This window comes from Streptosporangium sp. NPDC006930 (genome assembly GCF_040635605.1).
Lineage (GTDB): Bacteria > Actinomycetota > Actinomycetes > Streptosporangiales > Streptosporangiaceae > Streptosporangium.
In genome coordinates this window covers 106,106-221,448 of the sequence record NZ_JBEYID010000005.1, presented here as the reverse complement: position 1 = coordinate 221,448, position 115,343 = coordinate 106,106, and the positions used below count along the sequence as shown (strand labels likewise).

At 69.9% G+C, this 115,343-nt stretch carries 83 protein-coding genes and 1 tRNA gene (2 of these 84 running past the window's edge); 51 read left to right on the top strand and 33 right to left on the bottom strand.

The genetic code is table 11. The features are described 5' to 3' along the window. Positions 1–92, top strand: partial view of an OmpA family protein gene (locus ABZ664_RS11725; RefSeq protein ID WP_362506842.1) — the 3' end only. The gene continues 469 nt to the left of window position 1, outside the view; the window shows 92 of its 561 coding nt (coding positions 470–561); its start codon lies beyond the left edge, outside the window; the stop codon is at positions 90–92. Positions 93–667: 575 nt separating this feature from the next. On the opposite strand, the gene ABZ664_RS11720 is transcribed toward ABZ664_RS11725, so the two are convergent. The 6 genes from ABZ664_RS11720 to ABZ664_RS11695 form a co-directional block, all read right to left on the bottom strand. Beyond that, the gene (locus ABZ664_RS11720) at positions 668–1,282 is read right to left on the bottom strand and encodes a Uma2 family endonuclease (protein ID WP_362506839.1); all 615 of its coding nucleotides are present in this window, start codon (positions 1,280–1,282) and stop codon (positions 668–670) included. Positions 1,283–1,399: 117 nt separating this feature from the next. Beyond that, positions 1,400–1,564, bottom strand: a complete 165-nt coding sequence (locus ABZ664_RS11715; RefSeq protein ID WP_362506836.1) for a hypothetical protein — start codon at positions 1,562–1,564, stop codon at positions 1,400–1,402. Positions 1,565–1,903: 339 nt separating this feature from the next. Further along, the gene (locus tag ABZ664_RS11710) at positions 1,904–3,280 is read right to left on the bottom strand and encodes a glutamine synthetase family protein (protein ID WP_362506833.1); all 1,377 of its coding nucleotides are present in this window, start codon (positions 3,278–3,280) and stop codon (positions 1,904–1,906) included. 60 nt (positions 3,281–3,340) lie between these two features. Beyond that, positions 3,341–3,958, bottom strand: coding sequence for a putative Ig domain-containing protein (locus tag ABZ664_RS11705; RefSeq protein WP_362506830.1), 618 nt, complete (start codon positions 3,956–3,958; stop codon positions 3,341–3,343). Positions 3,959–4,316: 358 nt separating this feature from the next. Next, positions 4,317–4,478, bottom strand: coding sequence for a hypothetical protein (locus ABZ664_RS11700; RefSeq protein ID WP_344744406.1), 162 nt, complete (start codon positions 4,476–4,478; stop codon positions 4,317–4,319). A 295-nt stretch (positions 4,479–4,773) separates the two neighbouring features. Then, complete coding sequence (locus tag ABZ664_RS11695) at positions 4,774–5,403, bottom strand: TIGR03085 family metal-binding protein (RefSeq protein WP_362506826.1); 630 nt, start codon at positions 5,401–5,403, stop codon at positions 4,774–4,776. A gap of 153 nt (positions 5,404–5,556) precedes the next feature. Between ABZ664_RS11695 and ABZ664_RS11690 the strand changes: the two genes are divergently transcribed. From ABZ664_RS11690 to ABZ664_RS11615, 16 genes are all read left to right on the top strand, one after another. Then, positions 5,557–7,359: an ABC transporter ATP-binding protein gene (locus ABZ664_RS11690; protein WP_362507278.1), complete on the top strand. Its 1,803-nt coding sequence runs from the start codon at positions 5,557–5,559 to the stop codon at positions 7,357–7,359. 82 nt (positions 7,360–7,441) lie between these two features. After that, positions 7,442–9,214: an ABC transporter ATP-binding protein gene (locus tag ABZ664_RS11685; protein ID WP_362506823.1), complete on the top strand. Its 1,773-nt coding sequence runs from the start codon at positions 7,442–7,444 to the stop codon at positions 9,212–9,214. Between the two features lie 202 nt (positions 9,215–9,416). After that, complete coding sequence (gene ppk2 / locus ABZ664_RS11680; RefSeq protein ID WP_362506820.1) at positions 9,417–10,373, top strand: polyphosphate kinase 2; 957 nt, start codon at positions 9,417–9,419, stop codon at positions 10,371–10,373. Positions 10,374–10,529: 156 nt separating this feature from the next. Beyond that, positions 10,530–10,877, top strand: a complete 348-nt coding sequence (hisI, locus tag ABZ664_RS11675) for a phosphoribosyl-AMP cyclohydrolase (protein ID WP_362506817.1) — start codon at positions 10,530–10,532, stop codon at positions 10,875–10,877. Beyond that, positions 10,874–11,470 (top strand): Trp biosynthesis-associated membrane protein, encoded by a 597-nt coding sequence (locus tag ABZ664_RS11670; RefSeq protein ID WP_362506814.1) that lies wholly within the window; start codon positions 10,874–10,876, stop codon positions 11,468–11,470. Before hisI ends, ABZ664_RS11670 begins: the two co-directional genes overlap by 4 nt. A 256-nt stretch (positions 11,471–11,726) precedes the next feature. Further along, entirely contained in the window at positions 11,727–12,143 is a 417-nt protein-coding gene (locus ABZ664_RS11665) for a DUF4190 domain-containing protein (RefSeq protein ID WP_362506811.1), read from the top strand. A gap of 94 nt (positions 12,144–12,237) precedes the next feature. Beyond that, positions 12,238–12,681, top strand: coding sequence for a DUF2752 domain-containing protein (locus tag ABZ664_RS11660; protein WP_362506808.1), 444 nt, complete (start codon positions 12,238–12,240; stop codon positions 12,679–12,681). A gap of 169 nt (positions 12,682–12,850) precedes the next feature. Continuing rightward, a complete protein-coding gene (trpC, locus tag ABZ664_RS11655; RefSeq protein WP_362506805.1) occupies positions 12,851–13,660 on the top strand; it encodes an indole-3-glycerol phosphate synthase TrpC in 810 nt (269 codons plus the stop codon). A 28-nt stretch (positions 13,661–13,688) separates the two neighbouring features. Then, positions 13,689–14,909, top strand: coding sequence for a tryptophan synthase subunit beta (gene trpB, locus ABZ664_RS11650; RefSeq protein ID WP_362507275.1), 1,221 nt, complete (start codon positions 13,689–13,691; stop codon positions 14,907–14,909). Positions 14,910–14,978: 69 nt separating this feature from the next. Beyond that, complete coding sequence (gene trpA, locus ABZ664_RS11645; RefSeq protein WP_350948164.1) at positions 14,979–15,773, top strand: tryptophan synthase subunit alpha; 795 nt, start codon at positions 14,979–14,981, stop codon at positions 15,771–15,773. Positions 15,774–15,982: 209 nt separating this feature from the next. Continuing rightward, entirely contained in the window at positions 15,983–16,516 is a 534-nt protein-coding gene (locus ABZ664_RS11640; protein WP_362506801.1) for a MauE/DoxX family redox-associated membrane protein, read from the top strand. Further along, positions 16,516–17,280, top strand: coding sequence for a thioredoxin domain-containing protein (locus tag ABZ664_RS11635; protein ID WP_362506798.1), 765 nt, complete (start codon positions 16,516–16,518; stop codon positions 17,278–17,280). Before ABZ664_RS11640 ends, ABZ664_RS11635 begins: the two co-directional genes overlap by 1 nt. A 26-nt stretch (positions 17,281–17,306) precedes the next feature. Continuing rightward, positions 17,307–18,695, top strand: coding sequence for a prolipoprotein diacylglyceryl transferase (lgt, locus tag ABZ664_RS11630; RefSeq protein ID WP_362506795.1), 1,389 nt, complete (start codon positions 17,307–17,309; stop codon positions 18,693–18,695). Positions 18,696–18,843: 148 nt separating this feature from the next. Beyond that, entirely contained in the window at positions 18,844–19,563 is a 720-nt protein-coding gene (locus ABZ664_RS11625) for a VIT1/CCC1 transporter family protein (RefSeq protein WP_362506792.1), read from the top strand. After that, entirely contained in the window at positions 19,560–20,405 is an 846-nt protein-coding gene (locus tag ABZ664_RS11620; RefSeq protein WP_362506789.1) for a hypothetical protein, read from the top strand. Before ABZ664_RS11625 ends, ABZ664_RS11620 begins: the two co-directional genes overlap by 4 nt. Positions 20,406–20,480: 75 nt before the next feature. Further along, the gene (locus ABZ664_RS11615) at positions 20,481–21,149 is read left to right on the top strand and encodes a hypothetical protein (protein ID WP_362506786.1); all 669 of its coding nucleotides are present in this window, start codon (positions 20,481–20,483) and stop codon (positions 21,147–21,149) included. Here ABZ664_RS11615 and ABZ664_RS11610 read toward each other — a convergent pair. Then, entirely contained in the window at positions 21,124–23,145 is a 2,022-nt protein-coding gene (locus ABZ664_RS11610) for a bis-aminopropyl spermidine synthase family protein (protein ID WP_362506783.1), read from the bottom strand. The genes ABZ664_RS11615 and ABZ664_RS11610 overlap by 26 nt on opposite strands. A 199-nt stretch (positions 23,146–23,344) precedes the next feature. On the opposite strand from ABZ664_RS11610, the gene gltB reads away from it, so the two are divergent. After that, the gene (gltB, locus tag ABZ664_RS11605) at positions 23,345–27,850 is read left to right on the top strand and encodes a glutamate synthase large subunit (protein ID WP_362506780.1); all 4,506 of its coding nucleotides are present in this window, start codon (positions 23,345–23,347) and stop codon (positions 27,848–27,850) included. A gap of 79 nt (positions 27,851–27,929) precedes the next feature. Further along, complete coding sequence (locus tag ABZ664_RS11600; protein WP_362506777.1) at positions 27,930–29,408, top strand: glutamate synthase subunit beta; 1,479 nt, start codon at positions 27,930–27,932, stop codon at positions 29,406–29,408. Between the two features lie 279 nt (positions 29,409–29,687). Here ABZ664_RS11600 and ABZ664_RS11595 read toward each other — a convergent pair whose 3' ends face one another. Then, positions 29,688–30,899 (bottom strand): RNA-guided endonuclease TnpB family protein, encoded by a 1,212-nt coding sequence (locus ABZ664_RS11595; RefSeq protein ID WP_362506774.1) that lies wholly within the window; start codon positions 30,897–30,899, stop codon positions 29,688–29,690. 104 nt (positions 30,900–31,003) lie between these two features. On the opposite strand from ABZ664_RS11595, the gene ABZ664_RS11590 reads away from it, so the two are divergent. The 7 genes from ABZ664_RS11590 (at position 31,004) to ABZ664_RS11560 (ending at position 42,513) form a co-directional block, all read left to right on the top strand. After that, a complete protein-coding gene (locus tag ABZ664_RS11590) occupies positions 31,004–32,806 on the top strand; it encodes a S8 family serine peptidase (RefSeq protein ID WP_362506772.1) in 1,803 nt (600 codons plus the stop codon). A gap of 281 nt (positions 32,807–33,087) precedes the next feature. Next, entirely contained in the window at positions 33,088–33,507 is a 420-nt protein-coding gene (locus tag ABZ664_RS11585; RefSeq protein WP_362506769.1) for a hypothetical protein, read from the top strand. A gap of 337 nt (positions 33,508–33,844) precedes the next feature. Next, positions 33,845–35,275: a pyruvate kinase gene (gene pyk, locus ABZ664_RS11580; RefSeq protein ID WP_362506766.1), complete on the top strand. Its 1,431-nt coding sequence runs from the start codon at positions 33,845–33,847 to the stop codon at positions 35,273–35,275. A 213-nt stretch (positions 35,276–35,488) separates the two neighbouring features. Continuing rightward, positions 35,489–35,896, top strand: coding sequence for an acyl carrier protein (locus ABZ664_RS11575; protein ID WP_362506763.1), 408 nt, complete (start codon positions 35,489–35,491; stop codon positions 35,894–35,896). Then, complete coding sequence (locus ABZ664_RS11570; protein WP_362506760.1) at positions 35,893–40,524, top strand: amino acid adenylation domain-containing protein; 4,632 nt, start codon at positions 35,893–35,895, stop codon at positions 40,522–40,524. The genes ABZ664_RS11575 and ABZ664_RS11570 overlap by 4 nt, the downstream gene beginning before the upstream one ends. 91 nt (positions 40,525–40,615) lie before the next feature. Next, positions 40,616–41,497, top strand: coding sequence for a thioesterase domain-containing protein (locus ABZ664_RS11565; RefSeq protein WP_362506757.1), 882 nt, complete (start codon positions 40,616–40,618; stop codon positions 41,495–41,497). Beyond that, positions 41,476–42,513: an LLM class F420-dependent oxidoreductase gene (locus ABZ664_RS11560; protein WP_362506754.1), complete on the top strand. Its 1,038-nt coding sequence runs from the start codon at positions 41,476–41,478 to the stop codon at positions 42,511–42,513. Before ABZ664_RS11565 ends, ABZ664_RS11560 begins: the two co-directional genes overlap by 22 nt. A 116-nt stretch (positions 42,514–42,629) precedes the next feature. Here ABZ664_RS11560 and ABZ664_RS11555 read toward each other — a convergent pair whose 3' ends face one another. After that, positions 42,630–42,827 carry a DUF397 domain-containing protein gene (locus ABZ664_RS11555; protein WP_362506751.1) on the bottom strand — a complete coding sequence of 66 codons (198 nt, stop codon included), beginning with the start codon at positions 42,825–42,827 and terminating at the stop codon, positions 42,630–42,632. Between the two features lie 23 nt (positions 42,828–42,850). Then, on the bottom strand, positions 42,851–43,396 hold the full coding sequence (locus ABZ664_RS11550) for a Scr1 family TA system antitoxin-like transcriptional regulator (protein WP_362506748.1): 546 nt from the start codon (positions 43,394–43,396) through the stop codon (positions 42,851–42,853). Here ABZ664_RS11550 and ABZ664_RS11545 point away from each other — a divergent pair. Beyond that, on the top strand, positions 43,353–44,399 hold the full coding sequence (locus ABZ664_RS11545) for a hypothetical protein (protein WP_362506746.1): 1,047 nt from the start codon (positions 43,353–43,355) through the stop codon (positions 44,397–44,399). The genes ABZ664_RS11550 and ABZ664_RS11545 overlap by 44 nt on opposite strands. A 450-nt stretch (positions 44,400–44,849) precedes the next feature. Beyond that, the gene (locus ABZ664_RS11540) at positions 44,850–49,427 is read left to right on the top strand and encodes a molybdopterin-dependent oxidoreductase (protein WP_362506743.1); all 4,578 of its coding nucleotides are present in this window, start codon (positions 44,850–44,852) and stop codon (positions 49,425–49,427) included. 250 nt (positions 49,428–49,677) lie between these two features. On the opposite strand, the gene ABZ664_RS11535 is transcribed toward ABZ664_RS11540, so the two are convergent. From ABZ664_RS11535 to ABZ664_RS11505, 7 genes are all read right to left on the bottom strand, one after another. Next, positions 49,678–49,887, bottom strand: a complete 210-nt coding sequence (locus ABZ664_RS11535) for an MbtH family NRPS accessory protein (protein WP_362506740.1) — start codon at positions 49,885–49,887, stop codon at positions 49,678–49,680. Beyond that, on the bottom strand, positions 49,884–55,556 hold the full coding sequence (locus tag ABZ664_RS11530; protein WP_362506737.1) for an SDR family NAD(P)-dependent oxidoreductase: 5,673 nt from the start codon (positions 55,554–55,556) through the stop codon (positions 49,884–49,886). The genes ABZ664_RS11535 and ABZ664_RS11530 overlap by 4 nt, the downstream gene beginning before the upstream one ends. A 202-nt stretch (positions 55,557–55,758) precedes the next feature. Continuing rightward, entirely contained in the window at positions 55,759–60,996 is a 5,238-nt protein-coding gene (locus ABZ664_RS11525; RefSeq protein WP_362506734.1) for an amino acid adenylation domain-containing protein, read from the bottom strand. A gap of 309 nt (positions 60,997–61,305) precedes the next feature. Beyond that, on the bottom strand, positions 61,306–64,479 hold the full coding sequence (locus ABZ664_RS11520; protein ID WP_362506731.1) for an amino acid adenylation domain-containing protein: 3,174 nt from the start codon (positions 64,477–64,479) through the stop codon (positions 61,306–61,308). Next, complete coding sequence (locus ABZ664_RS11515; protein ID WP_362506728.1) at positions 64,476–71,372, bottom strand: amino acid adenylation domain-containing protein; 6,897 nt, start codon at positions 71,370–71,372, stop codon at positions 64,476–64,478. Before ABZ664_RS11515 ends, ABZ664_RS11520 begins: the two co-directional genes overlap by 4 nt. A 146-nt stretch (positions 71,373–71,518) precedes the next feature. Beyond that, on the bottom strand, positions 71,519–72,133 hold the full coding sequence (locus ABZ664_RS11510) for a GNAT family N-acetyltransferase (RefSeq protein WP_362506725.1): 615 nt from the start codon (positions 72,131–72,133) through the stop codon (positions 71,519–71,521). Between the two features lie 400 nt (positions 72,134–72,533). Further along, positions 72,534–72,610 (bottom strand) — tRNA-Leu (locus ABZ664_RS11505). Between the two features lie 112 nt (positions 72,611–72,722). Here ABZ664_RS11505 and ABZ664_RS11500 point away from each other — a divergent pair. From ABZ664_RS11500 to ABZ664_RS11475, 6 genes are all read left to right on the top strand, one after another. Beyond that, positions 72,723–73,325, top strand: a complete 603-nt coding sequence (locus tag ABZ664_RS11500; protein WP_362506722.1) for a response regulator — start codon at positions 72,723–72,725, stop codon at positions 73,323–73,325. 340 nt (positions 73,326–73,665) lie between these two features. Beyond that, positions 73,666–74,835: a branched-chain amino acid ABC transporter substrate-binding protein gene (locus tag ABZ664_RS11495; protein WP_362507272.1), complete on the top strand. Its 1,170-nt coding sequence runs from the start codon at positions 73,666–73,668 to the stop codon at positions 74,833–74,835. Between the two features lie 218 nt (positions 74,836–75,053). Next, positions 75,054–76,022, top strand: a complete 969-nt coding sequence (locus ABZ664_RS11490; protein ID WP_362506719.1) for a branched-chain amino acid ABC transporter permease — start codon at positions 75,054–75,056, stop codon at positions 76,020–76,022. Further along, positions 76,019–77,188, top strand: a complete 1,170-nt coding sequence (locus ABZ664_RS11485; RefSeq protein WP_362506716.1) for a branched-chain amino acid ABC transporter permease — start codon at positions 76,019–76,021, stop codon at positions 77,186–77,188. Before ABZ664_RS11490 ends, ABZ664_RS11485 begins: the two co-directional genes overlap by 4 nt. 80 nt (positions 77,189–77,268) lie before the next feature. Next, positions 77,269–78,033: an ABC transporter ATP-binding protein gene (locus ABZ664_RS11480; protein ID WP_362507269.1), complete on the top strand. Its 765-nt coding sequence runs from the start codon at positions 77,269–77,271 to the stop codon at positions 78,031–78,033. Further along, entirely contained in the window at positions 78,023–78,841 is an 819-nt protein-coding gene (locus ABZ664_RS11475) for an ABC transporter ATP-binding protein (protein WP_362506713.1), read from the top strand. Before ABZ664_RS11480 ends, ABZ664_RS11475 begins: the two co-directional genes overlap by 11 nt. Before the next feature lie 234 nt (positions 78,842–79,075). On the opposite strand, the gene ABZ664_RS11470 is transcribed toward ABZ664_RS11475, so the two are convergent. After that, complete coding sequence (locus ABZ664_RS11470) at positions 79,076–79,636, bottom strand: DUF4352 domain-containing protein (protein ID WP_362506710.1); 561 nt, start codon at positions 79,634–79,636, stop codon at positions 79,076–79,078. Positions 79,637–79,876: 240 nt separating this feature from the next. Between ABZ664_RS11470 and ABZ664_RS11465 the strand changes: the two genes are divergently transcribed. The 3 genes from ABZ664_RS11465 to ABZ664_RS11455 are packed head-to-tail and all read left to right on the top strand — an operon-like array spanning position 79,877 to position 82,383. After that, the gene (locus ABZ664_RS11465) at positions 79,877–80,740 is read left to right on the top strand and encodes an ABC transporter substrate-binding protein (RefSeq protein WP_362506707.1); all 864 of its coding nucleotides are present in this window, start codon (positions 79,877–79,879) and stop codon (positions 80,738–80,740) included. Positions 80,741–80,743: 3 nt separating this feature from the next. Continuing rightward, positions 80,744–81,592 (top strand): amino acid ABC transporter permease, encoded by an 849-nt coding sequence (locus ABZ664_RS11460; protein WP_362506704.1) that lies wholly within the window; start codon positions 80,744–80,746, stop codon positions 81,590–81,592. 2 nt (positions 81,593–81,594) lie between these two features. Further along, positions 81,595–82,383: an amino acid ABC transporter ATP-binding protein gene (locus ABZ664_RS11455; protein WP_362506701.1), complete on the top strand. Its 789-nt coding sequence runs from the start codon at positions 81,595–81,597 to the stop codon at positions 82,381–82,383. Positions 82,384–82,677: 294 nt separating this feature from the next. Here the strand turns inward: ABZ664_RS11455 and ABZ664_RS11450 are convergent, their stop codons facing one another. Beyond that, entirely contained in the window at positions 82,678–83,022 is a 345-nt protein-coding gene (locus ABZ664_RS11450) for a hotdog fold thioesterase (RefSeq protein WP_362507266.1), read from the bottom strand. Positions 83,023–83,168: 146 nt separating this feature from the next. Here ABZ664_RS11450 and polA point away from each other — a divergent pair, with 146 nt between their 5' ends. The 6 genes from polA to ABZ664_RS11420 all read left to right on the top strand — a co-directional run bounded on the left by polA (position 83,169) and on the right by ABZ664_RS11420 (position 91,913). After that, complete coding sequence (gene polA / locus ABZ664_RS11445) at positions 83,169–85,904, top strand: DNA polymerase I (protein WP_362506698.1); 2,736 nt, start codon at positions 83,169–83,171, stop codon at positions 85,902–85,904. A gap of 435 nt (positions 85,905–86,339) precedes the next feature. Then, entirely contained in the window at positions 86,340–87,455 is a 1,116-nt protein-coding gene (locus ABZ664_RS11440; RefSeq protein ID WP_362506695.1) for a polysaccharide deacetylase family protein, read from the top strand. 219 nt (positions 87,456–87,674) lie between these two features. Next, positions 87,675–89,183, top strand: a complete 1,509-nt coding sequence (gene rpsA / locus ABZ664_RS11435) for a 30S ribosomal protein S1 (RefSeq protein WP_362506692.1) — start codon at positions 87,675–87,677, stop codon at positions 89,181–89,183. Between the two features lie 128 nt (positions 89,184–89,311). Then, the gene (locus ABZ664_RS11430) at positions 89,312–89,767 is read left to right on the top strand and encodes a GNAT family N-acetyltransferase (RefSeq protein ID WP_362506689.1); all 456 of its coding nucleotides are present in this window, start codon (positions 89,312–89,314) and stop codon (positions 89,765–89,767) included. A 311-nt stretch (positions 89,768–90,078) separates the two neighbouring features. Next, positions 90,079–90,678, top strand: a complete 600-nt coding sequence (coaE, locus tag ABZ664_RS11425; RefSeq protein WP_362506686.1) for a dephospho-CoA kinase — start codon at positions 90,079–90,081, stop codon at positions 90,676–90,678. 56 nt (positions 90,679–90,734) lie between these two features. Beyond that, positions 90,735–91,913 carry an SLC13 family permease gene (locus tag ABZ664_RS11420; RefSeq protein ID WP_362506683.1) on the top strand — a complete coding sequence of 393 codons (1,179 nt, stop codon included), beginning with the start codon at positions 90,735–90,737 and terminating at the stop codon, positions 91,911–91,913. Positions 91,914–91,969: 56 nt separating this feature from the next. On the opposite strand, the gene ABZ664_RS11415 is transcribed toward ABZ664_RS11420, so the two are convergent. From ABZ664_RS11415 to ABZ664_RS11400, 4 genes are all read right to left on the bottom strand, one after another. Continuing rightward, positions 91,970–92,611, bottom strand: coding sequence for a transposase family protein (locus ABZ664_RS11415; RefSeq protein ID WP_362507263.1), 642 nt, complete (start codon positions 92,609–92,611; stop codon positions 91,970–91,972). 64 nt (positions 92,612–92,675) lie between these two features. After that, positions 92,676–93,116, bottom strand: coding sequence for a PIN domain-containing protein (locus ABZ664_RS11410; RefSeq protein WP_362506680.1), 441 nt, complete (start codon positions 93,114–93,116; stop codon positions 92,676–92,678). Next, positions 93,113–93,361, bottom strand: a complete 249-nt coding sequence (locus tag ABZ664_RS11405) for a type II toxin-antitoxin system prevent-host-death family antitoxin (protein WP_362506677.1) — start codon at positions 93,359–93,361, stop codon at positions 93,113–93,115. Before ABZ664_RS11405 ends, ABZ664_RS11410 begins: the two co-directional genes overlap by 4 nt. Before the next feature lie 185 nt (positions 93,362–93,546). After that, on the bottom strand, positions 93,547–93,801 hold the full coding sequence (locus ABZ664_RS11400) for a DUF397 domain-containing protein (protein ID WP_362506674.1): 255 nt from the start codon (positions 93,799–93,801) through the stop codon (positions 93,547–93,549). A gap of 648 nt (positions 93,802–94,449) precedes the next feature. On the opposite strand from ABZ664_RS11400, the gene ABZ664_RS11395 reads away from it, so the two are divergent. The 4 genes from ABZ664_RS11395 to ABZ664_RS11380 all read left to right on the top strand — a co-directional run bounded on the left by ABZ664_RS11395 (position 94,450) and on the right by ABZ664_RS11380 (position 100,102). After that, positions 94,450–95,766, top strand: coding sequence for a cellulose binding domain-containing protein (locus ABZ664_RS11395; RefSeq protein ID WP_362506671.1), 1,317 nt, complete (start codon positions 94,450–94,452; stop codon positions 95,764–95,766). A gap of 279 nt (positions 95,767–96,045) precedes the next feature. Next, a complete protein-coding gene (locus tag ABZ664_RS11390) occupies positions 96,046–97,371 on the top strand; it encodes a cellulose-binding domain-containing protein (RefSeq protein WP_362506668.1) in 1,326 nt (441 codons plus the stop codon). Positions 97,372–97,524: 153 nt separating this feature from the next. Continuing rightward, entirely contained in the window at positions 97,525–98,928 is a 1,404-nt protein-coding gene (locus tag ABZ664_RS11385; RefSeq protein WP_362506665.1) for an endo-1,4-beta-xylanase, read from the top strand. 316 nt (positions 98,929–99,244) lie between these two features. Beyond that, the gene (locus tag ABZ664_RS11380) at positions 99,245–100,102 is read left to right on the top strand and encodes an SAM-dependent methyltransferase (RefSeq protein ID WP_362506662.1); all 858 of its coding nucleotides are present in this window, start codon (positions 99,245–99,247) and stop codon (positions 100,100–100,102) included. Positions 100,103–100,232: 130 nt separating this feature from the next. Here the strand turns inward: ABZ664_RS11380 and ABZ664_RS11375 are convergent, their stop codons facing one another. The 6 genes from ABZ664_RS11375 to ABZ664_RS11350 form a co-directional block, all read right to left on the bottom strand. Beyond that, positions 100,233–101,030: a hypothetical protein gene (locus ABZ664_RS11375; RefSeq protein ID WP_362506659.1), complete on the bottom strand. Its 798-nt coding sequence runs from the start codon at positions 101,028–101,030 to the stop codon at positions 100,233–100,235. A 315-nt stretch (positions 101,031–101,345) separates the two neighbouring features. After that, positions 101,346–101,888 (bottom strand): dihydrofolate reductase family protein, encoded by a 543-nt coding sequence (locus ABZ664_RS11370; RefSeq protein ID WP_362506656.1) that lies wholly within the window; start codon positions 101,886–101,888, stop codon positions 101,346–101,348. 63 nt (positions 101,889–101,951) lie between these two features. After that, positions 101,952–103,133 carry a sigma-70 family RNA polymerase sigma factor gene (locus tag ABZ664_RS11365; RefSeq protein WP_362506653.1) on the bottom strand — a complete coding sequence of 394 codons (1,182 nt, stop codon included), beginning with the start codon at positions 103,131–103,133 and terminating at the stop codon, positions 101,952–101,954. Between the two features lie 55 nt (positions 103,134–103,188). Continuing rightward, entirely contained in the window at positions 103,189–103,962 is a 774-nt protein-coding gene (locus tag ABZ664_RS11360; RefSeq protein WP_362506650.1) for a sporulation protein, read from the bottom strand. A gap of 30 nt (positions 103,963–103,992) precedes the next feature. Next, the gene (locus ABZ664_RS11355) at positions 103,993–105,243 is read right to left on the bottom strand and encodes an SPFH domain-containing protein (protein ID WP_362506647.1); all 1,251 of its coding nucleotides are present in this window, start codon (positions 105,241–105,243) and stop codon (positions 103,993–103,995) included. Next, positions 105,243–106,889 carry an SPFH domain-containing protein gene (locus ABZ664_RS11350; RefSeq protein WP_362506644.1) on the bottom strand — a complete coding sequence of 549 codons (1,647 nt, stop codon included), beginning with the start codon at positions 106,887–106,889 and terminating at the stop codon, positions 105,243–105,245. The genes ABZ664_RS11355 and ABZ664_RS11350 overlap by 1 nt, the downstream gene beginning before the upstream one ends. Positions 106,890–107,067: 178 nt before the next feature. Here ABZ664_RS11350 and uvrB point away from each other — a divergent pair, with 178 nt between their 5' ends. Then, complete coding sequence (uvrB, locus tag ABZ664_RS11345) at positions 107,068–109,179, top strand: excinuclease ABC subunit UvrB (protein WP_362506641.1); 2,112 nt, start codon at positions 107,068–107,070, stop codon at positions 109,177–109,179. Between the two features lies 1 nt (position 109,180). Here the strand turns inward: uvrB and ABZ664_RS11340 are convergent, their stop codons facing one another. The 4 genes from ABZ664_RS11340 to ABZ664_RS11325 form a co-directional block, all read right to left on the bottom strand. Then, positions 109,181–109,771, bottom strand: a complete 591-nt coding sequence (locus ABZ664_RS11340; RefSeq protein ID WP_362506638.1) for a Uma2 family endonuclease — start codon at positions 109,769–109,771, stop codon at positions 109,181–109,183. Between the two features lie 173 nt (positions 109,772–109,944). Next, positions 109,945–110,559, bottom strand: coding sequence for a hypothetical protein (locus ABZ664_RS11335; protein ID WP_362506635.1), 615 nt, complete (start codon positions 110,557–110,559; stop codon positions 109,945–109,947). Positions 110,560–110,824: 265 nt separating this feature from the next. Then, positions 110,825–111,418: a DUF4126 domain-containing protein gene (locus ABZ664_RS11330; RefSeq protein WP_362506632.1), complete on the bottom strand. Its 594-nt coding sequence runs from the start codon at positions 111,416–111,418 to the stop codon at positions 110,825–110,827. A 28-nt stretch (positions 111,419–111,446) separates the two neighbouring features. Continuing rightward, the gene (locus tag ABZ664_RS11325) at positions 111,447–112,253 is read right to left on the bottom strand and encodes an acyltransferase (RefSeq protein WP_362506629.1); all 807 of its coding nucleotides are present in this window, start codon (positions 112,251–112,253) and stop codon (positions 111,447–111,449) included. A gap of 186 nt (positions 112,254–112,439) precedes the next feature. Between ABZ664_RS11325 and ABZ664_RS11320 the strand changes: the two genes are divergently transcribed. The 3 genes from ABZ664_RS11320 to ABZ664_RS11310 all read left to right on the top strand — a co-directional run. Next, positions 112,440–114,110 (top strand): CTP synthase, encoded by a 1,671-nt coding sequence (locus ABZ664_RS11320; protein ID WP_362506626.1) that lies wholly within the window; start codon positions 112,440–112,442, stop codon positions 114,108–114,110. Between the two features lie 110 nt (positions 114,111–114,220). Beyond that, positions 114,221–114,832: an NUDIX hydrolase gene (locus ABZ664_RS11315; RefSeq protein ID WP_362507260.1), complete on the top strand. Its 612-nt coding sequence runs from the start codon at positions 114,221–114,223 to the stop codon at positions 114,830–114,832. Between the two features lie 12 nt (positions 114,833–114,844). After that, positions 114,845–115,343, top strand: partial view of a tyrosine recombinase gene (locus tag ABZ664_RS11310; protein WP_362507257.1) — the 5' portion only. Its footprint extends 428 nt past the window's final position; only the first 499 of its 927 coding nucleotides appear in the window; the start codon lies at positions 114,845–114,847; its stop codon lies beyond the right edge, outside the window.

The window sequence follows — 115,343 nt, the reverse complement described above, 5'->3', positions numbered from 1 at the left end:
CCCGGGTGCCCAACGTCGTCCGGGGGCGGGCGTTGGAGGAGAACCGGGCGAAGAACCGGAGAGTGGAGATCGTCTTCACCGCGAAGGGGTGATCCTTGGGGGGCGGGTCCTGCGGTGCTTCGCGGTTGGGCGTGTGCTGCCTGTTGCGGGGTTGAGTGTGCTTCCTGGTTGAGCGTGTCCTACGGTGTGGTTTCCGCACGTCGGGGCTTCCTGTGTTCGCCGCTGTGCTGGAGTTCGACTCCGTGATCGCCAGCGCCGGTGCGGCTGGGGAAGGACCGTTTACGTCCGACCTGTGTCGGTGTTCCGGAGCGGGGTTCGCGCTGCGGCGGGCCGGTGCTCCGGGCGGCCGTCGTGGTGAGGGTCTGGTTCTTCAGGCCTCCGGCCTGCTCGGGCGCGCGGGGTTGCGCTTTTTTATAAGCCGCCCGGAACACCGGCCCGCCTCCGCGCACGGCGGCTCCGTCGTACGGGGTGCGGGCCGTAGTCGCTCCGTTTCCGGCCGCCCAGGGTGCTTTCCCGCGCTGAAGCCTTCGTACGAGGAGGTTTCCTGGGTGCTCGCCGTAGCTGAAGCGCCGCTGCGGAAAGGAGCGCAGGGCCGGGCTCCTTGGCGTACGGGAGGTCGGTGCGCACGGGTCTGGCGGTACGTGATCCCGGTGAGGGTGATCGGTGGCTATGTGCTCAAGTTTGAGCCGGGCCGGGGTGGCATGGGTGCGAGGGTTCCGGGGTCGATCGTCAGGGGGACGGGGCCGGGCAGGGTGGCGGCGGTACCGGGGGCGAGGGCGGCCACCTGCCTGTAGAGGTCGCCGTCGAGCTGGTAGACGTCGATGACCAGGGTGTTCTGGTCGATGATCCAGTACCACTCACACTTGGTCCGGGCGTACCGGTTCATCTTGGTGAGGCGGTCGCGGTTGGAGTTGGTGGACGTGACCTCCGCGAGGATCTCGATCTCGTGGGGTTCCACGTAGAGGTCGCTGTCGGTGCCGCGTTGGAAGACGGCGATGTCGGGGGCGAACACGGTGTCGGAGTTGAGGCGGTAGTTGACCGGTCCCTCCACGTCCAGGTCCAGATCAAGATCCAGAAGGCACGCCTCGATGGCGTTGATGAGGCGGCGGGCGATGCGCTGGTGCCGTATGGAGGGCGCGGGGGTCATCACGATGCAGCCGTCCTCAAGTTCGAAGCGGCGGCCGACGTCGCCGAAGTCATGGTTCATGAACTCGTCCGCGTTCCAGTAACGCGGAGTCCACGGCAGTGTTCCGTGGGGTTCGTGGCCATGCGGGACGGTCATACCTGCCACGGTATCGAGGTTCCTGTGCCTCCCATAGCGTGGCTGATGTGTGGTTCTGGTCGGGCTGCTCATATGGGTTCGGCGGTCTTTCTGCTGGGGATTCTTGTTCCCGGCCCGTCACGTGGGAGAGATTCCAGGTGCGTAGCGGTACGGGCGCAGGGGGTTGACGTCGTGATCGAGGGCCAGGATGTAGGCGATCTGGTCGAAGGTGAACGAGCAGGCGCGCAGCGCCCTGCTGCGGCGACGGCAGTCGAGCAGGCTGCGGTATCCCTCGTCTGGCATGGGCCCTCCTTGAATCGAACGTGAGCGAATGGTATTCGACTGATTACGTAGAGCGATAGTCGTGTGATGAAAGGGGATGCCGGAGGTGTGAGGTTGGCATTTCCGTAGTTCAGTGGGGTGGTGCGGTGTTTTGAGCGCGGGGGTTACCAGGTGGGGCGAAGTACGCCATCCAGCTGGAGGTGAATTTCCCGACGTCCGCAGGAGATGACATGGTCGTTAAGCCGTTCACGTTGCCGGAGCCGGTGTTGCTGACGATCGGCACGGAAGGTTGCCCGGCCGCCCCGTAGTGGGGATGGGGTTCAAGGGGTTGCCGGGCGGGATGTGCGGCGATCCTGGGGGTCAGAAGACGCGGAAGTGGTGGAACAGTTCGTAGGCGGCGTCGTGGGCGGCGAAGGTTCTGGCCTCTGAGCGCTTGACGGCCAGGTAGGCGGAGGCGCGCAGGGGGCCGAGGGCGTTCATGAGGACGTCGTCGGCCTCCAGGGCGTCCAGGGCCTCGTCCAGGGAGGCGGGGAGGCGGGGGACGCGTCCGGGGGGGAGGGTCGCGGGGTCGACGTTGACGGGGTCGCCGGGGTCGAGGCCGCGGCGGATGCCGTCCAGGCCGGCGTGGATGACGGCGCCCAGCGACAGGTAGGGATTGGCCGAGGAGTCGGAGGGCTTGAGCTCCAGGTTGGCGGACGCCGAGGTGTCGCGGCCCGTGGGGGAGCAGATCCGCACCGCCGCCTCGCGGTTGTCCATGCCGTAGCAGGCGTACGCGCTCGACCACGATCTCGGTGTCAGGCGCCGGAAGCTGTTCACCGAGCCGCAGGTGAGGGCGGTGAGCGCCGGGAGGTGGGTGATCAGGCCGCCGATGAAGTGATAGGCCGTGGCCGACATGCCGTAGCGGTCGGAGGGGTCGGCGAAGGTGTTGGCACGGAGCGCGGTGTCCCAGAGGGAGAGGTGGAGGTGGGCGCCGTTGCCCGGCTGGTCGGCGAGGGGTTTGGGGGCGAGGGAGGCCCACATCGACATGCGGGTGGCGACGCCCCTCACCGTCTCGCGGTAGATCACGTGGTTGTCGGCGGTATGGAGGGCGGGGGTGTGACGGATCGACAGTTCGTGCTGGCCGTGGCCGAGTTCGGGATGGTAGTGCTCGGGACGCAGCCCCTGCCTTTCCAGGGCGCGGACCAGGGCCATCGTGTAGTCGTGGAGCTGGTTGAAGCCGACGGTGGAGTAGCACAGGCTGTCGTCGGCGGGGATGAGGCGGTCCAGGCCGCCCTCGGGGTCGGGTTCGCGATGGCCGAGGGTGAACTCGGGTTCGTAGGCGGCGACGAGGGTGTGGCCCTCGGCGGCCAGGGCTACGACCGCCTCACGCAGGAAGGTGCGCGGGCAGACGGGCCAGGGGGAGCCGTCGACCTCGCGCAGGTCGGTCAGCATGGCCGCGGCGCCGGGAGCGTAGGGCAGGTGGACGAACGTGGCCGGGTCGGGGACGAGGCGGACCTCCCCGACGGGGCCGAGACCCGCGACGTCCTGGAGTTCGTCGAGCATGTTCATCGCCATCATCCCCACGGTGTGGCCGATGCCGGTGTGGAGCCGCTCGGCGAGCCGGAGGTGGGAGGTGGCCTTGCCCCTGATCACGCCGCCGTGGTCGGCGTACAGGAAGCGGATGAGTTCGACGCCCTCGGTGTCGGCGCGTTCGATGGCGCGAAGGGCTGCGGCGCCGAGCGTGTGAGGGCCGGTCATCGCCTGGTGATCTCCTATGCCTCCTGCGGGACACGCCCTTGGGGGAGGTGCGGGCTGCGGTTACGTGGTGAGTACGTCGGCCGTGCCGTTGTCGGAGCAGGGGGAGCTCGACGGGGAGAGGGGCGAGTCGGCGCATCGGCAGGTGATGGCGATCGTCACGGTGCCGGTGGTGCACCCGCCGGAGGGGACGCAGGCCTCGACCGGGACCGTCCAGGTGCCCGGTATCCGGGAGGTGCCGCCGAGCAGGCCGTCGGCGTCGAGCGTGATTCCGGCGGGAAGCAGGGTGGGGCTGGTCACCTTGAAGGAGAGCGTCTCGCCGGTCGGGTTGGCCAGCGTGATCCTTCCCGTCAGCGGCCGGTCGACGGCGGCGCCGAAGTGGCCGAGGAGGGGGTGGGCCGAGAGGGAGGAGGGACCTTTCGTGCCCCCTGAGCTCTCCGACGCCTCTATGCCTCCCGGGCTTTCCGGGGCTTTTGCGCCGATTGGAGCTTCCGCAGCGGGGTGGCCGGATCCGTCGATGGCAGGGGCCCGGACGGTGGTCTGGGGGGAGGGGGGCGCCGGTGTCGGCATGGGGTCCGGTGTCGGGGTCGCGAAGGCGACTCCCGGGGTCGCCAGCACGCCGCACGTGACGGCTCCCGCGATGATCGCCCCGAGCCCGGGGAACCTCTGCCTGCCGTGCATGAAACGATCCCCCGTACGAGAAACGGACTTCCCACCAGGGTGCAGGAAAGGTCATCAAGGAAGTGCCGTGATGTCTTCCGTGGTCACCCATGATCGGGTCAGGACGTTCGCCGTACGGGTACCACCCTGGTTCCGTACCACTCTGTACGGTGGGGCCGCGCGGCTTCGGGCGGCGGGGTGCGAGGGGGACCTCGTGGCCGTTCGTGGGGGCGGGCGGTTTCCGGCGACCGTCGCGATACGTTTCCGGGATCGGCGGGGCCGACGGCATGACTTGCGAGGCGGGGGGTGTGCGCTCCCCTGTGGATCAGACGGGAACGCGGGTGACGCGGTTAGGGGCGGGAGGGGACCCGCCGGGTGGTTAGGTGAGCACGCGGGTGAAGAACAGAGCCAATTGGTCTGCTCCCCTGATGATCCCGTCGAAGACTCCGTTGACCGCGCTCGCCGCCTCGGCGGGCTTGGTGAACAGATAGAAGACCACGAAAGCTACCGCGAGGTAGGTGAGGATCTTCTTTACCTGCATGGGGGCCTCCTGGCAGTTCCAATCCCAGCCGTATATACCCGAATTTTATCGATCATTGGCATCTGCGGCCCGGGTGGCTCCCGGATTTTCGATGATCATACCCGTCCCGCGGAAACAAACCGTGGTCTGGTCGGGAGTTTGGCATAGGTCACACTCGCCATCGTGGGGTCGCGAGGCGCTCCTGTCCAATCTTCACTGCCAGGTATACCGGTAGGGCTAGATCGGCGCCGCTCGTACGCCGATCCCGGCGGGCGTCTTTGCCGTCGCCGCCCCGGTGATCGGCTCCACGTTTCCCTCAGACGCCCAGGGAGGCGTCCATCAGCCTGGCCACGGCCTCGTCGTCACCGTTCACGGTCACCTTGGCGTGGGACTGGCGCCCGAAGCAGAACAGCAGCAGCTCCCCGGCCGTGCCCGTCACCTCTACCTGAGGACCCTCCTTGGCGCCGCCGACGGCCGTGCCGCCGCCGACGCGGTGCAGGACGACTTGGACGGGGGCGCGCCGCAGGAACAGCCGGGCTCCGCGGTGAATCTGCTTCCAGAACCGCTCCTCCAGCTCGGCGGGCAGCTCCCGAGGCTCCCAGACCCGCTGTGCCCGCCGTACGTCCTCGTGGTGGACGAAGAACTCCGCCGTGTTGGCCGCCTCGTCCAGACCGGGCAGACGGTAGGCCCCCGAGGGGCCGGAGCGTACGAGGTCGACGAGGCCCGCGTACCCCTTCCTGGTCTTCATGGACTCCTGCACCCTGGCGGTGTGCCCGGCCAGCGGTTTGAGGAGGATGCCTCCGGCGGCGTCGGGGCGGCGTTCTCGGACGACGAGGTGGGCGGCGAGGTCGAAGGTGGTCCAGCCCTCACAGAGGGTGGGAGCGTCCGGGCCGAGCCGGGTGAACAGGTCGCTGAGCGCGGCTCGTTCGGTGCGGGCGTAGTGCATATGTGGTCCTGACAACGTCGTTGGGCGGGCGATCGGAGGGGTGGGCGTGACATTGCCGAAGGTGGTTCGGGAATAACCGCTTGATCCACAGTGATAGGGACTTAGGTAGCAACGTTCCCCCGTCGAAAGGACATCCCCCGCGTGGCGAGCAAGATGACCACCGCAGTCATGCGTAAGGGACTCGGGGTCCTGGGGGTGGCCGTTCGGGCGGAGAAGCCGATATTCTCCGCCGCGGTGCTGTCCAGTGCCCTGTACGGCGTGATGACCGTCGCCTCGGCCTGGGCGCTGGGCTGGGCCACCGACCACGTCGTGCTCCCCGCCTTCAGGAACGGGCAGATCACGACGGGCACCCTCGCCATCGGCGCGCTCCTCATCATGGGGGCGTCCCTGATCAAGGCGCTGGGCGTGGCGGGACGGCGGTATTTCGCCGGGGTCATGCAGTATCGGATGCAGGCCCGCTCCCGCCGGGACGTCACCCGCCAGTATCTGAGGCTCCCTCTGGCCTGGCACCACAGGCACCCGACCGGGCAGCTGCTGTCCAACGCCGGGTCCGATGTGGAGGCCGCCTGGGCGCCGCTCGCCCCGCTGCCGATGGCGGTCGGCGTGGTCGTGATGCTGGTCACCGCCGCCGTCGCCATGGTGATCACCGATCCGATCCTCGCCCTCGTCGGTTTCCTGGTCTTTCCCGCGATCGCCGTACTCAACCTGATCTACCAGCGCAGACTGAACCCGCTCGCCACCCGCGCACAGCAGCTGCGCGCCGAGGTCAGCGAGATCGCCCACGAGAGCTTCGACGGCGCCCTGGTCGTCAAGACCCTCGGCCGCGAGGACGAGGAGACCGCGAGGTTCCTGGCCAAGGCCGAGGAGCTGCGCGACGCCAACATCGCCGTGGGCCGGGTTCGCGGCCTGTTCGACCCGCTGCTTGAGGCGCTGCCCACCCTCGGCGTGCTCGCCGTGCTGCTGATCGGCGCGATGAGGCTGGAGAGCGGCGCGATCGGCTCCGGGGTGCTCGTCCAGGTCGCCTACCTGTTCACCCTGCTGGCCTTCCCGATCCGCGCGCTGGGGTGGGTGCTCGCCGAGCTGCCCCGGGCCGTCGTCGGCTACGAGCGGATCCAGGCCGTGCTCGAGGCCACCGGTTCCATGGAGCACGGCGCCGTCGAGCTGCCCGGTACGGAACCCGCCAGGCTGGAGGTCCGCGGCCTCGGCTACGCCTACGGCGACGGGGAGTTCCCCGTCCTGCGCGACGTGAGCCTGGAGGTCGCCTCCGGCCGCACCGTCGCCCTGGTCGGCCCCACCGGCTCCGGCAAGTCGACGCTCGCCCAGACCCTCGTTCGCCTGGTCGACCCGGCGGAGGGCGTCGTGCTCGTGGACGGCACGGATCTGCGCGACGTCGCCAGGAACGGGGTGAGCGACGCGGTGGCGCTGGTGCCGCAGCAGACGTTCCTGTTCGACGACACCGTGCGCGGCAACGTCACCCTCGGCCTGGAGGTCGGCGACGAGGACGTCTGGGCGGCGCTGCGCCTGGCGCAGGCCGAGGGGTTCGTCAGCGCGCTGCCCTCGGGGCTGGACACCCGGGTCGGCGAGCGCGGCACCAGCCTGTCGGGCGGCCAGCGCCAGCGGATAGCCCTGGCCCGCGCGCTGGTGCGCCGCCCGCGGCTGCTCGTGCTCGACGACGCCACCTCCAGCGTCGACCCGCAGGTCGAGGCGAGGATCCTGTACGGGCTGCGGGACGCGTCCCAGGTCTCCACCGTGGTCGTCATCGCCTACCGGATGGCCACCATCGCCCTGGCCGACGAGGTCGTCTACCTCGACCACGGCAGGGTCGTCGACCGGGGCGGCCACGCGGAGCTGCTCGCCCGCTGCGAGGGCTACCGCAACCTGGTCACCGCCTACGAACGTCAGGGCGCCGAGCGGGAGGCGCTCGACGCCGAGCGAGAGGAAGAGGTCAGCGCGTGAGGAAGCACTACCGGCTCAGGGAGCGTCCCGCCGGGCCGACGCGGGGCGAGCGGGGCCGGGGCCCGCTGGGAGGACGGTGCCGGTGAGCTCGTTCCAGGGGGTCGAGCGCTCGGGGCTGGCCACCGTCAGGCATGGCCTGTCGCTCACGCCGGAGTTCCGCAAGGGGATGGCCGGGACGCTCGCGCTCGCCGTGGTCGCCACGGCCGGCAAGATCATCGTGCCGATCGCCGTCCAGCAGACCATCGACAGAGGGCTCGGGGGAGGGGGTCCGGATGTGGCCTACATCCGCACCGCCGTCCTGCTGTGCGCCGCCGCCGTGGCGTTCACCGCGCTGTGCGCGTACCTGATGAACGTCCGCCTCTACAAGGCCACCGAGTCCTCTCTCGCCACGCTCAGGGTGCGCGGCTTCCGGCACGTGCACGATCTGTCGGTGCTCACCCAGAACACCGAGCGCCGCGGCGCCCTCGTCTCGCGGGTCACCGGCGACGTCGACCAGATCAGCGTGTTCATGCAGTGGGGCGGCTTGATGATCATCATCGCCCTGGGGCAGCTCCTGGTCGCCACCGGGCTGATGTTCGTCTACTCCTGGCAGCTCGCCCTGGTGGTGTGGCTGTGCTTCCTGCCGCTCATGGTCGTCCTGCCGCGCTTCCAGCGCTGGCTCTCGGGCGCCTACACGCGGGTTCGCGAGCGCACCGGCGACATGCTCTCGGCCGTGAGCGAGTCGGTCGTGGGCGCGGCCGTGATCAGGGCCCACGGCTCGGAGGCCCGTACGGCGGAGCGGCTCGACATCGCGATCGACGCCAACAAGGCGGCGCAGGCCCGCACCCAGCGGATCGTCGCGACCGTGTTCCCGCTGACCGAGATCGTCGCCGCCATCGCGCTGGCCGCGGTGGTGCTGGTCGGCGTGCGGCTCGGGCTGGCGGGCGACATCACCGAGGGGCGCCTGGTCGCCTTCCTGTTCCTCATCACGCTGTTCGTCTCGCCGATGCAGGTCGCCACCGAGGTGCTCAACGAGGCGCAGAACGCCGTGGCCGGATGGCGGCGCATCCTCGGCGTGCTCGACACCCCCGCCGACGTCGCGGACCCGGGCCAGGACGGTGTCGAGCTGCCGCGCGGTCCCATCTCGGTCTCCTTCGAGGACGTGGGATTCTCCTATCCCGGAGGGGCGCCGGTGCTGCACGAGGTCTCGGCGCGGATCCCGCCGCGCTCGCGGATCGCGGTGGTGGGGGAGACCGGCTCCGGCAAGACGACCTTCGCCAAGCTGCTCACCCGCCTGATGGACCCGGTCTCCGGGCGGATCACGATCGACGGCCACGACCTGCGCGACGTCCGCTTCTCCTCGCTGCGCAGCCGCATCGTGATGGTGCCGCAGGACGGGTTCCTGTTCGACGGCACCCTGGGGGAGAACATCGGTTTCGGCCGCCCCTCGGCGACCGAGGAGGAGATCCGGCTCGCCATGACCGAGCTGGGGCTCGCCGACTGGCTGGAGGGGCTGCCCGCGGGCCTGTCGACCAGGGTCGGCCAGCGCGGCGAGTCGCTGTCGGCGGGCGAACGCCAGCTCGTCGCGCTCGCCCGCGCCTACCTGGCCGACCCCGACCTGCTGCTGCTCGACGAGGCCACCTCCGCGGTGGACCCGGCGACGGAGGTGCGGCTGGCCCGCGCCCTGGAGGGCGCCACGCGGGGCCGCACCGCCGTCTCCATCGCCCACCGGCTCTCCACCGCCGAGGCGGCGGACGAGGTGTTCGTCTTCGACAGGGGCCGGATCGTGCAGCGTGGCCCGCACGCCGAGCTGGTACGCGAGCCCGGTGTCTACGCCGACCTGCACGCCTCCTGGGTCTCCTCGGCCCGCTCCTAGCCCTGCTTCCGCACGCGACCCGATCGCGGCGGGTGATCACCGGCCGCGCCGGACCAGGGATGGTCCCGCCCCACCCCGCGCCGGCGCGGCACGTGCGGCAGGAAGAAGGGAAAAGGGGGTGGTTCGGGAAGGAGTATCCCGCCCGTGCCGAGGTAGGGACAGGGCGGAGGCGGGCCCCACGTCCGCCCGAGGGAAGGGACCGATGGCAGAGTTGGTTGGCGGGGAGCTGCCGGACGGCCAGTTTCCCGTGGTGAACATTCACGCGGCCCTGGAGCGCAGCGACCTGCTCGACGAGCTGGCGGACCTGCGGGTCGACGACGATGACGACGACGACCCCGTCCTGGTCCGCCAGGACGGCAGCCCGGTCGACACCTGGCGGGAGAAGTATCCCTACGACAGGCGGATGGAGCGGGCGGAGTACGACCGGATCAAGCGGCTGCTCCAGATCGAGCTGCTCAAGCTCCAGTACTGGATCAAGGACACCGGGGGGCGTCTGGTCGTCCTCTTCGAGGGGCGTGACGCCGCGGGCAAGGGCGGCACGATCAAGCGGTTCATGGAGCACCTCAACCCCCGGGGCGCGAACGTGGTGGCGCTGGAGAAGCCGAGCGAGCGCGAGAGCACCCAGTGGTACTTCCAGCGCTACATCTCCCACCTGCCCGCCGCCGGGGAGATGATCTTCTTCGACCGTTCCTGGTACAACCGCGCCGGGGTCGAGCGGGTGATGCGCTTCTGCACCCCCGAGGAGTACCTGGAGTTCCTGGAACAGGCTCCGGAGTTCGAGAGGATGCTCGTCCGCGACGGCATCCACCTGGTGAAGTTCTGGTTCTCGGTCTCGCGCTCCGAGCAGCGCACCCGGTTCGTGATCCGCCAGGTCGACCCGGTGCGGCAGTGGAAGCTGTCGCCGATGGACCTGGAGTCGCTCGACAAGTGGGAGGACTACACCGCCGCCAAGGAGGACATGTTCGTCAACACCGACACGGAGGAGGCTCCGTGGACGGTGATCAAGAGCAATGACAAGAAGCGGGCCAGGATCGAGGCGATGCGCCACCTGCTGAGCCTGTTCGAGTACGAGAACAAGGACCACGAGGTCGTCGGCGTCCCCGACCCCAAGATCGTCGTCCAGGCCGCCGACGTCCTCGACGACGACCGCGGCCACTGAGACGACGACCGCCTCCGCCTCCAGGTGGGTGCCGGCCGGGCCGCCCGCGGCTCGGCCCTCCTTCGCCCCCGGTGCCGGGAGTGCCGTGCTCGTCCTGCTCGCTCACGTGGCCATGCCGGAGGCCACCCCTCTCCCCTGTTGCGGCACAATTGCCGCATGTCCCTTGACCCCGCCATCGCGGCCCGGCTGAAGCGCACCGCCGACGGGCTGGTTCCCGCCGTCGTCCAGCAGTACGACACCGGCGAGGTGCTCATGCTCGCCTGGATGGACGACGAGGCGCTGCACCGCACGCTCACCACGGGCAGGGCCACCTACTGGTCGCGCAGCCGCGGAGCCTACTGGGTGAAGGGCGACACCTCGGGCCACGTCCAGCACGTCAGGTCCGCCGCGCTCGACTGCGACGGCGACACCGTCCTGCTCAAGGTCGACCAGGTGGGCGCCGCCTGCCACACCGGCGATCGGACCTGCTTCGACGCCGACGAGCTGGCGGTGACCCGGGCGTGACGGCGAGGCGGGAGCTGTGGACCTGGCTCGCGGTGTGCGTGGCCGGTGCCGCGCTCGTGCTCCTCGCCGCGGGACGCGACTGGTTCACCGTGACGTACGGCACCCGCGAGGTCGCGGTCTCCGCCTCCGAACTGGTCCCCGCCCTCGGCCCCGGCGCCTGGGCGGCGCTCGCCGCGGTGGTCGCCGTCCTCGCGACGAAAGGCGTGTGGCGCGGGCTCGTCGGAGCGGTGATGGCGCTCGGCGGGGCCGGGATGATCGCCGGTTCCTGGTGGGGAGGCGGCGCGAGCGCCGCGCTGCGGATCTCCGCCGAGCAGGCGCCGCTCTCCGTCGGTTCCACCCCGCAGGTCGCCTCGGCCGTCGTCTGGCCGATTCTCGCCTCCGTGGGAGGGCTTCTGCTGGTCGCCGGGGGAGTGGTGGCGATCCTGCGCGGCGGGCGCTGGCCGGGTATGTCCGGCCGGTACGACCGGCAGGGGGCCGGCCCCGCGGGCGGTACCCCTGCCGCACGAAGTGGCGCCCCCAGCGAGCGGGAGTTGTGGGACGCCCTCGACGAGGGCGTCGACCCGACGGCCGGTCCCGACCCCCGCGAGCGCTGACCTTCGTGAGCCCGTGGACGGACGGAGGGTCCCGCGCGCTCGCGCGGTTCCCGTCGCGCCCTCGTTCCTGGCTGTTTTCCCGGCGCGGGGGCCCTCTCACGTCGTTTCGGCGCCGTCTCGCCGTCCGGAGTGCCGAGGCCGTGTGCCATCGGCCACGACTTGCTCACAACGCGCTCGCAGGCGTGAACGGATCGTCTCCTCATGGGAGTGTTTTCGCTAGGATTTCGCCCGTAACTCGGATAATGGGGAGTCATTCATGAGCTATGGCGATCAGTCGGGTGGCTATGGCCCGCCCCCGAAGAGCGGCGGCTATGGCTCCTCAGGCGGTTACGGCTCCTCAGGCGGTTACGGTTCCGGAGGGTACGGTCCGCCCGGTGGCGGTTACGGGGGGTACGGCGGGCCGCCGCCGCGGGGTAACAACGGCATGGCCATCGCCGCGCTGATCATGGGAATCGCCGGGCTGTTCATCTGTGGGCTCCCCTCGATCGTGGGTGCGGTGCTGGGGCACATCTCGCTGGGGCAGATCAGGCGGACGGGCGAGGAGGGGCGGGGCATGGCCGTCGCGGGCCTGGTCCTGTCCTACTTCGGCATCCTGTCCTGGCTGGCGGCGCTGGTGTTCATCTGGACGATCGGAGCCGGCGCCCTGCTCCTCGGTGGCGCCACGGGCTACTGACGCCAATGCTCGCGCCGCCGGTAGGGGGCGCGTGAGTGGGTAAGTAGGGTGGCCGGTGAGGGGGACCACCGGTGGAGGGTGCTGAAGGACCGTGGTGACGGGGAGAATCGCGGGGTCGCGTGCCGCGGCCGTGCTGGCGCCGCTCGGCACCGCGCTGGCCGCGGGCGCGGCGGTCGCGTTCGTGGGCGCGGTGGACCCCAACGAGCCAGGCCACTATCCGCCCTGCCCGTTCCTGCTGCTCACCGGCCTCTACTGCCCCGGTTGCGGAGGCCTGCGAACGGTGTACGCGCTCGCCCACGGGGACCCCGTGACGGCCCTGGGGCTCAACCCGCTCGTCGTGCTCATGATCCCGGTGCTGGTCCTGACCTGGGGCCGGTGGGCGCTGCGTGCCTGGTCGATGGGCGGATCGGCCGGAAAGTCCGGTGGCGGGCCCGTACGGAAATCCATACGCCCGGTCTACGTGTGGTTATTGCTCGCTTTGATGGTCGTGTTTTGGATAGTGCGAAATCTTCCTTTTGGGGAATTCCTGGCCCCATAGTCACCGATAGGTCTCACCCCGTGGCGGGGCGACCCCGGCCGGGCCGATAGCATCGGCGGAACAAGGGCAGTCGACCGGGAGGGGCCTTACTCGTGAGCGAGCGGAGCGAACGAACCACGGATACGGCGGCGTTCGCGAACCCGGCCCCGGAGCTTCGCGAGGAGGGCAAGTGAGCGTGCTTGAGGAAATCCTCGAAGGAGTCCGCGCCGATCTGGCCGAGCGCCAGGAAAGGGTGACGCTGGCCGAGCTCAAGGAGCGGGCCGGGCGGGCACCCGCCCCCCGTGACGCGTACGCGGCACTGGGGGGCGACCAGGTGGCGGTGATCGCCGAGGTCAAGCGTTCCAGCCCGTCCAAGGGCGCGCTGGCCGCGATCGCCGACCCCGCCGCGCTGGCCGGTGACTACGAGTCGGGTGGCGCCCACGTCATCAGCGTGCTCACCGAGCGGCACCGCTTCGGCGGCAGCCTCGACGACCTGGCCGCCGTGCGCGCCGTCGTCGACATCCCGGTGCTGCGCAAGGACTTCATCGTCACCTCGTACCAGCTCTGGGAGGCCCGCGCCTACGGCGCCGACCTGGCGCTGCTGATCGTCGCGGCGCTCGACCAGAACGCGCTGGTCTCGCTCATCGAGCGGGCCGAGTCGATCGGGCTCGCCCCTCTGGTCGAGGTGCACACCGAGGAGGAGCTCGACCGGGCGCTCGTCGCCGGAGCCAAGATCATCGGTATCAACGCGCGGAACCTCAAGACCCTTGAGGTCGACCGAGATGTGTTCACCAAGCTGGCTCCCAAGATCCCCGAGGGCGTCATCAAGATCGCCGAGTCGGGTGTGCGCGGCCCCCACGACCTGCTCGCCTACGCCCGGGCGGGCGCCGACGCCGTCCTGGTCGGCGAGAGTCTGGTGACCGGCAAGGACCCGCGCGCCGCCGTGGTCGACCTGGTCACCGCCGGTGCCCATCCCGCATCCCGACCCGAGGGGCAGTAAGCCAGTGACAACGCACGAGGGAACCGTCATCACCACCGCCGACCTCGCCGGTAACGCCGCCCACGGGAACGACCCGGACGTCCACGGCAAGTTCGGGATCTTCGGCGGGCGCTACGTGCCCGAGGCGCTCATCCCCGCGCTGGACGAGGTCGCGGCGGAGTACGACAAGGCGAAGAACGACGTCGCGTTCCTGCGGGAGTTCGACCACCTGCTGCGCACCTACGCCGGGCGGCCGACCACGCTGACCGAGGTCCCCCGCTTCGCGGAGCAGGCGGGCGGCGCCCGGATCATCCTCAAGCGCGAGGACCTGACCCACACCGGCGCCCACAAGATCAACAACGTGCTCGGTCAGGCCCTGCTGACCAAGCGCCTGGGCAAGACGCGGGTGATCGCCGAGACCGGTGCCGGACAGCACGGCGTCGCCACCGCGACCGCCGCCGCCCTGATGGGCCTGGAGTGCGTGATCTACATGGGGGCCGTCGACTGCGAGCGCCAGGCGCTCAACGTCGCCCGCATGAAGCTGCTCGGCGCCACCGTCGTCCCGGTCACCAACGGCAGCCAGACCCTCAAGGACGCCATCAACGAGGCGTTCCGCGACTGGGTCGCCAACGTCGATCGCACCCACTACCTCTTCGGCACCATCGCGGGCCCGCACCCGTTCCCGGAGATCGTCCGCGACTTCGCGCGCATCATCGGCGTCGAGGCCCGCCGCCAGATGCTGGAGCTCACCGGCAGGCTGCCCGACGCGGTCGCCGCGGCCGTCGGCGGGGGATCGAACGCCATCGGCATCTTCCACGCCTTCCTCGACGACCAGGACGTCCAGCTGCACGGCTACGAGGCGGGCGGCCGGGGCCTGGAGAGCGGCGAGCACGCCCTCACCCTCACCGCGGGCTCCGTCGGCGTGCTGCACGGCTCGCGCACCTACGTGCTGCAGGACGACGAGGGCCAGACGGTCGAGTCGCACTCGATCTCGGCAGGGCTCGACTATCCGGGCGTCGGCCCCGAGCACGCCTGGCTCAAGGACAGCGGCCGCGCCACCTACCACGGCGTCACCGACGCCGAGGCGATGGACGCCTTCTCACTGCTCGCCCGCACCGAGGGCATCATCCCCGCCATCGAGTCCTCGCACGCGCTCGCCGGAGCGCTCAAGCTGGGGCGCGAGATGGGACCCGGGGCGACGATCCTGGTCAACCTCTCCGGCAGGGGCGACAAGGACATGAGCACCGCGATGAAGTACTTCAACCTCTGACACCCCTCTCACGGCCGACTTGCCTCCCCTCTGGCGGGCCGAAGGGGACGAACCGCAACGGAAGCAACGATGACGACTCTTCAGACGGTGTTCGCCAAGGCTAAGGCGGACGACCGCGCCGCCCTCATCGGATACCTGCCCGCCGGGTTCCCCAGCAAGGACGGTGCGATCGCCGTCGCCACCGCCATGGTGGAGGCGGGTTGCGACGTGATCGAGATCGGCCTGCCCTACTCGGATCCCCTGATGGACGGTCCGACGATCCAGGACGCCGTCCACCGGGCGCTGACCAACGGCACCCGTATCGCCGACGTGCTCCGCACGGTCGAGGGCGTGGCCGCCACCGGTGCCGCCACCCTGGTCATGACGTACTGGAACCCGATCGACCGCTACGGTGCCGACCGCTTCGCCAGGGACCTGGCGAACGCGGGCGGGGTGGGCACCATCACGCCCGACCTCACCCCCGAGGAGGCCGGCCCCTGGCGCGAGGCGAGCGCAGGGGCCGGGATCGACACGGTCTTCCTGGTCGCGCCCAGCTCCACCGAGGCCCGCATCAAGGCCGTCGTCGACAGCTGCACCGGTTTCGTCTACGCGGCGTCGCTGATGGGCGTCACCGGCGCCCGCGACTCGGTCGGTGAGGCCGCGCAGGGCCTGGTCGAGCGCACCCGCCCGCACACCTCCCTGCCGGTCTGCGTCGGCCTGGGCGTCGGCACCGGACGGCAGGCCGCGGAGGTCGCGGGCTACGCCGACGGTGTCATCGTGGGTTCGGCGTTCATCCGCCGCGTCCTGGACGCCCCCGACGAGAACTCGGCTCTCGCGTCCGTCCGCGAGCTGGGCGCCGAGCTGGCGGCGGGCGTCCGAGGCTGAGGTCTCTCCCCGCAGGGTGCGGTCCCCCTTCCGCCGGGACCGCGCCCTGATCCATGTCTTTCGAACACGCTTATTCGATGCTTATCCAGCTCGTGGTGAGGTTTCCTTCGGATACCTTGCGTTCGCCGGAGACATCCGTGCCCGGGGCCTGGGATAGGAGAATGATGCTCGTGGTCTCTGAGAACCCCGCGCCCAATAGGTCGCGTATCGTGATTTCGGCGCTACCCTGGGTAACGACCGTCTCGCGGCTGGTGCTCGCGGGTGTGCTGATCGTCGCGGGTTGGGGCAAGATCGGCACCCCGGTGCTCTCGGTTCAGGCGGTCGAGGCATACGAACTGCTCCCAAAATCGCTCGCCACGGTGGTCGGCTACGGCCTGCCGATCCTGGAGATCGTCGTGGGGGTGTTGCTGGTCGTCGGGCTGCTCACCCGGGCGGCGGGTGTCATCTCGGCACTGCTCATGCTGGCGTTTGTCATCGGGATCGCCTCGGCGTGGGCGCGCGGGCTGCGCATCGACTGCGGCTGCTTCGGCGGCGGCGGTCAGCTGGCGGCCGGGGTGGAGCCCGACTACCTCATCGACATCCTGCGTGACTTCGGTCTCTTCGGACTCGGTGTGCTCGTCGCCTGGTTCCCTCCGGGCCGCTTCGCGCTGGACTCCGCCCTGGGGCTCACCCCCGGGCGGGAGCCGTACGACGACCTTGAGGGCGACGACGAGGAGGAGCACCAGGAAAAGGAGACTGACTGATGGGCAAGGCCGCGCGGGACCAGTCGGCGCGTGATCGGATCAAGGCGCAGCGCCAGGAGCAGATGCTGAAGGAGAGGCGCAAGCGCATAGCGACCATCACGACGGCCGCCGTGCTCGCGGTCGCCGCCGTCGGGGCGGGCTGGTGGTTCGCCGCGCAGAGCAGCAGGTCCGAGCAGGTCGGCGCCGAGCTCGCGCCGATCACCGTCGCCTCCGACGGCTCGGTGGTCATGGCCAAGGCGGGGGTGGAGTCGCCGGTCCTCGACGTCTTCGAGGACTTCCAGTGCCCCGCCTGCAGGGCGCTCGAGGAGACCAGCGGTCCCACGATCAAGAACCTGGCGGCCGAGGGCAAGGCGAAGGTGGTCTACCACCCGATCACGATCTTCCAGGAGCAGACCAACAAGGGCATCACCCGGGGTAACTCCGTACGGGCCGGGGCGGCCTCCCGCTGCATTCCCGGAGGCGTCGCCTGGAGCAGGTTCCACGACAAGTTGTTCGACGCACAGCCCTCGGAGACCGTGGAAGGCTTCAAGATCCCTGACCTGATCGACTGGGGCAAGGACGCCGGGGTGACCGATCCCGGCTTCGACAAGTGCGTGACCAGCCAGGAGAAGGCTCCCGAGCACCTCGCCTACAGCACCAAGGTCCTGGAGACCCAGAAGCTCACGGGCACCCCGACGCTGAAACTCAACGGCACCGAGGTGGACACCGGCGTGGCTTTCAAACCGGCCGAGCTACGTCAGGCCGTTCTTGATGCCGCCAAGTAGCCCGGGACACGGTAACGTCACCTGACATGCCCCTCGCCTCGATTCCCAGCCCCTCCCAGGGGGTCTGGCATCTCTTCGGCGTGGTCCCCATCCGGGCCTACGCACTGTGCATCGTGCTCGGCGTCATCGTCGCGGTCGTCATCGGCGAGCGCCGCTGGCGCGCCCGCGGCGGTGTCCCTGGAACCATCGTGGATCTCGCCGTCTGGGCCGTGCCGTTCGGCCTGGTCGGTGGACGCCTCTACCACGTCATCACCGACTGGCAGCTCTATTTCGGGCCGGACGCGCCCAATGAGCCGATCGAGGCGCTGTACATCTGGAACGGCGGCCTGGGCATCTGGGGCGCCGTCGCGCTCGGTGGCGTGGGCGTCTGGCTGGGCTGCCGCAACCGGGGCATCTCCCTGACCGCGGTGGCCGACACCGTTGCCCCCGGCATCGCGGTGGCCCAGGCCATCGGCCGCTGGGGCAACTACTTCAACCAGGAGTTGTTCGGCGGCCCCACCGACCTGCCGTGGGGTCTGGAGATCGACCCCGACCGGCCGGGCACGGTGCCGGGCGTGGACACCTACCACCCCGCGTTCCTGTACGAGTCGATCTGGGACCTGGGTCTCGCGCTGGTCCTCATCTGGATCGGCCGCAAGTACGTGATCCGCCACGGTCGCCTGTTCGCTCTCTACGTCGCCGGCTACACCGTGGGCCGCTTCTGGATCGAGGGCCTGCGGGTCGACGCCGCCCACCACATCTTCGGCCTGCGGCTCAACCAGTGGACCTCGATCATCCTGTTCATCGGGGCGATGGCCTACTTCTGGTACACCAGGAACAAGACCGACGAGGAGCCGGTGAGGTCGGCGACCGACCCCGACGCCGACCTTGAGGGCGGCGTCGCCACGCCGGGTGAGGACGAGAGCACCGACGGCATCGATGGCACGGACTCGGCGAAGGCCGAGGCCGTCACCCTGGTCGCGTCGGACGCGGGGGGCGGTGCGGCGGATCCCGTCGATCCGGCCCATCCCTCCGACCAGGCCGACGAGGCCGAGAACGACCGTGCGGCCCGGCGGGACGACGAGACGCGGCCGGCCGCGGCGACGTTGGTGGCCGAGGGCTTGAGCGAGGACGGGGGGGCGGTCGATCCGGCTCACCCGTCGGACCAGGCCGATCCCGAGGAGAGCGGCCGGGGCGGAAACGCCGAGGCCGAAGGGAAGCCGGGTACGGCGGTTTCGTCGGAGGCCTCGGACGCCGCCGGGGGCGTGGCCGCCTCTGACGGCACCGCTTCGGAGAGCGCGGATTCGGAGAGCGCCGTCAGCACGGCCTCGGGCGAGAGCGTTCCCGAGAAGGCCGTTTCCGGTGCGAAGAAAGGCGAGCTCCAGGAGGAGGCCGTGACGAAGGCCGCTCCCGAGGGCGAGAAAGAACGACGTTGACGCCTCTCCCACGGTCGAGGTCCCGGGATCTCGGACGCGCCGCCGGATCGTCCGGCACACCGGCGCGTTCTGGTTCCGGGGCCGAGACCGGTGGACCGCGGTGTCCCTTCGGTGCTGAGCCCTGGGGACCGCCGCACGAAGGATCGCGATGAGTCCGGACGCCTCAGGGAGGCGTGCCGAGATGCACCACCGGCATCGCGACGTCAACGGCGGCTGGCTGAGGCCGTCGGTGTTCGGCGCGATGGACGGCCTCGTCTCCAACTTCGCGCTGATCGCCGGTGTCGCCGGTGGCGCCGCGGGCACCAAGGTCATCCTGCTGGCGGGCATCGCGGGGCTGGCCGCCGGCGCGTTCTCCATGGCCGGTGGCGAGTACGTCTCGGTGGCGAGCCAGCGGGAGCTCGCCCTGGCCGAGATCGCCGTCGAGCGGCGAGAGCTCGAACGCCACCCCGAGGCCGAGCTGGAGGAGCTCGCCAAGCTCTACGAGGAGCGGGGCGTCGATCCCGCCGTGGCGGCCGAAGTGGCGCGGCAGATCTCGGCGGACCCCGAGAGGGCGCTCGAGGTGCACACCGAGGCCGAACTGGGCGTCACCATCCATGACCTTCCCTCGCCCAGGATCGCCGCGCTCTCCTCGTTCCTGTCGTTCGCCGCGGGGGCGCTCCTGCCCCTTCTGCCCTACCTGCTCGGCGTCACCAGCCTGGTGACGTCGGCGGTGGTCTCCTGCCTGGCGCTGTTCGGCGCGGGCGCGCTGGTCTCCCGGGTCACCGCGCGCAGCTGGTGGTACAGCGGGCTGCGCCAGCTCTTCGTCGGCGCGGTCGCCGCCGGCCTGACCTTCGCCCTGGGCACCCTCCTGGGAGGAACCGGACTGTGACCGCACCGACCTCGACCCCGCCCCCCGCACCAGGAGGGCGCAAGCGCCGCCGTACCCCCAGCAAGGCGCAGACCTGGAGCATCCCCCAGCTGGAGGAGTGGGGGCTGACCCCGACCCAGCAGCGGTTGCTGGTGGTGTTCGGATCTCTCGCGGGTGTGCTGGTCGCCGCGGTCGTCCTCACCTTCGCGATCTCCGCGATCGGCAACGACTTCGAGCCCGAACGGGCCACCGCCTCGGTCATCGGGACCGAACCCCGCCCCGACGTCTACAAGGGATGGCCCTCCTCCAAGGTGTTCGCGCCGATCGGGGAGAGCAAGGCGGACCCCAAGCCGTTCACGGCCAAGGAGCTTTTCCCCAAGACCCTGAGTGAGGGCAGGACCACGCTGAGGCTGGCGGGCAGCCCTCGGCTGGAGAGCGCCTGCGCGGCGGCGGTCTGGGGTCAGGAGCTCACCGACCTGCTCGCCCAGGGGGGATGCACCCAGGTGGCCAGGGGCCTGTACACCAGCGCCGACAACCGCTACGTCGCCCAGTACACCCTGTTCAACCTCCGCGACACCGCCTCCTCCGACACATTGGTGAACACGCTGACCACCCTGCACCGGGGCGGCTGGGTCCGGCCGATCCAGGCGCCCAGGGCAGCCTTTCCCGCCGACGGCCACACCGAGGCGAGCGGCCACGCGATGGGGCACTACGCGGGCCTGGTCTGGATCGGCAGGGCCGACGGAGCGGAGCCGGGCGCGAGGGACGACTTCGTCTCGCTGTCCCTCGCGGTCCGCGCCACGGAAAAGGCGATCTTCCGCCGCATCGTCGCCGTCTCCCCGGCGCCCGCCCCGAGCAAGTAGTTCCCGGGTTCGTTTTTCGGTCGGGAATCCGGGTTCTTCGAGGGCGGGGAGGATGTCGAAGTAAGCTTTTTCCTCATGCGCAAGTGGATCATCATCGTCGTGCTGGCCGGGGTCGCCGGGGTGGGGGCCTTCCTGTGGCTGGGCGACGAGCCCGCCCCGCGTGCCGCCGTCCTGCGCGCGGAGCCGGGAACGGCCCACTACGCGCCCATCGCGACCCGCGACCTCGATCCCCAGCCGCTCACCGTCGCCGAGATGTTCCCCGCCCCCTCGGTGTCGGCGGGCACGACCAAGCTCGCGCTCAAGGTCACCGAGACCCTCGCCGACTGCGCGGAGGCGGTCTGGGGGAGCGCGCAGGACGCGCTCGGCGGGTGCACGCAGGTGCTGCGCGCCCGCTACGAGACCGAGGACGGCACGGTCTCCGGCCAGTTCCTGATTTTCAACCTCGCCGACTCCGCCGCCGCCGACAGGCTCGTGGCCGCCCTCAAGGGCGACGGCTTCGTCAGGCCCGCTCCCGACACGCCCGACGGCTTCGACGGCTCGCGCAGCTGGGCCCAGGTCCGCGGCCTCGGGCACTACGTCACGGTGAGCTGGGTCGCCCCCGTCGTCCGAGGGAGCGCCGCCCGGGCGAGCGTGGGGGAGAGCGGCGGGGGCGGCGGGGGCGGCGGGGGCAGGGTGGATCTCACCTATCCGCAGGTCGCGATGGACGGCCTTGGCCTGGTCATCCAGCGTCGGCTGGTGCGCTGAGGGAGCTCTCCACCGCGGTCCTGAGCTCCAGCAGCCGGTGGGCGGGCAGTTCGAGGACGGTGACGTCGCCCGCCCACGGGGCCACGGCGGCGACGATCGCCCTCGCCTGCCTCTTCGTCAGGTCGCCCCTGACCTTGATCAGGGCCTCGCGCCAGGTGTTGGCGAGCCTGCCGTGCGCGTTGTCCAGGACGCGGCGCAGGATCCGGGCCGCGTCGTTCACGTCGTCCGCGTTCGTGGCGCCTCCGCTGTCTCCGGCGGGCGGCGCCACCCGTACGGCGCGCACGTAAGCTCCCTCGGCGGTGAGGTCGTAGACGGGGGCGAGAAGGTCACGGGGGAGGTCCTTCGGAGCCGCCGCCAGCGTGACCTGGACCTCCCTGGCGCGGGTGGCCAGCAGCAGCCGGGGCAGCGCTGCCTCCAGACCGGCGGGTATGGAGATCGCCACCCTGGCCGGGTCACTGGCGTAGGGCTTGGCCAGCCAGGTCGTCAGGCGCGCCCTGGGAGCCTTGGGCAGCACGTCGCGGGGCCACTCGCCCACCAGCACCTCCGGGACGAACCCCTCGCCGAAACCGGCGGCCGGGACGGCGGGGGAACTCGCCGACTCCACGGACTGGGGCCCCTGCGTGTAGATGGCGGTGCCGGACGTCTCGGTGCGGGCGGCCGCGGCGGGCCAGGTCTTCGTGGTGGGGCGCAGGACGTACAGGTCGGCGGCCGAGCCGATGGCCTCGGCGCCGAAGTAGCGGTTGAAGTCGGGGTAGATCGCCTCGTTGACGAGGTTGAGCTGCGACAGGGCCTGCTGAACCTTGAGGGCGAGCGCGGGGGTGCGCTCGCTGGCGCCGTACGCCAGCATGATCCGGCCCTGCTCGCGGTCGCGCAGCCCCTCCGCGCAACGGGCGACGAACAGCCCGACGCCCTCGGGGGTGTAGGGAGGGTCGGTGATCGCCAGGTCGGCCCAGGACCGCGCGGAGGCGGGCAGGCCCAGACGCAGGTCGGCCCAGCGGGTCCGTACGGCCAGACCGAGCCGGTCGGCCTCACCGGCGATGTAGGCGAGGATGCGCTCGTCGACGTCGACGACGGTCACCTCGACGCCCGGATGCAGTATCGCGGTGGCCAGCGAGGTCAGATCGTGGTCGCCCACGCACAGCAGCCGGGCGCCGTCCAGCCAGAACCGGGCGTCCAGCAGCAGCGCCCGCCTGACCACGGTCTCGCCGGTCGCGGCGACGTGGTCCAGCGTGTGGCGGCCCCGGGGAGCCTTGGCGATCAACTCGTCCATGCGCGCGACCAGGTCGGCGCGGTCGGGGAGCAGGTGGGCCACCGGGTCCGCCGGCGCGAGGGTGCTCGCTCGCGGCCCGGTCGGTGCGGGACCGCCCGCTCGTGGTGCGGCCGGCGTGACGTTGCTTACTCGCGGCCCGGCCGCTGAGAGGCCGTCCGCTCCCGATTCGGCCGATGCGGGGGCGTCCGCTCCCGATCCGGCCGAGGTGGGGCCGCTCGCCCGCGGTCCGTCCTGTGCGGGGGCGCCCTCCTCCCGTGCCGGGGCCGACCAGGCGGGAGGGGCCGGGAGCCTGAAGCGGTCGCCCGATCGCTCCAGTTCGCCGTCCACCTCGCGCAGCAGCGCCTCGATGGTCCGCCGCGACGTCGCGGTCTCCCTGACCAGATCGGCGAGTGTCCACCAGCGACCGCCGCCCAGGGCGGTCAGCGCGTTCCGCAGCCGCCTGCCGTCGACACCCGCCCGTGCGACGAAAGCCTCGACTCCACCGCCGTTCTCGTCCTCGGCCTCTTCTTCGGTGCCGGCTCCACGCCCGGCCCCGGTTCCGGCCCCGGCTCCCGTCCGGGATCCACGCCCGGCCCCGCTCTCGGTTCCGGCTCCCGTCCCGGCCACCGTTCGGTCGCCGGTCCCGGCGGAGGCGCCGGGGGTGCCGGAAACGCCGGAGACATCTGAAGTGCCGCTGCCTGTCAGACCGGTGGAGGCGCCCAGGCCGGTGGGATCGGTCGGTTCCATTGGGCCACCCTAGGGCCAGGACCTGGAATGTTGTGCCATCGCGGCGTGTTTAATGAACCGGGCGAACCTGCACTAATTCGGCAGGATCTCACCGGGTAGGCAGGTATCCGGCAGGGTACGGTAATCTCTACCCACCACGCAGCAGGGCCAACGTCGTCCCTTGCTTGTTCGAGAGAAGCAAGACGACGGGAGGGATTCAATGCCTGCTGCCCACCTCGGCTTTCCCGAGCCTCAGGGCCTGTACCACCCCTCGCACGAGCACGACGCCTGTGGTGTCGCCATGGTCGCGGACGTTGCCGGTCGCCGTAGCCACGGCATCGTCGCGAAGGCCTTGACCGCGCTGTGCAACCTTGATCACCGGGGGGCCCAGGGTAGCGAACCGGACACCGGCGACGGGGCCGGGATCCTGACGCAGATCCCCGACGTCTTCTTCCGCGTGGTGGCGGACTTCCCCCTGCCCACGGCCGGCTCCTACGCCGCCGGTATGGCCTTCCTGCCCGCCGAGGAGCGGGCCCGTGAGGCCGCCGTGCGGCTGATCGAGGAGATCGCCGCGGAGGAGGGCCTCACGGTCCTCGGCTGGCGCGACGTTCCCACCACCCCCGACCTTCCCGGGCCGAGCGCCCGCGCGGTGATGCCGTTCTTCGGCCAGCTGTTCGTGGCGTCCCCCGACGGTGAGAGCGGTCTTGAGCTGGACCGGCTCGCCTTCTGCCTGCGCAAGCGGGCCGAGCACGAGGCGAAGGTCTACTTCCCCTCGCTGAGCTCCCGGACGATCGTCTACAAGGGCATGCTCACCCCGCTGCAGGTCGAGCAGTTCTTCCCCGACCTGAGCGACGAGCGCTACGAGACCGCGATCGCGCTGGTCCACTCGCGCTTCTCCACCAACACCTTCCCCTCCTGGCCGCTCGCGCACCCGTACCGCTACGTCGCCCACAACGGCGAGATCAACACGGTCAAGGGCAACCGCAACTGGATGCGCGCCCGCGAGGCCATGCTGGAGACGGCGAACCTGCCGGGCGACCTGTCGCGGCTCTTCCCGATCTGTGACCCGGCCGGTTCCGACACCGCCTCCTTCGACGAGACGCTGGAGCTCATCCACCTCGCCGGACGCAGCCTGCCGCACGCGGTGCTGATGATGATCCCCGAGGCGTGGGAGAGCCACACCGAGATGGACCCCGCGCGGCGGGCGTTCTACGAGTTCCACTCCACGATGATGGAGGCCTGGGACGGCCCGGCCTCGATCACCTTCTCCGACGGAACCCTGGTCGGCGCGGTGCTCGACCGCAACGGCCTGCGCCCCGGACGGTTCTGGGTCACCGCGGACGGCCTGGTCGTGCTCGCCTCCGAGGCGGGCGTGCTGGACATCGCCCCCGAGGACGTGGTCCGCAAGGGCCGTCTGCAGCCCGGCAAGATGTTCCTGGTCGACACCGCGCTCGGCAAGATCATCGAAGACGACGAGATCAAGGCCGAGCTGGCGGCGGAGCTGCCGTACGCCGACTGGCTGCACGCCGGTCTGGTCCGCTTCGAGGAGCTGCCCGCCCGCTCGCCCGAGGGCCTGTCGCACGAGACGCTGATCAAGCGGCAGCAGACCTTCGGCTACACCGAGGAGGAGCTGCGGATCATCCTGGGGCCGATGGCGAGGACGGGCATCGAGCCGATCGGCTCGATGGGCACCGACACCCCGGTCGCCGTTCTCAGCGAGAAGCCCCGGCTGCTGTTCGACTACTTCAGCCAGCTGTTCGCGCAGGTCACCAACCCGCCGCTGGACGCGATCCGCGAGGAGCTCGTCACCTCCCTGGCCAGCACCATCGGCCCCGAGGGCAACCTGCTCGACCCGGGTCCCGCCTCCTGCCGCCAGCTCGTGCTGCCCTACCCGGTGCTCGACAACGACGAGCTCGCGAAGATCATCCACATCAACGACGAGGGCGCGCTGCCGGGCTTCCACCCGCACGTGGTCTCCGGCCTGTACGAGGTCGCGGGTGGCGGCGAGGCACTGCTGCGCCGCATCGAGGAGATCCGCGCCGAGGTCTCCTCGGCGATCGAGGGCGGGGCGCGGATCATCGTGCTGTCCGACCGTGGCTCCTCCGACGTCCTGGCGCCGATCCCCTCGCTGCTGCTCACCGGTGCCGTCCACCACCACCTGATCGCCGAGAAGACCCGTACCAAGATCGGTCTGGTCATCGAGACCGGCGAGGCGCGCGAGGCGCACCACATGGCGCTGCTCGTCGGCTACGGGGCGGGCGCGGTCAACCCGTACCTCGCCATCGAGACCGTCGAGGACATGGTCGACTCCGGCGTCCTGAAGATCGACAGGCACAAGGCCGTACGCAACCTCATCAAGGCGTACGGCAAGGGCGTGCTGAAGGTCATGTCCAAGATGGGGGTCTCCACGGTCGCCTCCTACACCGGGGCGCAGATCTTCGAGGCGCTCGGGCTGAGCCAGGAGGTCGTGGACGTCTGCTTCACCGGGACCACGTCCCGCCTGGGCGGCGTCGGCTTCGACGTCCTGGCCGAGGAGGCCGCGCAGCGTCACCTGCGCGCCTACCCCCGGGCCGAGAACGCCCACCGCCGCCTCGAGGTCGGAGGCGAGTACCAGTGGCGCCGCGAGGGCGAGCCGCACCTGTTCAACCCCGAGACCGTCTTCAAGCTGCAGCACGCCACCCGCTCGCGCCGCTACGAGATCTTCAAGGAGTACACCGGTCTGGTGGACTCCCAGGCGGAGAGGCTGATGACGCTGCGCGGCATGTTCAAGCTGCGGGAGGGCGTCCGCGAGCCGGTGCCGATCGACGAGGTCGAGCCGGTCAGCGAGATCGTCAAGCGGTTCTCCACCGGCGCGATGTCGTACGGCTCCATCTCGATGGAGGCGCACGAGACGCTCGCCATCGCGATGAACCGGCTGGGCGGCAAGTCCAACACCGGTGAGGGCGGCGAGGATCCCGAGCGGCTGCACGACCCGGTGCGCCGTTCGGCCATCAAGCAGGTGGCCTCCGGCCGGTTCGGTGTGACCTCCGAGTATCTGGTCAACGCCGACGACGTGCAGATCAAGATGGCCCAGGGCGCCAAGCCCGGTGAGGGCGGTCAGCTGCCCGGCCACAAGGTCTACCCGTGGGTCGCCAAGACCCGGCACTCCACCCCGGGCGTCGGCCTCATCTCGCCGCCTCCGCACCACGACATCTACTCGATCGAGGACCTCGCCCAGCTCATCCACGACCTGAAGAACGCGAACCCGGCCGCCCGCGTGCACGTCAAGCTCGTGGCCGAGGTCGGGGTCGGAACGGTCGCGGCGGGTGTGTCCAAGGCCCACGCGGACGTCGTGCTCATCTCCGGCCACGACGGCGGCACCGGCGCCTCCCCGCTCACCTCGCTCAAGCACGCGGGCTCCCCCTGGGAGCTGGGCCTGGCCGAGACCCAGCAGACGCTGCTGCTCAACGGTCTGCGCGACCGCATCGTCGTGCAGGTGGACGGCCAGCTCAAGACCGGCCGCGACGTGATCATCGCCATGTTGCTCGGCGCCGAGGAGTTCGGCTTCGCCACCGCGCCGCTGGTCGTCTCCGGCTGCGTGATGATGCGCGTCTGCCACCTGGACACCTGTCCGGTCGGCGTGGCCACCCAGAACCCCGAGCTGCGCAAGCGGTTCACCGGCAAGCCCGAGTTCGTGGTCAACTTCTTCGAGTTCGTCGCCGAGGAGATCCGCGAGTATCTCGCCGCGCTGGGTTTCCGCAGCATCGACGAGGCCGTCGGCCACGCCGAGCTGCTGGACACCACCCCGGCCGAGAACCACTGGAAGGCCTCGGGACTGGACCTGGCGCCGATCCTGCACCAGCCGGAGCTGCCCGAGGGCGCCTCGCTGCGCCGTACCGTGGAGCAGGACCACGGGCTCGCCAGGGCGCTGGACAACACGTTGATCCAGCTCGCCGAGGGCGCGCTCAAGGGTGGTTCCAGGGTCACGCTCGACCTGCCCATCCGCAACGTCAACCGTACGGTCGGCACCATGCTCGGCCATGAGGTGACCAAGCGGTACGGCGGAGCGGGCCTGCCCGACAACACCATCGACGTGCGCTTCACCGGCTCCGCGGGCAACTCCTTCGGTGCCTTCCTGCCCAGGGGCATCACCCTGCGGCTGACCGGCGACGCCAACGACTACGTGGGCAAGGGTCTGTCCGGCGGCAGGGTCTCGGTCCAGCCGCACGACGCGGCCCCGCTCGACGGGCACATCATCGCCGGAAACGTCGGCCTGTACGGCGCGACCTCCGGCGAGGCCTTCATCCGCGGCGTCGTGGGGGAGCGGTTCTGCGTCCGCAACTCCGGCGCCACCGCGGTGGTCGAGGGTGTCGGCGACCACGGCTGCGAGTACATGACCGGCGGCAAGGTGGTCGTCCTCGGCCCGACCGGCCGCAACTTCGCGGCGGGCATGTCGGGCGGCGTCGCCTACCTGCTCGACCTCGACGCCGAACGGGTCAACCGGGAGATGGTCGAGATCGAGGAGCTGGAGGAGGCCGAGTCCGAGGCGCTGCGCGAGATCGTCGAGGCCCACCTCACCGAGACGGGCTCCACGGTGGCGAAGGCGATCCTCACCGACTGGGACCCGTCCCGCTTCAGCAAGATCATGCCGACGGACTACAAGCGGGTCCTGCTGGCCGCCGAGTCCGCCCGGCTGGAGGGCCGCGACATCGACGAGGCCGTCATGACCGCTGCGGTCCAGGGGTGACGCCGATGTTCGAGATCACTCATCCCGTTCGGTTTTTCCAGTCATTTCAGGCTTTTCAGGGATAAGGGAGGTACGACCGATGGCTGACCCCAAGGGTTTCCTCGCTCACGGACGCGAGCTGCCGGCGCGCCGCCCGGTGGACGTGCGCATCCGCGACTGGCGCGAGGTCTACGAGGACTTCCCCAAGCCCGCGCTGACCAGGCAGGCCGCGCGGTGCATGGACTGCGGCATCCCGTTCTGCCACAACGGCTGCCCGCTGGGCAACCTGATCCCCGAGTGGAACGACCTGGTCTACCGGGACGACTGGCAAGAGGCGATCGAGCGCCTGCACGCCACGAACAACTTCCCCGAGTTCACCGGACGCCTGTGCCCGGCTCCGTGTGAGGCGGCGTGTGTGCTCGGCATCAACTCCGACCCGGTCGCGATCAAGCGGGTCGAGGTCGAGATCATCGACCGCGCCTTCGACGAGGGCTGGGTCACCCCCCAGCCCGCCGCCTCGAAGACCGGCAAGCGGGTCGCGGTCGTCGGCTCGGGCCCCGCGGGCCTGGCCGCCGCCCAGCAGCTCACCAGGGCCGGGCACGACGTGGTCGTGTTCGAGCGGGCCGACCGGATCGGTGGCCTGCTCCGCTACGGCATCCCCGAGTTCAAGATGGAGAAGCGGCACATCGACCGCCGTCTCGACCAGATGCGGGCCGAGGGGACCGAGTTCCGTACCGGCGTCAACGTCGGCGTGGACATCACGGCGGAGCGGCTGCGCGAGGAGTTCGACGCGATCGTCCTGGCCGGTGGCGCGACCCAGTGGCGGGACCTGCCCGTCGCCGGGCGCGACCTGAAGGGCGTCTACCAGGCGATGGAGTACCTGCCGCCCTCCAACAAGGTCCAGGAGGGCGACTTCCCGGTCTCGCCGATCAGCGCCGAGGGCAAGCACGTCGTCGTGATCGGCGGCGGCGACACCGGTGCCGACTGCATCGGCACCGCGATCCGCCAGGGGGCCGCCTCGGTCACCCAGCTGGAGATCATGCCCCAGCCTCCGGCGGACCGTCCCGGCAGCCAGCCCTGGCCCACGTTCCCCATCCTGTTCAAGATGGAGAGCGCCCACGAGGAGCTGGCCGACGGTGACGGCGCCCGGGTCTACGCGGTCTCCACCACCGAGTTCGTCGGCGACGCCGAGGGCAACGTCAGGGCGCTGCGCCTGGTCGAGGTGGAGGGGCCCGCGGCCGGGTTCAAGCCGGTCCCCGGCTCCGAGAGGGAGATCCCGGCCGAGCTGGTCACGCTGTCGATGGGCTTCGTGGGCCCGGAGAAGAAGGGCCTGCTCGAAGAGCTCGCCGAGGTCGCCGGTGGCGAGTTCTACGACGCCAGGGGCAACGTCGCGAGGGACAAGGGCTACATGTCCTCGGTCGACGGCGTCTTCGTCGCCGGGGACATGGGCCGCGGACAGTCGCTGATCGTGTGGGCGATCGCCGAGGGCCGCTCCGCGGCCTCGGCCGCCGACCGCTACCTCACGGGCCAGACGGCCCTTCCGGTGGCGATCCCGCCGACGGCGCGGCCGCTGGTCTGAGTGGAAGCTGGCCTGACATGTCATGACCGGTCTGGGTATGTCATGGTTGATCCATGCGTACCCGGGCCGGTTCATGCATGTCAGGGCCGGTTCATGTGCTCCATCGCTGGTTTGGTCAGGCCACGGTTGGTCTTCGGCACCCCCCGACAGTTCGGCATTCCGGATGTCTTACCGACTGCTTCAGGGAAAAATGCGCAGAGCGGGGTTTCGAATTGCTTTGGCGTACATATGCCTGAAAGATAAATTTTCTTGATCGGGTCAGGTGCGGAGGATCGTTGACTACTCCCCGCCCTGAAGGACGGGGATTCCAGCCCTCGCGGGCCGGGGTTCCTGTTTCGTCGGCGACCGCACCCGGGAGGACCCGGAATGTCTGACGTCACCTCCGCAGGCAGACACGGCAAGACCTGCCGCCAGGATGTTCTTCGCGGCGTTGACGTCCCGGTCGTGCCGGGTGCCGCAGGACGGGCACTGCCACGTCCGGGTGCCGAGGGAAAGTCGGGCGAGCAGGTGCCCGCACGCCGAACAGGTCTTCGAGCTGGGATACCAGCGGTCGATCACGATCAGGTGGCGGCCGTGTTCGGCCGTCTTGTACTCCAGCATGCGGCGGAAGGTGCCCCACCCGCAGTCGGAGATCGCTTTGGCCAGGGACCGGTTGCGGACCATGTTCTTCACGGCGAGGTCTTCGATCACGATCACGTCGTGGTCGCGGACGAGGCGCGTCGAGGTGCGGTGCAGGAAGTCGGTGCGGGAGGCGCGGACCTTGCGGTGCGCGCGGGCGACCTTCGCCTTGGCCTTGGCCCGGTTGGCGCTGCCGCGCTGTTTGCGGGCCATGCGCCGCTGGTAGCGGGCCAGGTTGCGTTCCCGTTTGGCCAGGTGACGCGGGTTGGCGATCTTCTCGCCGTCGGAGGTGACGGCGAAGTCTTTTACGCCGACGTCCACTCCCACCGCCGTGCCGGTCGCCGGAGCCTGCTTCGGATCGTTGACCTCGACGGCGAAGGAGGCGTACCAGCGCCCGCACGCCTCGCGCGAGACGGTGACCGTGGTCGGGTCGATGCTCGCCGGGTCGATGTCCGGCCAGGACCACACGACGTCGAGCGGGGTGTCCAGCTTCGCCAGGAACAATCGCCCATCGCGGTAGCGGAAGGCAGAGCGGGTGTACTCGGCGCTCTGGCGTGCGGTGCGGGACTTGTAGCGCGGGTATCGGGCGCGTCCGGCGAAGAAGCTGGTGAAGGCGACCTGCTGGTGGCGGATGGCCTGCTGCAGCGGAACCGACGACACCTCGTTCAGCCACGCCAGCTCGTCGGTCGCCTTCATCGCCGTCAGGTAGGCGTTGGCCTGGATGAAGTTCGTCGTGGCCCGCTCGCTGCGGTAGCGGGCGTGCCGCCAGGCCAGGGTCCGGTTCCACACCACGCGTACGCAGCCGAACGTGCGGTTCAACATGGCCGCCTGTTCGGGGGTGGGGTAGGCCCGCACCTTGTACGCCGTACGCACGTCCGGACCTTATCGGAAGGCGCGGCGGGCGATGAGCGTTACGGCGCCATGTCCCGTTTCCTCCCGGCCTTGAAGGACCAAGTCTCCACACTCAAGGAGTTCAGATGAATCGCGGGACCAAAAGCCTGACGGGCGCGGCGACGGCGCTCGCCCTGGCGGCGACCCTCACGGCGGGAGCCCTGGGCGGCGAGGCCACGACGGGCGCGGGCCAGACCCGCGAGTATCTGGTCTTCTACGCGGACGGCGCCCGCGACCGGGCGATCGACGCGATCGACGCGAGCGGTGGCACCGTCCTGTCGACCGACACCAGGATCGGCTACGTCCTCGCGGACGGTCCCGGCGCGGGTTTCGTGGAAGGCCTGGCCGACAGCGACGCCGTCGAGGGAGTCTCCTCCGACCGCAGGATCGGCATCGCCAGTGCGATTCCCGCCGCACCCGCGGCCGGGGCCTCCGCGGGCGGATCCGCCTCCGAAGCCGGGACCTCCGGCACCGGGGCCACCCCCGGGACCTACAGCGCCGGGACCGCTCCCCGGACCGCCTCCAGCGTGGGGGCCCCGCTCGCCTTCCCTTCCGCCGAAGCCCTCGGGCAGGCGGGCACCCACCGCTCCGCCGACACGCCGGAGCCGCTCGCCGGGCGGCAGTGGGACATGAAGATGATCGGCGCCACCGTGGAGGGCTCCTACGCCACCGAACCCGGTGACAAGCGGGTACTGGTCGGCGTCATCGACACCGGCATCGACGGCAAGCACCCCGACATCGCCCCCAACTTCAACCACGCCCTGAGCCGCAACTTCGTGACCGACCGGCCCAAGGACCCCAACGGCAACGCCCTCGACGGCCCCTGTGAGTTCAAGAGCTGCAAGGACCCGGTGGACTGGGACGACGACGGCCACGGCACCCACGTGGCCAGCACCATCGCCTCACCGATCAACGGCCTGGGCATCGCCGGGGTGGCCCCCCAGGTATCCCTGGTGAACCTGCGCGCCGGTCAGGACTCGGGCCTGTTCTTCCTCAAGCCCAGCGTCGAGGCGCTCACCTACGCCGCCGACGCCGGGATCGACGTGGTCAACATGAGCTTCTACGTCGACCCGTGGCTGTTCAACTGCAAGGCCAACCCGGCCGACTCCAAGGCGGAGCAACTGGAGCAGCGCGGCATCATCACCGGCATGCAGCGCGCCCTCGACTACGCGCGCAAGCGCGGGGTCACCCTCATCAGCGCCATCGGCAACGGCGCCACCGACCTCGGCAAGCCGGGCAAGGACGAGAGCAGCCCCAACTACCCCAAGGACAGCGAGCGCACCCGCAAGGTCGACAACTCCTGCCTCAACGTCCCGGCCGAGTCCAAGGGCGTGATCTCGGTCACCTCGGTGGGCCCGACCGGGCGCAAGGCGTACTACTCCGACTACGGCGTCGAGCAGGCCGACCTGGCGGCCCCCGGCGGGGACGAGTTCGACGGCAGCAGCACGTACGACCCCACCAAGGGCATTCTGGCCGCCGCACCGGAGAACGCGCTCAAGGCCAAGGGACAGATCACCGCCGACGGCACGCCGAAGTCCGACTCGATCATCCGGGAGTGCGAGGGCGGCACCTGCGCCTACTACCAGTACCTCGTCGGCACCTCCATGGCCGCACCGCACGCCACCGGTGTCGCCGCCATCCTGATCAGCCGGTTCGGCAAACCCGGCAAGGGCGGCCTCACGATGCCCCCCGCGGACGTCCAGCGCCAGCTGTACTCCACGGCCACCAGGAAGGCCTGCCCCTCACCGCGCGGATACGCCTACAAGATCGGCCTCGCGTTCGTGGACGAGGTCCACAAGTGCGAGGGTCCCAAGAAGCGCAACGGCTTCTACGGCCGCGGCCTCATCAGCGCCGAGAACGCCGCCAAGGCCGAGCCGCTCGCTCCCTGACGGCTCCCGGACGGCGCGGCGCCCAAGGCGCCCTCACCCCGTCCCGGCCCCTCACCCAGGGGCCGGGACGCGGACGGCGGTCGTCTCGCGGTTCGGCGTCGGCGGAAGTGTCATCCCGGGCACAGTCCGGGGCTCGCAAAGAGACGATCAACAGACGGGTGAAGGGGACGGAAGGGGGAAGGAGAACGACTCCGGTTCCGTCCCGTCGCTCTCGTCACTGTGAGGATCATCGGCTTCCTCCTCGCGCCTGAGGGCGGGTTCTCCACGCAGAAAGGACTCACATGAGATTCCTGTCGCGTCCGCACCAGCTCCCGCCCCGGATCGCCGCCGGTTTGATCATTCTGAATTCGGGACTGACCAAGAGATCCGCGGGGGAGGAGAGCGCGAAGGGATTACACGGGATGGCCTCCGGGACCTACCCGTTCCTCAAGGACATGGACTCGGTGAAGTTCACGAGACTGCTCTCCACGGCGGAGATCACCCTCGGTACGGCCCTGCTGGTCCCCGTGGTGCCGCCACTGCTGGCGGGCGCCGCGCTGACCGCCTTCGCCGGAGGGTTGCTCGGCCTCTACCTCAAGACGCCGGGACTGCGGGAGGAAGGCAGCCTGCGCCCCTCGCAGCAGGGCATCGCCGTCGCCAAGGACGTCTGGCTGCTGGGCATCGGCGCCGGGCTGGTCGTGGAGGAGATCGTCCGCGACTGACCAGGGATTCCGCCGGCCGGCCCGGAGTTTCGGTGCTGGGCCCGAAGCCTCCGTTGCCGAGGCGCGAGCGCGGTGCCCCCTCGAAACTCCTGTGACCGACGCGGAAGCGCGGTGACCGCTCAGAAGCCCATGACCGGCCCGGTGTCCCGATGGCCGGCCAGGCTCGGGGTGCGCTCGCGGGTGCCCCTCACTCCTGTGACGGCTGACCTCAAGAGTGAGCGCGAGGGGCGATTCGTAACCTCTCGTTCATGCGAGGTGGCTTTGTGTCACCGAATTTTTCACCGGCGCTACGGCTAACGTCGCGACCAAGTGGTCTGTACCAATTAGGGTGGGATCCGTGACTCGTCGCGCGAAAATCGTCTGCACTCTCGGCCCCGCCACCTCATCTCCCGAACGCCTCCGCGAACTCATCGCGGCCGGGATGGACGTGGCCCGTTTCAACCTCAGCCACGGCAGCCACGAGCTGCACAAGGAGGTTTACGACAGGTTGAGGGAGGCGGCCGCCGAGCTTGGGCGTGGCGTAGGTCTGCTGGCCGACCTCCAAGGCCCCAAGATCCGGGTCGGTAAGTTCGAGGAAGGTCCCGTCCGCCTCGGCTTCGGTGACGTCTTCACGATCACCACCGAGGAGGTCCCCGGCGACCGTAACCAGGTTTCCACGTCCTATCTGGGGCTTCCCAAGGACGTCAGCCCCGGCGACAGCATCCTGGTCGACGACGGCCGCGTCCGGCTGGAGGTGACCCGGGTCGACGACCAGCGCGTCACGACCCGCGTGATCATCGGCGGCATGATCTCCGACAACAAGGGCCTCAACCTCCCGGGCGTCAACGTCAGCGCCCCCGTCCTGACCGACAAGGACGAGACCGACCTGCGCTGGGCCCTGCGCACCGGCTTCGACCTGGTCGCCCTCTCCTTCGTCAGGCGTCCCTCCGACGCCGACGTGGTGCGCAACATCATGGAGCAGGAGGGCATCCGCCTCCCGCTGCTCGCCAAGATCGAGAAGCCGCAGGCCGTGGAGCGGCTCCCGGAGATCATCGAGGCCTTCGACGGCATCATGGTCGCCCGCGGCGACCTCGGTGTCGAGCTGCCGCTGGAGGAGGTGCCCATCGTCCAGAAGCGCGCCATCGAGCTCTGCCGCGAGAAGGCCCGCCCGGTCATCGTCGCCACCCAGATGCTGGAATCGATGATCACCTCTCCGCGTCCCACCCGCGCCGAGGCCTCCGACGTCGCCTACGCCGTCATGGACGGCGCCGACGCGGTCATGCTCTCCGGGGAGACCTCGGTCGGCAACTACCCCATCGAGGTCGTCGAGACGATGAGCCGCATCGCCACGACCGCGGAGAAGAGCTCCCTGCAGGCCACGCACAGCCTCGACCGGCTGCCCGAGACCACCGGTGGCGCGATCGCCCGTGCCGCGGCGGAGGTCGGGGCGATCGTCGGCGCCAAGGCGCTGGTGGCGTTCACCATGTCCGGTGAGACGGCCCGCCGTCTGGCCCGCTACCGCTCGCCGATCCCGCTGCTCGCGTTCACCTCCGCCCGCCACGTCCGCAACCAGCTCGCGCTGACCTGGGGCGTGGAGACCTTCGAGGTGCCGTTCGTCCACCACACCGACGACATGGTCCGTCAGGTGGAGGCCTCGCTGCTCGCCAACTCCCGCCTGGAGAAGGGCGACAAGGTCGTCATCGTCGCCGGTTCGCCTCCCGGCACCGCCGGCTCCACCAACGCCCTGCGCGTGCACACCATCGGGGCGGCGGTCTCCAACCCCACCTGATCCCCACCCGATCCTCCCTGATCCGCGGAAACGCGTACGGCCACCGCTCCGGCGGTGGCCGTACGCGTTTCCGGGGTCTTCCACGCGTCCGGCGATCCAAAAAGCCGAAAAATACGCTCTTGTCGTGTCCGAATAGGTGTCAGAAGATCGGTGCATGGCATGCCCGAAAAGGGTTCGCCTGGTGAACCAGACAAATTTAACGAAAGGCGCCGGATGATCCAGGGCAGTCGGCCGGTGGGAGCGGAGCGGCAACGCGAGGAGGACGAGGGGCGGCCTCCAGGCCAACCGGGTCGCCCGGGGCAGCGGGTGTCGGCCGCCGACACGGTCGCGGGGATGATCGAGGCCCGCCTGGGCCGGACGGTCGACCCCGACGAGAACTTCTTCGAAGCCGGGCTCAACTCGATGGCGCTGGTCGAGCTGCACGCGGACATCACCGGGGCGCTCGGTATCGAGATCCCGGTCACCGCGATGTTCGCCCGGCCGAACGTGCGGGCTCTGAGTCGCCTCGTCGCGGGCGCGCAGGAACCCGTCAGGAGCGAACCCGCGCGCCCGCGCCCCACGGGGGGCAGCCGCAGGGACGTGCGCGCCCGTATCCGCAGGGACGGCGGGGCGTCTCGGTGACGAGGACCGCGCCGATCGCGGTGATCGGTATGGGCCCGCGTGCCCCGCTCTCTTCCGGTCCCGTCCCGATCGAGGTCGTCGAGGCCACGATGGAGAACGCCGGACACGACCCCGCGCGCCCACCGGGCGCGCTCGCCGTCCACGACACGGCCGAGGCCGCCTGCCTCGCCCTCGCCCTGGGAATCTGCGACCTCGCGATCACCGTCTCGGGGCCGAGTCTCGGCGCCGTCGCGGAGCGGGGAACCGCGATCGCGCTCAGGCGCCTGGACGACGCCCTCCTCGACGGCGACCTCGTACGCGTCGTGATCGAGACGACGACCGGCTCGGCTGCCGACACGGTCACCGACGCGGCGACCGTGTCGGTGACCGCCCTGGTCGCCGGCACAGCGACCGGCCCGATGACCGCTTCCCGGTCCGGCACCGGTCCCGCCCGCAGCGGGCCCGGTGGCCGGTCGCCGACAGGCGGCCCGCCCGCGCGTCCGTGTGATTCGCTGACGGTGAAGGACGGCTTCCCGCCGGTCCACCTCCCCGCGGACGGTCGGCCCCGCGTCGTCGCCTGGTCGGGACGGCACCGACAGGAGGCCGACGCCGTACGGGAAGGCCTGGCGGGATTCTTCGCCACCCTCGCCCCCGACCGGTTCGCCGACGCCGTGGCCGTCCTCCAGCGGGGTCGCACCCCGCATCCCGTACGGGGCGCGATCGTCGCCACCACCCCCGCCGAGGCGTCCGCCGCTCTCGCCGCCGCGCGGAGGGCCTCGGCCGAGGAAACGGCCGGGCATGAGCCGCCTTCCCGCGATGCGGCCTGGGCGGGGGTGAGGTTCGTCTTCCCCGCCAGCGGCGCCGGTCGGCTGGGGGCCTCGCTGTACGGAATCGAGCGGTTGTTCAGCGAGACGATGGACGTCTGCCTGGAGGCTTTCGAACGGCACGGCGTCGACCTCTGCGACGCCTGGCTCGCCGGGGAGCGCGACGACGACCCGGTGACGTTCGCGGTGACCTACTCCCTGGCGGCCACCCTGACCGGCTGGGGTGTCACCCCCGGAGGGTGTACGGGGGAGGGGGTGGGAGAACTCACCGCCGCCGCCTTCTCGGGAACGCTCGAACTGGACGAGGCGATCGCCCGGGTGGCCGCCTCCGGCGCGGCGCCCGAGCAGGAGTCGGGACGTGCCTTCCACGAAGTGGAGGCCCGTCCTGAGCCGGTCGCGGGGCCGGAGCCCTCGTCCGAGCCGGCAGCAGGGCCGAAGGCCGGCGGTGCGCGAGGCGCGCCGTCCCTCCTGGTCGGTACGGCGGGGACGGCAGGGAGGCCGCCGGGCGAGGGGACGATCCACTGTGGGGACGACCGCCGGGGTCTGCTCACGGCGCTCGCCCGGCTGTGGACCCTCGGCTGTCCGGTGGACTGGGTCGCGCTCGACCCCGACCACCCCCTGCAGCGACTGCCCGTCCCCGGAGGGCACCGCCCCGCCGAGGTGACACCCGTTCCCGTACCGGCTCCCGAGGCGCGGGAACGCGAGAGCGCGTCGCGGGTCCCCGAGGGCCTGCCGGAGCCAGCGGAGCCACTGCGCAGGCCCGAGGCGGTCCCGTACTCGTTCTGGGTGCTGGAGCAACTCGCCGGGTCGAGCGGGGTGTCCAACCTGGCGGTGGCGTTCAGGACCCGGCAGCCGCTGCGCAGGCTCCCGCTGCAGATCGCGGTGAACCGGCTGCTCAAGCGGCACCCGGCGCTGCGCCTGCGGTTTCCCGAGGTGGACGGCGCACCCGTGCGGCATCTCACCGCCCCGAAGGACGCGCAGATCAAGCTGGTGAACGGCGAGACCACGCGGGAGACGCTCGTCGCCGACCTCCAGGGTTTCCTGGACGAACCCTTCGACCTGGGCCGCGACCTGCTCTTTCGGGCCGGGCACTTCACGCTGCCCGACGGCGGCGGGAGCGTGGTCTGCCTGGTCGCGCACCACATCGTCATCGACGCCACCTCGATGCAGTTCCTCGTCGAGGAACTGGGCGGTTTCTACGACGCGCAGACGAGCCAGGAACCGCTCCCCGCCGCGCTCGCGGGCACCGCGCCCATGCTGGAGCCGAAAGCGGCGTCCCGGGAGTCGCTGGACTACTGGCTCGACAAGCTCAGGGACGTCGACCCGGCCGCGATGGTGCTCCCCGGCAGCAGGCCGTCGCCCGCCCGGCCCACCTTCGCCGGGCACACCTGCTCCTGGGAGGTGGACGCGGACACGCGCCGGGCGCTCGACACGCTGCGGACCGGCCTGCGCACCACCGACAACATCGTGCTCGCCGCCGCTTTCATGCTCACCCTGCGCGCGCACGGCGCCGGTCCGGAACTGGTGGCCGCGATGCCGGTCACCACCAGGACGGCCACGATGCGCGGCCATGTCGGCTACGGCGTCAGCACCCTGCCGATCCGGGTGCGCGCCGATCCGGAGGAGGGTTTCGCGGCCCTGGTCAGACGGGTCGAGGACGTCTTCTTCGAGGGCGTCGAACACGCGGACGCCTCGGTGGAGGCGGTGCTGGTCGAGCGCGGGCACGGCACCGGAGACTGGAGGGTGCCGCTGTTCCGGCACATGTTCAACTACCGGCCGTGGACCGACGACCAGGTGAGCATCCTGGGCTCCGTCCCCGAGTACGTCGAGGACCTGTTCGACCGCAGCCGCCTGGACCTGCAGTGCATCGCGGTGCAGGAGCCCGGCAGGCTCACGCTCAGGGTCTGGCACAGCACGGAGGTCCACGACGAGGCCGAGATCGCCGCGTTCGTCGCGCGGATGACCGCGCTGCTGCGGCGGGCCGCCGAGGACGCGCACCGGCCCCAGAGAGAGCTGGACTCCCTCTCGGCGGACGACCGGCGACTGCTCGACCGGCTCAACGACACCGCGCGGACCTGGGAAGGACCGGCCACCCTGCTGGAGCGGATCATCACCCGCACCGGGACGGCGATCCGTGACGGCGACCGGGAGGTCACCTACGGCGAGCTGCTCGGCTGGGCGGCCTCCGTGCGGGACACCCTCGTCGCGTACGGCGCGGGCCCCGGCGACATCGTGGCGCTCGGCCTGAGCCGTTCGGCGGAGATGGTCGCCGCCGTGCTCGGCGTCTGGGCGGCCGGAGCCGCCTACCTGCCGCTGGACCCGCGCCAGCCCGAGCTGCGCCTCGCCTACCAGGTGGAGGACTGCGGTGCCCGCCTGGTCGTCGCCGACTCCGAGGCTCCCTGGGCGGGGGAGACGCCCGTGCTCCCCATGCCGCAGGCCCCCGCCTCCGGCGCCGAGGCGGATCAGGGGCCGCGAAGACCGCTGGACGCGGCCGAGGTCTCCGCGACGATCTCCGGGGAGTCGATCGCCTACGTGATCTACACCTCGGGGTCCACCGGCAGGCCCAAGGGAGTGGCCGTCACCCACGGCAACCTGGCCAACCTCGTCCTGGACTTCGCCGACCGGCTGGGGGCGGGCGCGGCCGACGCGGTGCTGTGGTCCACCACGACCTCCTTCGACATCTCGGCCCTGGAGCTGATGCTCCCGCTCACCGTCGGCGGCACCCTGGTCGTCGCCTCCGACGACGACCAGCTGCAGCCGCGCAGGTTCCTGGAACTCATCGCGGCGCGGGACGTACGCGTCGTGCAGGCCACCCCGACGGCGTGGCGGCTCATCGCCCCCGAGGCGCGCGACGAACTGGCCGGGCGCGTCGTGCTCTGCGGCGGAGAGCCCATGCCTGCCGCGCTCGCCACGGACCTGCTGGGCCTGGGCTGCCGGTTGTTCAACGTCTACGGGCCGACCGAGACGACCATCTGGTCCACCGCCGCCGAGATCCTCGGCCCCCCGGCCGACCCGGTGCCGATCGGGGTGCCGCTCGCCAACACCCGGATCTTCGTCAGGGACGCCGACGGACGCGAGGCCCCGCCAGGCGTACCCGGCGAGCTGTGCGTGGCGGGCGACGGGGTGAGCGCCGGGTACGTCAACCGGCCGGAGCTGACCGCCGAGCGGTTCGGAGAACATCCCCGCCACGGACGTTTCTACCGGACAGGGGACATGGCGAGGCTCAGGCACGACGCGACCCTGGAACTCCTCGGCCGCGACGACCGCCAGATCAAGCTGCGCGGACACCGCATCGAGCTGGGCGAGATCGAGGCGGTGCTGCACCACCACGACGCCGTCAAGGTCGCGGCCGTCATCGTCCACGACGACCGGCTGGTGGCGTTCGTGCAGCCCACGGACCCGCCCGACGGGGAGACCGAGGCCGCGCTGCGGGAGGAGCTGTGGAGGTACGCGGGGACGCGGCTGCCGGACTACGCGGTCCCCTCGGGGATCGTCCTGGCCGGCGAGTTCCCGACGACCGCCAACGGCAAGATCGACTATCGGGGGCTCACCGTCCCCGAGGACGCCTCCCCGTCCGTCCCCCGTGCCCCGGCGAGCTCGGAACTCGCCGAGGGGGTGCTGCGGCTCTGGCGGGAGGCACTGCGCCGCCCGGGACTCGGTGAGCACGACAACTTCTTCCTCAACGGGGGGCACTCGGTGCTCGCCGTACGGCTGATCGCCCCGCTGGAGGAGCTCGCGGGCCGGGCGGTCAACGTTCGCGCGGTATTCGACCATCCCACCCCGGCCGAGCTGGCCGCGTTCATCCAGGAAGGGGCGGGCTCGTGACCTCCGTTCCCGTCGTACGACTCCCGGCCTCTTCCGCGGGGCCGGGCTCCCCGGAACCCGCGCCCGACGTCTCCACGCCGGAAGGAACGCGATGACCGCGCCGTGGTTCGTGCCGGTGGGGGAGCGGCAGGGAGGGCGGATCCGCCTGTACACCTTCCCCAACGCGGGCAGCGGTCCCGCCTCGCTCACCGACCTGGCCGGGCGTTTCCCCGACGAGGTCGACGTGTGGTCGATGAACCTCCCCGGCCGCCAGGCCAGGCTGGCGGAGCCGCCCGTCGAGGACCTGGACGCGCTGGTCGACGTCCTGGCCCGAGACCTGCTGGCGAACGCCCGCGAGCCGTACGCGCTGTTCGGCTACTGCAGCGGCGCGCTGCTGGCCTACCTGGTCTGCCGTCGCCTCACCGAACTCGCCCCGGCCTCCGGACCGGCCGGGACCGGACTCCCGGCGTCTTTCGAGTCGGCTCCCTCGCCGGAGTCGTCTGGGCCCACCGGAGGCCCGTCACCGGAGCGCGCCGGAGCCGGTCGTTCACCCGAGTCCGGAGGGTGGTGGCCAGAACGGCTGCTCGTGGGGTCCTTCGCCGCACCGGACGTCACGCTCCTGCTGCGCAGACTGCCCTCCCTGCCGTCGTGGCTGTTCTGGGACCAGCTGATCGAGCTGGGAGGGGTCCCGGCGGAGGTGGCCGAGCGCGAGGCGCTCAGGCCGATCCTCGAACCGGCCCTCCGCGCCGACTTCGGGATGCTCGCCCGATACCGGCACCGGCAGGGGCCGCCGCTGCCCGTGCCCGTCACCGTCCTGTACGGCAGCCGCGACGGCTCCATGTCGCGCGGCGGGCTGCTCGGCTGGCGCAGGCAGAGCGTCTTTCGGCCGTCGATGCGCGAGCTCGACGCCTCACACTGGCTGGCCGAGGAGACCCCCGACCTGCTCGCCACCGTCATCGCAGAGGAGATCGGATGCGTCTCGGTTACAGCATGAGCTACTGGGGCGGCGCCGGGCTCGGCCCCGCCGACCACCTCACCCTGGTCCGCGAGGCCGAGAGGCTGGGCTACGAGTCGGTGTGGGCCGCCGAGACCTACGGCACCGATCCGGCGAGCCTGATGGCGTGGATCGCGGGCCAGACCGAACGGATCGCGCTGGGCACCGGCGTGCTGCAGATGTCGGGCCGCAAGCCCACGGTGGCGGCGATGACGGCCGCCACCGTCGACCAGATCTCCGGCGGCCGGGCCCGGCTGGGCGTGGGCGTGTCGGGGCCGCAGGTCGTGGAGGGCTGGCACGGGGAGCGTTTCGACCGGCCAGTGGCCCGCGCCCGCGACTACCTGTCGGTGCTGCGGCTCGCCCTGGCCGGACGCCCGGTGAGCTACTCGGGCGAGACCGTGACGCTGCCGCTCCCCGGCGGGCAGGGCAAGGAGCTGTCCCTGGGCGTCTCCCCGGTCCAGAAGCACCTTCCCGTCTATCTCGGCGCGATGGGCCCGCAGACGACCGCGCTCGCCGGGGAGCTGGCCGACGGCTGGCTCGCGATCCACTTCCCGCCCGAGCACCTGGCCGAGCGCACGGCCCAGCTGCGCGCGGGCGCGGCGCGGGCGGGCCGCACTCTGGACGGCTTTGACGTCGCCCCGATGATCCTCACCCTCGTCGACGAGGACGAGGAACTCGCCTTCGACATGATGCGGCCCATGCTCGCCCTCTATCTGGGCGGCATGGGCTCGCGCCGTACCAACTTCTACAACCGCCTGGCCCGCTCCCTGGGTTTTGAGAAGGAGGCCGAGGCGGTCCAGGAGGCGTTCCTGGGCGGGCGTCAGGGTGAGGCGATGTCGTTGCTCCCCGACGGCCTGGTCGACGCGATGACGATGTGCGGGCCGCCCGGCAAGCTCCGCGAACGGGTCGCCGCCTACCGCGAGGCGGGCGCCACCTCCCTCGTCGTCGGCCTGGTCACCCCGACCCTCCGCCTCCGCCTGGAACAACTGGAACTCGTCGCCGACCTGGTCACCTGACGGTCTCTGTTGGGATCGTGCGGCCCACGGCTCGTACGATCCCAACACTGGGTGCCCGAAACTCACCGGCCGCCGAGGCGAGCGGCCGTCTCCGGTCCGGCTCCGGTTTCGGGGAGTTACGCGTCGTTCTTCAGCCGCTTGACGAAGGCCGACCAGGTGTCACGGGTGAAGACGAGCTTGGGGCCGCCGGGGTTCTTGGAGTCGCGGACGGCCACGACGTCGCCCAGGTCCGCGACCTCCACGCAGTCGCCGTTGGCTCCGCTGAGCGAACTCTTGCGCCACGCTGCGGTGGTCAGGTCTACCGGATTGGACATCGCGCGCCCCTTCGGTTGGACACTCACGCCGGGTTGTTCGGCGCATTTGTCAGCATAGTCATGGTGTCGGCAGGGCTGAGGGCCGCTGCCCTGAGGTAGTCGAACACCGAGACGTACCGGCGGACGTCCGCGGCGTCCTCCAGGTACAGGCCGCTGGACATGTTCTCCAGGTAGATGACGTCCAGGTCGCTCGAAGCGGGAAAGCCCACGACGGTGAACGATCCGGTCATCGCCGGATGCGCCCCGCCCCGGTAGGGGAGGATCTGGAGCATCACGTTGGGGCGCCGGCCGAGCTCGTTTGACGTCGCGCAGGGTGCGTGTCCCCTGCGACAGCCACGGGCGCTGTAGATGACCTGTTGGGTCAGACGGGTGACGATCGAACAAGGACGCGATGAGCCGGTCGGCTTCGTCAACGACTGGATCGCTTCTCGCAGGACCCCAGGCAGGCCTTCACATCCTCTCCCCCTCAAGGGGGAGAGGATGTGAAGAGAACCCGCTGCGGAGACCTTGGTCGGATGGACTCGGATGGACCTGCTGATGCCCGATCGCCGCGAAGTCCTCAACCTCATCGTCGGTACCCCGCTGGTCGCCGGCACCGCGCACCTGCTTGAGACGGTCGGCCGCCCGCTCAGCCGCCGCCAGGCTGGTTTCAGCACCGACACCGTCGCCGCTCTGGAGGAAGTCACCGCTGCCTTCGCGCGGCTGGAATCGGCGCACGGCGGCGCCCTGTGTCGCTCTGCGATCGTCGGCCAGCTCGCGGAGGTCATGCGCCGTATCCAAGACGGCGTCCCGGACAGTCTTCGCATCCGTGTCTTCGCCACCACAGCCGACCTGGCCGCGCTTGCCGGGTGGACCAGCCACGACGCCGGCCGCTATGGCGCCGCGCAGCGGTACTGGTCATATGCCCTCTACGCCGCCGGCGAGGCCGGGGTACCCGGTCGCGGAGCGGAGATCGTCACCCGCATGTCACACCAGATGATCTACCTGGGGCGGTTGCATGACGCGCTCGCGCTGCTTGACCTCGCAGCGGTCCGCGCGCGACGCGACGGCCAGGTGGCGGTGCAGGCGCTCGTGCAATCCCAGACCGGTCGCGTCCACGCGGGCCTCGGCCGGCCCGGCGAAGCCGCCCGTCATCTCGGTCACGCTGACGAACTTCTCGTTCAGATCACGGACAGTCCCGAATGGATCGCCTACTTCGATGACGCCGAGCACGCAGGCGCCCGAGCCGTCAGCGCCCGCGATCTCACTCATCTCGGCCATCGTGGGCACCCCGCCAGCCCTCACTTCGAAGCCGCGCTGCGGCTCCGCAAACCAGGGTTCGACCGGGTACAGACGATGGACCTGATTGGCTTGGCAGCCGCACTCCTCGACGAGGGTGACCTTGACCGGGCCGCAGCCGCCGGCCGCCAGGCACTGGAGAGCGCCGGCCTGCAGTCGGCCCTTGTAGCGGCCAGACTCAACACCCTGTTGTCCGCTGCGGACAGGCACCACACGGCCGAGATCGTTGAACTCCGCGCTCAGGCTGCGGACTTCGCGGCCCGCGCGTCGGTCACTTCGCAGGTCGCTGCTTGACCGGAGGCTTCCTGCTCGTCGAATCGGCGCGGTCACCGAGGTCTGGATGACGGCGGGGATCCCGGTGGAACGAGTGACATTCAAAACATGGGCCCGTCCCTGATGGTGATCGGCTGGCGTCGGCTCCGTGCCGACGCTTACCGGATCTCTCGGTCCGGCCCGTATTCGCGAAGAGGCGATGCCGAATCGTGGATGCTCCGCCCGGTTTCCGCGCCGGTTTCCTTGTCGGTCGACGGGCTCCCTGACGCCCGAATGCACGTCGAGGAGGGCCGCGCGTGGCCGGGGGAGATCGGCGGTGATGTGGATGTAACAGACGGACGCGGACAGATGTGACATCTACGTAACGCCTGTTTCTTATGTTTCCGTCGTTGGATCCGCCCGATGCGGCTTTGGTGTCCCCGCTGTTCGGCGGAGGGTGTCACGGGCCCCTGCTCAGGGAGAAGGGACCTAATGGCGGCGTCAGAGAAAGTGAAGACGGTCTGCTCGTACTGCGGTGTCGGCTGCGGGATCGTCCTGGAGGTGGACGGGCGGCGCCGGGTCGTCAAGGCCTCCGGCGACAAGAGCCACCCGGCCAACGCCGGTCGGCTGTGCACCAAGGGGGCGACCACCGCGGACATGCTCGCCGCCCCCGGTCGCCTCGAAAACGGGCTGGTCAGGCCGGACCGGGGCGCCGAGCCCGCGCCGACGAGCGTGGACGCGGCGATCGGCGAGACCGCCCGCGGGCTGCGGCGGATCCTGGACGAGCACGGGCCGGACGCCCTGTCGTTCTACGTGTCCGGCCAGATGACGCTGGAGGCGCAGTATCTGGTCAACAAGCTCGCCAAGGGCTTCGTCGGCACCAACCAGATCGAGTCGAACTCCCGGCTGTGCATGGCCAGCGCGGGCAGCGGCTACAAGCTGTCGCTGGGGTCGGACGGCCCGCCGGGCTCCTATGAGGACTTCGACCGCGCCGACCTGTTCTTCGTGATCGGCGCGAACATGGCCGACTGCCATCCGATCCTGTTCCTGCGCATGATGGAGCGGGTCAAGGCCGGTGCCAAACTCATCGTGGTCGATCCCCGCCGTACCGCCACCGCCGACAAGGCCGACCTGTTCCTGCGGATCAGGCCGGGCACCGACCTGGCCCTGCTCAACGGGCTGCTCCATCTGCTGGTCGAGGGCGGCCATGTCGACCACGAGTTCGTCGAGCGGCACACCGACGGATGGGAGGCGATGCCGGACTTCCTGCGGGACTATCCCCCCGAGACGGTCGCCGACCTCACCGGCATCCCCGAGGACGACCTGCGCCGGGCGGCCGAGTGGATCGGCGCGGCGGGGGAGTGGATGAGCTGTTGGACGATGGGGCTCAACCAGAGCACGCACGGCACCTGGAACACCAACGCGCTGTGCAACCTGCACCTCGCCACCGGCGCGATCTGCCGCCCCGGCAGCGGCCCGTTCTCCTTGACCGGTCAGCCCAACGCGATGGGCGGACGCGAGATGGGCTACATGGGGCCGGGTCTGCCGGGCCAGCGCTCGGTGCTGGTGGAGGAGGACCGCCGCTTCACCGAGGAGCTGTGGAACCTGCCGTCCGGCACCCTGCGCACCGAGGTCGGTCAGGGGACCATCGAGATGTTCTCCCGGATGGCCGAGGGCGAGATCAAGGCGTGCTGGATCATCTGCACCAACCCGGTCGCCAGCGTCGCCAACCGCAGGACCGTGATCGCGGGCCTGGAGGCCGCCGAGTTCGTCGTCACCCAGGACGTCTTCGCCGCCACCGAGACCAACGCCTACGCCGACGTGGTCCTGCCCGCGGCCATGTGGGCCGAGACCGAAGGCGTGATGGTCAACTCCGAACGGAACCTCACCCTGCTGCGGCAGGCCGTGGAACCGCCGGGACAGGCGCTGCCCGACTGGCAGATCATCGCCCGCGTCGCCTGCGAGATGGGCTTCGAGGACGCCTTCTCCTACAGCTGCGCGGAGGAGGTGTTCGAGGAGATCAAGCGGGCGTGGAATCCCAAGACCGGCTACGACCTGCGGGGCGTCACCTACGAGCGGCTGCGCGAGACCCCCGTCCAGTGGCCGAGTGCGCCGGAGGGCGGTGCGCGCAACCCCGTCCGCTACCTCAACGACGGCACCAGCCAGGCGACGCTGACCCGGCCCGACGGCAGCCGCCCGCGCCTCGCCTTCGCCACTCCGAGCGGCAGGGCCGCCTTCCTGCCCCGCCCGTACCTGCCCGCCGCCGAGCTGCCCGACGACGCCTACCCGTTCGTTCTCAACACCGGCAGGCTGCAGCACCAGTGGCACACCCTGACCAAGACGGGAAGGGTCGCCAAGCTCAACAAGCTCAACCCCGGGCCGTTCGTCGAGATCAACCCGCGCGACGCCGCCGAGCAGGGGATCGGCGAGGGCGACCTGGTGGAGATCGCCTCCCGGCGCGGCAGGGCCGTGCTGCCCGCCCGCCTGACCGACCGGGTCATGCCGGGCGACTGCTTCGCGCCGTTCCACTGGAACGACCTGTTCGGCGAATATCTCAGCGTCAACGCGGTCACCAGCGACGCCGTCGATCCCATCTCGTTCCAGCCCGAGCTCAAGGTGTGCGCGGTCTCCCTCACCAGGGTCGCCTCCGAGGCGTCCCCCGCGGCTCCCGAGCACGGGGCCTCCTCGGTTTCCGGGCACGCGGGGACGGTGGGACCCCCCGCCGTCCCCGCGCACGCCGGGACGACCGCGTTCCCTACGGTTCCGGGGTACGCGGGGGCGTCGGCGTTCTCGGCGTTCTCGGCGTCCTCGGAGGCCCCGGGGTACGCGGGAACCGCCCCGGAGAGTTCCCGGCCCGCCCGGATCGCCGCGCTGGCCGGCCTGCTCGGGGTGGCCGACCTGACGCCGCCGGTGCTCGCCGACCACGAGCGCCGCTACATGGCCGGTTTCCTGTCGGCGCTCGACGGCGCGGCGTTCGCCCTGGAAGGGCCGGGGTCCGCTCACGACGGTCCGGCGTCCGCGGGTACGGTCGTGCCGGTCCTGCCGGACCACGCCCCCGTCGATCCCGCCCACGCCCTGTGGATCAACGGGGTGCTGGCCGGGATGTTCTCCCGGACCCTTGCGCCGCCACCCGGGCGAGCGAGCGGCGATCCGGCGTCGCCGACACGCGACATCGTCGTCCTGTGGGCCTCCCAGACCGGGAACGCCGAGGAGTTCGCCGTCGCCAGCGCCGACAGGCTGACCGGCGCGGGGCGCACCCCCCGGCTGATCAGCATGGCCGACTGCGCCCCGGACAGCATCCCCCGTGGCGCGGACCTGCTCGTCATCTCCAGCACCTTCGGCGACGGCGAGGCCCCCGACAACGGTGTCGGTTTCTGGGAAGCCCTCATCGGGTCCGGCGCGCCCCGGCTCGACGGCGTACGCTACGCCGTACTCGCCTTCGGCGACTCCAGCTACGACGACTTCTGCGGCCACGGCCGGCGGCTCGACCAGCGCCTTGAGGAGTTGGGCGCTCAGCGCCTGGCACCTCGGGTGGACTGCGAGCCCGACGACCATTCGCGGGCCCTCGGCTGGCTTGAGCGGCTGCTCACCGCCCTCACCGAACCTTCCGTCCCGTCCTCGACGACACCTTCCGCTTCGTCCCCGGCGAGTTCGGAGCCCGAGCCCACGCGCGCGGGGCCGGGAACGACGCTCTCACCTTCCGATCCGGCCCTCTCGGGCCACGGATCGACACCTCCGGGACTTGATCCGTCTCCCTCAGCCTCCGGCCCGATGCCGGATTCCGGTCCGATGTCGGGCTCTGGTCCGATGTCAGGTCCCGGACGCACGTCAGGTCCTGGTCCGGTGTCAGCCCCCGGCTCGACGTCGTCCGGGCCTGAGCCGACGCCCCCGCGCCTCGGGATGACGCCCGCGAAGCCGGGGGCGGTGCCCTTGGGCACCGAGTCGCCGACGGGGTCCGGGAGGGCCGCGCCGTTCGGCGCGCCCCTGGCCGGTAACCGGCTGCTCAGCCTGCCGGGGTCGGCCAAGGAGGTGCGGCAGTTCACCTTCGACACCGGTGGCGAGCTGACCTACCAGGCCGGTGACGCGCTCGGGGTGCTGCCGGTCAACGGCGCCGACCTGGTCGCGGAATGGCTCGCCGTGACCGGTCTCGACCCCACCGACACCGTCGACATTCCCGACGTCGGCCCCCTCCCGTTCGGTGAGGCCCTGCGGAGCCGGCTGGAGATCACCAGGATCACCCCCGGCCTGCTCAGGTTCGTCGCCGACCGTACCCGCGACCGCGACCTCACCAGGTTTCTGCGCTCGGGCAACGGGGGCGAGCTGGCGAAGTGGACGTGGGGCCGCCAGGCCGTCGACGTGGTCGGCGAGCTTTCCGTCCGGGCCACCGCCCAGGAGTGGGCGGATGTACTCAAACGCCTGAAGCCGCGCCTGTACTCCATCTCCTCCAGCCCGCTCGTCGACCCCCACCGGGTGCGCCTGACGGTCTCGGTCGTCCGGTTCGAGAACCCGCGGGGTACGGAGCGCAGAGGGGTGTGCTCGTCCTTCCTCGCGGACGGTCCGGAGCACACTTCGGTGCCCGTCTTCGTCCAGCGCACCAGGCACTTCCGCCCTCCCGCGGATCCGGCCGCGTCGATGATAATGATCGGCCCGGGTACGGGCGTCGCGCCCTTTCTCGGTTTCCTGGACGAGCGCCGGGCGCTGGGGCACTCCGGCCGCAACTGGCTCTTCTTCGGCGAGCAGCGCCGCTCCACCGACTTCTACTACCGCGACGAACTCGACGCGTCGTACCGCGACGGGCTGCTCACCCGGCTGGATCTCGCCTTCTCCCGCGACCAGCGCGCCAAGCTCTACGTCCAGGACCGCATGCGCGAGCACGGCGGCCGACTCTGGTCCTGGCTTCAGGACGGCGCTCACCTGTACGTCTGCGGCGACGCCAGCCGGATGGCCAAGGACGTCGACCGGACCCTGCGCGAGATCGCCGTCACCCACGGCGGCCTCGGCGACGACGAGGCCGCCCTCTACGTCAAACAGCTCGCCGCGAGCAGACGCTACGTACGCGACGTGTACTGACCCCTCGCCGCCCTCGTGTTCGCGAGGGCCGATACCCGGACCAGTGGGGCGCGAGGGCCGATGCCCGGACCACCGGGGGAAGCGCGACATCCGAGATGCGCGCCGACCGGTGCGGATCGACCGGTCGGCGCCTCGTCGGTATGAGCACGCCGATGTCGTGGACGGCGGGCTCGGGTTCGAAGCGGGCGAGAAACCACGTTCGTTCCCGCCCGGAACCCGGAGGAGGACGGGAAGACGTCCCCCTATTCGGTCATTCCGCCTCTCCCGCGCTCATCGCCTCGCGCAGGCTGCGCGGACGCATGTCGGTCCAGACCTGCTCGATGTGGGCCAGGCACTCGTCCTTGGTGCCGGTGAAGCCCGCGTCGTGCCAGCCGTCCGGATTGTCGCGGCCCGAGGGCCAGATGGAGTACTGCTCCTCGTCGTTGAGGACGACCTTGGTGTCGGGAAGGGTTTCGGTCACTGCTGCTCACTCCTGCGGGGGAGGCGGGGGATCGTGGACTGGGTGGACTGGTTCGCGGCCGGGGTGGTCTCCGCCGCCGGCGTGGTGGCACGGGCCTGCTCGATCAGCGAGGTGACCCCGGCCACCGTGGGCTCCTCGAAGAGGCTGCGCATCGGCAGCCGCACCCCCAGCTCCTTGCGGATGAGGGCGATGAGCTGCACGGCGATCAGCGAGTTGCCGCCGAGCTCGAAGAAGTCGTCGTCGACGCCGATGCGCTCGCCGCCGAGCACCTCGCTCCACAGCCGGGCGATGGCGGCCTCGACGTCACCGCGCGGCGCCACGTAGTCGTCGGTCGCCGCGCCGGTACGGGGACGGTCCGACACGGCGGCCGGGTCCAGCTCCGTCTCGACCGTCTCCTGGGTGACCGACCCGACACCGGCCAGGTAGGCGGCCACCGGGGTCGCGGCGATCACCACCTGCGCGCCGAGCGGGGTGGTGAGCAGCCGGTGGAACGCCTCGGCGCCCTCGGCGGGACGGATGCCGACCGCGTCGGGGCCTCCGGCGGCCGTCGTGACCTGGCCGCCGGAGTCGGGGGCGGTGACAGCGCCGGCGACGGTGCCGGAGACGGTACCGGCCCGCTGGGCTCCGGCGTCGGCCGTCACCCCGGCCACCACGGCGTCGGTGTTGATGCGGCGCAGCACGTAGTCGGAGATCTCGGTGACGATCGTGCCTTCGGAGTCGATGAGCGTCACGTCGACCGCGAGCACCTCGTCGGTGCCGCTGTCGCGGAAGCGCATGTGGCTCCAGAACCTGCCGGGCAGCCGGTCCCTGACGGTGATGCGGCCGTAGCCGAGCGGCAGGTAGTGGCCGACGACGTCGACCCAGGTGAAGGAGGTGGCGCTGTCGAGCAGTGCCGGGTGCAGGCCCCAGCCCTCCAGGTCCTCGGACAGCTCCTCGGGCAGATCGAACAGTCCCAGGGCCTCGTTCTGGCCGATGTACCACTTCTGCATGTGACCCCAGTGGGGGCCGAGCGTGAGCAGCCCGGACAGCGGCACCCCGCCCTGCTCGTCGGACGCGAGGGTGCAGCGGTCGACGATCGCCGCCACGTCGGCGTGCCCGGTGGACCCGGCGTCGACCTTGGCCGCGGTGCCGCGCGCGTGGGTGCGCTGTTCGCCGCCGATGACGCTGCGCACCTGGAAGTCCGCGCCGTCCGTCTCGGTGCTGAACGTCACGCGTATCTCGGCGGAGGCACCGTCGGCCACCGAGAGCGGTTCGACGAACACCACGTCGCGCAACTCGATGGCGCCGGTGCCGGGCAGCACCACCTCTCCGGCGCAGCGGGCCAGCTCCAGGTGACCGGTGCCGGGCAGCACCGGCACCCCGGAGATGCGGTGCCCGTCGAGCGCCCAGTGGGTGTCGGGGGAGAGGCTGCCCCCGGCCCAGCCGAGACCTTCGCCGTCGGCCTCGTGCCAGGCGGACAGCACCGGGTGGTCCACGGCCCTGATCCGGTCGCCGCGCTGCAGCGCCACGAACCCGGCGGGTGCGGCGACCTCGGCCGCCATGCCGACCTCAAGCCACTTGCCCCAGTTGGCGGAGACGACCGTGGCCGCGCCCCAGCCGTGCTCGCCCCTGGCGTGCGCGTCGAGGAAGTTGTTGGCCGCGCAGTAGTCGACCTGGCCGAATCCGCCCGCGACCGCGGTGATCGACGAGCAGAGCACGACGGCCTCCAGGTCGAGGCCACCGAAGGCCTCGCGCAGCGCGAGCGTGCCGACCACCTTGGGCGCGAGCACCTCCTCCGCGGCGGCCCGCTCCTTGATCTCGGCCATGCCGCCGCCGGGCAGTCCCGCGGCGTGCACGATCACGTCCACCCGGCCGAACCCGGCGATCGTCTCCTCCCTCACCCTGCGCATGTCGGCGGGGGAGGTGACGTCGGCGGCGAGCACCAGGACCTCGGCCCCCGCCTCCTCCATCCTGCGGATCGCGGCGATCGCCCGGCCCGCGCGGCCGGTCTCGTGCGCGTCCCACTCAGCCCTGTCGGGCAGACCGGTCCTGGACAGCAGGACCAGCCGTACCCGGGCCCGCGCGGCGAGGTCCTCGGCGAGCGAGACGCCGATGCCGCCCAGGCCGCCGGTGATCAGGTAGACCTGTCCGTCCCGAGGGCTCGACTGCCCGCCGACCGCCTCGGCCGTCTCCGGTGAGGACGTCCCGGCCGCGGGCACCTCCAGCTGCTCGTAGTGCTGCAGCCAGCGGCGGCCGCCCCTGATGCTCACGGTGGGCAGCAGTCCCGCCTCGTCCGGTTCCGGCCTCCTGCCCAGTTCCGCGGCGGCGTGCCTGATCCAGTCGCGTCCCTCGACGTCGACGTGGCGCACCCGCAGCCACGGCGTCTCCAGCGGCACCACCCGGGGGAACCCGGCGAGGGTCGCGTGCTCGGGGCGGAGCAGGTCGCCGCCGGTGACGTCCTGCGCCCCCGAGGTGAGCAGGGTCAGCTCCACCCCGCCGGTGGAGTCGGCCGGCTGGGCCGAGGTCAGCGCCTGCACCAGCGCGAGCACACTGAAGAAGCCGCGGTCCTGAGCCCGCCAGGTCCCCTCGGTGCCGGCGGCCGGCTCGTCGCCGACGGTCCACGCGTGGACCACCCGCCCCGGCACCTCGCCCACGGCCGCCAGCAGCGCGTCGTAGTCGGCGCGCTCGGAGGGACGGACGGTGTAGACGCCGTCGGGGCGCTCCGCGGAGAACCCGTCGCCCGGCCGCACCTCGACCACCTCGGCCCCCGTCGCGCGCAGCGCGTCCACCAGCCCGGCCGAGCCGTCGTCGGCGAAGACCAGGGTGCGGGTGACCGGCGACAAAGGCGCCGGCCTCGGCGGGACCTGCCGCCACACCGGCACGCTGAACCAGCGGTCCAGCGGCAGGTCCTCCTCGACCTGCGCGTGGTTGGCCACGCCGCCGACGAACGCCCCGTGCGGGTCGGGGTCGATCCAGGCGCGCCGGCGCTCCCAGGGGTAGGTCGGCAGCGAGACCCGGTGCCCCTCCTCGCCGAAAGCCTCCAGCGCGACACCGTTCACCCACAGGGTGCCGTACGCGGCCGACAGCACGCCCACGTCGCCACCGGCGTCCTTGGGGCCGGGCAGGGAGGGCAGCGGCGCGACCGCGCCCGGCGGGGTCTGCGCCCTGGCGAGCCCCGCCAGCTGCTTGCCGGGGCCGCACTCGATCATGATCCAGTCGCCCTCGGCGAGCAGAGCCGTCACGCAGTCGCCGAACAGCACCGGCTCGCGCATGTGCCGGGCCCAGTACGACGGGTCCGTCGCCTCGGCCGCGGTGATCCAGGTGCCGGTCACGTTCGACAGGAACGGCAGGCTCGGCGCCGACCGCTCGACACCGGCGACCAGCGCGCGGAACTCACCCAGGATCGGGTCCATCATCGAGGAGTGGAAGGCGTGCGAGGTACGCAGCTCCATCCGGCCGATGCCCTCCTCCTCCAGCATGTCCGCCAGCTCGGCGATCGAGGCACCGGGACCGGCGACCACACACGTCCCGGGGCCGTTGACGGTCGCCACCGACACGTCGTCGGGCAGCAGCGGCCCGATCTCATCCGGCGCGAGCTGCACGGCGAGCATCGCTCCGGCGGGCAAGCTCTGCACCAGGCGTCCCCTCGCGGCCACCAGCCGCAACGCGTCCGGCAGGCTGAAGACCCCGGCCACGGTCGCCGCGACGTACTCGCCGATGCTGTGGCCGATCATCCCGGCGGGCTCGACACCCAGCGAGCGCCAGAGCGCTGCCAGGGCGTACTCCACGGTGAACAGCGCGGGCTGGGTCAGCGCCGTCTGCCGCAGCCGCTCGCCCGCCTCCTCGCCGGTGGCGAAGATCAGCTCGCGCAGGTCCTCGCCCAGCACGGGCCGCAGGATCTCGGCGCACTCGTCGACCGCGTCCCTGAAGACCTCCTCGGTGCGGTACAGCTCGGCGCCCATGCCCGCGTACTGCGATCCCTGCCCCGAGAACAGGAACGCCATGCTCGGGGTGCGCCGGGAGGCGGCACCGGAGATCGTCCGCTTGGGGTCGCGGAGCGCGGCGATCGCGTCGGCGACGTCGGAGGCGACCACCGCGCTCCTGCGCGACAGTTCCCTGCGCCCCACCCGCAGGGTGTGGGCGACGTCGGCCAGGTCGATGCCGGGGTGGGCCTCCAGGTGCGCGGCGAGGCGCTCGGCGGCGGCGGCGAGCGCGGTGTCGGTCCTGCCCGACAGCCGCAGCAGGTGCGCCGGGCGGGGGTCGCGCTCCTCGCGTGCCGGTGCCGGAGCCTCCTCCAGCACGATGTGCGCGTTGGTGCCGCCGATGCCGAACGAGCTGACGCCCGCGCGCCGGGGGAAGCCGTTGCGCTCCCACTTGGTGGGCGTCCCCGTCACGTAGAACGGGCTCCGGGGGAAGTCGATCTTCGGATTGGGGCTCTCGTAGTGCAGCGTGGGCGGGATCAGACCGTTCTCCAGGGCGAGCACCGCCTTGATGATGCTCGCGATGCCCGCCGACTGGCCCAGGTGTCCGATGTTGCTCTTGACCGAGCCGATGCCGCACCACTGGGTGTCGTCGGTGTCCTGGCCGAACACGCTGCTCAGCGCCGCGACCTCGATCGGGTCGCCCAGCGCGGTGCCCGTGCCGTGCGCCTCGACGTAGGTGACCGTGCGCGGGTCGACCCCGCCCACCCCGAGCGCCTGGGCGATCACCGCGGCCTGGCCGTCCATGCTGGGCGCGGAGAACCCGACCTTGCCCGCGCCGTCGTTGTTGATCGCGTTGCCCAGGATGACGGCCCGGACGTTGTCGCCGTCCTCGATCGCCTCGGACAGCCGCTTCAGCACGATCACACCGCCGCCGCTGCCCCAGATCGTGCCGGCCGCCTTGGCGTCGAAGGCCCGGCAGTGGCCGTCGGGGGAGACGATGCCGTCCTCGTCGTACACATATCCCTGGCCCTGCGGCAGGTCGAGCATCGCGCTGCCCGCCAGGGCCATGTCGCACTCGCCGTTGCGCAGGGCCTCGGCGGCGACGTGGATCGCGACCAGCGAGGTCGAGCACGCGGTGTGCAGGGTGTAGCTCGGGCCGCGCAGGTCCAGTTTGTACGACGACAGCGTGGCGCAGTAGTCGACGTGGTTGCCGACCATGACGGCGAGCCAGCCCGCGTTCGCGTGGGCCTGCGCGTTGCTCCTGATATTGATCCACTGGTAGAAGTCCGAGCCGGAACCGGCGTAGACGCCGATCTCGCCCGGATACCTGAACGGGTCGTAGCCCGCGTCCTCCAAGGCCGTGTGCGACAGTTCGAGGAAGAGCCGGTGCTGCGGGTCCCGGATCTCCGCCTCCCTGATCGACATGCCGAAGAACGCGGCGTCGAACCCCTGGTGGTCGTCGAGCATCATCGCGGCCGGTACGAAGTCGGGGTCGTCGAGAACGTGGTCGGGCACGCCGAGCGCGCGCTGTTCCTCGCGGGTGAAGTGCGTCAGCGACTCGACGCCGTCGGCGAGGTTGCGCCAGAACTGCCTGGCGTCCCCGGCTCCGGGCACCCGGCACGAAAGGCCGATGATCGCGATCGGTTCGACGGTGGGCTCCTCGGCCATGCGGGGGTCCCTTTCTTCCTTGCCGGCCGCGGTCGGCTCCGGCGCGGGGGGTTGGACGGGCATCAACTCGGTCTCCGGCGGGGTGGCCGGTTCGGTCACCGGCTCGACGGTCTGCCGGGGCGCCGGTCGGGTCAGCGGGTGGGTTCGTGGATCGGTTCGCGGTGCGGGACGTCGTGCGGCCGTCGGTCGGGGCGCCGCCCCGGTCGCGGGAGGGGGTGGGGGATGGGGGCCGGTCCGGCCGCGAAGGGCCGGAGGGGGCGGACGTCGGTTCGGGGTCGGATGCGGGGGAATCGTGCGGTTGTCAGCTCGGCTTCCTTGAGCGGTCCTTGAGGCGGTCTCGCCGCACGGCGAGCCGCCGTGCGGCGCGGTCGAGGCCGGCGGTGGGGCCTCCACCGTCGAGGTGCGCCGCGAGGGCGCGGATGGTCGGGTGGCGGAACAGGTCCACGATCGGGATCTCCCTGCCGAGGGCCCTGCCCAGGCGGGCCTGGACGGCGGCGATCGCGAGCGAGTGGCCGCCGATCTCGAAGAAGTTGTCGGCCGCCCCCACCCGAGGCACGCCGAGCACGGCCCGCCACACCTCGGCCACGGCCCGCTCGGTCGGGCCGGACACCTCCCCGCCGGCCTCGCCTCCCGGCCGGGACACGGGGCGGCGCAGCGCGGCGCGGTCGACCTTGCCGTTGGGGGTGAGCGGGAGCGCGGGAACCACGAACACCTCGGCGGGCACCGCGTGCTCGGGCAGCACCGCGCGCAGGTGGTCGAGCAATCTCGGCGGGGCCGGACCCGGCCTGCGCGGCACCGCGTAGGCGTGCAGCACCGTCTCGCGCCGCTCGTCCCGGTCGGCCACCGCGACGGCGGCGCGGACCTCGGGGTGGGCCGACAGCGCCGCCTCCACCTCGCCCAGCTCCACCCGGAAGCCGCGGATCTTCACCTGGTCGTCGCGCCGTCCGGCGATCGTCACCGTCCCGTCGGGGTTGAGGCGGCCGAGGTCGCCGGTGGCGAAGGCGTCACCGGTGAAGCGGAGCCGGGTGAGTTCGGCGTCGAGATAGCCGTTCGCCAGGTTGGTGCTGCGCACGACCACCTCGCCCAGCTCACCCACCCCGGCCCGGCCGCCGTGCTCGGCGGTCACGACCAGCTCGCTGCCCTCGATGCCGCGTCCGGCGGGGACGGGTTCGGCGCTCTCGCGCACCCCGGAGGGGATCTCGTACCAGGCGTGGGCCTGCGGGGTCTCGGTGGTGCCGTAGAAGGCCACCAGCCGGGCGGCGGGGACGAGACGGCGCAGCCGCGCGGCGTCGGCGTGGGTGAGCCGGTCGCCGCCGGTCGCCACCAGCCGCACCCCGGGCAGCATCGCGCCGGTCCCGCAGAGCATCCTGGCCAGCTGCGGGGTCAGGTGCACCACGGTGACGCGGTGTTCGCGCAGCCACGCGACCAGCCGGACGGGGTCACGGAGCAGTTCCCCCTCCGGCACGCACAGCCGGGCGCCGGTGGCGAGCGGCACGAACACGTCGCGCAGCGCGGGGTCGTGCGCCAGGCCCGACAGCAGGGCGAAGCGATCGGCGGGGGTCACCGCGAAGGTCGCCGCGTACCAGGCGACGAAGTGGGCGAGCGGTCCCTCACCGGTCACCACCGGCTTGGGATCGCCGGTGGTCCCCGAGGTGAGCGAGAGGTAGCCCCGCTCGGGGTGCGGCGCGGTTTCCGGCGGCGAGGTCTGCGGGAGCGCGATCTCCGGCAGACCCGCCAGAGGGGGCGCGCCCGGACAGCGCACTGTCGCCACGGCGCCGGCGGCGGCGGCCTGGCGGGCCAGCACCGGAGCCGGGTGCGCCGGGTCGAGGATCACCCAGCGGGCCCCGGTGGCCAGCACCCCCAGCAGCAGCCCGGGAAGCTCGGGGACCCGCGCGGCGAGCACCGCGACCGCCTGGCCGGGTTCCACCCCGGCCGCGCGCAGCGCCGCGGTCGTACGGTGGCGCAGCGCGGTGAGCTCCGCGTGTCCCAGGATCCGCCCCGCTCCCTCCACCACGACGTCGCCGTGCAGGGTGTCCAGCGGCCCGGGACCGTCCCAGACCGGCAGCGCGGCGGCCGGTTTCCCCGGGGTGAGCCGGGCCTCGCGTGTCGCCTGTCCCGGGTCGGCGAGCAGGTCGCCCAGCAGGTGCGCGTAACCGGCCAGCAGGGCGTCCATCCTGGCGGCGGAGAACAGGTCGGGGTTGTAGACGAGCTGCAGGGCGTATCCGTCGCCGCGCTCGCTGACGTACATCGTCAGGTCGAACAGCGCGCCCGGCAGCCCGGCGGGCAGCGGCTCGGTCACGCACCCGGGCAGGTCCAGCTTGGCCTCGGCGAAGTTGTACATGTTGAACAGCACCTGCGTCACCGGGTTGCGTCCCAGGTCGCGCGGGACGCGCAGCGCCTCCACGACGCGCTCCAGCGGTACGTCGCCGTGGGAGACGACCTCGGCGAGCTCGTCGCGGCAGCGTCTCACGTGCTCCTCGAACGAGACCTCGGGGTCCTGACGCAGCCGTAGCGGCAGCATCCGCACGCACATGCCGATCAGCGACTCGAACGCGACGTGCCCCCGGTCGGCGTACGGGGTGCCGACGAGCAGGTCCCGCTGCCCGGACAGCCTGGAGAGCAGCTGCGCGAAAGCGGCGAGCAGCACCGGGTACGGGGTGACCCCCAGCCGGACCGCGAGCCTCCTGACGCGGTCTCCGGTCTCGTTGTCAATCTCCGCTGTCCGGAGCGCTCCAAAAAAAGTCTGGACGGGAGGGCGCGGGGTGTCCCTGGGCAGGTCGAGCACCATCGGGGCGTCCTTCAGGTGCTCACGCCACCAGTCGACCCCGTCGCCGTCCGACCGCTCCCTCGCCCAGCGCGCGTAGTCGGCGAAGGACGCGCCCGCCGGCCCTCGGAGGTCACCGCGGTAGGCGGCGCTCAGGTCCCGGTAGAAGACGTCCTGGGACCAGCCGTCGAAGACGATGTGATGCGCGGTCACCGCGAGCACGTGGTCGTCCTCGGCCAGCCGGATCAGCCTGGCCCGCAGCAGCGGGTCGCGCGCCAGGTCGAACCGCGTCCGCGCCTCCGTTTCCAGAACCGTCTCCAGGGCTTTTTCCAGAGCCGTCTTCGGCGCGGCCCCCGGAGCCGTCTTCGGCGTGGTCTCCGGAACCGCCTCCGGCGCGGTCTCCGAAGCCGGTTTCGAGGTGTTTTTCTGAGTCGTCTCGGGATGGGCGAGCGCCGAGAGGTCGTCGAGCGGGAGCGGCACCCCGCCTGGCGGGACGACCGACACGTGGGGCACGCCGTCACGGGAGGTGATCCGCCAGCGCAGCGTCTCGTGCCTCGCCACCACCGACTCCAGGGCGCTGCGCAGCGCGCCGTGGTCCAGCGGGCCGCGTACGCGCTCGGCCATCGCGATGTTGTGGGCGGGGGTGTCGGGGGCGAGCCGCTCCACGAACCACATGCGTCGTTGCGCGGGCGACAGCGTGGGGGGCGCGGGGATCGCCGAGCTCGCCGAAGTCTTCGCCGGCGGGGTCTCTCCCGCCGGCTCCCGCGAGGGGGCGTTCTCGACGCCGGACAAGAGGGTGTTCTCGACGTCGGAGAAGGGGGCGTTCTCGACGCCGGACGAGAGGGCGCCGTAGGTGCGGGCCGTGTAGACGTCCTCGACCGAGACGTCCCTGCCGAGTTCCGCCCTGATGGCCGACACCAGGCGCATCGCCCGCAACGAGTGCCCGCCGCGCTCGAAGAAGTCGTCGTCGGGGCCGGGGGGAGGCGCGTCGAGCACCCGCGCCCAGATCCCCGCCAGCCCCGAGAGCCCGGCCGCGCCGCCGGTCGTACCCCCGGCAGTGTCCCCAGCAGTGTCCCCAGCCGCGTCCCCAGTCGTGTCCCCGTCCCCGTCCCCGCCCCGGTCGCCGGTCGTGTTCCGGGAGGCGCCCGGGGATTCCCCGGCGAGGTCGCGCAGGGCGGCGAGGTCGACCTTGCCCGAGGAGTTCAGCGGCAGGACGGGTACGTGCACCACGCGGGTGGGCAGCATGTAGATCGGCAGCCGTCCCGCGCAGTGCACCCGCAGGGCCGCGAGCCCGGGAGCGTCCAGTGGCGCGACGTAGGCGACCAGCTCGCCGGGGGCGTCGACCACCGCCTGCGTCACCTCGGGGTGCGCCCGCACCACCGACTCGACCTCGCCGATCTCGACCCGCTGTCCCTGGATCTTCACCTGCCGGTCCAGCCGTCCCATGAAGGCGATCCGGCCGTCCTCCTGCCAGGCGACGTGGTCGCCGGTGCGGTAGAGCCGCGCGCCGGGCGCGGACTCGAAGGGGTCGGGTACGAACCTCTCGGCCGTCATGCCGGGCAGGCCCAGGTAGCCGCGGCTCACCTGAGGCCCGCCGATGTACAGCTCGCCGGGGACGCCGACGGGACACTCGCGCATGTCCTCGTCCAGGACGTGCGCCCGGCAGCCGCGCAGGGGGTACCCGATCGGCAGCGAACGCTCCCAGGTCCCCGACAGCTCGGTGCCGACCACGCAGACGGTCGTCTCCGTGGGGCCGTACCAGTTGTGGAAACGGGTGTGCGCCGACCAGCGGGCCACCTGCTCGGGGCCCGGCGGCTCTCCGGCCGTGATCAGGTCGCGCAGGTGCGGCAGCCGGGCCGGGTCGACCAGCGGCAGCAGCGCGGGCGGGATGAACCCCCAGGTGACGTCGTGCGCCTCCAGGAACCGTTGCAGCCGGGCCGGGTCGGTCCTGTCCTCGTCCGGCACCAGCTGCACGCAGCCGCCCACGGTGAGCGGCGCGAGCATGTCGAGCACCGAGACGTCGAAGCCGAGCGCGGAGAACGCGATCGACCGGCATGTGTCGTCCAGGCCGAAGTGGGCCGTCGCGGCGGAGGCGAACGCGACCGCGGAGGCGTGGCTCACCACCACGCCCTTGGGCCGTCCGGTCGATCCGGACGTGTACAGGACGTAGGCGGCGTTCCCCGGCAGCGCCGGGCCGCCGACGCTCTCGCCGCCACCTCCCGGACCCGTTACGGCCGGGGGCCCTGAGGTGATTGCGGAAGTAATTTCGGACACGGCCGCGGCGCCCGTCTCCGGCTCGACCAGGGGGCGCCCGCATCCGTCCAGCATCGCGCGGCCGTGGTCGTCGGCCACGACGACCGCGATGCCCGCGTCGTCGAGGACCTCGTCGAGTCGCCGGCGTGGATGCGCGGGGTCGAGGGGGACGTACGCGCCGCCCGCCATCATGATGCCGAGGGCGGCGACGGTCATCAGCGGTGTGCGCCTGGCGCAGAGCCCGACCCGATCCTCAGGGCCCACCCCGAGGGCACGTAACCGCAGCGCGAGCGTGGTGGCGGCGTCGACCAGGTCGCGGTAGGTGAGGTCGGCGTCCCACTGGCGGATCGCCGGCGCGGAGGGCGTCCGCGCCGCCTGGGCGGCGATCAGGTCGCACAGCAGCGCGTCCGGGGCGAGGTGGGGTGGCCCGGTCGTCCAGGCGACGGGGGCGGGAGCCGGTGAGGTGAATGACGGACCGTGCAAAGAGGCGGACGACGAGTCCCCCCGCATCGCTTCGAGCATCCACCCCCCATAGCCCCAAACAGGGTTTTTGCCCTGCCAAGTATTCACGAGCAATAAGCCAGGTCATTCCTATTATTGGTGTCATCGGACAGTCAAGGATTGAAAGTTAAACGTGTGGCGTAATGCCGGTTTCGGCCGTACGGGAAGATCTTCGATCGTCGTGACGCTCCGGGATCGCCGCAGTTCGTGGCGATCCGGTGAACGGAAGGTGACTTACCGCTTCCGTGCGTCGTGAAGCGTCTCACTCCGTGGACACCGGCCGTGGCCGGAGGCTACCAAGAGCAAGTGTCCTAAATACCTATTTCGGTCCTAGTTCACCGCACCGTCATTTTGGTCGTACCCCTCGGCGATCCGCTCGGCCTCCTCGTCCGTGAGCCGGTCGATCTCGGTGGCCAGGCACTCCTCGACCACCAGCGCGAGCCCGCGGACCGAGCGCGTGGTGAACAGGGCGTTGAGCGGCAGGTCGACGCCCACCGTCGAGCAGATCCTGGCGACGACCTTGGTACCGAGCAGCGAGTGCCCGCCGACGTCGAAGAAGTCGTCGTCGATCCCGATGCCGCTCCTGCCCAGCACCTCGCACCAGATCTCGTGCACCAGCTCCTCGCTCGCCGTGACCGGTCTCGTGGGTGCCGCCGGGACCTCCTCGGAGACGGGGGAGGGCAGCGAGGCGCGGTCGAGCTTGCCGTTGGGCAGCTTCGGGAAATCCCGTACCGGCACGAAGAGGCTCGGCACCATCGTGGCGGGCAGCCGCGTCGCCAGGAACGCCCTGAGCTCCCCGGCCGTCGCCTCCGCACTCCCCCCGGCGTCCGCGGGCGTGCCCGCGCTCGTCTCGGCGTCCGCGCCCATGTCCAGGTACGCGACCAGCGCCCGGCCGCCGGGGGCGTCGTCCCTGACCGCGGCGACCGCCCGGCGCACCCCCGGGTAGGCCGTCAGCGCCGCCTCCACCTCGCCCAGCTCGATCCGCACCCCCCGCACCTTCACCTGGTCGTCCGCGCGTCCAAGGAACTCCAGGGTGCCGTCGGGCAGCCGCCGTACGAGGTCACCCGTCCGGTAGAGACGCCCGCCCCGGCCGAACGGGTCGGGGACGAACCGCTCGGCGGTCAGCCCCGGCCGCCCCCGGTAGCCGCGGGCGACCCCGTCGCCGCCCAGGAACAGCTCCCCCACGACACCGGAGGGCACCGGCTCCATCGCCTCGTCCAGCACGTACGCGGTGGTGCCCGCGACCGGCATGCCGATCGACATCGACTCCGCGCCCTTGGGCACCCGGTGCGCGAACGACCAGATCGTCGTCTCCGTCGGCCCGTAGAGGTTCCACAGCTCGTCGGCGACCCGGTGGATCCGCCCGGCGAGCGACACCGGGAGCGGCTCCCCGCCGCTGAACACGCGAGGCAGCCCCGTGGGCAGCCGTTCCAGGATCTCCTCCAGCACCGACGGCGGCGCCTGCACCGTCGTCACCCCCGCCTCCGTCACCAGCTCGCCCAGCCGGCCCGTGCCGTACGGGGGAGCGAGGACCACCGCACCGCCCGCCGTGAGCGGACCGAAGATCTCCAGCGCCGCGATGTCGAACGACAGCGAGGTGAGCAGCAGCATCCGCTCCCGCTCGGTGAACCCCAGGGCGGTGACCAGGTTCACCACCCCGCGATGCGGCACCACCACCCCCTTGGGCACCCCCGTCGACCCCGAGGTGTAGATCACGTAGGCGGGCGAGTCCGGGGAGACGGGGTCGGGGACGAACTCGGACGTTCCGCCTGAGGGCATCGCGTCGAGCAGGATCGCCGGGGGATGGTTGGACGGCAGCCGCTCCACCAGCGTCGCGCGGGTCAGCAGCAGACGGGTCCCCGAGTCGGCCAGCATGAGCCCCAGCCGCTCCTTCGGATACTCCGGGTCCAGCGGCACGTAGCAGCCGCCGGTCTTCAGCACCGCGAGCAGCGCCACGATCAGCTCGGCGCTCCTCGGCAGGCACACCGCGACCGGGCTCTCCGCCCCCACCCCGCGCTCGCGCAGCCGCCGGGCCAGCGCGTTCGCCCGCTCCTCAAGCCGCCCGTAGGTGAGCGTCCCCTCCGAGGAGACGACCGCGGGGGCGTCCGGCGTCAGCCGCGCCCGCTCGGTGATCAGCTCGTGCAGGCAGCGCTGCGGGTAGGAGGCCTCGGGGCCGTGCCAGGAGGACAGCAGCCGGGCGCGCTCCGCCCCGTCCAGCAGCGGCAGCCGGGAGATCGGCAGCCCCGGGTCCTCGACGGCCGCGCCGAGCAACGTCAGGTACGCCGACACCAGGCGGCGGATCGTGTCCTCGTCGAACAGGTCCGTGCTGTACTCGACCCAGCCCTCCAGCCTGCCGTCCGGATTGTGGAGCTCCATGGTGAGATCGGCCTTGGAGGTGCCGTTGCCGTACCGGCCGCGCCCGTCCACCGCGATCTGGTTGAACCCCACCTGGAACAGCGGCGTCCTGCCGGGGTCGCGGGGCGGGCTCACCGCCTCCACGAGCTTCGCGAACGGCACGTTCTGGTGGTCGAACGCCTCGAGCACGGTCGTGCGGACCCGGTCCAGCGCCTCGTCGAACGCGGGGTCGCCGCCCAGGTCGGTACGGAGCGGCAGCGTGTTGACGAACATGCCGATCAGCGCGTCCAGCTCAGGCAGCTCCCGCCCGGCGACGGGGGAGCCCACCACGACGTCACCGCGCCCGCTCCAGCGCGCCAGCAGCACCGAGAACGCGGTGAGCAGCACCGTGAACGGCGTGGTGTTCCGCCCTCTCGCCAGCGCGCCCACCCGCTCGGTGAGCTCCTCCGGCACCGCGAAGTCCAGCACCGAGCCGGTGTATCTCATCTCCGCGGGGCGCGGCCGGTCGGACGGCAACTCCAGCGGTACGCTGCCGCGCAGCCGCTCCCGCCAGTAGGCCAGGTCGTCGTCCAGCTCGCCGCCGCCCAGCCGGTCGCGCTGCCAGACCGCGTAGTCGGCGTACTGGATCGCCAGCTCGGGCAGCTTGGGGTCGCGGTCCTCGCGCAGCGCCTGGTAGACCTCCACCAGCTCCCGCCACAGGATGGTCGACGACCAGGCGTCGAAGATCGTGTGGTGCAGGACGAGCAGCAGCCGACACTCCTCGCCGCCCATCGTCACCAGCCGCACCCGCCAGAGCGGGGCCTCGTCCAGCCGGAACGGCGCGCGCGCCTCCGCCGCCGCGACCCGCTCGAACTCCTCGGCCGCCTCCCGTGGGGGCAATCCGGAAAGGTCGGTCCTGGCCACCGAGACCGGCACCCGGTCCGCGATCGTCTGCACGACCTGCTCGTCGCGCAGCTCGAACGACGTCCGCATCGACTCGTGCCTGTTCGCGAGCACCGTCAGAGCCCGCTCCAGGAGATCGGGGTCCACCGGCCGCAGGTCGGTCGCCTCCAGGCGGACGGGGATGTTGTACACGGCCAGGTCCGGCAGGAGCTCGTGCAGGAACCAGATCCGCTCCTGGGCGAACGAGGCGGGAAAGACGTCTGTCACACCTTCTCCTTGAGACACTCACGAAGCTGTTCCGCGATCACGGGCAGGGCGGCGGTCTCGCCCAGGGTGGCCAGCCAGTGCCACTGTTCCAGGGCGTGGCAGAGCCGGTAGAACGCGAGGCGCTCCGGCCAGTCGTCGGGTAGGTCGCCGTACCCCTCAAGCAGGTACCGCCGCCGCTCCGCGTCACCCCTGACCGCGAAGTAGTCGGTCCGCGCCAGGTCCATCAGCGGATCGCCGCCCAGCGCGTTCTCCATGTCGATGACCCCCGTCATCCGTAGCGGGCTACCGGGGCCTTCGGTCTCGGCGACCATGACGTTGCGCTCGTGGAAGTCGTTGTGGCACAGCACGGGCGCGTCGCAGCGCGCCAGCAGGTGGCGGTCGCGCCGGACGTGGGCGCTCAGCTCCGCGTGCAGCTCGGGATCCCCGCCGAACTCGACGAACTGCGCGAGCCTCAGGTCCAGCTGCCCGCCCACGTACGCCTCGTTGGAGCTCTCCTGCGGCCCGTCGATCGGCCCGAACCTCTGCACCCGCACCCCGTGCACCGCCCGCAGCGTCCGGCCCATCTCCCGGTACAGGCCCGCGACCTCCTCGGCGGAGAGCCCGCCGGAGACCTCCGACAGCGGGCGGCCCGGCACTTTCGTCATCACCGCGTACGCGTGCGGCAGGTCGCGTCGCGAGACGTCCCAGTGGACCATCTCGGGACAGGAGGCGCCGCTGCCGCGCAGCAGCTCGTAGACGTGCACCTCCTTGTGCAGCCGGGCCGTCAGCACATTCGGGTAGATCTTCACGATGAGGTCGCGGTCGGCGCACCTGACCTCGTACACCGCGCTGATCTCCCCGCCGGTCCGCAGCACGACCTCCCTCACCTCCGCGTCCGGGTACGGGGTGCGCAGCAGCACCTGTGCGCGTTCCGGCGACAGCGGCATCGTGATCGCCTTGGCGAACGCGGGGGCGGTCCAGGCCACGCTCACCCGGTTGCCCGCCCGCTCCCGCAGGATCTGGGCGCCGACCAGGTCGTCCGCCGGGGCGTCCGGCATCTCGTCGTCGAACGTCGACAGCACCCGCGTACGCATCGAGATCAGCACGTGCACCGCGATGCCCAGACCCAGCACGATGTACATGAGCGCCACGCCACGGCCGGGCCCGACGCCGATCACCGAGCCGACCGTCGGAGCGAGCGCGCCGCCGGGCACCAGCAGCGGGTTGAGCAGCCGCTCGCCCAGCGGTGCGACCACCGCCATGCCGATCGGCAGCGTCGACCACGACACCATCTGGTTGAGCGACTGCACGCGGCCGTGGAAACGCTGGGGCACCTTCGTGTGGATGATCGTCAGGAAGGTGCCGTTCACGATGGACAGACAGCCCCACAGGCCGAACGCCCCGATGCCCACCACCCACGCCGAGGGCCGCAACCCGGTGATCACCGCGAAGACCGAGAGCCCCAGCGTCGCCAGCATCACCCCGCGCATCCGCCGACGCTTCGGCCCGCCCCACAGCGCGATCACCATGCCGCCCAGCGCCCCGCCCAGGCCGCCGACGAAGGAGATCTGCCCGGCGACGGTCAGCGTCGAGAACGACAGCACCAGCGGGGTTATCGAGAGCAGCAGCGCCGCGAGCATCACGTTGAGCGAGGCGAAGTAGATCATCGCCGCCCGCAGGTGGCGGTTGCCGATCGACATCCGCAACCCCTGCGCGATCTCCTTCGAGAGCGGTTCCCTGGGCGAGTGCGCCATCGTGTCGGGGAAGCGGATCAGCAGCAGGGCGCCCAGCACGAGGAAGAAGCTCGCCACGTCGACGACGAGGATGCCGCCCAGGCCGATGCTGGAGAGCAGCGCGACGGCCAGCAGCGGCGCCGCGAACTGCGCGGTGCCGATCACCATCTGCACCACCCCGGCCGCGTGCCCCATGTACTCCTTGGGGACGAGCTGGGGGAGCGCGGTGGTGAAGCCGAGCCGCTGGAAGATCAGCGCGATCGAGAGGCACGCGGTGAGCGGGTAGATGTGCCAGATCTCCAGCGTGCCCGTCCAGAACAGGGCGCCCAGGACGAGCTGGGTGCCCCCGGCCATGCAGTTGCCGAGGATCATCATCGAGCGACGGCTCGACCGGTCCACGATCGCCCCCGCGAGCGGCGCGATCACCACCCCCGGCATGATCGACAACGCCACGAACAGGGCGAAGTCCACCAGTGACCCGGTGGTCAGGTAGATCCACACCGGGATCGCGAAGTCGGTGACCGCGGTGCCCACCATCGACACCAGCTGGAACCCCGCGACCACCATGAACCGCCGCAGACTCGGCGGCGGCGCCTTCATCCGCGTTCCGGCCCGCGCCGTGGTCCCGTCCGTTCTCTCCCGCGCGGCCGGTTTCTCTCGAGCGGCCGGTCTCTTCCGCGCGGCCGCTCTCTCCCGTGCGGCGGGTCGCTCGGGAGCGGATGCCTCCTTGGGAGCGGTGGTCTCCTCCTCCGCAGCGGACGCTTTCTCGGGCGCGGTGGCCTCCTCCTCCGGGGCGGGGGAGAGGACGGAGACCTCCTCGACCCACCAGCCGGCCCCGGGACCCCGCGAGGGCCGGTCGAGCGTGCCGGCCGCGCCGTACCCCATCGCGATGTGGGTGTTGGTGAGGATCTCCGACAGCTCCGCAGCACGATATTTCAGGAAATAGTGGCCTGCCTCGTCCAGGATCACGAGCGCCGTGGTGTCACTCAGGAAGTGCCACTCCCGATAACGCTCCTGGTAGTAGTCGGTCGTCGGGTCCTGCTCGCCCACCACCGAGATCACCGGTGCCCGCAGCCGCTCCACCCGCTCGGCCAGCACCCGCGTGAAGATCTCCTCCGCGATGAGGGTGTCACGCCGCTGGTTGCGCACCATGAAGCGGATCTGCTCGTCGTCGAGCCCCGAGATGTCGGTGCCCATCGACCTCATCCGGTTCTCGTACACCCGGTCGCCGCGCAACCGGTCGTAGCGCGTCAACCGCGCCAGCGGCCCCGCGATCCTGCCCCTGGGCCTGGCGAACGGGAAGATCGCCCCGATGTACACCGCCTCCAGCGCGCGGCCCCGCTCCTCCAGCCGCCGCGCCACCTCCACCACGAGCGCGCCGCCGATGCCGCAGTGCCCGTACAGGGCGAGGGGACCCTCGATGTTCTCCAGGATCTCGGTCACGCACAGGTCCGCGACCTCGTCGATCGGCCGGGTCTCCTCGTCGGGCAACCCGGGGTCGTGACCGGGGAAGGCGAGCGCGTGCAGCGAGCACCCGTCGGGAAGCGCGTCGGCGAGCGGCTGGAAGATCAGCGGACTGCCTCCGCCGTACGGTATGCACACGTACGTCATCAGCGCGGGTCCCGGCCTGGTCAGCTCGTACAGCAGGCTGCGCGGCCCCGCGGGGCCCGCGGGCCGCTCCACCAGGGCCGCCAGCTCGCGCACCGTCGGATGCTTGAACAGGTCCATCACCCCGACCGCGCGCCCACCGACCACCGGCAGCGCCTTGCGCATCCGCGCCACCGCCTGGATCGCGACGAGCGAGTGACCGCCCAGTTCGAAGAAGTCACCGTCGGCGCCGACCGACTCCACTTCGAGCAGTTCACGCCAGATGTCGGCGATCGCCCGCTCCACCGGCGTCCGCGGCTCGGCACCCGGTCCCGCCGCCTCGGCACCCCGGCGCTCCGGCGCGGGCAGCGCTCCGCGATCCAGCTTGCCGTTCGGGCTCAGCGGCAGCGCGTCCAGCACCACGAACGCCGAAGGCACCATGTGCTCGGGCAGCGTCACCTTCAACGCCCGCCGCAGCTCCGCCCCGTCCAGCCCGGTCCCATCCGGGGCCGTCCCGCCCCGCGCCGTCCCGCTCGTCGCTGTCCCGTTCGGCGCTGTTCCGCTCGTCGCCGTCCCGTCTGCCGCCGCCCCGTTCGGCCCCGTCCCCGCCGGACCGTCCCCGGCCGTGCCCGCCGTCACGACGGCGGGCACCACGTACGCGACCAGCCGCCTGTCGCCCGGCGCGCCGTCCTCCCGCACCGTCACCACCGCCTCGCGTACCCCGGCGAGCCCGCGCAGCACCGTCTCGATCTCGCCCAGCTCGATCCGCTGCCCGCGGATCTTCACCTGGTGGTCGATCCGCCCCAGGAACTCGATCGCGCCGTCGCGGCGGAGCCGCACGAGGTCACCCGTCCGGTACAGGCGTGCCCCCGCCGTCCCGAACGGGTCGGGCACGAACCGCTCAGCCGTCAGGCCGGGCCGGGCGTGATAGCCCATCGCCACCTGCGTCCCGCCGATGTGCAGCTCACCGGGAACCCCGAAGGGCACCGGCCGCAGGTGGCGGTCCAGCACGTACAGCGAGGTGTTCTGCACCGGGTGCCCGATCGGCACCGTCGCGTCACCCGGGCGGCACCGCCACAGGCTCACGTCGATCGCCGCCTCCGTCGGCCCGTACAGGTTGTACAGCCCCGTCCCCGGCAGCCGCGCGAAGAAGCGTTCGGCCACGTGCGCCGTCAGCTCCTCGCCGCTGCACACCACCCTGCGTAGCGACCCGCACGCCTCGACTCCCTCCTCCTCCAGGAACGCCGCCAGCATCGAGGGGACGAAATGCGCCGTCGTCACCCCACGGTCCACGATCAGGTCCCGCAGGTACGCCGCGTCCCTGTGCCCGCCGGGACGGGCCAGCACCAGCCGCGCGCCCGTCACCAGCGGCCAGAAGAACTCCCACACCGACACGTCGAAACCCGCCGGGGTCTTCTGCACCACCGCGTCGTCGCCGGTCAGCCCGTAGACGCTCTGCATCCAGCCCAGCCGGTTGCGGATGCCCCCGTGCGTGTTGGGCACCCCCTTGGGTCGTCCCGTCGACCCCGAGGTGTAGATCATGTACGCCGCGTCGGCCGACGTCGCCGACGGCTCCACGGGCGTGTCCGGCTCGTCCAGCGGATCGTCCAGGACGACCGTCGTCATCCCGCCGTCCCGGGGCATCCTCGCGGCCTCCGCATCCGCGAGGGTGTCCACCGAGCCGACGGGAAGCGCGCCTCCCGGATCCTCGGGGAGCACGTCGAGCACCGCCCGTTGCGCGAGCAGCACCGGCACCGCCGCGTCGGCCAGCATGAACGCCAGCCGCTCCGGCGGATACTCCGGATCCAGCGGCACGTACGCCCCCCCGGCCTTCACCACCCCCAGCAGCGCCACCACCAGCTCGACCGACCGCTCCGCGCACACCGCCACCAGCGAGCCGGGCCCCACCCCCAGCCCGCGCAGCCGGTGCGCGAGCCGGTTGGCCCGCCCCTCCAGCTGCGCGTACGTCAGGCGTTCGTCCTCGAACTCCAGCGCCACCGTCCCCGGCGTCCTGGCCACCTGCGCCTCGAACATCCCGCCCAGCGTCGCCCCGTCCGGGTACGGCTCCCCGGGACCCGCCGCGCACGCCAGCACCCGGTCCCGCTCCTCGGCGGGAAGGACGTTCAGCTCCGAGATCCGCGCCGCCGGAGTGGCCACCACCGCTCCCAGCAGTGCCTCCAGCTGCGCGGCCATCCCCTCGATCGTGGCCGCGTCGAACAGGTCGCGGTTGTAGACGAAGAGCCCGCCCATCCCGTCCGGCTGCTCGCTCAGGAACAGCTCCAGGTCGAAACGCGTCGCTCTCGCCTCGAAGTCGAACGGCTCCACCGACAACCCCGGCCAGCGCGTCCCCTCCCTGCGCCCGTAACTCTGCAGCGCGAACACCGCCTGGAACACCGGCGACCTGCTCACGTCCCGCTCGATGCCCAGCTCCCCGACCAACTGCTCGAACGGCAGCTCCTGGTGCTCGTACGCCTCCGTCGTGGTCCGCCTGACCCTCTCGAGCAACTCCAGGAACCCCGGGTCGCCCGACAGGTCCGCGCGCATCGCGAGCACGTTCACGAACATGCCGATCACGCTCTCCAGCTCCCGCCGGGGGCGCCCGCCCACCGGGGAACCGATCGCGAAGTCGTCCTGGCGCGCGTACCGGCCGAGCAGCACCTGGTAGGCCGCGAGCAGAACCATGTACAGGGTCGCGCCGGACTCCCGTGCCAGCCGCGTCAGCCCCTCCATCAGTTCCGGTCGCAGCGTGAAACCGTGCGAGGCCCCCGCGAACGTCTGCTCGCCACGCCGCCGCCCGTCCAGGGGAAGCTCCAGCGGCACCACCCCGGCGAGCCGCGAGCGCCAGTAGGCCAGGGCGGCCTCGGAGACCGGCCGTTCCCGCTGCCACAGCGCGTAGTCGCCGTACTGCAACGGCGGCTCGGGAAGCTCCGTCCCCGCGTAGCTGGCCCCCAGCTCCTCGGCGAGGATGTCGGTGGACCAGCCGTCACCGCAGATGTGGTGCAGCGCCACCAGCAGCACGTGATTCTCGGCGCCCGCGGTGTCCTCCGCGGTCCCGCCTTCTCTCGTCTCCCCGGCTTTCGCCGCGTCCGGGGGGTCGGCGTTCCCGCCGCCCACCCGTACCAGCAGCGTCCGCAGCAGCGGCCCCCGCGCCAGGTCGAACGGCAGCGCGGCCGCGTCGCTCACCAGCCGTATCGCGGACCGTTCGCCGTCGGCCTCGGCCCTCTCCAGCGGGACCTCGACCCGCTCCTCCACCACCGCGGTCGGGCGCCCGTCCTCGTCGGGGGGAAAACGCGTCCGCAGGCTCTCGTGCCTGGCGACCACCGCCGCGATCGCCCGCTCCAGCGCCGCGACGTCCAGCGGCCCCGTCAACCGCAACGTCATCGGGATCGTGTACGCGGCGGTGCCGGGGGCGAACTGGTCCATGAACCACAGCCGCTCCTGCCCGAAGGACAGCGGCGCCCCTCGCCCCGGGGGGCGGCGGGGGATCGTGAACACCGGATCCGGTGCGCGACGGCGCAGCCGTTTCTCCAGTAGTGCTCGCTTGGCGTCGGAAAGCTGGGTGCTGCTCAGGGATTGGCCAGGCGAGGGCGTCAACGTGGCTCACTTTCGGGGGGTGGGGCTGAGACGGGCTCCGCGGCCGGGGAGCGCGTCGGATCTCTTCAGACCGCTTACCTTTCCTCATGATTAATGACATTCATACATATCTGTCTGACCGAGTCGAGATCAACAACACACACGACTCATCTGCGAGTCTCGGTCTCCTCGTACTCCCATGTCCGCAACATGATCGATCGTCCCTTTTCCTCCGTGGGGACCGGCGGCGCGTCGGTGAGGCGGTACCCAGCCGCACGGGCCACCGCCACGCTCGCCGCGTTGGCGTCCTCGATCTCCAGCAGCAGCCGTGAGACACGCACCGTCTTCCTGGCGAACTCCGTCATCACCCGTACCGCCTCCGAGGCGAGCCCTCGCCCCCGGTAGGCGGCCCCCAGGCTGTAACCGATCTCCGCGACGTCGAGGCCGAGCCCGCTCATCATCAGCAGCACCTCGCCCGCCGGCTCGCCCCCGTCCACGGTGATCGCCAGCTGCATCCGCTCCCCGGAGGCCCGCCGCCGCCTGGCCCGTTCCAGATAGGCGCGTGCCGCCTCGAGGTCGAACGGAGAGGCGAGCGGCGTCCAGTACGCCACCTGCGGTTCGTCGAACAGCTTCACCATCGCTGCCAGGTCGCCGTCCTCCCACTCCCGCAGCACCACCCCGTGCCCGCTGAGCCTCACCCGCTCCGGAAGGCGCACCCCCCCGGCACCGAGCCCGGCACCGAGTTCACCCCGCTCCGCCCGGCCGTTCCCCGCAGCTTCCACGTCGCCACCTCCCGTTACGCCGTCTCACGCGACTTGCGAGCAACCTACTCCGCTCGTGGAGCTCCCATTCGTGGGTGGGGAGCGGAAGTCACCGGTACGCCGTCTCCTGCCGGTCCGGTGAGGACGCCTCGGGCCTCGGGTCGCCGGTCCATGAGGTGGGGCCAACGGTTTTCGCGGGGGCGGGAGCACCGGCTCGCCCAGAGGAGGCTCAGGGGTTTTCGCGGGAGGTGGGCGGGGTCGCCGCCCCAGGCGCCATCGGCGGTTTTCGAGCGACTCGACGCCCACCGGAGAACTCCTCCGCGAGCTGACCATCGACCCCATCCGCGACTACCAGCCCCAGAACAGGCGGAAACCCCTGAACCCGTAGGTTCAGGGGTTTCCGATGTCCTGAGACATCACATGGTGCCCCGAGTGGGATTCGAACCCACACTGAATGGATTTTGAGTCCATCGACTCTGCCGATTGGTCTATCGGGGCATTTTTCCGTTTTGTCTGGATCTCGCGTACCAGTGAAGAGCTTACCTAGAAGTAGATCACTCTCGGGCACCGGCGTGGTCTCAATCTAGCGGACGTCGGTACTCTCTTGCTCGTGAGTACGCAGCGGCGAGTGGTGATCGCGGAAGACGAGGCGTTGATCCGCCTCGACCTCAAGGAGATGCTGGAGGAGGAGGGGTATGCGGTCGTCGCGGAGGCCGGAGACGGGGAGTCCGCGGTCAAGCTGGCGATGGAGCAGCGGCCCGATCTGGTGATCCTGGATGTGAAGATGCCCATCCTGGACGGGATCTCGGCGGCCGAGCAGATCGTGTCGCAGCGGATCGCGCCGTGTCTCATCCTCACGGCCTTCTCCCAGCGTGACCTGGTCGAGCGGGCCAGGGACGCCGGGGCGATGGCGTACCTGGTGAAGCCGTTCACCAAGTCGGACCTGGTTCCGGCGATCGAGATGGCGGTGAGCAGGCATCAGGAGATCACCGCGCTGGAGCGGGAGGTCGGGACGCTCTCGGAGCGGCTGGAGACGCGCAAGCTGGTGGAGCGGGCCAAGGGGCTGCTGATGGAGCGCCACAGGTGGAGTGAGCCGCAGGCGTTCCGGTGGATCCAGAAGGCGTCGATGGATCGCAGGCTGAGCATGCGACAGGTGGCGCAGATCGTGGTGACCGACGGGACGGAGCCCGAGGCGCGGGCCCCTGAGGCCTGATCGGGCGTTTTGACCCTTTTTGGGGCAGTGGTCCACCGGGTGGCCGCAGGACGCGCCTCAGGGGCGGCGGGGGGCTTCCGGGCGGTCGGGACGACACCCTGCGGAAGCCGCGAGGTCGCCAGTGACCACGGCTTTTGTGTCTGATAGCCGAAAAGGATCGGTGTAATAACGAAGCGGTAACGGTGGGCCGTCCTGTATCGACCCGTGACATCCGCTAGTTGTACTAACCGACACAACCCCTGGCCACCCGCCAGGGAAGGGTATCTGTGAACTCGGTCCTGACGAGGGACCGGGCGAAAGGAAGGCAACCTTGCGGCTTAAGACTGCACGCCTCGGTGGAGTGCTTGCCGCCGGTGTGGCGCTCACCCTCGGTCTCGCTGCCTGTGGCAGCGGTGGTACGGAGGCCACGCCGGCTGAGGGTGGCTCCAGTGCTGCCGCCCCCAGTACCGTCAAGATTGGCTTCATGGGAGACCTGACCGGCGCCAACGCCGGCATCGTCATTCCCCCCAGGAACGGTGCGAAGCTCGCCATTGACGAGTACAACAAGACCAACCCGGCTGTGAAGATCGAGCTGGTTGAATATGACAGCCAGGCGGACCCGTCGAAGGCGGTCGCCCTGGCCCAGCAGGCCATCAAGACCGACAAGATCGTCGCGATGATCGGCCCCGCGTTCTCCGGTGAGTCCGCCCAGGTGGCTCCGGTGCTGGAGGAGGCGCAGCTGCCGAGCGTCTCGGCCTCCGCCACCAACGCCGCGCTGTCGACGAACGGCTGGAAGTTCTGGCACCGCGTGCTGCCGAGCGACAGCGTCCAGGGCCCCGGCATCGGCGCCTTCATCGCGACCGGCATCGGCGCGAAGAAGGTCTTCGTGATCGACGACAAGTCCGAGTACGGCAAGCCGCTCGCCGACGCCGTCAAGGCCGAGCTCGAGGCCAAGGGCGTGAAGCCCGAGACCGACTCGCTCGACCCGGCCGAGAGCGACTTCTCCTCCGTGGTGAACAAGGTCGCGGCGTCCAAGCCGGAAGCGATCTTCTTCGGCGGTTACTACGCCGCGGGCGGCAACCTGCTCAAGCAGCTCCGTGACAAGGGCGTGACCGCGAAGTTCCTCTCCGGTGACGGTTCGCTGGACAAGGGCCTGATCGACGGCGCCGGTGCCGACAACGCCGAGGGCGCCCTGGTGGGCTGCCCCTGCTACATCGCCACCCCGGACGTCACCGACGAGAAGGTGAAGGGCTTCGCCGACGCCTACAAGGCCGCCTACAGCGCCGACCCGGCCATCTACGCGGCCGAGGGCTACGACGCCGCGACGGTCTTCGTCGAGGCGATCAAGGCAGGCAGCGTCACTCCTGACAAGATCAACGAGTTCATCGCCACGGTGGACTTCGCGGGTGTCTCGAAGCAGGTCAAGTTCGAGGCCAACGGTGAGGTCTCGGCGAAGGACATCTACATCTACCAGGTCAAGGACGGTGCCATCGGCCTGCTGGGCAAGGCCAACGAGGCCAAGCTGGGCTAGTCGAGCGCTGAAGGATATTTAGGTAGCCGACGCGCGGGGAGCGGGAACGCCGCGAATGCGTTCCCGCTCCTCTCGCGCCTCCAGAGAATCCGCGGGATTCCGCTGAATCCACGAGATTCCGCAGAGTCCACGGGATTCCGCCGAATCCACGAGATTCCGCTGGAGGCGGTGTGCTACCCGGACGTGCAGGCGACCCCCGCTAGAAGTGGTAAACCCTAGTGCTCAATGACTTCATCAATCTGTTCTGGCCGGCGACGATCGACGGCCTGTCCTTCGGATCGATCTATGCCCTGATCGCGCTCGGCTACACGATGGTGTACGGCGTGCTGCGGCTGATCAACTTTGCGCATTCCGAAGTCTTCATGATCGGGACCTTCGGTGCGATGCTCGTACCGTTCGTGTTCGGCATCAACTCCCCCCTCACGGGCATCGCGCTGGTCGGCCTCGTCGTCGCGATGATCCTGGCCGGCATGATCGCCTCGGCGACCGTCGCGGTGGGGCTGGAGCGCATCGCCTACCGGCCGCTGCGCAAGCGCGGCGCCTCCCGGCTGGCGGCGCTGATCTCGGCGATCGGCGCCTCGATCTTCCTGCAGGAGCTGTTCGCGCTCCTGGTGATCCCGAACGTCTTCAACCGTCCCGAGCAGGGCAGGATCCAGATGGCCCTGCCCCGCATCATGGAGCGGACCGAGCTTTTCTCGATCTTCGGCCACACGGTCCGGGTCGACCAGGTCTTCGTCATCGTCGCCGCCATCGGCATGATGATCGCGCTGGACGCCCTGGTGAACCGGACGAAGGTCGGCCGGGGTATCCGCGCCACCGCGCAGAACCCCGAGGCGGCCGTCCTGATGGGTGTCGACATCAACAGGATCGTGCGGATGACCTTCCTCGTCGGTGGCAGCATGGCCGGTGTGGCGGGAGCGCTCTACCTGATCTCATACGAGAACACGCACTACTACGTCGGATTCCTCTTCGGTATCAAGGCGTTCACCGCGGCGGTCCTGGGCGGTATCGGTAACCTGCGGGGCGCTCTGGTCGGCGGAATCACGCTCGGGCTGGTGGAGAACTACGGAGCCATCTTCTTCGGCTCCGACTGGAAACACGTGATCTCCTTCACCATCCTCATCTTGGTCCTGATGTTCCGCCCCACCGGCATCCTCGGTGAATCACTCCAGCAGGCGCGCGCATGAACCAGAAGAATCCCCTGGCAGGCTTCCGTTCGGGTCTCGGCCGCTTCGGCGACGTCATGCACGATCGCTGGCAGACCACTCCTGGCTGGCAGCGTTGGATCCTCTATGTGCTCCTGATCGTCGCGGCGCTGCTGCTGCCCTCGGAGAGCCTCGCCCCCTTCATGTCGCCCTACACCGACTGGGCGAGCATCCTGTTCTTCCCGATCGGGACGTACGTGGTCCTGGCGATCGGCCTGAACGTGGTGGTCGGCCAGGCGGGCCTGCTCGACCTGGGCTTCGTCGCGTTCTACGCGGTCGGCGGCTACGCGATGGCGCTGCTCGGCACCAGACTGGGCTGGAACTTCTGGCTCATCATGCTGGTCGGCATCGGGATCTGCGCCCTGTCGGGCCTCACCCTGGGCGCTCCGACGCTGCGGTTGCGCGGTGACTATCTGGCGATCGTCACGCTGGGCTTCGGTGAGATCATTCGCATCACCGCCCGCAACACCGACGAGATCGGCGGTCCGAACGGCATCCGCGGCATCCCGCACCCGCCGAGCGTCGAGGACTTCCACTTCCTCGGCTTCAACTTCTCCGAGGTGTTCGGGGTCGATCCATTCAAGTACGGCGTGCTGGACCCGCGGCCCTATTACTACCTGCTGGTCGCGCTCGCCGTCGTTGTGATCATCCTGGTGAAGCGCTGGGAGAAGAGCCGGGTCGGGCGTGCCTGGGCGGCGATCCGCGAGGACGAGGACGCGGCCGAGGTCATGGGCGTGCCGACGTTCCGCTTCAAGATGCTCGCCTTCGCCATCGGTGCCTCCATCGGTGGCCTGATGGGCGTGCTGTGGGCGGCGAAGGCCATCTCGATCAACCCGAACGACTTCCAGTTCCTGCTGTCGGCGACGATCCTGGCCGCGGTGGTCATGGGCGGCGCGGGCAACCTGCCGGGTGTCATGCTGGGAGCCTTCGTGGTGGCGTGGCTGCCCGAGCGGTTCCGCGGCCTGCAGGAATACCGCATGCTGATCTTCGGTGCGGTGCTCGTGGCGCTGATGATCTTCCGTCCGGAGGGTCTGCTGCCATCGCGCCAACGCAAGGCGGAGCTGAAAGAGGGGTCAGGCGGGATGGGTACGCTCGGAGCCGAGGTTCCCGGGCCCGAGTCGCACGGCGAGGAGGTGGCTTCCAAGTGAGCGCCGAAGTGGATCCGGCCGAGGTGAATCCGGAAGGTAAGAACCTCGAGGCGGTCCAGGTGGAACGCGCTGGTCGCGCCATGCTGGAGTTGAGGGGCCTCGTCATGCGGTTCGGCGGTGTCACGGCACTGCGCGAGGTGAACCTCACCGTCAACGAGGGAGAGATCTTCGCTCTCATCGGCCCGAACGGCGCGGGAAAGACCACGGTGTTCAACGTGGTGACCGGCGTCTACCAGCCGACCGAGGGCGAGGTCCGCTTTCTGGACGAGAAGATCAGCGGCATCAAGCGGTTCAAGATCACCAAGCGGGGCATCGCCCGCACGTTCCAGAACATCCGGCTGTTCCACAACATGACGGCGATCGAGAACGTGATGGTGGGCGCGGACGCGCACCACAAGTCGGGCATGGTCAGCGTGGCGCTGGGGCTTCCCTGGCACCGCAGGGCCGAGAAGGACGGGCGCAAGCTCGCGATGGAGCTGCTCGACTTCGTCGGCATCTCGCACCGCGCCAACGAGCACGCCAAGAACCTGCCCTACGGTGACCAGCGCCGTCTGGAGATCGCCCGCGCGCTCGCGACCAACCCGAAGCTGCTGCTGCTCGACGAGCCCGCCGCCGGTATGAACCCGGCGGAGAAGGTGGCGCTGCAGCAGCTGATCCGGGACATCCGCGACGCGGGCCGGACGATCCTGATCATCGAGCACGACATGAGCCTCATCATGGGCATCAGTGACCGCATCGCGGTGCTGGACTTCGGCCAGAAGATCGCCGATGGTCTGCCGGACGAGGTGCGGACCGACCCCCGGGTCGTCGAGGCGTATTTGGGAGCTCCCGCCGATGCTTCTTGAGGTCAAGGACATCCGTGTCCACTACGGCAAGATCGAGGCGCTCAAGGGCATCTCGGTCGAGGTGAACGAGGGCGAGATCGTCACGCTCATCGGGGCGAACGGGGCGGGCAAGACCACGACCCTGAAGACGATCTCGGGCCTGCGCGGCCTGACGTCGGGGAGCATCCTCTTCGACGGCCAGGACATCAGCAAGATGCCCGGCCACAAGCGGGTCATCGCGGGACTGGGGCAGTCGCCCGAAGGCCGGGGAGTGTTCCCCGGCATGACGGTGCACGACAACCTGCTCATGGGCGCCTACACCCGCTCCGGCGACTTCAGCGCCGACCTGGCCGAGGTCTACGAGCTGTTCCCCCGCCTGGCCGAGCGCAGAAACCAGATGGGCGGCACAATGTCCGGTGGCGAGCAGCAGATGCTCGCCATCGGCCGCGCGCTGATGGCCAAGCCCAAGGTGCTGCTGCTCGACGAGCCGTCGATGGGCCTGGCACCGCTGCTGGTGCAGCAGATCTTCGAGATCATCGAGGAGATCAACCGCCGGGGCACCACGGTGCTGCTGGTGGAGCAGAACGCACAGCAGGCGCTGAAGCTGGCCCACCGCGCCTACGTCCTGGAGACCGGGAAGGTGGTCAAGAGCGCGCCCGCGGACGAGCTGCTCAACGACCCCGCCGTGCAGGCCGCCTATCTGGGCGGCGGCGCGGAGATCGACCTGGAGGCGGAGGCAAAGGCACAGGCCGCTCCGGCGGCCTCGGCTCCGGCTCCCGCTCCGAAGGAGAGCCCCGCTCCGAAGGAGAGCAGGGAAGAGTCGCCCTGAGGCCGTGATTCCACGGCCCGCACGGGTCTGAGGGCACCTGACGGGTCCGTCGCGCGCTCCGCGCGGCGGGCCCGTCCGTGCGAGTACGGCGAGGAGCACCCGGTACGGGAGGCTCCCCTGCCCAAGAGGAGCCCGCAGGAAGAGCGTCAGGGCACCTCGGACGTCGAAGACCCCTCACGGGCCCCGGGACCGCTCCGCGCGGCGCCGGGGTGGTGGGGGAGACCTGGGCCGGCTTCAGGGCAGCGGCACCTGCACGCCGTCGGTGCTGCCGGTCACGCCGAGAGGCGGGTCGCCGAACAGCCGGATCGCGGAGACCTTCGCCTCCTTGGGGATGTCGTACCAGAGGTCCAGCTCGATCCTGACCTGGGCGCCGAGCGGGAGCTCGTCGGGCTGCCGCTTGATGGCCTGCGCGAACTTGTCGACCGTGTAGGTGGCGCCGTCGGCGGCGACGAGCTTCTGCCGCTTGGCGTCGAAGCGGGCGTTGGTGCGGCCGGGGTTCTCCACGAGGATCCGCACGACCACGTACTGCCCCTTCGCCTGCCACTCGGCGTGGCTGCCGAAGAAGCCGCTCAGGCCCTTCTGCAGGCCGATCACCTGGAAGCGGGTGTCACCGTCGTTGACCGGCGCGGCTTTGACGGGACTCTCACCCGGCCGCACCGGGCGCGGCGGGAGCTCGTAGGTCGGGGTGGGCGTGGCCCGGGGGGAGGCGGGGCTCGCCTGGGGCGCTCCCGAGCAGCCGGACAGGAGGAAGGCGGCGAGGGCGGCACCGGCGAGCGGCTTCAGGGGATCACGCACATCCGGCAAGGTAGTCGAGGTAGATCCTCTGGTTCAACGGCTCCCCGGATGACGGTTGACGATCAGGCAAGTGCCGACGTCTCGATCCGCGTGGGGGCAGGGTATTGAACAGAGCCCCCTGACCGCGGTTGTTGTCCGAATTGTGTCGTAGTGGTGATCTGCATGGTTATGCAGGTGATGAAGCATGACCTGCACTGAGGTATCCATACAAGAAGCGACATTGACCGTAAGGAGGCCTTCGTGGGCCTGAGTTTTGTTTCCCGTCGTGCGATGGCGGTGGGCGCCATGGTCGTCGCCGGTGCGCTCGGCCTTTCGGCCTGCGGGGGTGGCGCGTCCACCACCGCCAGCCCAAGCGATGGTGCCTCGGCAAGTGCTCCCGCGGCCGCGGAGGGTCCCAAGCTCGTCACTCCCGGCAAGCTGACCACCTGCACCAACCTTCCGTACGAGCCCTTCCAGTTCAAGGAGGGCGACAAGGTCGTCGGCTTCGACGTCGACATCGTCGACCTCGCCGCCAAGAAGCTCGGCCTGACGCAGGAGATCGTCGACATCGACTTCGCCGTCATCAAGAGCGGTGCGGCGATGGCCACCAACAAGTGTGACGTCGCCGCCGCCGGTATGACGATCACCGATGAGCGCAAGGCCAACATCGACTTCTCCGTGCCCTACTTCGACGCCACGCAGGCTCTGCTGGCCAAGAAGGGGACCGGCGTCACGACCCTCGACGACGTGAAGGCGAAGAGCCTCAAGCTCGGCGCCCAGGCCTCGACCACGGGCCTCGACTACGTCAAGGGGAAGGGCTTCGACCCCAAGGAGTTCGCCGACTCTCCCAAGGAACTGCTCGGCCTGCAGTCCGGCCAGGTCGACGTGATCGTCCAGGACCTCCCGGTCGTCCTGACCTGGCTGAAGAAGCCCGAGATCGCCGACAAGTTCGAGCTGGTCGCCAGCCTCGACACCGGCGAGCAGTACGGCGTCGGCCTGAAGAAGGGCGCCGACCCGATCGTGCTCAAGGCGATCAACGACTCGATCACCGAGGCCAAGGCCGACGGCACCTACGAGCAGATCTTCGTCAAGTGGTTCGGTAAGAAGCCCGGCGAGCTCGGCTAATCGATGACCGACCAGCCAAAGACGACTGAGCCCGCTCCTGCCGGGGGCGCCCCCGGCAGGAGCGGGCTCAGTCCCCGCAAGAGGCAGCAGATCAGCAGGGCCGTCCAGTACGTCGTACTGGTGGCCGTGGCGGTCTTCCTCGCCCTGCGCATCGAGTGGGGCAAGCTCGGTGAGAACTTCACCAAGCTCGACGTCGCCGAGAAGACGCTTCCCGACCTGTTCACGGTCGCGCTGAAGAACACGATCATCTACTCGGTCGGCGGTTTCGTCTTCGCCTTCCTGCTCGGCCTGGTGCTCGCGCTGATGCGGCTGTCGTCGGTGCGTCCCTACCGGTGGATCGCGGTCGCCTACATCGAGATCTTCCGCGGCCTGCCCGCGCTGCTGATCTTCCTGCTCATCCTGTTCCTGCCGCTCGCCATCACCGGCCTGGAGATCCCCGGCGGCACGTACGGCCAGGGCATCCTGGGCCTGACGATCGTCGGCTCGGCCTACATGGCCGAGACACTCCGCGCCGGACTCCAGGCGGTACCCAAGGGGCAGATGGAGGCGGCGCGCTCGCTGGGCATGTCGCACACGCGGGCCATGGTCTCCATCGTCATCCCGCAGGCCGTTCGCATCGTCATCCCGCCGACGACCAACCAGTTCGTGTCCCTGCTCAAGGACTCCTCGCTGGTGTTGTTCCTCGGCGTCTCCGGCGACTACGTCGAGCTCACCAAGTTCGGCAACGACACGGCCTCGACCTATGCCAACGCCACGCCCATCCTGGTCGTAGGCGTGACGTATCTACTGGTCACCATCCCGCTGGGCTACCTCGCGTCCCGGCTGGAGAGGCGACAGGCGAGGGGACGGTGACAGTGAGCTCAGCGAATCCGGAAACCCCGGAGGCCCCGGCGAACCACGCGGTCGAGATCCGTGACCTGCACAAGTACTTCGGCAAGAACGAAGTCCTGCGGGGCATCGACTTCGCCGTCGACCCCGGCCAGGTGGTCTGCGTGATCGGCCCCTCCGGCTCCGGCAAGTCCACGCTGCTGCGCTGCGTGAACCTCCTGGAGCAGCCCACGTCGGGCAAGGTCTTCGTCCACGGCGTGGAGCTGACCGACCGCGACGTCGACATCGACGCCGCCCGCCGGGGCGTCGGCATGGTCTTCCAGCAGTTCAACCTGTTCCCGCACATGACCGTCCTGCAGAACGTGATGATCTCGCAGCGCCGGGTGCTGAAGCGGGGCAAGGCGGAGGCCGAGCGGATCGCGAGGGAGAACCTGGAGAAGGTCGGCATCGGCGAGAAGTGCGACGCCTTCCCCGCCCAGCTCTCCGGCGGGCAGCAGCAGCGCGTGGCCATCGCGAGGGCACTCGCGATGAGCCCGGCGCTGATGCTCTTCGACGAGCCCACCTCGGCGCTCGACCCCGAGCTCGTCGGAGACGTGCTCACGGTCATGCGCAAGCTCGCCGAGGAGGGGATGACCATGCTCGTGGTCACCCACGAGATGGCGTTCGCGCGCGACGTGGCCGACCGGGTCGTGTTCATGGACGGCGGCGTGATCGTGGAGGACGGCAGTCCCGAGCAGGTGATCGGCGCGCCCCAGCACGAGCGTACGAAGACCTTCCTGCGCCGCGTGCTCGACCCGACGCACACCGACATCTGACGCGCGTCGGCGGCCAAGCCCGCCCCCGTACGGCCCGCGCCCGCCCGGCGCGGGCCGCACGGCAGGCCCGCGAACCCCAGGGCGTGTGGACCCGGCGAGCCCGGGGGAGGCCTTTGGCGCCATACGGAGCTTCCCCGACCCCGTACGTTTTCTACTCGGCCTCCCCACGGGCATCACCGTCACCCACCGTAGCGGACCGGTTGCGCGAGGAAGGCAAAAAGGCGGTCGGAATATGATCGAGGACGAGATGTGATCAGGCGATCGGCGGACGTGATCGGGCGCGATTCGGACGCCTCAGGCGTCGCGGAGCATGCACGTGAGGCGTGAGGTGCACACCCTGCGGCCCTGCTCGTCGAGGATCTCGACGTCGTAGGTGGCGAGCGTACGGCCGCCGTGGATCCGGGTGGCGACCCCGGTGACCAGCCCTGACGTGGCCGCGCGGTGGTGGGTGGCGTTGATCTCGATACCCATCGCGACCCGCCCGGGACCCGCGTGGAGGGTCGCTCCCGTCGACCCCAGGGTCTCCGCCAGCACGCACGAGGCGCCGCCGTGCAGCAGGCCGAAGGGTTGGATGTTGCCCTCGACCGGCATCGTGCCCACCACCCGCTCGGCATCGGCCTCGGTGATGACGATGCCCATCAGCTCCACCAGCGTGTTCTTGTACGAGGCGCCGAGCGCCTCCTCGATCCGCCGAGCGGCTTCCTCGGGGTCTGTCACGGTCAAAGGGAAGTCTCCTGTCGTGCGAGGCCAGGTTTTCTGTCGCACCAGGAGACTAGGCTTTCTTTGTGCCGAAGAGCGAAGCGACCCCCACTCGACCGTGTCTCCTGCTGCTGGATGGGCATTCACTGGCCTATCGGGCGTTCTATGCCCTGCCGGAGGAGAATTTCTCCACCAGCACGGGCCAGACGACCAACGCGGTCTACGGTTTCACCTCGATGCTGGTCAACGTGCTCCGCGACGAGCGGCCGACCCACATGGCGGTCTGCTTCGATCGCTCGGAGCCGACGTTCCGGCACGAGGAGTACGCCGACTACAAGGCGAACCGCAGCGCGAGCCCCGACAGTTTCCGCAGCCAGATGAGCCTGATCCACGAGGTGCTCGACGCGATGGGCGTGCCGCACCTGTCGCTCGCCGGCTACGAGGCCGACGACCTGATCGCCACCCTCGCCACCCGCGCCGCCGAGCAGGGCATGAACGTGCTCGTCGTCACCGGCGACCGCGACGCGCTGCAGCTCGTCGACGAGCGGATCACCGTGCTGATGACCCGCGTCGGCATCAGCAACATGACCCGCTTCACCCCCGAGGCGGTGCTGGAGAAGTACGAGCTCACCCCGGCTCAATATCCCGACTTCGCGGCCATCCGCGGCGACTCCAGCGACAACCTGAAGAACATCCCCGGTGTGGGCGAGAAGACCGCGGCGAAGTGGATCCGCGAGTTCGGCTCGCTGGAGGAGCTGGTCAACCGCGTCGACGAGGTCAAGGGCAAGGTCGGCGACAAGCTCCGCGACCACCTCGACCAGGTGCTGATGAACCGGCGCCTCACCCAGCTGATCCGCGACGTGCCGCTGGAGCACGAGGTCACGAGCCTGCAGATCGGCACGACCGACCGCGACGAGATCAACAAGATCCTCGACACGCTGGAGTTCCGCGGCGAGATCCGCGACCGGCTGTTCAAGACGATCGGCTCGCCCGAGGCCGAGGCGGAGGAGGGCTTCGAGGTCGAGGTCGTCACCCTGGGCCCCGACGAGGTGGCCCCGTGGCTGCGCGCGCTGCCCGAGGGCCGCGCCGGCCTCGCCTTCAAGGGCACCTACGGCAGCGGCACCGGCCGTGTCGACAGCATCGCCATCGCGGCGGCCGGAGCGGGAGCCGGCGCGGGGGAGGGGAAGGCGGCCCCGGGCGGCTCCGGCGCCGCGTTCATCGACCCGACCACACTGACCGAGGCCGACGAGGCGGCTCTGCGCGAGTGGCTCGCCGACGCCTCGAAGCCCAAGGCCGTGCACGACGCCAAGGGCCCGATGCTCGCGCTGTGGGCGCAGGGCATGGAGCTGCGCGGCCTCACCTGCGACACCGCGCTCGCGGCCTACCTGGCGATGCCGGGGCAGCGCTCGTTCCCGCTGGAAGACCTCGTGCGGGTCTACCTGCGACGCGAGCTGCGCGGTGAGACCGACAACGGCGGCCAGGCGAGCCTCTTCGACGACCAGGACGACGACGGCGCCCACGACCTCGCCCTGCGGGCGCTCGCGGTCGGCGAGCTCGCCGACGCGCTGGAGACGTTCCTGGAGCCGTTGGGCGGCACCCACCTCATGCGCGACGTGGAGCTGCCGCTCGTCACCGTGCTCGCCGAGCTGGAGCGGGTCGGCATCGCCGCCGACAGGGAGCAGCTCAGCGGCCTGGAGGCCGAGTTCGGCGCCGCGGTCAAGCAGGCGGTCGAGGCGGCGCACGCGTCCGTGGGCGGCGAGCAGTTCAACCTGGGCTCGCCCAAGCAGCTCCAGGAGATCCTGTTCGTCAAGCTCAACCTGCCCAAGACGAAGAAGACCAAGACGGGTTACACCACCGACGCCTCCGCGCTGGCCTGGCTCGCCGCCCAGACCGAGCACGAGCTGCCGACGATCATGCTGCGCCACCGCGACCAGGCCAAGCTGAAGGTCACCGTCGAGGGCCTGATCAAGGAGATCGCCGACGACGGCCGCATCCACACCACGTTCAACCAGATCGTGGCCGTCACCGGCCGGCTCAGCTCGGAGAAGCCCAACCTGCAGAACATCCCGATCCGCACCGCCGAGGGCCGCCGCATCCGGCAGGGCTTCGTGGTCGGCAAGGGCTTCGAGACTTTGCTCACCGCCGACTACAGCCAGATCGAGCTGCGCGTGATGGCCCACCTGTCCGGTGACGAGGCGCTCATCGCCTCCTTCGAGTCCGGGCACGACTTCCACATGGCCACCGCGGCGAGGGTCTTCGACGTCGAGCCGGAGAAGGTCACCGGGGAGATGCGGGCCAAGATCAAGGCGATGAACTACGGCCTCGCCTACGGCCTGTCCGACTTCGGGCTCTCGGAGCAGCTCAACATCCCGGTCTCCGAGGCGCGGGCGCTCAAGGAGGAATACTTCGAGGAGTTCGGCGGCGTCCGCGACTTCCTCAACGCGATCGTCGCGCAGGCCAGGAACGACGGCTACACCGAGACCATCCTCGGCCGCCGCCGCTATCTGCCCGACCTCAACAGCGACAACCGCCAGCGCCGCGAGATCGCCGAGCGGATGGCGCTCAACGCGCCCATTCAGGGGTCGGCCGCCGACATCATCAAGGTCGCGATGCTCAACGTGCAGGGCGCGTTGAAGGAGGCGGCCCTCGGCTCCCGGATGCTGCTGCAGGTCCACGACGAGCTCGTGTTCGAAGTGGCCCCGGGCGAGCTGGAGACCCTGCGGGAGCTGGTCACCGACCGGATGAACGCCGCATACTCCCTGCGCGTCCCGCTCGCCGTCTCGGTGGGCGTCGGCCGCACCTGGGAGGACGCCGGCCACTGACGGGTCCCCGGGGCGGCTCCGGAGGACGGCCGGCGGGCACTGACGGCCTCTGGGGGGCGCCCGACTCCTGAGGACGGTCGGCGCCGTCCCAACCGGCTCTCGGCCGCATCTGGGAGGCGCCGGGCGCCGACGGTGCCCGGGGCCCGTCCGCCGGACACCGCCCAACCGGCTCTCGGCCGCGCCTGTGGAGACTTCGGGCGCCGACGGCCCATTCGGCGGGCACCATCCCACAGGCTCTCTCACAAACTTGTGAGGACGTCGACCACCGGGAGCCTCACCGGTCCCACCTGGGAGGACGCCTGGTCCTGGCGATCATCTCCCGGATGGGGAGAGACCGTTTCCGCCCCGTCGGGCCCCACCGATCGGCCGGGCCTGTCCGAAGCCTGTTCTAAGGTGGTGATCCAAGCCGGAAAGCTCGACGGGCACGGGAGTTCAGTGCGGAGTACGACCCCCCTGACGAAGATCATCATGCTGGCCAACGTGCTGGTCATCGCGGTGGCGCTGACAGGGCTCCTGGTCCTCCCGTCCGCCTCGGCGCCGCCCGGCGCCCCCCGGCAGGGGGTGGCGAGCGGTTCGCCCCCGACCTCCTCCGCGTCCCCCTCGCCGACACCCGACCTGCCCTCGGCCGAACTGCCGCCGCCGATCACCGCCTCGGCGGAGTTCGCGCGGCAGGTGAAGGCGAACGAGGCCGGTGTGGTCCCGATCCTGATGTACCACCGGATCACCCGCAAGCGGCTGGCGTCGATCGACCGCACCCCCGCCCAGGTGCGCAAGGAGCTGGAGAGGCTCGCCAGGGACGGCTACGTGCCGGTCACCGCACGCGAGTTCGCCACCGGCAGGATGGACATCCCGGCGGGCAGGTATCCGGTCGTGCTCACCTTCGACGACGGCCATCCCAGCCACTTCGCCCTTGAGGCGGACGGCACCCCGGTCAAGGACACCGCGGTCGGCATCATCTACCAGGTCGCCGTGAAGTATCCCGGCTTCCGGCCCGTCGCCACCTTCTGGGTCAACCAACAGCCGTTCGGCCTGCGCGAGCAGAAAGATCAGGAACGGGCCGTGCGATGGCTGGTCTCGCGGGGCTTCGAGGTGGCGAACCACACCTGGGGCCACCCCCACCTGCCGAGCCTGCCCAAGAAGAAGATCGCCGAGCAGCTCGCCAGGGTCGAGCGGCTGCTGAAGAGACTCGGCGTGCCCCCCTCGGAGACGCTGGCGCTGCCGTTCGGCGCGATGCCCCGCAAAAGATCTACCGTGCAGTCGGGAAAATGGCACGGCGTTTCCTATCGGTTCAAGGGCGTCTTCCTGGCCGGCGCCGAGCCGTCGGTCTCGCCGTTCGTCAAGGGCTACGACTGGCGCGCGATCCAGCGGATCCAGAGCAACGGCAAAAAGGGGGAGTGCCGCAAGTGGTGTTCGGACCACTGGCTCGGGTGGTTGAACAAGCATCCCGGCGAGCGTTACACGGCCGACGGCGACCCCGAACGCATCTCCATCCCGGACAGGCTTCGAGGTAGTATCAGGGCGGACCAGAGGAAGAAGATCAACGCTTATTAAGCGAGATCGTTATCCTTCCGGCACGTGGGCGCGTAGAGTCGTTGGATTGACCATACCCGTCTGGTCTCATATGCTGATCGCTGCGTTGTGGGCTCGCGCGTGTCTCGGACGGAGTGGGCTCGCGCTCGATCACGCCGATACTTTTCTTCGGCTGACGGTAAGAAGCCTGCCGCGCGTTCGCCACATCGACATCTGTCCGCGTTCGGAGCAACTCCACACATGACGAGCAGCACTGAGGCCACCTCGAGCACCCCGCAGGTAGCGGTCAACGACATCGGCTCCGAGGAAGAGTTCCTCGCAGCGATCGACCTGACCATCAAGTACTTCAACGACGGCGACATCGTCGAGGGCACCGTCGTCAAGGTCGATCGAGACGAAGTTTTGCTCGACATCGGCTACAAGACCGAGGGTGTCATCCCCTCGCGAGAGCTCTCGATCAAGCACGATGTCGACCCGGCGGATGTCGTCGAGGTTGGCGAGCACGTCGAGGCCCTTGTTCTCCAGAAGGAAGACAAGGAAGGCCGCCTGATCCTGTCCAAGAAGCGCGCTCAGTACGAGCGGGCCTGGGGCACGATCGAGAAGATCAAGGACGAGGACGGCATCGTCACCGGCACGGTCATCGAGGTCGTCAAGGGTGGTCTCATCCTCGACATCGGCCTGCGTGGCTTCCTGCCGGCGTCCCTGGTCGAGATGCGGCGCGTCCGCGACCTCCAGCCGTACGTGGGCCGCGAGCTCGAAGCGAAGATCATAGAGCTCGACAAGAACCGCAACAACGTGGTTCTCTCCCGCCGTGCCTGGCTTGAGCAGACCCAGTCCGAGGTTCGCCAGACGTTCCTCAACACCCTGCAGAAGGGTCAGGTCCGCAAGGGCGTCGTCTCCTCGATCGTCAACTTCGGTGCGTTCGTCGACCTCGGCGGCGTCGACGGTCTGGTCCACGTCTCCGAGCTCTCCTGGAAGCACATCGACCACCCCTCCGAGGTCGTCGAGGTCGGCCAGGAGGTCACCGTCGAGGTGCTCGACGTCGACATGGAGCGCGAGCGCGTCTCCCTGTCGCTCAAGGCGACGCAGGAAGACCCCTGGCAGCAGTTCGCCCGCACCCACCAGATCGGTCAGGTCGTTCCGGGTCGCGTCACCAAGCTGGTGCCGTTCGGTGCGTTCGTCCGCGTCGAGGAGGGCATCGAGGGCCTGGTCCACATCTCCGAGCTGGCCGAGCGCCACGTCGAGATTCCCGAGCAGGTCGTTCAGGTCGGCGACGAGATCTTCGTGAAGATCATCGACATCGACCTTGAGCGCCGCCGGATCTCGCTCTCGCTCAAGCAGGCGAACGAGGGTGCGATCGGCGCCGACGTCGAGTTCGACCCCACGCTGTACGGCATGGCGGCGACCTACGACGACTCGGGCAACTACATCTACCCCGAGGGCTTCGACTCCGAGACCGGCGAGTGGCTCGAAGGCTTCGACAAGCAGCGCGAGGAGTGGGAGCGGCAGTACGCCGAGGCTCAGACCCGCTTCGAGGCTCACAAGAAGCAGGTCGAGGAGGCCCGCAAGGCCGAGGCCGAGGCGGGCGAGGCGGCCCCCACGTCCTACTCCGGCGAGACCCCGGCTCCGGGTTCCACCGGCTCCTCCTCCAGCGGCAGCAGCGGCTCCTCCGCTCCGGCGGCAGGTGCCCTCGCCTCCGACGAGGCTCTCGCGGCCCTGCGCGAGAAGCTCGCGGGCGGCCAGAGCTGACCCGGTGCCGACGGCGCTGACAACGCGGTAGAAGATCGAAGAAAGGGCCCCGCTCCGGCGGGGCCCTTTCCACGTTCCCGGAGCGCTTCCCCTGCCGGGATCTCTCGCCCGGCCGCTAGGGTGGCGCCGTGACCGTGATCGAGTGGGCGGAACCCGAGGACGCGGGCGAGATCCTGACCGTGCAGCGCGCCGCCTACGTGAGCGAGGCCCAGCTCTACGGCGACCCGTTCATCGCGCCGCTCGTGGAGTCGATCGCCCAGGTCCGCAAGGCGGTCGAGACGGCGACCGTGCTCGTCGCCCGCGACGGAGCGCGAATCGTGGGCGCGGTCCGCGGCCGGATGTCCGGCACGACCTGCCTGGTCGGCCGTCTGGTGGTCGCCCCCGACCGGCAGGGCGAGGGCATCGGCGGAGCCCTGCTGGCAGCCCTGCACGAGGAGGCCGCCACGGCGCTCGCCTTCGACCTGTTCACCGGCCATCTGTCGGAGGGCAACCTGCGTCTCTACCGTCGCCACGGCTACCGCGAGACGCGCAGGGAACGGATGACCGACCACCTCACCCTGGTGCACATGCGCAGGGAGCTCTGAGGGCACCCAGGGGCGCCCCGGTACGCCGCTCGGTCTCCCGGAGCGTCCTGTGCTTGAAGGGGCGGCAGGCGTGACCTCCGACGCCAAGAGGGGCGATTCCGGTCTCCTACCCGGGGACCGCCTCGCAGAAGGGATGCGCGGCGGTGGGACTCAGCGATGACGACCGCTTTGCAGGAAGGGCGCGGTGGCGGGGCCGACCGCCCCGTAGGAAGTGGGGAAGGAGAAACGGCGACCCTCGCCCGGCGACCCGATGTGAAGACCTCGTCGCCGACCGCACCGGAGCACGGCCGGTACGGCGTATGCTGCGGATCATGTTGATGGTGGGGCTTACCGGTGGCATCGGATCTGGCAAGAGCGAGGTCTCCCGGAGGCTGGGCGCCCGTGGTGCCGTGATCATCGACGCCGACAAGATCGCCAGAGAGGTGGTCGAGCCGGGAACCCCCGGGCTGGCGCGCGTGACCGGAGTCTTCGGCACGGGCATCCTGCGCGAGGACGGCTCACTCGATCGGGAGAAGCTCGGCTCGATCGTCTTCTCCGACTCCGAGAAACTCGCCTCGCTCAACGCCATCGTCCACCCCCTCGTCGGCGCGCGGGTCGCCGAGCTGCAGGAGCAGACTGCCCCCGGCAGCATCGTGATCTACGACGTGCCGCTGCTGGCGGAGAACAAGCTCGCCCCCATGTACGAGGTGGTGATCGTCGTCGACGCCTCCGACGAGGTGCGCGTGGCCCGGCTGGTCGAGCTGCGCGGCATGAGCGAGCAGGACGCGAGGGCGAGGCTCGCGGCCCAGGCGACCCGCGAGGAGCGGCTGGAGATCGCCGACATCGTGGTGCCGAACGAGGGGACCCTGGAGGAGTTGGAGGCCCGGATGGACGGCCTCTGGTCCGACCTGACGGCCCGCGCCGCCGACTGAGCCCGGTCCTCCTCCTGGAGCGATCCGCCCAGGTGAGGCGTGCGATCATTTCCGATGTGCTGCGACAACTGCACCTCCTGGACTGGATCCGGCTCGCGCTGCTGGGCCTCGGACTCCTGTTCGTCGCGACCGGCCTGCTTCCCCTGCTGGAGGCCGAGAGCCAGATGGAGCGGATCGCGCCCATCCTGCTCTTCCTCGCCGCGGTGGTCGTTCTCGCCGACCTCGTCAAGGAGGCCGGGCTCTTCGACGTGATCGCGACCCGGCTGGCGATGCTGGGCGGCGGTGGGTACGCCGTCCTCTTCCTGCTCTGCACGACCTTCGCGTCGCTGGTCACCATTTTCCTGAACCTGGACACCACCGCGGTACTGCTGACGCCCGTGATGCTCGCCCTCGCGGCCAGGACCGGGATCGCCGCGCTGCCGCTGGCCATGACGACCCTGTGGCTGGCCAACACCGCCAGCCTGCTGCTGCCGGTCTCGAACCTGACGAACCTCCTGGTCCTGGGACGGGTGGAGATGTCCACCCGCGAGTTCGCGGGAAGGCTCTGGATCCCCCAGCTCGTCGCGATCGCGATCACCATGATCTTCCTGTGGGCCTTCTTCTGGCGCCGAGGCCGGCGCGGCGCCGATCGCTACACCCCGCCGATCCCCGAGCCCGTCGCGGATCGGGTGCTGTTCGGAATCGCGGCCGGGGTCTGCGTACTGTTCGTCGCCGCGATCCTCCTGGAACTGCCGATCCAGTTCGCCGCCCTGGCTGGGGCGGCCCTGATGGTCGCCGCCTTCGCCTGGCGGGACCGTGCCAAGCTCACCTTCGCCCTGTTCCCCTGGCAGCTGCTCGTCTTCGTATTGGGCCTGTTCCTGGTGGTGCCCACGCTGAGTCGGCACGGCCTGGCCTCGGTGATGGGCACCCTGATCGGGACCCACGCGGGTGATGGAGCCTATGGAGTGGCGGCCGTCGGCGCGGTGCTGTCCAACCTGATCAACAACCTGCCCGCCTACACCGCCGTGGAGCAGGTCATCCCCGTCGGCGACCGGGAAACGCTGTTCGCCCTGCTCATCGGCACCAACGTCGGCGCGGTGATCACCCCGTGGGCCTCCCTCGCCACCCTGCTCTGGTTCGAGTGGTGCCGCCGCAGGGGAGTGCGGGTGCCGATACGCACCTTCGTGCTGGCGGGGACCGCACTGGTCGTGGTGGCCGTCCCGGCCACCGTGGCGGCCCTGCTGCTCACCGCCTGAAAGGCGTACGGCTTGCCGACGCCGCCTGAGGAGGAAAAAGGTTCCTTGAACGTATTTCATCCCGATTCGCGGGCTTGGAGAACGCAGATGGCTTTGATGAGCTGACCTGCGCGAAGGGGACAACAGCGTAGTTTCCGTAGGATGCGCCAGGTCTTCAGCACCGCATTGGTCCGCTCGCCGGGGCCGCAGAACTTGGCGTGGGCGAAGTTGGCCGCCTTCTGCGAGGCGGGCTTCTTCCTCCCTTCGTACGGCACCAGCACCCGCCGACCAGCGCCGATGTAGGCCTTATCGGCAAGGGTGATCAGTCCGGCGCTCTCCAGACGCCGGATGATGCCCCAGATCCGCGCCCCCGTCAGGTCGTGCACGAACCCTGGAAGGGAGCCCGACGTCCACAACGGCGTACCGTCCGGAGCGGCGACGATTTGGACGTTCATGCCGTGATGGTGGTGTTTTCCGGAGTAGTACGGTCGGTCGGCGGCGACCCGCTCGATCGGGATGAGCGTGCCGTCCAAAACGACGAAGGCGTATCCGGTGCGCTTGGCCGTGCGCAGCGCCTGGTCCAAAGTGGGCGAACGTCGCGCGAGCAACGTCTCCCCCTTGCGCAGGTGGACTCCGACCAGCAGTGCCTGCTGTCCGGGGTTGAGCCGGCGCCAGGTCGAACCGTTGTTACCAGCGACAGTAGCCGTCAACCTGGAGATGCTCCTGCGATCGAGGAGAGCGTCGTGACGATTTGGGCTGACCGACTCGACGCTGTCGATCTCATCAAATGTCGTCGGGCAGGAGCCGGAAGCATTCGTGGCCGGTGAGCGGGCGGATCGCGCGGAAGTGTTCACGATCAAGAGTGAAGAGGGCGTCGGTCCGGAACTCGGCTGCCAGAGCCACGTTCATCGCGTCGGTCAGGCCGATGTTCATCGTCCGGTAGCGAGTCATGAGCGCGCCGGCGGTGCGCAGATGCGGTGACACCTCGGGTACTTCGTATCGTTTCACGTCGATTCTGCCCATGATGTGGTCGAGGACTGCGAAAGCGGCATGCTGGCCGATCCTGCTCGTGATCAGATAGTCGAGCTCGGCCAGGACAAGTGGAGAGATGACCAGATGGCCCACCTGTGCGCGGGCTTTGACGCAGGCGACGTGCTCGGCGTCCTGGCGGTTGAAGGTCGCCAGCAGAGCGGAGGTGTCAGCGATGGCCACAGGCACGTTCACCGGCCGAAACCCTCGGCAAGGAAAGCGTCGGTGCGTGCTGACAGATCGGCAGGCCCGTCGAACAGGGGAAGATCGTCCTCGCCCATGGGGTCGGTGGGGAACGGGAATGGTGGCTCGGCCTGGTGGGCGGGTACCAGGGTGGCGATGTGGCGGCCGTTCTTGGTGACGGCGACCGTCTCTCCGTGCTCGGCGGCGGCGAGGATCCGGGCGGACTGCTGGTTGAACTCGCGGGCTGTGGCTTCCATGTTCCCATGGTACTACTTATGTACTACATTGGAGTGAGTCTGCGGATGCATTGATTTCCGCTGCCTGGAGGGCGTACGCACGTCTGATCGCTGAAAATGATCGAGGGTGCGATTCTCGGCCAAGAGCGTTGCTCCGGATCGAACTGTCGAGAGCGGTCTCGCCGGTCAGTCGAACCGGCCCGCCCTCACCGCATTGAGGAAGTTTTGCCACTCGCCTGAGGTCCTGAGGTGAAGGAGAGGGTTGGGTCTGCGGGATTTTTGCTGTCGTGGACGGCGACGACCTCGGGGAGGTTTCCGGCGATTTCGACGCAGCTTTCACCGCTCTCGCCGCTGAGGGAACTCTTCTCCCAGGCAGCCTCGGAGAAATGGGGCTCGATCGGCTCTGTGCGACCCCTTGCCCACCTCGATGTATGCCACGTGGAGCTTGAGTTTCTCGACATGGAAGCTGGGTGAATGCGAGCTTTGCCGTGAACAATCATGGTTTCTGATTAGTCGGTCAATCCGCCCATGCGGCCATCCCCATGAAAGGCAGTTTCGCGGGGTTTATTCAACGATGTTAGGCCTCTCAACATAAGCGTATTCATTGAGATAGCGATTTGTGGTTCTTCAACGCCATGACCTGCATTCTCGTTGTTGGACGGGGTCGCCCGTCGGCGCCTCGCGATGAAAGTTTCACCCCGCCGGCCGTATCCACGCATGAACCCCACGCCCTTGCTTGACAGCCCGGCTTTCCCGCGCCTACCGTAACGCGCAATCCGACGCGCTGAAATGCTAGCGTTAACAATCACCGACCTTACTTTGGAGATATAGCCAGGACCGTGATCGGCCGGTGTGCCGATTTGCCGATGGCGCGTGCCGAATCATGATGTCGGTGCTGCTTTCTCCGATGATTGCCGCCGTGTGCGAGAAACGTGCGGCAAAGGTTCGACGGCCGATTTGGTCCGCCGGGCTGAACCCCCCCACCACAGGCCGGCAACGGCCTGCGCGCAGACCCTGGTGTGCCGTCATCGGCACCTCGGTGCCTGGTCCGAGAGGAAGGAGTGAGGGTTTCCAGCCATGTCGTCGAGACCAAATCCAGAGAAGGCAACGTGATCTCACGAACTCAGTCCATTTTCGCCGCTGCCGGTATCGCGGTGCTCCTCGTCCTGGTCCAGGTTCACGCGGCGCTGAGCCACAGCGCCGGCACCACCTCGTCCGGCGGCCTGGCCGCGATGGCCCCGACCGCCGGGTGCGGCAAGGCGCCGACCCTGCGCAGCGGCACCTACTCGATCCAGAACAACGGCAAGAACCGCTCCTACATCCTGCGGATTCCCGACGGCTACGACAACAACCGCCCCTACCGGCTGATTTTCGGGTTCCACTGGCTGAACGGCACCGCGACCGACGTGGCGACCGGGCAGACCGTCCAGCGCGACGTATGGGCCTACTACGGGTTGCAGAGGCTGGCCGACAACAGCGCCATCTTCGTCGCACCCCAGGGGCTCAACAACGGATGGGCCAACTCCGGTGGCGAGGATGTCACCTTGGTCGACAACATCCTTCGGCAACTCGAAGCCGATCTGTGCGTCGACACCTCCCAGCGTTTCGCGCTGGGATTCAGCTACGGCGGGGCGATGTCCTACTCGCTGGCGTGTTCCCGTCCCACCGTCTTCCGCGCCGTCGCGGTGCAGTCCGGCGGGCAGCTCAGCGGCTGTAGCGGCGGCACCCAGCCCATCGCCTACCTCGGAATCCACGGGATCAGGGACTCGGTCCTCGGCGTCGGCAGCGGCCGGTCTCTGCGGGACACGTTCGTCCGCAACAACGGATGCACCGCGCAGAACCCTCCCGAGCCCAGCCAGGGCAGTCTGACGCACCGCGTCACCACCTACTCCGGGTGCCGGGCGGGTTATCCGGTCGCCTGGGCCGCCTTCGACGAAGGCCACATCGCCGCCCCGCAGGACGGCGCCCCCGGTGACAGCGGCTCCAGGACATGGGTGCCGGCAGAGGTGTGGAAGTTCTTCACGCAGTTCTCCTCCACCGCCACTCCCTCACCAAGTCCGTCGCCGAGCGCCACCCCAAGCCCGTCACCAAGCCCCACACCTGGGATAGGGGCCTGCCGGGTGGCGTACACGATGAACAGCTGGAACAACGGTTTCACCACCGCCATCAGCATCACCAACACCGGCTCGACGGCGTTGAACGGCTGGTCCCTGAGCTTCACCCTGCCCTCGGGCCAGGCCATCACCAGCGGCTGGAACGCTACCTACAGTCCCACCACCGGCACCGTGAACGCGACCAATGTCGGCTACAACGCCGCCCTGGCCCCCGGGGCCAGCCTTGAGATCGGCTTCCAGGCCACCCACAGCGGCAACACTTCCAAACCCAGCTCCTTCACCCTCAACGGCAATACCTGCACCACCGCCTGACCCGGTCACCAGCGGCGAGGGGATGGGAGCCAACGCCCCATCCCCTCGCCAGGGCACCGTGGCAGGCCGGGGTGACCGTTCGTCGCGACGACGCATGGCCTCGCCTTCTGACTGGGCGAGGGAACCCCGTACCACGTGGAACAGTCCGCCCTCCCGGTCGCCGGGCGGCCCGCAGGCGAGCAGCGGAACCTCGGCCACCGCCGTAGCGAGTCCTCGGCCGGGGTTCCGCGATGACGCTTTCTTCCTGCGGAACGCCATGTCTCGAGATTGGAATGATCGATGCGACACCTCACTTCCCTCCGCCTGCGGTTAAAGCCGTCGGCAGCCGTCGCAGCCGCGCTGTTGATGGTCGGTGCCGGTGTGGCCGGTACGCACATCGCGTCGGCGTCGGCGTCGGCGTCGGCGGCCGGATGCCGGGTCAGTTACACGGTCACCAGCCAGTGGCAGGGCGGCTTCGGCGCGAGTGTGAACGTCGACAACCTCGGGGACCCGATCAGCGGCTGGAGGTTGACCTGGTCGTTCCCCGCAGGGCAGACCATCACCCAGCTGTGGAACGGCACCGTCGTCCAGTCCGGGGCGCAGGTCACGGTGACGAACGCCCCCTACAACGGCAGCATCCCCAGTGGAGGCAGCACGAGCTTCGGTTTCAACGGAAGCTGGAACGGCTCCAACCCGGTGCCGTCCAGTTTCGCCTTGAACGGCGTGACCTGCACCGGCGTCATCGCCTCGCCCACCCCGACGCCCACTCCCTCTCCGACACCGACCCCCACTCCAACCCCCACGCCGACGCCGACTCCCACGCCGACCCCGACTCCCGACCCTTCCAACCGGCCGCTCATCGAGAACAACTTCCCGGTCACGCGGGAGGGGGCGTACGGCACCAACCGCTACACCGTGTACAGACCGACGAATCCGGCGGCCCTCGGGCGCGCCATGCCCGTGCTGCTCTTCGGTAACGGGGCGTGCGCCCACACCAACGGGAGCGAGGTCGTCCGAGCGCTGACGTTCATCGCGGCCCGCGGAATCGTCGTGGTGAACACCGCGTCGGTCGACAACTCGCCGAACGGGGTGGCGAGCGGTTCTCCGATACCGTCGCTGCTGACCGACGGTATCGGCTGGGCCGAACGGGAGAACGCCCGCACCGGCTCACCGCTCTACCAGCGCCTCGACCTGTCCAGGGTCGCCACGGCCGGCCACTCCTGTGGAGGACTGGAAGCGCTGATCGCCGCTCAGGACCAGCGGGTCAAGAGTGTCGTCTCACTGGACAGCGGACTCTTCGCGGACGGCTCGTTCGGATATCCGCGTTCGGAACTGTCCAAGCTGCACACCCCGGCGATGTTCATGCACGGCGGTCCCTCCGACATCGCCTACGACAACAGCCGGGCCAACTACGACCTCACACGGGTCCCTTCCGTGCTGGCCGAGCATCCGCAAGCCGGTCACGTCGGGTTCATCACCGGCGCGCAGATGAACGAGGGCATGACCGCGGTGGTCCAGTTCCTGGACATGACCCTCAACGACAACGCCACGGCACGCGCCTACATCCTCAGCCCGTCGGGACTGGCGGCGAGGGCCCCCTGGACGGTTCGCAACAAGAACTTCTGACCCGCTTACCCGCACCGCCGACCGCTGATCCCAAGGGAGCGAGAGCGAGAATTCGGCCCCGGCCGCCGATGGACACGGCGACCGGGGCCGAGACGCCGTACACATGGACGCTCCGCGACCTTCCGCATCGTCAGTCCAGTCATGGAGGCAGGCATGAGCTCGCACGCGTTACCCCCCTCCCGAACCCGCGGACGTTTCCGTGGCCTGCGACGCGCGTTGCTGGCCACAGCGGTCGGAATCCTCGGCATGGTCTCCGCGCAGACGATGCCGCTCCCGGCCGACGCGGCCGCGTCCACGCTGGCCGCTGCGGCCCAGCAGAGCGGTCGCTACTTCGGCACCGCGATCAGTGCGGGCAAGCTCGGTGACTCGGCGTACACCACGATCGCGAACCGTGAGTTCGACATGATCACCGCCGAGAACGAGATGAAGATCGACGCCACCGAGCCGAGGCGGGGCCAGTTCACCTTCACCAGTGGCGACCGCATCTACGACTGGGCGGTGCAGAACGGCAAGCGGGTGCGCGGGCACACCCTGCTCTGGCACCCCGGCCAGCCGACCTGGATGCAGTCGCTCTCGGGCAGCAGCCTTCGTCAGGCGATGATCGACCACATCAACGGTGTGATGAACCACTACAGGGGCAAGATCTACGCCTGGGATGTGGTGAACGAGGCCTTCGCCGACGGTAACTCCGGTGGGCGGCGTGACTCCAACTTCCAGCGCACCGGCAACGACTGGATCGAGGTCGCCTTCCGCACCGCGCGGGCCGCGGACCCGGCCGCCAAGCTCTGCTACAACGACTACAACATCGACAACTGGAGCTGGGCCAAGACCCAGGCCGTCTACAACATGGTCCGCGACTTCAAGGCGCGCGGCGTGCCGATCGACTGCGTGGGCCTGCAGTCGCACTTCAACAGCGGCAGCCCGTACAACAGCAACTACCGCACCACCATCTCCAGCTTCGCCGCCCTCGGCGTGGACGTACAGATCACCGAGCTGGACATCCAAGGTGCCCCCGCTCAGACCTACGCCAACGTGGTCAACGACTGCCTGGCCGTGGCGCGCTGCACTGGCATCACCGTGTGGGGCGTCCGCGACCAGGACTCCTGGCGTTCGAGCGACACTCCGCTGCTCTTCAGCGGCAGTGACAAGAAACCCGCCTACAACGCCGTCCTGGACGCACTCAACGCCGCCGATCCGAACCCCACCCCCACAGCGACTCCCACACTGACTCCAAAATCCACACCGACTCCCCGGGCCGGCCAGTGCTCGGCGACGATGCGGACGAACGACACCTGGCCGGGTGGCTTCCAGTCGACGGTGACGGTCAGCGCGGGCAGCGCGCCGATCAACGGGTGGACCGTGCGGTGGACCTGGCCAGGCGGGCAGACCGTCAGCAGCCTGTGGAACGGCCGGCACACCGCGTCCGGCTCCAGCGTGACCGTCCGCAACGCCGCCTACAACGGCTCCGTCGCGGCGGGTGCCTCGACCACCTTCGGCTTCATCGCCCACGGCACGGCGGCCACCCCGCCGATCACCTGCGAGGGCCTGACGGGATGAACCCCGGCTCGGCGGCGAGAGCACCCCTCCGCCGGAGACGAAGCCGTTTCAACGGTCACGGGCCGTACCCGGTGAACAATGAAACGGTTCAATCGAATCGCGAAGGATGACATTCTTTGGGAGCTTGATGTAGTTATGGGCTATATGCGCCGGAGGTAGGTTCATCGGATCGCCCCCGCCCATTAGTCGTGAGCATCAACGCAGGCCGTCAGTAGATACGCATAAGCGGCGAACTGGTTGGTAACGGGCTACAGTGTGCGAGTCGCGTTCTGTATCGACGGCCGCGTCGATACAGGCATATCTTCGAGGAGCATCAATGGCCGATTCCATCAACCGAGTAAGTGCTCAGGCGGCCGATGCCAATGCGCCCGGCGCGCGAATCGACCCGACGATCCCTCACCCGGCACGCGTATATGACTATCTCCTGGGCGGCAAAGACCACTTCGCCGCCGACCGCGAGGTGGGGGAGCAGCTCGCCAAGCTTTCACCTGGCACGCGAGAGGGGGTACGCGCCCATCGGGCGTTTCTCGGCCGAGCCGTACGTTATCTCGCCGAAAACGCTAAAATGGCCCAATTTCTAGACATCGGCACCGGCATCCCCACGCAGGGGAACACCCACGAGATCGCTCAGCAGGTCAATCCAGCAGCTCGCGTGGCGTACGTGGACAACGATCCCATCGTCCTGGCGCATGGACGTGCCCTGCTGGCGAGCAGCGAAGAAGGCATGACCACGGTGATCGAGGCGGACCTGCGGGATCCGGATCGGATCCTGTCGCATCCGGAGATCACCGAAGTCATCGACTTCACCCGGCCGGTGGCGCTCATCATGGCCGGTGTCCTGCACTTCATCACCGAGGAAGAAAAACCCTACGAGCTGGTCGAGCGATACAAGGCGGCCATCCCCTCGGGTAGCCAGATGCTGGTGTCGCACATCACACTCGACTTCGCACCGAAGGTGCCCAAAGAGGAATTCACCAAGCCCTATGACAAGAGTACGGCGCCCATGGTTCCCCGAACTCACGCGCAGGTGACGGAATTCTTCCGGAGCTGGACGATGGTGCCTCCCGGGCTCGTCGAAGTGGTCACCTGGCGGCCGGACGAGGACGAATACCAGGAACCGATTCCCGGCGGCGGCCACGCGTGGGCCTACGGTGGCCTGGCCGTAAAGCCGTAGGACTTCGCGAGCGGTCACGTCGAATGACCGCCCGCACATCGACCCACGCCGCCATCTGTCAGCCGTCGTCCCGAGGGGATGCCGTCGTGATGGCGGAAACCTCGAAAACCCAGAGAGTCCAGGAAGTCGGTTACGAGACCTTGGCGGAAGGAGCCGTCCAGGTCTTGCAGGACCCGGGGTTGGCGGTGGAGTAGCCCCGCTTGGTCCAGTGGACGAGATTGGCGCCCTTGCCGAAGTAACCGGGCTTGCCCTTGGGGTCGGCCTCGGCCTTGGCGAGGTCCAGCAGGCGGCGGGCGTCCTTGGCGGGGTAACCGAGGGCGGACCACACACTCCTCGCGGTCACTCCGCCCAGGCACTGCGCCTGGAGGCTGTAACGGCGGAGCTGCTCCTGGATCTCGTCGTCGCCGTCGGCGTGCAGGGCGTTGTAGCCCTCCCTGATATCGACCAGGCTCTGCACGTACTCACCGTAGACAGAGCTCAGCTCCGCGAGGATCGGGAGATCGTCGGATGCCTTGATCCAGTCAGGGCGAATATGCACGGAGAAGCCGACCCCGAAGCAGGTGACGGCCTCCGACTTGGCCGGGTCCATCTTGGCCCCGAAACAGTAGCGCTCGGACTTCGCCGACAAAGGGGCTCCGGTCATGTCCAGCATGGGCGGCACGAACGAGAAGTGGGCCTCCTTCAGGTAGGGGCTCCAGGTGTCGTTCATGCAGGTGACGAGCGCTTTGACGTGCCTCTTCACCGAGGCGAGGCTCTTGCCCTTGGCAGGTTTCCTCGCGCAGCTCGCGGCGGGGAGCTTACCGGCGGAGTAAAGGGGGTTGCCGGTCAGGAGCGGGGCGTCCTCGACCGGATATGCGAAGGCGGTGGCCGTACCGGGGAAAAACAGAATGAAGGCGACGGCCATCGCCATGATCACGCGAATTTTCATAGTCACTGACATTAGGGCATATGACAGCACTTGATTAGCTAATTTACGGCTTATCGAGGTGGGCCGGACAATGCCTTACACCTGGCTTCCCTGTGACGGTCGGACCCGGCGCGACACTCCCGGACGTCACTCGCTACGGCGTGAAACAAGCCTTCTCGCTGTACGACGACTGGCTCGACGACCCCGAGCGCCAAGCTCTCATGCTCGGCGCCCAGCGTCGCCCGGAGGCGGTTCCCTTGTCGGTGGCCACCTGCTCACCCTCGCCCGCAAGGCCGCTTGATCAGGGGCGATGGCGCGGACCTCACCGAGGATGGCTCAGCCGACGACGCGGAACCGGATGCTCGTCGCGTGCGGCACGTGGGTCAGCTCGATACGCTCCAGCCTGACGTTGGTCCCGCCCGGGCGGTCGAACAGCCGGACACCGTCGCCCAGCAGGACGGGCGCGACGAACACGAGGATCTCGTCGAGCATCCCCGCCTCAAGGCACTGCCGGGCGATGTCGGCGCCGAGGATGTTGACGTACTTCTCACCCGCGGCGGCCTTGGCCGCGGTGACGCCGCTGTCGAAGTCACCGACGAAGGTGATCCCCGGCACCGGCGTGTCCGGGATGTGGTGGGTGAGCACGAACTGCGGTCCGCTCCATCCTCCGCCGAACGCCTTGCCCTCGCTGTCCGTGCCCTTGTGAGGGTCGTCGCCGCCGAAGGTGCGGTTCCCGATGAGAAGCGCGCCGATCTCGCCGATGAGCCTGTCGGCCGTCGGGTTGGGGCCGAGGTGCTCGGTCAGCCAGGACATGTCACCGCCAGGACCGGCGATGAAGCCGTCCAGCGACATGGTGACCGAATACAGCGTCTTGCCCATGAGGTGCCTCCGTCAGGATCGGTTTTGGGTGACCTGTCCTGAGACGGGGGATCGCGCGAAAACTCATCGGTGTTCTGGAGAGAGCGTCGTGGGCAGGGCGAACGTCGCGAACAGGCCGGGGTCGTGGAAGGCGACGATCTCCGCGATCCGGTCGTCCTCGATCCGCAGCACGGAGATCCCGAAAGCGCGGTGGGCGGGCTCGCCGGGGCCTCGTACGTAGGCCGCCACGGCCGGTTGCCGGTTGGCCCGGACGGGGAGCATCCGGAACCGGCCCACGTATTCGGGCGAGCCTGCGTCCCAGCTCGCCGCCAGTGCCGCCACGACCGCGTCACGACCCCTGAACCACGTGGGCCACGGCGGCATCTCCGTCCTTACGTCCTCGGCGAGCAGGTCGGCGATCGCGGTGAGGTCGGCGCGCTCCATCGAGTCCATGTAGCGGCGCAGCACCGCCCGCTCCCGCTCGGTGGGTTCGGCCGACGGCGCCCAGTCCAGGCGGCGTTCCGGCAGGTGCTCCTTGAGCGTCGCCCTGGCCCGCTGCAGCGCGCTGTTCACCGAGGCCACGCTGCCCTCCAGTAGCGCCGCGACCCGCTTGGCGGGCCAGCCGAGCACGTCGCGCAGGATCAGCGCCGCCCGCTGCCGGGGCGGCAGGTGCTGGAGCGCGGCGAGGAACGCCAGCTCGATCGTCTCCCTGGTGACGGCCACGGAGTCCGGCTCGGCCTCGCCGGGCGCGACCGGCTCCCAGAGCCGGTCGGGGTAGGGCTGCAGCCACGCGATGTCGGCCGGGGGCGAGAGCGCGGCGCTCGGATCCGACGGCCCGGCCAGGTGGCGGGGGAGGACCCGGTGGGCCCGGCCGTCGAGGGTGTCGAGGCACGCGTTCGTCGCGATCCGGTACAGCCAGGTCCGAAGCGTCGAGCGCCCCTCGAAACCGCCGAGGCCCTTCCAGGCGCGCAGGAACGTCTCCTGCACCAGGTCCTCCGCCTCGTCGAACGAGCCCAGCATCCGGTAGCAGTGCACGCGCAGCTCACCCCGGTGACGCTCGACGAGCGCGGTGAACGCGGACTCGTCGCCCGCCCGTGCGGCGGCCACCGTCTCGTCGCCGTCACCCGCGCCCACCCGGCCGCCCTTCGTCCCCGTCCCGGCCGTCGGCCGGTCTTTGGCGGGAACCCTACGCCAGGTGGGACGACGTCGCGGCTCGGCGCTTCCCGCGCACGGTACGAAGTGCCCCCACGCGTTCCGTACGAACACACGAAACGGGTGTGCCCCGGCGGACCGGGGCACACCCGCACGTGCGCGAGGGAGGCTAGAACCAGCCGCGCCGCTGGGCCATGGCCTGCAGGCCGGCGCGCAGCGACTGCTCGACCTGGCCGGGGTGGTCGTTGTAGTGGACGGTGAAGCGGCTGTAGGTGTCGTGGCTGGAGGACAGGAAGCCGCCGCGCTTGTCGGCCTCCAGGATGACGTCCATCGACTGGGGGCCGGAGATGAAGGTGAGCTCAAGCTCGTTGAAGTGACGGTGGTACTCGCCGCCGGCGTAGTACTCGATCTCCTGGAAGAACGGCATCCGCGAGCCGTGCAGGGTGCCCCGCTCCAGGTCGGCCTTCTTGAAGCGGAAGCCCATCCGGTCCAGCGCGCCGAGCAGGTGGTCCTGGGCGGGCAGCGGGTTGACGAACAGCGGGTCGAGGTCGCCCTTGTCGAGCGCGCCGGCGAGGGCGAGCTCGGTGGAGACGCCGAGCTTCATACCGTGCAGCGGGTGGCCGCCGACGGCGCTGATCGGGGTCTCCCAGGGGACCTGGATCTGGAAGGGGGCCGACTGCGGGGCGCCCGCGGCGAGGTGGAACGGCCCGGTGATCTGCTGGCGCAGGAAGCTGTACGTCGACTTGTACTCGTTGTCGCCGCTCTCGACCTCGACCACGGCGGTGAAGTCGATGAAGATGCCCTCCACCTTGTAGTCGGAGCCGCCTCCGCGGAAGTTGACCTGCCCGCGCAGGACCTCGCCGGGCCGCACGTGCGAGTTCTGCAGCACGGTGTCGACCTCGACACCGGCGCCGAACGCGGCCATCAGCTTACGGAACACCATCTGTACTCCTGGGGTCTGGAGAATTTCTCATCAGGGGATTTGACTCTGTGGCTTGGTCTGGCCGTTGCCGTTGCTCAGCTCGGGCAGGATCTGGGCCAGAAGCATGGTGGACAGCACGGAGGGGTCGCCGGAGGCGCCGGAGGTGCGGACGACGACGGGACGCGGGGCGCTGTCGGCGAGCTTGGCGCCCACGTCGAGCCTGCGGCGGGCCAGCTCGTACTGGAGCACCGCGCGGTTGTCGCGGTAGGAGTCGGCGAGCCTGCGCAGCCCCTTCGCCTCGTTCTCGGCGGAGGTGAGCTCGGCCCGGCCCTTCGCCTCGATCTCCCAGCGCACCCGCTGCGCCTCGGTCTCGTGCTCCTCCAGCATGCGGGCGACGTCCTTACGCGCGGTGTTGGCGGCTGCTCTGACCTCGACGATACGCGCGTCCCGCGTCTTTTTGGAACGTTCGATCTCCATCAGGAGGGTGTCGATCCTGCGCTTGCGGGTGAGCTCCCACTCGCGCTCGAAGGCCGACAGCTCCTTGGCGACCTTCTCGCGGGTGGCGAGGTGCTGCTGGTACTGGTCGGGCAGCTGCACGTCGGGGATGTTGGCGCCGGTGATGCGCACGCCGTACCGGCCGAGCTGGCGGGTGAGGAGCTCCTGCATGTCGCCGACGTCGGAGCCGCGCAGGTCGTAGGCGCGCTCGGTGTTCACCCGGCGGCTGCGCTGGCGGATGGCGTCCTGTACGGCGCTGCTGAGCACCAGGTCGAAGTTGCCGGCGCCGATCGTACGGACGAAGGCCACCGGGTCGACGATGCGGAACTTCAGGAAGAACTCGATCGACTTGAGCGGGACGTTCTCCGCCGTCGGGCAGGCCACGATCGGCGCGGAGTAGGGGATCTCGGTGGAGGTGTCGACCACCGCGTCCACCCGGTCCCACGGCAGCCACAGGTAGTGGCGCCCGGGGGGCAGCGTGCCGACGATGGCGCCCCACCGGCTGCGCACGCCCGTGGTGCCCTCCTCGATCTCGATGATCGCCCGGCGCCACAGCCACACCAGCGCCACGATCAGTGAGAACACCGCTCCGATCGCGGCCAGGAAGGAGAGCGCCCCTCCGGCGAACGCCGCCGTACCGGCGAGGTACAGGGAGAAGAAGAGGAGTGTCACCCAGGCGAAGCCGCGGCGGTCCTTGGGGATCACCACGGGGACCAGCTGGCCGGACTCTCCGCCGCGCAGCAGCTGGCGGATCTCCGACCAGGAGGCGAGGGATTCCTTGATCTTGGAGAACTCTCTGCCGCTCATCAGACCTCTTCTTCCTGCGCGACGCGTCCCGCGACGGGGACGGGGATGGGGACGGTGGTGTCGGCGGGCGGGTTGAGAAGGGAGCTGATCTCCGCCCCGCGCCTCTCGACGCGGTCGCCGATCTCGGTCATCCGTGCCCTGATCGCGGCCATGTCCGCCTGGGAGAACAGCTGGGCCTCGGGGTTGCCGACCAGCTGCCTGGCGAGGGTGAGCAGGTCGATGTCGACGGTGTCGCCGACCTGCACCAGGCGGGGCAGGTGCGAGGCGACGGACTCCAGCTTGTCGAGCAGGTCCTGCTGGAAGCGGTAGTCGAGGATCTCCGGCGCCTCGGCGGCGCTCAGCGAGCGGATGTCCAGCGCCTGGGCCTCCAGCAGTGCCGCGTTCGCCTTCGCGGTGGACTCCGCCTCCACCAGCCGCTGGCCGCCCTGGGCCTTGGCCTGGTGGGAGGCGCGCTCCAGCGCGGTGTCGATCCTGGCCTGGTGCCCGGCGATCTCGGCGTGGATGGCCGACAGCTGCTCCTGCAGCCCGGCGAGCTCCCTGATCAGGTCGCCCTCGTTCTGCTCCTTGCGCAGCTGCAGCTCGTACTCGTAGGTGTACGCCTCCTTCGCGACCCTGATCATCTCGGGAGCGGCGAGGTCCATCCGGTACTCCTGGCTGGAGGGCTCGGCGTGCGTGATGTTGACGTCGGTGAGCCGCACGGCGGGCAGGAACTGATGGTTGAGGCTGTCCAGCATGCCCATGGTGCTCTCGCCCACCAGGTCGTAGATCTCCTCGGCGCGCTGGGCGTAGATGAGGGAGCGGGTGACCTCGCTGATGGCGTTCTGCAGCTTGGCCTGAAAACCGCTCACCGAGCCGAGCACGAAGATGAACTCGGCGGGGTTCTCGATCCGGAACTGCAGGAACAGGTCGACGCTCGCCTTGACTCCCTGCTGGGTGGGAGCCTCGCGGATGGGGGCGTTGAAGGGATACTCGCGGGTGGTGTTGACGATGTAGCTGACCCGCTTCCACGGGTTGAACAGCGTCACCCGGCCGGGTTCGGCGATGGTCACGAGCTTGCCGAACTTCGTGATCAGTGCCTTGCACCCTTCGGGCACCATGACCACGCTCCTGCGCCACCACAGGAACGCCGCGGCCAGCACCAGCACGGCCCAGTAGTGCGGGCCGAACAGCACGCGGAAACCGTCGGGCAGCCCGGTGGCGACGAGCCCGACCAGGCCGAGCCCGGCCAGTACGACGAGCGGGACGACCACCCTGGCGGTGGTGCTCTTGGGGATGACCACGGGGGAGATGACGTGGACCGGCTCCCCGGCCGGGCCCCTGCCGCTGAAGCTCTGGTTGACGATCTCCCCGGCCTCGTTGAGGGCGGCGCTGCGGGCCTCGATGATCGTGCCCATGGAGGAACCCTGATCACGGGCGGCCATGAAGTCGGAGGGGTTGAGCGCGAAGCCCTTGTCGCCGACGGACTCGGTGCCTCTGGCCTGCCTCTGTCCGGTGACCTGCTCGGCCACCTGCCCGGCGTACTGCCCCGCGGACTGGCCGGCGTACTGCCCCACGGCCTGTCCGACCACCTGGCGCACGTCGCCTCCCTGTCCTATGGCTTGCGCCGCGGCTCTCGCGTACTGCATGGCTTCTCTTGGGCGGGACATCACACCTCCAGGTTCGGGATACGTCGAGAGCTCGATATATCACGCTTTGTGATCGTTGGCACGCGGGACAGTAAAGGGGACCCCACTTGCGGATCGCTTGCCACGCGGTTGACACCTGCCCACTCGTACGTGGACCTGTGAAGAAGAATTGTCGGTCACGCCACCTACAGTGGGACAGGTGAGGCCGGTAACAGATTTGCAGCGCAAGGTGGCACCCTTCGAGGTCGTCACCGACATGACCCCTTCGGGCGACCAGCCCGCCGCGATCGCCGAGCTTGAACGGCGCGTCACGGCCGGCGACAGGGACAACGTCCTGCTGGGCGCCACGGGCACGGGCAAGACCGCCACGGTCGCCTGGCTGATCGAGCGCCTCCAGCGGCCCACCCTGGTCATCCAGCCCAACAAGACGCTCGCCGCCCAGTTCGCCAACGAGCTGCGCGAGATGATGCCCAACAACGCGGTCGAATACTTCGTCTCCTACTACGACTACTACCAGCCCGAGGCATACGTCCCGCAGAGCGACACCTACATCGAGAAGGACTCCTCGATCAACGAGGAGGTCGAGCGGCTGCGCCACTCGGCGACCAACTCGCTGCTGACCCGCCGCGACACGATCGTGGTGGCCTCCGTCTCCTGTATCTACGGCCTCGGCACCCCGCAGGAGTACGTCGACCGCATGGTGAGGCTCAGGGTCGGCCAGGAGATCGACCGCGACACCCTGCTGCGCCGCCTGGTCGACATGCAGTACACCCGCAACGACGTGGCCTTCACCCGGGGCACCTTCCGGGTGCGCGGCGACACCGTCGAGATCATTCCCAAGTACGAGGAGCTCGCCGTCCGGATCGAGATGTTCGGCGACGAGATCGAGAAGCTCGCGACCATGCATCCGCTCACCGGCGAGGTGATCACCGAGGACACCGAGCTCTACATCTTCCCCGCCTCCCACTACGTCGCGGGCGCCGAGCGGATGGAGAGCGCGATCCGGGGCATCGAGGCCGAGCTCGCCGAGACCCTGGAGACGATGGAGCGCCAGGGCAAGCTCCTGGAGGCCCAGCGGCTGCGCATGCGCACCACCTACGACCTGGAGATGATGCGCCAGATCGGCACCTGCTCCGGCATCGAGAACTACTCGCGCCACATGGACGGGCGCACCCCGGGCAGCGCGCCCAACACCCTGCTCGACTACTTCCCCGAAGACTTCATGCTGGTCCTGGACGAGTCCCACCAGACCGTCCCGCAGATCGGCGCGATGTACGAGGGAGACGCCTCCCGTAAGCGCACGCTCGTCGACCACGGCTTCCGCCTGCCCTCCGCGATGGACAACCGCCCGCTGAAGTGGGAGGAGTTCCTGGAGCGGATCGGCCAGACGGTCTACCTGTCGGCCACCCCAGGCTCCTATGAGCTGGGCCGTTCCAAGGGTGACGTGGTCGAGCAGGTCATCCGGCCGACCGGGCTGATCGACCCCGAGGTGATCGTGAAGCCGACCAAGTCGCAGATCGACGACCTGGTCCACGAGATCCGCACCCGTACGGAGAAGGACGAGCGGGTCCTGGTCACCACGCTGACCAAGAAGATGTCGGAAGACCTCACCGACTACCTGCTGGAGCTCGGCATCCGGGTCCGCTACCTGCACAGCGAGGTCGACACCCTGCGCCGCATCGAGCTGCTGCGCGAGCTGCGGATGGGCGAGTTCGACGTGCTGGTCGGCATCAACCTGCTCCGCGAGGGCCTCGACCTGCCCGAGGTCTCGCTGGTGGCCATCCTCGACGCCGACAAGGAGGGCTTCCTGCGTTCGGAGACCTCCCTGATCCAGACCATCGGCCGCGCGGCCAGAAACGTCTCCGGCCAGGTGCACATGTACGCCGACCGGGTCACCCCCTCCATGGAGCGGGCGATCGACGAGACCAACCGCCGCAGGGCCAAGCAGATCGCCTACAACGAGGCCAACGGCATCGACCCGCAGCCGCTCCGCAAGAAGATCGCCGACATCCTCGACTCGCTCAACCGCGAGGACGCCGACACCGCCCAGCTCCTCGGCGGTAGCGGCCGTCAGCAGTCGCGTGGCAAGGCCCCCGTCCCGGGGTTCGCGATCAAGCAGGCGGGCCAGCACGCCAGGGCGATCGCCGGAGAGATGCCCAGGGCTCAGCTGGAGGCGCTGATGGAGTCGCTCACCGAGCAGATGCACCAGGCCGCCACCGACCTGCAGTTCGAGGTCGCCGCCCGGCTCCGCGACGAGATCAAGGAGCTCAAACGCGAGGTGCGGGACATGCGCGAGGCGGGGGTCTCCTGATTCACGAGCCTCCCGAGCCGATGAACCTTCCGAGGTCGAGATCGATATCGACGTCGAAGCCGATGTCCGTCTTCAACCGCCCCCGGTGAATGCCCGTGGGGACGTAGGCCTTGACGGAGGGTTCCAGCTCGAAGGTGTAGACGACGGGTTTGTCGTCCTCCTGCTCCACGCGCCAGAGGTGCCTGATCCCGGCGCCGGAGTATTTGATCGGCTTGGTGGTGCGGTCTCGCTCCAGCGACTCGGGGGAGACCACCTCGACCACCAGGTGCACGTCCTCAGGCTTGAACGAGGTCGTTCTCAGGCTGGTCAGGGCGGAGCTCGCCACCACCATGATGTCGGGCTCGGGTCGCTGTCTCATCCCCAGAGTCACGGTCATCTCACGGACGACGGCGAGATCGTTAGGTGGTGTGAGCTCTCTTTCGAGAAGTCTGAGCATGAGCATGTGAAAAGTGGTCTGCGGAGACATCATGATGAGCGACCCGTCGATCAGTTCGACATGCCGGGGCGCACCGGGGGGGAGATGATCGAGCATGTCGGCGGTCCACCCGCCTGCCGGCCCCGGGTAGAACCACTCGGGGAAAACGGCTGTCATCAGAGAACCTCCTTCGGCGACACCCGGAAACATTACCTGACGGAGTCATCCTGACACTCACCGTGTATGGCGTGTGGGTGTTCGAGATGCGGTGACCATAAGGGGACGCCGACGGTTTTCGCCGATGGCCTGCCCGGCTGTGGTCCCTTCACGAAGGGACCACAGCGAGGGGATCAGCGGGAGTCGTCGGGGCGGGCGCGGTTGACCATCGTGCGGTTGTAGAGCTCGTCGATCTGTTCCAGGGGGTCGGGGGCGCGGCGGCGCGCCTCGATCTCCAGGTCGGTGCGGCCCTGGATCGCGTCGATGCTCCCGGCCGAGTGCGCCATCTGGTCGTTGCGCAGGTCGGCCCTGATCCTGGCGCAGGAGGTGGTCAGCTTGGCGTGGTGCTCGCGCAGGCGGTCCAGCGCCGTGTGGTCGATGTAGGGCGAGACCCGGCGCTCCTGGGCGTAGTGGGCGAGCTGGGCGTCGAGCTGCTCGGCGTGCACCTCGATCTCGGCCACGAGGTGGGGCAGGTCGCCCAGGCCCCAGCCGTCGCGCAGCGCGTGGTCGACGGCCTGGCGGGTGAGGGAGACCTCGCGCCGCAGGTCGAGGCGCATCCGCTCGGTCTCCGCGGCGTCGCCGGTGCCCATCGCCGCCACGTGGTCGGCGACCCTGGTGGAGACGCTCCTGGCCTTCTTTGTGGCCTTCTTGCCGATCTTGACCAGCAGGTAGATCCCGGCCGCTCCCAGGAGAAGGAAGAACAGCAGGATCACCATCAGGACGATGAGGAAATCGCCGATCGGAGCCACCTCCCTGCGGGGACTGGACGGGATGTTTCGAGCATAGCCCGCGCCGCGATCCTCGCGCGGGCGTAGAGCCGCGTGGAGCCGGTCGGCGCGGTAAGGGGGGCCACGCACCCGGCGGAGGGCGTGGAACCGACCGTGAGGGGTGCCACGGCATCGCGTGTGGTGAGGGACACGGCGCCGACCGTGACGGGTGCCACGGCACCGTCTGTGCCGAGGGGGGCGGCGTGATGTCCGGTGTGGCCCGTGACGCGGACGCGCGGACGCGCTCTCATCGTGGGCTCGGGACGGCCGTTCGCCGCCGTCGTCGTATCCTGCGGGTCGCCCACCAGGCGAACAGCGCCAGTCCCGCCACCATCACGATGACCAGGACCGGCAGGAAGATCGCAACCAGGGCGATGCCCAGTGATCCGGCGTCCTCGACCGTGCTGGCCACGGGTGCGCCCACCCCGGCCGTGGTGGTGTTCACCACGGGCCTGGTGACCGCCTTCATGGTGTGTACGGTCAGGGCGATCGCGATCCCCAGGACCCAGCTGAGCCAGGGGTTGTGGCTCATCCAGGTGGAGCCGTCCAGCCGGGCCGCGGCCTCGGTGGCGCTGAAGACCACGCCGCCCGAGGCGGGGCGGACGACGGTCTGGATCATGTCGTTGACGCTGTCGACCACCGGGACCTTGTCGAGCACGAACTCCGCCAGGAGCAGCACGCCGATGATCCCGAGCACCCAGCCGTTGGACAGCCAGGCGAACTCCTGCGGCAGCCGTACCTGGTCGGTGAAGTTGGCGAGCAGGCCGACCACCAGCAGCGGGATGTAGGCGTTGAGCCCGGCCGCTGTGGAGAGTCCAAGGCCCGTCAGTGCCGCGAGCATCGCACCTCCGTAGTGTCTCTCTCCCTCTTCAACGGTTACCGGCCGTCGATCGATCCCGACCCGTCCCCTCCCGGGGTATCACTCCGGTCTCGGTGTCGATGCCCTCCGCTGGCCCCGAGACCCCGAGGGCCATGCCCTCCATGCCCTCCGTGACCCTCGTGACCCTCGTGACCTCTACAGTCCTCGCCGTTTCCATGGCGTCCACTGTTTCCGCGTTCTCCACGGCGTCCAGGTGGGGCGGTAGCCACCCCTGGCCGGGTACGTAGTGGCGCACCACCTTGGCGGGGATGCCCGCGATCACGCTGTGGTCGGGGAACTCCCCGCGCACCACCGCCCCGCCCGCCACCACGCACTGCCTGCCGATCCGGGTGCCGGGCAGGATGATCGCGCCGGTGCCCAGCCACGATCCCGACCCGATGGAAACCGGGTTGTTGCGCGGCCACTGGCGGCCGATCGGTGCCTCCGGATCGTCGTAGACGTGGTTCTGGTCGGTGATGTAGACGTACGGGCCGGTGAAGACGTCGTCGCCGATGTCGATCGACTGGTGGCCCACGATGTGCGTGCCCCTGCCGATGGAGCAGCTTCCGCCGATCCGTACGATCGAGTCCGGACCCAGGTCCACCCCGGGGCCCATCCCCGCAGAGATGGAGACCCGCTCGCCGATCAGGGTGTGGTCGCCGATCTCGATCCAGGCCTCGCCGAAGATGGCTCCGGGCGGGAACGACAGGCAGGCGCCCTCGCCGAGGCGCCTGAAGCGGTATCCGGCGGGGCTGACGGGAGTGATGGTGCCGGCCGCGCGAACCGCCGCCCAGAGCCGGTGCACGAGGCTGCCCATGGCCCGCCTTACCACACCATGAAGTGACATAACGGATCAAATTACCGCTTGGTTGGGTTTGAGAAAAATGCGGGTGGGGGGTTGTTAGGGCAGTTCGCCTGCACCGTTTGATATTCTGAGAGCCCGTGGACCTGTAGGCCATTCACAAGGGTGAGCCGACGATCTGTAACGACCACGGGAGCCTTCTTGCGCAGCGCCGCACACACCAAGCATCTGTTCGTCACCGGCGGCGTCGCCTCCAGTCTCGGGAAGGGACTGACGGCCTCCAGCCTCGGGCGCCTTCTCAAGCTGCGCGGCCTGCGGGTCACCATGCAGAAACTCGACCCCTACCTCAACGTCGACCCCGGCACCATGAACCCGTTCCAGCACGGTGAGGTGTTCGTCACCGACGACGGCGCGGAGACCGACCTCGACGTCGGTCACTACGAGCGCTTCCTCGACACCGAGCTGCACGGCTCGGCCAACGTGACCACCGGCCAGGTCTACTCCAACGTCATCGCCAAGGAGCGCCGCGGCGAGTATCTCGGTGACACCGTGCAGGTCATCCCGCACATCACCAACGAGATCAAAGACCGCATCCGGTCGATGGCCGGGCCTGAGGTGGACGTGGTCATCACCGAGGTCGGCGGCACCGTGGGCGACATCGAGTCGCTGCCCTTCCTGGAGGCCGTCCGCCAGGTCCGCCACGAGGTCGGCCGTGACAACGTGTTCTTCCTCCACGTCTCGCTGCTGCCGTACATCGGGCCGAGCGGCGAGCTGAAGACCAAGCCGACCCAGCACTCGGTCGCCGCGCTGCGCAGCATCGGTATCCAGCCCGACGCGATCGTGTGTCGTTCCGACCGGCCGATCACCAACTCGCTCAAGCGCAAGATCAGCCTGATGTGCGACGTGGACGAGGACGCGGTCGTCTCCGCCATCGACGCCGCCAGCATCTACGACATCCCCAAGGTCCTGCACTCCGAAGGCCTGGACGCCTACGTGGTGCGCCGTCTGGGCCTGCCCTTCAGGGACGTCGACTGGAAGGAGTGGGAGCAGCTCCTGCGCCGGGTGCACCGCCCGGCCAACGAGGTCACGATCGCGCTCGTCGGCAAGTACATCGACCTGCCCGACGCCTACCTGTCGGTCACCGAGGCGCTGCGCGCGGGCGGCTTCGCCAACGACGCACGCGTCAACATCCGCTGGGTGAAGAGCGACGACTGCGAGACCCCCGAGGGTGCGGCCCGCGAGCTCGACGGCGTCGACGGAGTCCTGGTCCCCGGCGGCTTCGGCGTACGCGGGATCGAGGGCAAGGTCGGCGCGATCCGGCACGTCAGGGAGAACAAGATCCCGCTGCTCGGCATCTGCCTCGGCATGCAGTGCATGGTCATCGAGGCCGCCCGCAACCTCGCGGGCATCGAGGACGCGGGAAGCACCGAGTTCGACACGGAGACCACCCACCCGGTCATCTCCACCATGGCCGACCAGGAGGACGTCGTCTCCGGCGAGCGCGACATGGGCGGCACCATGAGGCTGGGTCTCTACCCGGCCAGGCTGGGGGAGGACACGCTCGCCCGCCGGCTGTACGGCATGGCGAAGGTGGACGAGCGCCACCGCCACCGCTACGAGGTCAACAACTCCTATCGCGAGCAGTTGGAGAAGGCCGGCATGGTCTTCTCCGGCCTCTCGCCCGACGGCCGCCTGGTGGAGTACGCCGAGCTGCCCGCCGGCACCCATCCCTTCTTCATCGGCACCCAGGCGCACCCGGAGTTCCGTTCCCGGCCGACCCGGGCGCACCCGCTGTTCAAGGGCCTGATCGGTGCCGCCCTCACGTACGCCGACGTCCGCGGCACCGTCGCCAAGGCGGGGCGGGGAAAGTGAGCGGCTCGCGAGCGGGTGCGGGGAAGGACCGCAAGGCCCAGGAGGCTCACGAGGTCGACAGGAGACAGGACATCTCGACGGCTCAGGAAGTTGGGGAGGGGCGGGACGATCTGGAGATCGTGGACGCCTCCGAGGAATGGAAGGTCGTCTCCTCCACCGAGCACTTCCGTGCCCGCGTCATCACCGGGGTCACCGACGCGGTCGTGATGCCGGACGGCGAGGTCGTCAATCGCGACTACGTCCTCCACCCGGGCTCCGTGGCCGTCGTGGCCCTCGACGACAGGGATCGGGTCCTGCTGATCCGCCAGTACCGCCACCCCGCACGGCGGCTGCTGTGGGAGCTGCCCGCGGGGCTGCGCGACGTCGAGGGCGAGCCCCTGCGGGTCGGGGCGGCCCGTGAACTCGCCGAGGAGGCGGGCTACCGGGCGGACACCTGGCACACGCTGGTCGACACCTTCGTCTCGCCCGGAATGAGCGACGAGCGCACCCGGATCTTCCTCGCCAGGGACGTCAGCCCTATTCCCGAGGGGGAGCTCGACTTCGTCCACCGGCATGAGGAGGCCGACATGCCGGTGGTGTGGATTCCCCTGTCCGACGCGGTTCGGCGTGCCATGGCGGGAATGATCCACAATTCCCAAGCCGTGACCGGTATTCTCGCCGCATACGCCGCTTCGGCGGATGGATTCGCCTCACTGCGGCCCGCCGACGCACCGGAGGCATGACAGGAGGACACCCTGAGCGAGACGGAGGCCGTCCTCTCCAGTTACCTCGCCCACCTGGCCGTGGAGCGGGGCCTGGCCGCCAACACCCTGGCCTCCTACCGCCGTGACCTCCTGCGATATGTGGAACATCTCAAGCGGCGCGGCCACGTCACCTTCGGCCAGATCGCCGAGGGTGACGTCGCCGCCTTCGTGGCGGCGCTCAGGGAAGGCGACGGCGAGCACCAGGCCCTCGTCGCCGCCTCGGCGGCGCGGGCCGTCTCCGCGGTGCGCGGCCTGCACCGCTTCGCGCTGAGCCAGGGCGTCTGCCGGCACGACCCGGCCCACGAGGTGCGCTCGCCACGCCAGCTCAGGCGGCTTCCCAAGGCGATCAGCGTCCGCGACGTCGAGCGCCTGATCGCCGCCTCGGGACCGGACGGAGCCCCGCTCACACTGCGTAACCGGGCACTGCTCGAACTGTTGTACGGCACCGGCGCGCGCATCTCCGAGGCCGTGGGGCTCGCCGTCGACGACG

Excerpts from the sequence above, each read along its gene's own strand:
- ABZ664_RS11525 (WP_362506734.1), bottom strand. The coding sequence starts at position 60,996 with ATGCTCGAAGCGATGCGGGGGGACTCGTCGTCCGCCTCTTTGCACGGT.
- ABZ664_RS11590 (WP_362506772.1), top strand. The coding sequence starts at position 31,004 with ATGAATCGCGGGACCAAAAGCCTGACGGGCGCGGCGACGGCGCTCGCC.
- ABZ664_RS11600 (WP_362506777.1), top strand. The coding sequence starts at position 27,930 with ATGGCTGACCCCAAGGGTTTCCTCGCTCACGGACGCGAGCTGCCGGCG.
- rpsA (WP_362506692.1), top strand. The coding sequence starts at position 87,675 with ATGACGAGCAGCACTGAGGCCACCTCGAGCACCCCGCAGGTAGCGGTC.
- ABZ664_RS11615 (WP_362506786.1), top strand. The coding sequence starts at position 20,481 with ATGCGCAAGTGGATCATCATCGTCGTGCTGGCCGGGGTCGCCGGGGTG.
- ABZ664_RS11550 (WP_362506748.1), bottom strand. The coding sequence starts at position 43,396 with ATGAGGTTGAGGACTTCGCGGCGATCGGGCATCAGCAGGTCCATCCGA.
- ABZ664_RS11690 (WP_362507278.1), top strand. The coding sequence starts at position 5,557 with ATGACCACCGCAGTCATGCGTAAGGGACTCGGGGTCCTGGGGGTGGCC.
- ABZ664_RS11710 (WP_362506833.1), bottom strand. The coding sequence starts at position 3,280 with ATGACCGGCCCTCACACGCTCGGCGCCGCAGCCCTTCGCGCCATCGAA.
- ABZ664_RS11715 (WP_362506836.1), bottom strand. The coding sequence starts at position 1,564 with ATGCCAGACGAGGGATACCGCAGCCTGCTCGACTGCCGTCGCCGCAGC.
- lgt (WP_362506795.1), top strand. The coding sequence starts at position 17,307 with ATGCCCCTCGCCTCGATTCCCAGCCCCTCCCAGGGGGTCTGGCATCTC.
- coaE (WP_362506686.1), top strand. The coding sequence starts at position 90,079 with ATGTTGATGGTGGGGCTTACCGGTGGCATCGGATCTGGCAAGAGCGAG.
- ABZ664_RS11625 (WP_362506792.1), top strand. The coding sequence starts at position 18,844 with ATGAGTCCGGACGCCTCAGGGAGGCGTGCCGAGATGCACCACCGGCAT.
- ABZ664_RS11400 (WP_362506674.1), bottom strand. The coding sequence starts at position 93,801 with ATGTCGAGAAACTCAAGCTCCACGTGGCATACATCGAGGTGGGCAAGG.
- ABZ664_RS11695 (WP_362506826.1), bottom strand. The coding sequence starts at position 5,403 with ATGCACTACGCCCGCACCGAACGAGCCGCGCTCAGCGACCTGTTCACC.
- ABZ664_RS11610 (WP_362506783.1), bottom strand. The coding sequence starts at position 23,145 with ATGGAACCGACCGATCCCACCGGCCTGGGCGCCTCCACCGGTCTGACA.
- ABZ664_RS11355 (WP_362506647.1), bottom strand. The coding sequence starts at position 105,243 with ATGAGCGGCAGAGAGTTCTCCAAGATCAAGGAATCCCTCGCCTCCTGG.
- ABZ664_RS11565 (WP_362506757.1), top strand. The coding sequence starts at position 40,616 with ATGACCGCGCCGTGGTTCGTGCCGGTGGGGGAGCGGCAGGGAGGGCGG.
- ABZ664_RS11450 (WP_362507266.1), bottom strand. The coding sequence starts at position 83,022 with ATGGGCATCGTCATCACCGAGGCCGATGCCGAGCGGGTGGTGGGCACG.
- ABZ664_RS11340 (WP_362506638.1), bottom strand. The coding sequence starts at position 109,771 with ATGACAGCCGTTTTCCCCGAGTGGTTCTACCCGGGGCCGGCAGGCGGG.
- ABZ664_RS11380 (WP_362506662.1), top strand. The coding sequence starts at position 99,245 with ATGGCCGATTCCATCAACCGAGTAAGTGCTCAGGCGGCCGATGCCAAT.
- ppk2 (WP_362506820.1), top strand. The coding sequence starts at position 9,417 with ATGGCAGAGTTGGTTGGCGGGGAGCTGCCGGACGGCCAGTTTCCCGTG.
- ABZ664_RS11460 (WP_362506704.1), top strand. The coding sequence starts at position 80,744 with ATGACCGACCAGCCAAAGACGACTGAGCCCGCTCCTGCCGGGGGCGCC.
- trpA (WP_350948164.1), top strand. The coding sequence starts at position 14,979 with ATGACGACTCTTCAGACGGTGTTCGCCAAGGCTAAGGCGGACGACCGC.
- ABZ664_RS11330 (WP_362506632.1), bottom strand. The coding sequence starts at position 111,418 with ATGCTCGCGGCACTGACGGGCCTTGGACTCTCCACAGCGGCCGGGCTC.
- ABZ664_RS11360 (WP_362506650.1), bottom strand. The coding sequence starts at position 103,962 with ATGGTGTTCCGTAAGCTGATGGCCGCGTTCGGCGCCGGTGTCGAGGTC.
- ABZ664_RS11385 (WP_362506665.1), top strand. The coding sequence starts at position 97,525 with ATGAGCTCGCACGCGTTACCCCCCTCCCGAACCCGCGGACGTTTCCGT.
- ABZ664_RS11375 (WP_362506659.1), bottom strand. The coding sequence starts at position 101,030 with ATGAAAATTCGCGTGATCATGGCGATGGCCGTCGCCTTCATTCTGTTT.
- ABZ664_RS11575 (WP_362506763.1), top strand. The coding sequence starts at position 35,489 with ATGATCCAGGGCAGTCGGCCGGTGGGAGCGGAGCGGCAACGCGAGGAG.
- ABZ664_RS11635 (WP_362506798.1), top strand. The coding sequence starts at position 16,516 with ATGGGCAAGGCCGCGCGGGACCAGTCGGCGCGTGATCGGATCAAGGCG.
- ABZ664_RS11480 (WP_362507269.1), top strand. The coding sequence starts at position 77,269 with ATGCTGGAGTTGAGGGGCCTCGTCATGCGGTTCGGCGGTGTCACGGCA.
- ABZ664_RS11705 (WP_362506830.1), bottom strand. The coding sequence starts at position 3,958 with ATGCACGGCAGGCAGAGGTTCCCCGGGCTCGGGGCGATCATCGCGGGA.
- ABZ664_RS11665 (WP_362506811.1), top strand. The coding sequence starts at position 11,727 with ATGAGCTATGGCGATCAGTCGGGTGGCTATGGCCCGCCCCCGAAGAGC.
- ABZ664_RS11325 (WP_362506629.1), bottom strand. The coding sequence starts at position 112,253 with ATGGGCAGCCTCGTGCACCGGCTCTGGGCGGCGGTTCGCGCGGCCGGC.
- ABZ664_RS11405 (WP_362506677.1), bottom strand. The coding sequence starts at position 93,361 with ATGGAAGCCACAGCCCGCGAGTTCAACCAGCAGTCCGCCCGGATCCTC.
- ABZ664_RS11560 (WP_362506754.1), top strand. The coding sequence starts at position 41,476 with ATGCGTCTCGGTTACAGCATGAGCTACTGGGGCGGCGCCGGGCTCGGC.
- ABZ664_RS11475 (WP_362506713.1), top strand. The coding sequence starts at position 78,023 with ATGCTTCTTGAGGTCAAGGACATCCGTGTCCACTACGGCAAGATCGAG.
- ABZ664_RS11555 (WP_362506751.1), bottom strand. The coding sequence starts at position 42,827 with ATGTCCAATCCGGTAGACCTGACCACCGCAGCGTGGCGCAAGAGTTCG.
- ABZ664_RS11545 (WP_362506746.1), top strand. The coding sequence starts at position 43,353 with ATGGACCTGCTGATGCCCGATCGCCGCGAAGTCCTCAACCTCATCGTC.
- hisI (WP_362506817.1), top strand. The coding sequence starts at position 10,530 with ATGTCCCTTGACCCCGCCATCGCGGCCCGGCTGAAGCGCACCGCCGAC.
- ABZ664_RS11390 (WP_362506668.1), top strand. The coding sequence starts at position 96,046 with ATGCGACACCTCACTTCCCTCCGCCTGCGGTTAAAGCCGTCGGCAGCC.
- ABZ664_RS11700 (WP_344744406.1), bottom strand. The coding sequence starts at position 4,478 with ATGCAGGTAAAGAAGATCCTCACCTACCTCGCGGTAGCTTTCGTGGTC.
- ABZ664_RS11485 (WP_362506716.1), top strand. The coding sequence starts at position 76,019 with ATGAACCAGAAGAATCCCCTGGCAGGCTTCCGTTCGGGTCTCGGCCGC.
- ABZ664_RS11585 (WP_362506769.1), top strand. The coding sequence starts at position 33,088 with ATGAGATTCCTGTCGCGTCCGCACCAGCTCCCGCCCCGGATCGCCGCC.
- ABZ664_RS11370 (WP_362506656.1), bottom strand. The coding sequence starts at position 101,888 with ATGGGCAAGACGCTGTATTCGGTCACCATGTCGCTGGACGGCTTCATC.
- ABZ664_RS11540 (WP_362506743.1), top strand. The coding sequence starts at position 44,850 with ATGGCGGCGTCAGAGAAAGTGAAGACGGTCTGCTCGTACTGCGGTGTC.
- ABZ664_RS11720 (WP_362506839.1), bottom strand. The coding sequence starts at position 1,282 with ATGACCGTCCCGCATGGCCACGAACCCCACGGAACACTGCCGTGGACT.
- gltB (WP_362506780.1), top strand. The coding sequence starts at position 23,345 with ATGCCTGCTGCCCACCTCGGCTTTCCCGAGCCTCAGGGCCTGTACCAC.
- ABZ664_RS11350 (WP_362506644.1), bottom strand. The coding sequence starts at position 106,889 with ATGTCCCGCCCAAGAGAAGCCATGCAGTACGCGAGAGCCGCGGCGCAA.